The organism is Enterococcus sp. 4E1_DIV0656 (assembly GCF_002140695.1).
Lineage (GTDB): Bacteria > Bacillota > Bacilli > Lactobacillales > Enterococcaceae > Enterococcus_D > Enterococcus_D entomosocium.
Map to the genome: position 1 here is coordinate 2,657,832 of NZ_NGLF01000001.1, position 115,343 is coordinate 2,773,174.

General features: G+C 40.9%; 127 protein-coding genes, 1 tRNA gene, 1 rRNA gene, 1 riboswitch and 2 other annotated features. Of the genes, 104 read left to right on the forward strand and 25 right to left on the reverse strand.

The features are described 5' to 3' along the window. Positions 1-94, forward strand: a sequence feature (23S ribosomal RNA rRNA prediction is too short). A gap of 19 nt (positions 95-113) precedes the next feature. Further along, positions 114-376, forward strand: a sequence feature (23S ribosomal RNA rRNA prediction is too short). A 93-nt stretch (positions 377-469) separates the two neighbouring features. The 5 genes from rrf to A5882_RS12580 all read left to right on the forward strand — a co-directional run bounded on the left by rrf (position 470) and on the right by A5882_RS12580 (position 4,456). After that, positions 470-585 (forward strand): 5S ribosomal RNA (gene rrf / locus A5882_RS12560). Between the two features lie 139 nt (positions 586-724). Then, positions 725-1,639 carry a hypothetical protein gene (locus tag A5882_RS12565; protein ID WP_005236214.1) on the forward strand — a complete coding sequence of 305 codons (915 nt, stop codon included), beginning with the start codon at positions 725-727 and terminating at the stop codon, positions 1,637-1,639. After that, positions 1,608-2,663 (forward strand): hypothetical protein, encoded by a 1,056-nt coding sequence (locus tag A5882_RS12570; protein WP_176462027.1) that lies wholly within the window; start codon positions 1,608-1,610, stop codon positions 2,661-2,663. Before A5882_RS12565 ends, A5882_RS12570 begins: the two co-directional genes overlap by 32 nt. A 71-nt stretch (positions 2,664-2,734) precedes the next feature. Beyond that, positions 2,735-3,742, forward strand: coding sequence for a zinc-binding alcohol dehydrogenase family protein (locus A5882_RS12575; protein WP_086372859.1), 1,008 nt, complete (start codon positions 2,735-2,737; stop codon positions 3,740-3,742). Then, on the forward strand, positions 3,743-4,456 hold the full coding sequence (locus A5882_RS12580) for a class I SAM-dependent methyltransferase (RefSeq protein WP_086372860.1): 714 nt from the start codon (positions 3,743-3,745) through the stop codon (positions 4,454-4,456). 130 nt (positions 4,457-4,586) lie between these two features. Here the strand turns inward: A5882_RS12580 and A5882_RS12585 are convergent, their stop codons facing one another. After that, positions 4,587-5,690: an SLC13 family permease gene (locus tag A5882_RS12585; protein ID WP_061054070.1), complete on the reverse strand. Its 1,104-nt coding sequence runs from the start codon at positions 5,688-5,690 to the stop codon at positions 4,587-4,589. A 162-nt stretch (positions 5,691-5,852) separates the two neighbouring features. Between A5882_RS12585 and A5882_RS12590 the strand changes: the two genes are divergently transcribed. The 20 genes from A5882_RS12590 to dat all read left to right on the forward strand — a co-directional run bounded on the left by A5882_RS12590 (position 5,853) and on the right by dat (position 27,536). Next, on the forward strand, positions 5,853-7,322 hold the full coding sequence (locus tag A5882_RS12590; protein WP_008381983.1) for a helix-turn-helix domain-containing protein: 1,470 nt from the start codon (positions 5,853-5,855) through the stop codon (positions 7,320-7,322). Continuing rightward, positions 7,319-8,683, forward strand: a complete 1,365-nt coding sequence (locus tag A5882_RS12595; protein WP_061054071.1) for an FAD-dependent oxidoreductase — start codon at positions 7,319-7,321, stop codon at positions 8,681-8,683. The genes A5882_RS12590 and A5882_RS12595 overlap by 4 nt, the downstream gene beginning before the upstream one ends. A 635-nt stretch (positions 8,684-9,318) precedes the next feature. Continuing rightward, a complete protein-coding gene (locus A5882_RS12600) occupies positions 9,319-10,269 on the forward strand; it encodes an ABC transporter permease (protein WP_008381981.1) in 951 nt (316 codons plus the stop codon). Beyond that, a complete protein-coding gene (locus tag A5882_RS12605) occupies positions 10,266-11,210 on the forward strand; it encodes an iron chelate uptake ABC transporter family permease subunit (protein WP_061054072.1) in 945 nt (314 codons plus the stop codon). Before A5882_RS12600 ends, A5882_RS12605 begins: the two co-directional genes overlap by 4 nt. Then, entirely contained in the window at positions 11,207-11,965 is a 759-nt protein-coding gene (locus A5882_RS12610; protein ID WP_008381979.1) for an ABC transporter ATP-binding protein, read from the forward strand. The genes A5882_RS12605 and A5882_RS12610 overlap by 4 nt, the downstream gene beginning before the upstream one ends. Before the next feature lie 25 nt (positions 11,966-11,990). Continuing rightward, complete coding sequence (locus tag A5882_RS12615; protein ID WP_008381977.1) at positions 11,991-12,962, forward strand: siderophore ABC transporter substrate-binding protein; 972 nt, start codon at positions 11,991-11,993, stop codon at positions 12,960-12,962. Positions 12,963-13,147: 185 nt separating this feature from the next. Beyond that, a complete protein-coding gene (locus A5882_RS12620) occupies positions 13,148-13,480 on the forward strand; it encodes a PadR family transcriptional regulator (RefSeq protein WP_016612097.1) in 333 nt (110 codons plus the stop codon). Then, positions 13,477-14,436 carry a permease prefix domain 1-containing protein gene (locus tag A5882_RS12625; RefSeq protein ID WP_061054073.1) on the forward strand — a complete coding sequence of 320 codons (960 nt, stop codon included), beginning with the start codon at positions 13,477-13,479 and terminating at the stop codon, positions 14,434-14,436. The genes A5882_RS12620 and A5882_RS12625 overlap by 4 nt, the downstream gene beginning before the upstream one ends. Before the next feature lie 153 nt (positions 14,437-14,589). Then, entirely contained in the window at positions 14,590-14,793 is a 204-nt protein-coding gene (locus A5882_RS12630; RefSeq protein ID WP_034871989.1) for a hypothetical protein, read from the forward strand. 529 nt (positions 14,794-15,322) lie between these two features. Next, on the forward strand, positions 15,323-15,886 hold the full coding sequence (gene ahpC, locus A5882_RS12635; RefSeq protein WP_005226227.1) for an alkyl hydroperoxide reductase subunit C: 564 nt from the start codon (positions 15,323-15,325) through the stop codon (positions 15,884-15,886). 9 nt (positions 15,887-15,895) lie between these two features. Continuing rightward, entirely contained in the window at positions 15,896-17,425 is a 1,530-nt protein-coding gene (gene ahpF, locus A5882_RS12640; protein WP_061054074.1) for an alkyl hydroperoxide reductase subunit F, read from the forward strand. 359 nt (positions 17,426-17,784) lie between these two features. Next, complete coding sequence (locus A5882_RS12645) at positions 17,785-19,680, forward strand: mannonate oxidoreductase (RefSeq protein WP_086372861.1); 1,896 nt, start codon at positions 17,785-17,787, stop codon at positions 19,678-19,680. 288 nt (positions 19,681-19,968) lie between these two features. After that, positions 19,969-20,144: riboswitch (M-box (ykoK) riboswitch) on the forward strand. A 126-nt stretch (positions 20,145-20,270) separates the two neighbouring features. Continuing rightward, complete coding sequence (locus A5882_RS12650) at positions 20,271-21,425, forward strand: FtsW/RodA/SpoVE family cell cycle protein (protein ID WP_176462029.1); 1,155 nt, start codon at positions 20,271-20,273, stop codon at positions 21,423-21,425. Next, positions 21,403-22,596 (forward strand): FtsW/RodA/SpoVE family cell cycle protein, encoded by a 1,194-nt coding sequence (locus A5882_RS12655; RefSeq protein ID WP_086372863.1) that lies wholly within the window; start codon positions 21,403-21,405, stop codon positions 22,594-22,596. The genes A5882_RS12650 and A5882_RS12655 overlap by 23 nt, the downstream gene beginning before the upstream one ends. After that, positions 22,593-23,246, forward strand: a complete 654-nt coding sequence (locus tag A5882_RS12660) for a phosphatase PAP2 family protein (protein ID WP_086372864.1) — start codon at positions 22,593-22,595, stop codon at positions 23,244-23,246. The genes A5882_RS12655 and A5882_RS12660 overlap by 4 nt, the downstream gene beginning before the upstream one ends. 1 nt (position 23,247) lies before the next feature. After that, entirely contained in the window at positions 23,248-24,171 is a 924-nt protein-coding gene (locus A5882_RS12665; protein ID WP_034878590.1) for an LCP family protein, read from the forward strand. Between the two features lie 200 nt (positions 24,172-24,371). Next, entirely contained in the window at positions 24,372-24,788 is a 417-nt protein-coding gene (locus A5882_RS12670) for a GNAT family N-acetyltransferase (RefSeq protein WP_086372865.1), read from the forward strand. 73 nt (positions 24,789-24,861) lie between these two features. Next, positions 24,862-25,290 (forward strand): hypothetical protein, encoded by a 429-nt coding sequence (locus A5882_RS12675; RefSeq protein WP_008381958.1) that lies wholly within the window; start codon positions 24,862-24,864, stop codon positions 25,288-25,290. Positions 25,291-25,451: 161 nt separating this feature from the next. Further along, positions 25,452-26,552, forward strand: coding sequence for an AI-2E family transporter (locus A5882_RS12680; protein WP_086372866.1), 1,101 nt, complete (start codon positions 25,452-25,454; stop codon positions 26,550-26,552). A gap of 129 nt (positions 26,553-26,681) precedes the next feature. Then, a complete protein-coding gene (gene dat, locus A5882_RS12685) occupies positions 26,682-27,536 on the forward strand; it encodes a D-amino-acid transaminase (protein WP_005236172.1) in 855 nt (284 codons plus the stop codon). Positions 27,537-27,634: 98 nt separating this feature from the next. Here dat and A5882_RS19840 read toward each other — a convergent pair whose 3' ends face one another. Together A5882_RS19840 and A5882_RS12690 are read right to left on the reverse strand one after the other, a co-directional pair. After that, positions 27,635-27,808, reverse strand: coding sequence for a hypothetical protein (locus A5882_RS19840; RefSeq protein WP_005236169.1), 174 nt, complete (start codon positions 27,806-27,808; stop codon positions 27,635-27,637). After that, entirely contained in the window at positions 27,808-28,473 is a 666-nt protein-coding gene (locus tag A5882_RS12690; protein WP_005236167.1) for an NAD(P)H-dependent oxidoreductase, read from the reverse strand. Before A5882_RS12690 ends, A5882_RS19840 begins: the two co-directional genes overlap by 1 nt. Positions 28,474-28,637: 164 nt before the next feature. On the opposite strand from A5882_RS12690, the gene A5882_RS12695 reads away from it, so the two are divergent. From A5882_RS12695 to A5882_RS12710, 4 genes are all read left to right on the forward strand, one after another. Continuing rightward, positions 28,638-28,820 carry a hypothetical protein gene (locus tag A5882_RS12695; RefSeq protein WP_008381949.1) on the forward strand — a complete coding sequence of 61 codons (183 nt, stop codon included), beginning with the start codon at positions 28,638-28,640 and terminating at the stop codon, positions 28,818-28,820. 170 nt (positions 28,821-28,990) lie between these two features. Beyond that, positions 28,991-29,773: a MurR/RpiR family transcriptional regulator gene (locus tag A5882_RS12700; RefSeq protein ID WP_005236161.1), complete on the forward strand. Its 783-nt coding sequence runs from the start codon at positions 28,991-28,993 to the stop codon at positions 29,771-29,773. Between the two features lie 103 nt (positions 29,774-29,876). Beyond that, on the forward strand, positions 29,877-31,439 hold the full coding sequence (gene malX, locus A5882_RS12705; protein WP_008381946.1) for a maltose/glucose-specific PTS transporter subunit IIBC: 1,563 nt from the start codon (positions 29,877-29,879) through the stop codon (positions 31,437-31,439). Between the two features lie 30 nt (positions 31,440-31,469). Next, entirely contained in the window at positions 31,470-32,630 is a 1,161-nt protein-coding gene (locus A5882_RS12710; protein WP_008381945.1) for a MalY/PatB family protein, read from the forward strand. Positions 32,631-32,693: 63 nt separating this feature from the next. Here the strand turns inward: A5882_RS12710 and A5882_RS12715 are convergent, their stop codons facing one another. Continuing rightward, positions 32,694-32,864, reverse strand: a complete 171-nt coding sequence (locus A5882_RS12715; protein WP_005236154.1) for a hypothetical protein — start codon at positions 32,862-32,864, stop codon at positions 32,694-32,696. Positions 32,865-33,049: 185 nt separating this feature from the next. After that, positions 33,050-34,450 carry a C69 family dipeptidase gene (locus A5882_RS12720; RefSeq protein ID WP_005236152.1) on the reverse strand — a complete coding sequence of 467 codons (1,401 nt, stop codon included), beginning with the start codon at positions 34,448-34,450 and terminating at the stop codon, positions 33,050-33,052. Between the two features lie 165 nt (positions 34,451-34,615). On the opposite strand from A5882_RS12720, the gene A5882_RS12730 reads away from it, so the two are divergent. The 3 genes from A5882_RS12730 (at position 34,616) to A5882_RS12740 (ending at position 36,109) form a co-directional block, all read left to right on the forward strand. After that, the gene (locus tag A5882_RS12730) at positions 34,616-35,035 is read left to right on the forward strand and encodes a DUF4430 domain-containing protein (RefSeq protein ID WP_016612115.1); all 420 of its coding nucleotides are present in this window, start codon (positions 34,616-34,618) and stop codon (positions 35,033-35,035) included. Next, positions 35,019-35,564, forward strand: coding sequence for a hypothetical protein (locus tag A5882_RS12735; protein ID WP_005236149.1), 546 nt, complete (start codon positions 35,019-35,021; stop codon positions 35,562-35,564). The genes A5882_RS12730 and A5882_RS12735 overlap by 17 nt, the downstream gene beginning before the upstream one ends. A 173-nt stretch (positions 35,565-35,737) precedes the next feature. Next, positions 35,738-36,109, forward strand: a complete 372-nt coding sequence (locus A5882_RS12740; RefSeq protein ID WP_005236147.1) for a hypothetical protein — start codon at positions 35,738-35,740, stop codon at positions 36,107-36,109. 89 nt (positions 36,110-36,198) lie between these two features. Here A5882_RS12740 and A5882_RS12745 read toward each other — a convergent pair whose 3' ends face one another. Continuing rightward, positions 36,199-36,471: a hypothetical protein gene (locus A5882_RS12745; protein ID WP_005226206.1), complete on the reverse strand. Its 273-nt coding sequence runs from the start codon at positions 36,469-36,471 to the stop codon at positions 36,199-36,201. Positions 36,472-36,606: 135 nt separating this feature from the next. Here A5882_RS12745 and A5882_RS12750 point away from each other — a divergent pair, with 135 nt between their 5' ends. Together A5882_RS12750 and tnpA are read left to right on the forward strand one after the other, a co-directional pair. After that, on the forward strand, positions 36,607-36,804 hold the full coding sequence (locus A5882_RS12750) for a hypothetical protein (RefSeq protein ID WP_005236143.1): 198 nt from the start codon (positions 36,607-36,609) through the stop codon (positions 36,802-36,804). Positions 36,805-36,993: 189 nt separating this feature from the next. Next, complete coding sequence (tnpA, locus tag A5882_RS12755; RefSeq protein WP_086372867.1) at positions 36,994-37,446, forward strand: IS200/IS605 family transposase; 453 nt, start codon at positions 36,994-36,996, stop codon at positions 37,444-37,446. Between the two features lie 123 nt (positions 37,447-37,569). Here tnpA and A5882_RS12760 read toward each other — a convergent pair whose 3' ends face one another. The 3 genes from A5882_RS12760 to rsxC are packed head-to-tail and all read right to left on the reverse strand — an operon-like array spanning position 37,570 to position 40,566. Beyond that, complete coding sequence (locus A5882_RS12760) at positions 37,570-38,142, reverse strand: hypothetical protein (RefSeq protein WP_086372868.1); 573 nt, start codon at positions 38,140-38,142, stop codon at positions 37,570-37,572. A gap of 23 nt (positions 38,143-38,165) precedes the next feature. Continuing rightward, complete coding sequence (locus A5882_RS12765) at positions 38,166-39,236, reverse strand: RnfABCDGE type electron transport complex subunit D (protein WP_086372869.1); 1,071 nt, start codon at positions 39,234-39,236, stop codon at positions 38,166-38,168. After that, positions 39,229-40,566, reverse strand: a complete 1,338-nt coding sequence (gene rsxC / locus A5882_RS12770; RefSeq protein ID WP_086372870.1) for an electron transport complex subunit RsxC — start codon at positions 40,564-40,566, stop codon at positions 39,229-39,231. Before rsxC ends, A5882_RS12765 begins: the two co-directional genes overlap by 8 nt. 184 nt (positions 40,567-40,750) lie before the next feature. Here rsxC and A5882_RS12775 point away from each other — a divergent pair, with 184 nt between their 5' ends. Next, positions 40,751-42,685 (forward strand): heavy metal translocating P-type ATPase, encoded by a 1,935-nt coding sequence (locus A5882_RS12775; RefSeq protein WP_086299473.1) that lies wholly within the window; start codon positions 40,751-40,753, stop codon positions 42,683-42,685. A gap of 30 nt (positions 42,686-42,715) precedes the next feature. On the opposite strand, the gene A5882_RS12780 is transcribed toward A5882_RS12775, so the two are convergent. Both A5882_RS12780 and A5882_RS12785 read right to left on the reverse strand, forming a co-directional pair. After that, positions 42,716-43,159 (reverse strand): hypothetical protein, encoded by a 444-nt coding sequence (locus A5882_RS12780; RefSeq protein WP_008381931.1) that lies wholly within the window; start codon positions 43,157-43,159, stop codon positions 42,716-42,718. A 120-nt stretch (positions 43,160-43,279) separates the two neighbouring features. Next, positions 43,280-43,807 (reverse strand): HdeD family acid-resistance protein, encoded by a 528-nt coding sequence (locus tag A5882_RS12785; protein ID WP_008381929.1) that lies wholly within the window; start codon positions 43,805-43,807, stop codon positions 43,280-43,282. A gap of 137 nt (positions 43,808-43,944) precedes the next feature. Here A5882_RS12785 and A5882_RS12790 point away from each other — a divergent pair, with 137 nt between their 5' ends. Beyond that, on the forward strand, positions 43,945-44,439 hold the full coding sequence (locus tag A5882_RS12790; protein ID WP_086372871.1) for a hypothetical protein: 495 nt from the start codon (positions 43,945-43,947) through the stop codon (positions 44,437-44,439). A gap of 68 nt (positions 44,440-44,507) precedes the next feature. Here A5882_RS12790 and A5882_RS12795 read toward each other — a convergent pair whose 3' ends face one another. Together A5882_RS12795 and A5882_RS12800 are read right to left on the reverse strand one after the other, a co-directional pair. Beyond that, positions 44,508-45,104 carry a nitroreductase family protein gene (locus tag A5882_RS12795; RefSeq protein ID WP_034872000.1) on the reverse strand — a complete coding sequence of 199 codons (597 nt, stop codon included), beginning with the start codon at positions 45,102-45,104 and terminating at the stop codon, positions 44,508-44,510. Between the two features lie 113 nt (positions 45,105-45,217). After that, complete coding sequence (locus A5882_RS12800; RefSeq protein WP_005236125.1) at positions 45,218-46,669, reverse strand: NAD-dependent succinate-semialdehyde dehydrogenase; 1,452 nt, start codon at positions 46,667-46,669, stop codon at positions 45,218-45,220. A gap of 215 nt (positions 46,670-46,884) precedes the next feature. Between A5882_RS12800 and lepB the strand changes: the two genes are divergently transcribed. From lepB to pheT, 6 genes are all read left to right on the forward strand, one after another. Next, the gene (gene lepB, locus A5882_RS12805) at positions 46,885-47,433 is read left to right on the forward strand and encodes a signal peptidase I (RefSeq protein ID WP_005236123.1); all 549 of its coding nucleotides are present in this window, start codon (positions 46,885-46,887) and stop codon (positions 47,431-47,433) included. A gap of 124 nt (positions 47,434-47,557) precedes the next feature. Next, positions 47,558-51,175: a PD-(D/E)XK nuclease family protein gene (locus tag A5882_RS12810; RefSeq protein ID WP_086372872.1), complete on the forward strand. Its 3,618-nt coding sequence runs from the start codon at positions 47,558-47,560 to the stop codon at positions 51,173-51,175. Beyond that, positions 51,168-54,845 carry a helicase-exonuclease AddAB subunit AddA gene (gene addA / locus A5882_RS12815; protein ID WP_086372873.1) on the forward strand — a complete coding sequence of 1,226 codons (3,678 nt, stop codon included), beginning with the start codon at positions 51,168-51,170 and terminating at the stop codon, positions 54,843-54,845. Before A5882_RS12810 ends, addA begins: the two co-directional genes overlap by 8 nt. Before the next feature lie 67 nt (positions 54,846-54,912). Further along, positions 54,913-55,233, forward strand: coding sequence for a helix-turn-helix domain-containing protein (locus tag A5882_RS12820; RefSeq protein WP_005226192.1), 321 nt, complete (start codon positions 54,913-54,915; stop codon positions 55,231-55,233). Between the two features lie 357 nt (positions 55,234-55,590). Further along, entirely contained in the window at positions 55,591-56,637 is a 1,047-nt protein-coding gene (gene pheS / locus A5882_RS12825) for a phenylalanine--tRNA ligase subunit alpha (RefSeq protein WP_086372874.1), read from the forward strand. Further along, entirely contained in the window at positions 56,638-59,058 is a 2,421-nt protein-coding gene (gene pheT / locus A5882_RS12830) for a phenylalanine--tRNA ligase subunit beta (protein ID WP_086372875.1), read from the forward strand. 400 nt (positions 59,059-59,458) lie between these two features. On the opposite strand, the gene trpS is transcribed toward pheT, so the two are convergent. Continuing rightward, positions 59,459-60,466 (reverse strand): tryptophan--tRNA ligase, encoded by a 1,008-nt coding sequence (gene trpS, locus A5882_RS12835; RefSeq protein ID WP_005236112.1) that lies wholly within the window; start codon positions 60,464-60,466, stop codon positions 59,459-59,461. Between the two features lie 267 nt (positions 60,467-60,733). Here trpS and A5882_RS12840 point away from each other — a divergent pair, with 267 nt between their 5' ends. From A5882_RS12840 to cbpB, 8 genes are all read left to right on the forward strand, one after another. Further along, on the forward strand, positions 60,734-61,471 hold the full coding sequence (locus A5882_RS12840) for an amino acid ABC transporter ATP-binding protein (protein WP_008381909.1): 738 nt from the start codon (positions 60,734-60,736) through the stop codon (positions 61,469-61,471). Between the two features lie 18 nt (positions 61,472-61,489). Further along, positions 61,490-62,299, forward strand: a complete 810-nt coding sequence (locus A5882_RS12845; RefSeq protein ID WP_008381907.1) for a transporter substrate-binding domain-containing protein — start codon at positions 61,490-61,492, stop codon at positions 62,297-62,299. 11 nt (positions 62,300-62,310) lie between these two features. After that, positions 62,311-62,958, forward strand: a complete 648-nt coding sequence (locus A5882_RS12850) for an amino acid ABC transporter permease (RefSeq protein WP_005226186.1) — start codon at positions 62,311-62,313, stop codon at positions 62,956-62,958. 17 nt (positions 62,959-62,975) lie between these two features. Continuing rightward, positions 62,976-63,632 carry an amino acid ABC transporter permease gene (locus A5882_RS12855; RefSeq protein ID WP_005236107.1) on the forward strand — a complete coding sequence of 219 codons (657 nt, stop codon included), beginning with the start codon at positions 62,976-62,978 and terminating at the stop codon, positions 63,630-63,632. A 230-nt stretch (positions 63,633-63,862) separates the two neighbouring features. Further along, on the forward strand, positions 63,863-64,678 hold the full coding sequence (gene racE / locus A5882_RS12860; RefSeq protein WP_008381904.1) for a glutamate racemase: 816 nt from the start codon (positions 63,863-63,865) through the stop codon (positions 64,676-64,678). Continuing rightward, positions 64,679-66,031, forward strand: coding sequence for a ribonuclease PH (gene rph / locus A5882_RS12865; RefSeq protein WP_086372876.1), 1,353 nt, complete (start codon positions 64,679-64,681; stop codon positions 66,029-66,031). After that, positions 66,028-66,540 (forward strand): metallophosphoesterase, encoded by a 513-nt coding sequence (locus A5882_RS12870; RefSeq protein ID WP_005236103.1) that lies wholly within the window; start codon positions 66,028-66,030, stop codon positions 66,538-66,540. Before rph ends, A5882_RS12870 begins: the two co-directional genes overlap by 4 nt. Positions 66,541-66,649: 109 nt before the next feature. Continuing rightward, positions 66,650-67,153: a cyclic-di-AMP-binding protein CbpB gene (gene cbpB / locus A5882_RS12875; RefSeq protein WP_086372877.1), complete on the forward strand. Its 504-nt coding sequence runs from the start codon at positions 66,650-66,652 to the stop codon at positions 67,151-67,153. A gap of 34 nt (positions 67,154-67,187) precedes the next feature. On the opposite strand, the gene A5882_RS12880 is transcribed toward cbpB, so the two are convergent. Both A5882_RS12880 and fabI read right to left on the reverse strand, forming a co-directional pair. After that, on the reverse strand, positions 67,188-68,105 hold the full coding sequence (locus tag A5882_RS12880) for a mechanosensitive ion channel family protein (protein ID WP_005236101.1): 918 nt from the start codon (positions 68,103-68,105) through the stop codon (positions 67,188-67,190). Between the two features lie 147 nt (positions 68,106-68,252). Then, positions 68,253-69,008 carry an enoyl-ACP reductase FabI gene (fabI, locus tag A5882_RS12885; RefSeq protein WP_005236100.1) on the reverse strand — a complete coding sequence of 252 codons (756 nt, stop codon included), beginning with the start codon at positions 69,006-69,008 and terminating at the stop codon, positions 68,253-68,255. Positions 69,009-69,214: 206 nt separating this feature from the next. Here fabI and fabZ point away from each other — a divergent pair, with 206 nt between their 5' ends. Next, a complete protein-coding gene (gene fabZ / locus A5882_RS12890) occupies positions 69,215-69,655 on the forward strand; it encodes a 3-hydroxyacyl-ACP dehydratase FabZ (RefSeq protein WP_005226178.1) in 441 nt (146 codons plus the stop codon). A gap of 128 nt (positions 69,656-69,783) precedes the next feature. On the opposite strand, the gene A5882_RS12895 is transcribed toward fabZ, so the two are convergent. The 5 genes from A5882_RS12895 to A5882_RS12915 all read right to left on the reverse strand — a co-directional run bounded on the left by A5882_RS12895 (position 69,784) and on the right by A5882_RS12915 (position 73,680). Then, complete coding sequence (locus A5882_RS12895; protein ID WP_086372878.1) at positions 69,784-71,022, reverse strand: site-specific integrase; 1,239 nt, start codon at positions 71,020-71,022, stop codon at positions 69,784-69,786. 151 nt (positions 71,023-71,173) lie between these two features. Continuing rightward, on the reverse strand, positions 71,174-72,070 hold the full coding sequence (locus A5882_RS12900) for an Ltp family lipoprotein (RefSeq protein WP_086372879.1): 897 nt from the start codon (positions 72,068-72,070) through the stop codon (positions 71,174-71,176). After that, on the reverse strand, positions 72,060-72,416 hold the full coding sequence (locus tag A5882_RS12905) for a hypothetical protein (RefSeq protein ID WP_086372880.1): 357 nt from the start codon (positions 72,414-72,416) through the stop codon (positions 72,060-72,062). Before A5882_RS12905 ends, A5882_RS12900 begins: the two co-directional genes overlap by 11 nt. A gap of 139 nt (positions 72,417-72,555) precedes the next feature. Beyond that, complete coding sequence (locus A5882_RS12910) at positions 72,556-73,311, reverse strand: ImmA/IrrE family metallo-endopeptidase (protein ID WP_086372881.1); 756 nt, start codon at positions 73,309-73,311, stop codon at positions 72,556-72,558. Positions 73,312-73,323: 12 nt separating this feature from the next. Then, positions 73,324-73,680: a helix-turn-helix domain-containing protein gene (locus tag A5882_RS12915; RefSeq protein ID WP_086372882.1), complete on the reverse strand. Its 357-nt coding sequence runs from the start codon at positions 73,678-73,680 to the stop codon at positions 73,324-73,326. Between the two features lie 273 nt (positions 73,681-73,953). On the opposite strand from A5882_RS12915, the gene A5882_RS12920 reads away from it, so the two are divergent. The 20 genes from A5882_RS12920 to A5882_RS13005 all read left to right on the forward strand — a co-directional run bounded on the left by A5882_RS12920 (position 73,954) and on the right by A5882_RS13005 (position 83,232). Beyond that, positions 73,954-74,124 carry a transcriptional regulator gene (locus A5882_RS12920; protein ID WP_086372883.1) on the forward strand — a complete coding sequence of 57 codons (171 nt, stop codon included), beginning with the start codon at positions 73,954-73,956 and terminating at the stop codon, positions 74,122-74,124. 22 nt (positions 74,125-74,146) lie between these two features. Continuing rightward, positions 74,147-74,395, forward strand: a complete 249-nt coding sequence (locus tag A5882_RS12925; protein ID WP_086372884.1) for a helix-turn-helix domain-containing protein — start codon at positions 74,147-74,149, stop codon at positions 74,393-74,395. Positions 74,396-74,413: 18 nt separating this feature from the next. Next, a complete protein-coding gene (locus A5882_RS12930) occupies positions 74,414-74,608 on the forward strand; it encodes a hypothetical protein (protein ID WP_254908489.1) in 195 nt (64 codons plus the stop codon). A gap of 5 nt (positions 74,609-74,613) precedes the next feature. After that, positions 74,614-75,351, forward strand: a complete 738-nt coding sequence (locus tag A5882_RS12935; protein ID WP_086372885.1) for a BRO family protein — start codon at positions 74,614-74,616, stop codon at positions 75,349-75,351. Next, positions 75,348-75,542 (forward strand): hypothetical protein, encoded by a 195-nt coding sequence (locus A5882_RS12940; protein WP_086372886.1) that lies wholly within the window; start codon positions 75,348-75,350, stop codon positions 75,540-75,542. Before A5882_RS12935 ends, A5882_RS12940 begins: the two co-directional genes overlap by 4 nt. A gap of 2 nt (positions 75,543-75,544) precedes the next feature. Next, entirely contained in the window at positions 75,545-75,697 is a 153-nt protein-coding gene (locus A5882_RS19845; protein ID WP_164888630.1) for a hypothetical protein, read from the forward strand. A gap of 143 nt (positions 75,698-75,840) precedes the next feature. Further along, positions 75,841-76,134, forward strand: coding sequence for a 50S ribosomal protein L29 (locus A5882_RS12945; RefSeq protein WP_086372887.1), 294 nt, complete (start codon positions 75,841-75,843; stop codon positions 76,132-76,134). Positions 76,135-76,146: 12 nt separating this feature from the next. Next, positions 76,147-76,386, forward strand: a complete 240-nt coding sequence (locus A5882_RS12950; RefSeq protein WP_086372888.1) for a hypothetical protein — start codon at positions 76,147-76,149, stop codon at positions 76,384-76,386. Between the two features lie 4 nt (positions 76,387-76,390). After that, positions 76,391-77,230, forward strand: a complete 840-nt coding sequence (locus A5882_RS12955; protein ID WP_086372889.1) for an HNH endonuclease signature motif containing protein — start codon at positions 76,391-76,393, stop codon at positions 77,228-77,230. Between the two features lie 27 nt (positions 77,231-77,257). Next, entirely contained in the window at positions 77,258-77,590 is a 333-nt protein-coding gene (locus tag A5882_RS12960) for a hypothetical protein (protein WP_086372890.1), read from the forward strand. Beyond that, positions 77,587-77,775: a hypothetical protein gene (locus tag A5882_RS12965; protein ID WP_086372891.1), complete on the forward strand. Its 189-nt coding sequence runs from the start codon at positions 77,587-77,589 to the stop codon at positions 77,773-77,775. The genes A5882_RS12960 and A5882_RS12965 overlap by 4 nt, the downstream gene beginning before the upstream one ends. Further along, a complete protein-coding gene (locus A5882_RS12970; protein WP_086372892.1) occupies positions 77,772-78,461 on the forward strand; it encodes an ERF family protein in 690 nt (229 codons plus the stop codon). The genes A5882_RS12965 and A5882_RS12970 overlap by 4 nt, the downstream gene beginning before the upstream one ends. Positions 78,462-78,464: 3 nt before the next feature. Then, positions 78,465-79,379: a DUF1351 domain-containing protein gene (locus tag A5882_RS12975; protein WP_086372893.1), complete on the forward strand. Its 915-nt coding sequence runs from the start codon at positions 78,465-78,467 to the stop codon at positions 79,377-79,379. Further along, positions 79,379-80,089 (forward strand): putative HNHc nuclease, encoded by a 711-nt coding sequence (locus A5882_RS12980; RefSeq protein WP_086372894.1) that lies wholly within the window; start codon positions 79,379-79,381, stop codon positions 80,087-80,089. The genes A5882_RS12975 and A5882_RS12980 overlap by 1 nt, the downstream gene beginning before the upstream one ends. A gap of 5 nt (positions 80,090-80,094) precedes the next feature. Next, entirely contained in the window at positions 80,095-80,700 is a 606-nt protein-coding gene (locus A5882_RS12985) for a hypothetical protein (RefSeq protein WP_086372895.1), read from the forward strand. Positions 80,701-80,713: 13 nt separating this feature from the next. Continuing rightward, a complete protein-coding gene (locus A5882_RS12990) occupies positions 80,714-81,541 on the forward strand; it encodes a helix-turn-helix domain-containing protein (protein WP_086372896.1) in 828 nt (275 codons plus the stop codon). Between the two features lie 527 nt (positions 81,542-82,068). Continuing rightward, complete coding sequence (locus A5882_RS13000) at positions 82,069-82,392, forward strand: hypothetical protein (protein WP_086372898.1); 324 nt, start codon at positions 82,069-82,071, stop codon at positions 82,390-82,392. After that, complete coding sequence (locus tag A5882_RS20125) at positions 82,380-82,505, forward strand: hypothetical protein (RefSeq protein ID WP_254908490.1); 126 nt, start codon at positions 82,380-82,382, stop codon at positions 82,503-82,505. Before A5882_RS13000 ends, A5882_RS20125 begins: the two co-directional genes overlap by 13 nt. Continuing rightward, entirely contained in the window at positions 82,502-82,645 is a 144-nt protein-coding gene (locus tag A5882_RS19850) for a hypothetical protein (RefSeq protein ID WP_164888631.1), read from the forward strand. Before A5882_RS20125 ends, A5882_RS19850 begins: the two co-directional genes overlap by 4 nt. Then, positions 82,642-83,232, forward strand: a complete 591-nt coding sequence (locus A5882_RS13005; RefSeq protein ID WP_241655694.1) for a phage integrase N-terminal SAM-like domain-containing protein — start codon at positions 82,642-82,644, stop codon at positions 83,230-83,232. Before A5882_RS19850 ends, A5882_RS13005 begins: the two co-directional genes overlap by 4 nt. A gap of 14 nt (positions 83,233-83,246) precedes the next feature. Here A5882_RS13005 and A5882_RS13010 read toward each other — a convergent pair whose 3' ends face one another. From A5882_RS13010 to A5882_RS13020, 3 genes are all read right to left on the reverse strand, one after another. Beyond that, a complete protein-coding gene (locus tag A5882_RS13010) occupies positions 83,247-83,660 on the reverse strand; it encodes a GNAT family N-acetyltransferase (protein ID WP_086372899.1) in 414 nt (137 codons plus the stop codon). A 408-nt stretch (positions 83,661-84,068) separates the two neighbouring features. Continuing rightward, positions 84,069-84,377: a hypothetical protein gene (locus A5882_RS13015; RefSeq protein ID WP_086372900.1), complete on the reverse strand. Its 309-nt coding sequence runs from the start codon at positions 84,375-84,377 to the stop codon at positions 84,069-84,071. A 157-nt stretch (positions 84,378-84,534) separates the two neighbouring features. Beyond that, entirely contained in the window at positions 84,535-84,801 is a 267-nt protein-coding gene (locus A5882_RS13020) for a hypothetical protein (protein WP_086372901.1), read from the reverse strand. Positions 84,802-84,845: 44 nt separating this feature from the next. Here A5882_RS13020 and A5882_RS13025 point away from each other — a divergent pair, with 44 nt between their 5' ends. From A5882_RS13025 to A5882_RS13075, 10 genes are all read left to right on the forward strand, one after another. Then, the gene (locus A5882_RS13025; RefSeq protein WP_086372902.1) at positions 84,846-85,073 is read left to right on the forward strand and encodes a hypothetical protein; all 228 of its coding nucleotides are present in this window, start codon (positions 84,846-84,848) and stop codon (positions 85,071-85,073) included. Positions 85,074-85,702: 629 nt separating this feature from the next. Then, complete coding sequence (locus A5882_RS13035) at positions 85,703-86,119, forward strand: ArpU family phage packaging/lysis transcriptional regulator (protein ID WP_086372904.1); 417 nt, start codon at positions 85,703-85,705, stop codon at positions 86,117-86,119. Positions 86,120-86,544: 425 nt separating this feature from the next. Further along, positions 86,545-86,617, forward strand: a tRNA-Ile gene (locus tag A5882_RS13040). 988 nt (positions 86,618-87,605) lie between these two features. Further along, a complete protein-coding gene (locus tag A5882_RS13045) occupies positions 87,606-88,880 on the forward strand; it encodes a site-specific DNA-methyltransferase (protein WP_086372905.1) in 1,275 nt (424 codons plus the stop codon). 134 nt (positions 88,881-89,014) lie between these two features. Further along, entirely contained in the window at positions 89,015-89,221 is a 207-nt protein-coding gene (locus tag A5882_RS13050) for a hypothetical protein (RefSeq protein WP_086372763.1), read from the forward strand. A 52-nt stretch (positions 89,222-89,273) separates the two neighbouring features. Then, entirely contained in the window at positions 89,274-90,431 is a 1,158-nt protein-coding gene (locus A5882_RS13055; protein ID WP_086372906.1) for an AbiH family protein, read from the forward strand. A gap of 46 nt (positions 90,432-90,477) precedes the next feature. After that, positions 90,478-91,371, forward strand: a complete 894-nt coding sequence (gene terS, locus A5882_RS13060) for a phage terminase small subunit (protein ID WP_086372907.1) — start codon at positions 90,478-90,480, stop codon at positions 91,369-91,371. Beyond that, a complete protein-coding gene (locus A5882_RS13065) occupies positions 91,346-92,641 on the forward strand; it encodes a PBSX family phage terminase large subunit (RefSeq protein ID WP_086372908.1) in 1,296 nt (431 codons plus the stop codon). The genes terS and A5882_RS13065 overlap by 26 nt, the downstream gene beginning before the upstream one ends. 14 nt (positions 92,642-92,655) lie before the next feature. Further along, on the forward strand, positions 92,656-94,194 hold the full coding sequence (locus tag A5882_RS13070; protein ID WP_086372909.1) for a phage portal protein: 1,539 nt from the start codon (positions 92,656-92,658) through the stop codon (positions 94,192-94,194). A gap of 4 nt (positions 94,195-94,198) precedes the next feature. Next, a complete protein-coding gene (locus A5882_RS13075) occupies positions 94,199-95,347 on the forward strand; it encodes a phage minor capsid protein (RefSeq protein WP_086372910.1) in 1,149 nt (382 codons plus the stop codon). 34 nt (positions 95,348-95,381) lie between these two features. Here A5882_RS13075 and A5882_RS13080 read toward each other — a convergent pair whose 3' ends face one another. Further along, entirely contained in the window at positions 95,382-95,675 is a 294-nt protein-coding gene (locus A5882_RS13080) for a hypothetical protein (protein WP_086372911.1), read from the reverse strand. Between the two features lie 209 nt (positions 95,676-95,884). Here A5882_RS13080 and A5882_RS13085 point away from each other — a divergent pair, with 209 nt between their 5' ends. The 23 genes from A5882_RS13085 to A5882_RS13195 all read left to right on the forward strand — a co-directional run bounded on the left by A5882_RS13085 (position 95,885) and on the right by A5882_RS13195 (position 115,141). Further along, positions 95,885-96,463: a DUF4355 domain-containing protein gene (locus A5882_RS13085; protein WP_086372912.1), complete on the forward strand. Its 579-nt coding sequence runs from the start codon at positions 95,885-95,887 to the stop codon at positions 96,461-96,463. Between the two features lie 13 nt (positions 96,464-96,476). After that, entirely contained in the window at positions 96,477-97,361 is an 885-nt protein-coding gene (locus A5882_RS13090) for a hypothetical protein (protein ID WP_086372913.1), read from the forward strand. A gap of 80 nt (positions 97,362-97,441) precedes the next feature. After that, positions 97,442-97,546: a HeH/LEM domain-containing protein gene (locus A5882_RS13095; RefSeq protein WP_086372914.1), complete on the forward strand. Its 105-nt coding sequence runs from the start codon at positions 97,442-97,444 to the stop codon at positions 97,544-97,546. Between the two features lie 31 nt (positions 97,547-97,577). Then, a complete protein-coding gene (locus tag A5882_RS13100) occupies positions 97,578-98,030 on the forward strand; it encodes a hypothetical protein (RefSeq protein ID WP_086372915.1) in 453 nt (150 codons plus the stop codon). After that, entirely contained in the window at positions 98,027-98,362 is a 336-nt protein-coding gene (locus A5882_RS13105; protein ID WP_086372916.1) for a putative minor capsid protein, read from the forward strand. The genes A5882_RS13100 and A5882_RS13105 overlap by 4 nt, the downstream gene beginning before the upstream one ends. Beyond that, complete coding sequence (locus A5882_RS13110; protein WP_086372917.1) at positions 98,362-98,727, forward strand: minor capsid protein; 366 nt, start codon at positions 98,362-98,364, stop codon at positions 98,725-98,727. Before A5882_RS13105 ends, A5882_RS13110 begins: the two co-directional genes overlap by 1 nt. Next, on the forward strand, positions 98,727-99,122 hold the full coding sequence (locus A5882_RS13115) for a minor capsid protein (protein ID WP_086372918.1): 396 nt from the start codon (positions 98,727-98,729) through the stop codon (positions 99,120-99,122). The genes A5882_RS13110 and A5882_RS13115 overlap by 1 nt, the downstream gene beginning before the upstream one ends. 2 nt (positions 99,123-99,124) lie before the next feature. Continuing rightward, positions 99,125-99,673 carry a phage tail tube protein gene (locus A5882_RS13120; RefSeq protein ID WP_086372919.1) on the forward strand — a complete coding sequence of 183 codons (549 nt, stop codon included), beginning with the start codon at positions 99,125-99,127 and terminating at the stop codon, positions 99,671-99,673. Positions 99,674-99,729: 56 nt separating this feature from the next. Next, on the forward strand, positions 99,730-100,113 hold the full coding sequence (locus A5882_RS13125; RefSeq protein ID WP_086372920.1) for a hypothetical protein: 384 nt from the start codon (positions 99,730-99,732) through the stop codon (positions 100,111-100,113). Positions 100,114-100,117: 4 nt separating this feature from the next. Further along, positions 100,118-100,699 (forward strand): Gp15 family bacteriophage protein, encoded by a 582-nt coding sequence (locus A5882_RS13130; RefSeq protein WP_086372921.1) that lies wholly within the window; start codon positions 100,118-100,120, stop codon positions 100,697-100,699. Next, positions 100,686-105,416: a tape measure protein gene (locus A5882_RS13135; RefSeq protein ID WP_086372922.1), complete on the forward strand. Its 4,731-nt coding sequence runs from the start codon at positions 100,686-100,688 to the stop codon at positions 105,414-105,416. The genes A5882_RS13130 and A5882_RS13135 overlap by 14 nt, the downstream gene beginning before the upstream one ends. Continuing rightward, positions 105,413-106,168, forward strand: a complete 756-nt coding sequence (locus A5882_RS13140; RefSeq protein ID WP_086372923.1) for a distal tail protein Dit — start codon at positions 105,413-105,415, stop codon at positions 106,166-106,168. Before A5882_RS13135 ends, A5882_RS13140 begins: the two co-directional genes overlap by 4 nt. After that, on the forward strand, positions 106,165-109,350 hold the full coding sequence (locus tag A5882_RS13145) for a phage tail spike protein (RefSeq protein WP_254908491.1): 3,186 nt from the start codon (positions 106,165-106,167) through the stop codon (positions 109,348-109,350). The genes A5882_RS13140 and A5882_RS13145 overlap by 4 nt, the downstream gene beginning before the upstream one ends. Then, complete coding sequence (locus A5882_RS13150; protein WP_086372925.1) at positions 109,347-109,787, forward strand: DUF1617 family protein; 441 nt, start codon at positions 109,347-109,349, stop codon at positions 109,785-109,787. The genes A5882_RS13145 and A5882_RS13150 overlap by 4 nt, the downstream gene beginning before the upstream one ends. After that, positions 109,774-109,995, forward strand: a complete 222-nt coding sequence (locus A5882_RS13155) for a hypothetical protein (RefSeq protein WP_086372926.1) — start codon at positions 109,774-109,776, stop codon at positions 109,993-109,995. Before A5882_RS13150 ends, A5882_RS13155 begins: the two co-directional genes overlap by 14 nt. Positions 109,996-110,008: 13 nt before the next feature. Continuing rightward, entirely contained in the window at positions 110,009-111,706 is a 1,698-nt protein-coding gene (locus A5882_RS13160) for an immunoglobulin-like domain-containing protein (protein WP_254908492.1), read from the forward strand. A 5-nt stretch (positions 111,707-111,711) separates the two neighbouring features. Next, on the forward strand, positions 111,712-112,026 hold the full coding sequence (locus A5882_RS13165; RefSeq protein WP_254908493.1) for a hypothetical protein: 315 nt from the start codon (positions 111,712-111,714) through the stop codon (positions 112,024-112,026). Then, the gene (locus A5882_RS13170) at positions 112,019-112,150 is read left to right on the forward strand and encodes an XkdX family protein (protein WP_086372928.1); all 132 of its coding nucleotides are present in this window, start codon (positions 112,019-112,021) and stop codon (positions 112,148-112,150) included. The genes A5882_RS13165 and A5882_RS13170 overlap by 8 nt, the downstream gene beginning before the upstream one ends. A gap of 11 nt (positions 112,151-112,161) precedes the next feature. Then, positions 112,162-112,380 carry a hypothetical protein gene (locus A5882_RS13175; RefSeq protein ID WP_086372929.1) on the forward strand — a complete coding sequence of 73 codons (219 nt, stop codon included), beginning with the start codon at positions 112,162-112,164 and terminating at the stop codon, positions 112,378-112,380. 10 nt (positions 112,381-112,390) lie between these two features. Further along, a complete protein-coding gene (locus tag A5882_RS13180) occupies positions 112,391-112,711 on the forward strand; it encodes a holin (RefSeq protein ID WP_086372930.1) in 321 nt (106 codons plus the stop codon). Positions 112,712-112,764: 53 nt separating this feature from the next. Beyond that, the gene (locus A5882_RS13185; protein ID WP_086372931.1) at positions 112,765-113,028 is read left to right on the forward strand and encodes a DUF6275 family protein; all 264 of its coding nucleotides are present in this window, start codon (positions 112,765-112,767) and stop codon (positions 113,026-113,028) included. A 19-nt stretch (positions 113,029-113,047) separates the two neighbouring features. After that, a complete protein-coding gene (locus A5882_RS13190) occupies positions 113,048-114,091 on the forward strand; it encodes an N-acetylmuramoyl-L-alanine amidase (RefSeq protein ID WP_086372932.1) in 1,044 nt (347 codons plus the stop codon). A gap of 48 nt (positions 114,092-114,139) precedes the next feature. Then, a complete protein-coding gene (locus A5882_RS13195) occupies positions 114,140-115,141 on the forward strand; it encodes an N-acetylmuramoyl-L-alanine amidase (protein ID WP_086372933.1) in 1,002 nt (333 codons plus the stop codon). Positions 115,142-115,343 lie beyond the last annotated feature (202 nt).

Here is a 115,343-nt window from a genome sequence, read left to right on the forward strand (position 1 = left end):
GTCGCATCCTGGGGCTGTAGTCGGTCCCAAGGGTTGGGCTGTTCGCCCATTAAAGCGGCACGCGAGCTGGGTTCAGAACGTCGTGAGACAGTTCGGTCCCTATCCGTCGCGGGCGTTGGAAATTTGAGAGGAGCTGTCCTTAGTACGAGAGGACCGGGATGGACTTACCGCTGGTGTACCAGTTGTCTCGCCAGAGGCATCGCTGGGTAGCTATGTAGGGAAGGGATAAACGCTGAAAGCATCTAAGTGTGAAGCCCACCTCAAGATGAGATTTCCCATTTCTTTAAGAAAGTAAGATCCCTGAGAGATGATCAGGTAGATAGGTCAGAAGTGGAAGGCCAGTGATGGTTGGAGCGGACTGATACTAATCGATCGAGGACTTAACCAAAAAGAAAAAAGCACGTAAACTCGTAGCGTTTTGATTTCTTCGATCCAGTTTTGAGTGAGCAACACTTACTCAATTGAATAGTGTGGTGGCGATAGCAAGAAGGATACACCTGTAACCATGCCGAACACAGAAGTTAAGCTTCTTAGCGCCGATTGTAGTGAAGGGTTTCCCTTTGTGAGAGTAGGACGTCGCCACGCAGTCAAACACATGTCTTCATTGACATGTGTTTTTTTGTTATTACAACGATGTATCATTTTACTAAAAACAATCACTTAAAATAACTTTTTATGGAAAAAAATGATACACTAGTAGTGAAGTATTTTTAGGAGGGATCATATGACTGACGATGCCAAAAAAGAACAAAATGTTGTTCAAGATCAAGACGTTGTTTCAGTTTCAACGAATGAAGAAGTATCCTTTGGCGATATTAAACAAGTGGCCTCAAAAAATATAGGTCAGATGCTGCAAGACCTGCAAGATTTTGAAGTCGCGATAGAAAAAGAGGATATTCCTGAAATTTATCGTATATATAATGGTCGATTGCACAAACAGTTAAAAGAAACATCAAATCAAAATCATGAGATTGATGAATTGTTATCAAGGAAGTTCCACGATAACTTTACCCAAGCTTTCCCATTTATGATGCATTGTGCCAAAATATCTCCTACGGTGCATTACTATAAGTTAGGAACCTATTATCATGAGCGGCCGACGATTGGTATCGATGCGAGTATTCCCGAAATTTTTGTTATCCCTGAGATAGATGAAGAATGGGAAAAGTTCCAACGAGGCAATCGTGAGATGCTGACAGCAATCGAACAGCAGATGGACAAGCTGGAAGCCAAACGGATCACTGCGTTATCAGAAGTGAAGGAAATCCAAAATCAGATCGATAAACTTACGGAAGCCGAAAATGAATTGACGGAATCAAAGGGCTTTTTCAATCGGACAAAAATCGATGAAGAACTAGAGCGTTTGACTTCTGACCGGAAAGCTCTAGAAGCCAAACGTAGAGAATGGGAAAGATATTCAAATAATAATGAAGAGGTTTTTGCTGAAAAAGAACGCCTGCAGCAGCAATATCAAACATTGCGTTTAAAGAAAGCAATCGTTGAAAAAGAATTCCGACAAATTGATACTTTTTTTGGTTCTTTTGAAGAATTCAATACTAAATTATTGGCTTTCTTAGCTCAGTATACGGGAAAGGAGCTGATTGAAATTGACGAAAGAAACACAGAAAAATCCTCTTGAACCACAACTGATGGATCAGGAAGAGACTCTAGAAGTTCAACCAGAAGAAGTCAATGAGGTCGACGAAAATTCAGCAACCAATGCGTCTACCACAGTTGATGATCGCTCTTTAGTAGAAGACAATGTAGAGGATGATTCTTTCAAATTAGTGGAAGAGGAAGCGGAATATGAAGATGATTACTATGCTGTAAAAGCACAAGATCATCAGCGTATCGAGTCTCTTATTGAACAAGCCGAAAATGAGCTAGCTGATTTAAAATTGCGAAAATCAATCATGGAGGCGGATTTCTCCGGGTTGCTCAACCATTATCGTCATTTGATCTTAACAGAACAAGAAATCTCTGTCATTGCAAAAAAAACCTTGCTTGAGTACTATGCCTATGAATTCTTGAAACCATTAAAAGTGATTCATTTAACAGCTACCGACAATTACGATACCTGGAAGACAAAGCACTTTAATGTCCGCTTTCGTTTAACAGAAACAAAAGAACTAGAGTTTAGTTTTAAGTTAAATCCGATCAATTCAAGTTACCAATCAAACTATTTGCCGCTGTTGACAATCAATTCAAATTCCCAGTCGGTGGTGGTCAACGATGAACAGATTTTACATCTGATCAGTCAATGGCATGCCGATAATATTTTCTCAGTCAATCAACTTTCACTGTTTAATTACGATGTAAATTTGATACTGGCTCATTTAAAAGAATTGGATTTTACTGTCTCGCCAAGTTTGATCGACAATACCCAAACCTTAGCTGTCGATATGGAAACAGATTTTCCTGTTGCAGCGGAAGTCCTTGACCAAATTTTCATCATCACGATGGAGAATCAGTCGTATGATTTTATCACAGAAAACAAAGGCGAGATCCTTGTTCTGCTTGATAAAAATCAGCGTTTGACGATTCATTTGTACACAGAATCAACGTTACTCACGATTGACTCGGATCAATGGAAGCGATCTTTATTGGATTTCTTCACAAGTTATCCGTTTTTGGTTCCGCTTGTCGTTCAAGGTGAAGAATAAATGTTCTAAATTGGTTAAAAGTGCTAGAATGGTTTTTATAACTATTCAGCACTTTTTTTGGAAGGAGCAGTATGATGATAAATAAAGCACTAGGTTTTTATGAAGGACGATCTTTAGATGATCCAGAAGTATTTATTGAAAAGGAATTTCCAATACCAACTTGTCAGGCAAACGATCTATTGGTGGAAGTGCAAGCTGTTTCTGTGAATCCAATTGACACGAAACGCCGCCAAACAACCACTTTAAGTGAGAAATTCCATATCCAGGGATATGATGCAGTAGGTATAGTACATGAAATCGGCTCAGCAGTTAATGGCTTTGCCGTTGGTGATCGGGTGTTTTATGCTGGAACCACACAACGACCTGGTGCGAATCAAAGGTTTCAAGTCGTTGATTTTCGAATCGCAGCAAAGGCGCCAGCCGGCTTTTCTGACGGTGATCTTGCAGCTATGCCATTAACGAGTATTACGGCATGGGAATTGCTTTTTGAAAAATTTGGGTATGTGCCTGAAGAGAACGCGAATGAAGGATCAATTTTATTGGTCAATGCCAGCGGTGGTGTTGGCTCGATTGCGGCGCAACTAGCAAAATGGGCAGGATTGACAGTCTATGGCACTGCGAGTCCTAAGAACGATCAGTGGCTTAAAGACAATCAAGTGGATCAGGTACTGAATCACCGCTTGCCGTTAGCTGAACAAATCACTGAACCTTTTTCAGCCGTTGCACTTTTTTATGACGCATCTGCCTATTTGCCACAATTAACAAAAGCAATCTTGCCATTTGGCAAAGTCGGAATGATCGTGAATACGAAAGAAGCGCTAGATTTAAATCCATTTAAAAACCTCGGCATCGATTTTTATTGGGAGTATATGTTCACAAAAACAGATGCTCAGTTGATGATTGAAACACAAGGGGGCATTTTGCAACGGATCGCCTCGTTGCTCGCTGACAAAAAGATCCATACGACTGCGGTCCAAACGTTTGATGGAGGAATTACCATCGAGACCTTAAAGCACGCTACAAAAGCGGTTGAGCAAGGAACGAAAGGAAAGACAGTGATCACTGGAGGCGTCCGCTAAATGGAAGAAGAGGAAGCGATGCTGTTTTGGGATGAATTCGCGCAAGAATATGCGCAAATTCAAAGAGAATCCCAATTGAAAATCGCCGAAGAGGCAGCAGCTTTTTTGGTGGAGCAGAAAGTGTTTCCGATATCGACCTTCGTTGACTTTGCTGCGGGCACTGGTCGCTACATTTCAGCTTTTTATCCTTATGTAGATGAGTATTACGCAATTGATTTTTCAAAAGAAATGTTAAAAATCATCGAAGAAACGATGGAAGATCCGATGAGCAAGCTCCATCTGGTTCAGCAGAGCCAAAAAGACTTTTTATCTGCAGACCAGCACTGGCCCTGTATTTTTATGGCAATGAATCCAGCAGTCAGAGACAAAGAAACCTTGCTTCAGTTTCAAAGAAAGGCCCATCAATTAATTATTCTAAGAATGATCGCAGAAGAAGAGAACGTGTTTCAGCCTTATGAAAAAAATCATTCAGCGAAGAACGATCTGAACCTAAATACTTGTTACAAGAAGTGGTTTTCAGAAGAAGCGATCGATTGGCAGAGTCGGCAATTCGAGTATATTTTGAAGGAAGAGATCGATCAAGAATTATTTCATCTTTATTTTGAGGAGGATTATTCATTGGAACAGCGGCAAGAAATGGTTCAACATGTCTTTGGTGAGGCATTGACTGTCGAAAGCCAAACGAAAATCACCTTTGAGCTTCTCTTAGCCTAGGAGAAATAACACAATGGACATCAAAAAACGAGATTCTGACATAAGATCAAGAAACAGGACAGCAGGTAAACTTCTGTTGACTGCTGACTGGAAACATCTTATGCTGGAATCTCGTTTTAAAGAGAGTTTGCTACAATAAAAGGTAGACGATGCTGCCTAATAACAGTAAAAAAATGACATTGACGATAAAAAACAGCTTTTGAAATGTTCCCGCTTCTTTGGGTCTGGCTTGTTTCAATAATTTGTACCCAATCAAATTCGCCAAAGAAGCAATCAATGTACCCAAACCACCCACATTGACGCCCAAAAGAACGGCTTTTTCTAAATCGGTGAAAGGAGCAATCAAAATTGCTGCTGGAACGTTAGATATTCCTTGGGAGAGTAAAATACTACCTAAAAAAGCGCGATGCGTTTCTTGAAAATACGGTCGAATGAGATCGGTGACCAGAGATTGGTCTTGAATATTCCCAACGATCAAGAAGAAGCAGAGGAAGGTAAGTAGTAACCGATAATCAACTTTTGCGAATAATCGTTTGTTGCTAAACCAAACCACGGCTGCGACGACAAGCACGGCGATTGAAATAGGGAGAACACTAAAAATACCAAGAATCATAAGGACAAATAATCCTGTATTGAGCAGCGCTGGCTTTTTTTCAAAGGGTTCTTCTTGCAGGGCGATTTCCAATGGAGTCTTTGGGATGAGCTGGATCGAAACAAGGAGTAATAGCAAAGAAAGTCCCACAAAGGTGCCGGTAGTCCACATGAATTGTGGCAGCGAAATCTGATAGTAAGAAAATAAAAATAGATTTTGCGGATTTCCAAATGGAAACAGGCTACTTCCTAAATTGGCTGCCACAATCAAATAGACAGCGCCTAATAAGACACTGGTGCGCTGTTGTTCTTTCCTCGCTAAGAGTAAGTAGATGGGCAATAATGTTAAGATAGCCACGTCGTTTGTTAAAAACATCGAACTGAAGAAGCTTAGCAAGACGATTGAACGGATCAAGTCACGCAGATTGCGACTTTTTTCCACTAATTTTTGTCCAAATGCTCGTAAAAGACCAGCTTCTTCTAACCCATTGATTACTAACATCAACCCAAACAGTGATAAAATCACTTTAAAGTCAATAAATGACCAACGGAAGGTGCCGAAAAAACACGCAATGAGTGCTAGTAACAGGGAAATCGAAAATAATCGATCCGTTCGAAAAAATGCTAACATTCGTTTTCCCATAGTTCACCACCTTTCTTCTCAAGAATTTTACCATTCCCGCGCTTTAGGAACAATAAATAACGCTTTTTCTATATAACTCAAAGGCATTCAGGCAATTTTTATAGTTGACAAACGACCCATTAATTGGGAAATTAGTATGTGAAAGGTGAAGGAGGTTCAAAAATGAATGTTATGCAGCTGCTTGAAAAAAATCAGCAGGTTCATTTTCAAATTTTAGCTGTTTTTTTTCAGAACGGCTCAGAAATCTCTTACAAGAAACTTGCAAAAACATTATCCATTTCCGCACCCACTTTGCAAAAAGAACTTCAAAATCTTCATCAAAATTTAGTCGCTTTCCATGAGGATGCGGCATTGACTTATTTAGAAAATGATCAAGTACAGTTAACACTTCCGCTTGATTTCTCACTAAAAAAATTCTTTTATGCGTATCTTTCAGAAGCAATCGATTTTCAGATATTGTCGTATTTGTTTTTTCATCGAGATGAGTCAACGACGAAAATGATGTTAGAACTGATGTTGAGTGAAGCTTCATTGTTTCGTCGATTCAAAGCCATCAATCAGTTATTGAAAGAATTCGACATCCAATTAAAAAATAAAAAATTGCTTGGGGATGAAAAACAGATTCGCTTTTTCTATTATCAGTTTTTTTCACAAAGTTATCCCAATGAAGAATTGATCGCTCGCTTGAATGCACCAGCCATCAACAATTTGATTCGAGTAATCGAAAAACAGCTACAGACAACGTTTAGTCAATCCGAACGCTGGAAAGTCGGGCTGTGGTTAGGTATTATGGAAGCCCGTTTTGATTATCGTGGCTCGCAGCAGCATGAAGCATCGTATCCATTGTTGAAGTCATTGGAAAATGAAGCGATGTTCCAGCTTTTGCGGAATATATTAGGACGCTATCTCAGTCGTTTTGCCGTATCCTGGAGCGATTATGAAACGGTTTATTTCTATTTATTTTTATTAGCTGAAGGCTTGATTCGCCCTTCACTGGATGACTCCTTGCAAAAATCACTTTTCTTCCAAGAGATCGATGCGTTAAATGGGGAGCTGCTGCAGGCAATTGGTGATAGTGAGAGAAAGACTACAGAAACTTCTACGGAATTATGCGTCTTCTTGACGAGTGTGACGATCCAAGCGTTGTATATTCATGGCGGCATTATTGCCTTTGCTGAATTTCAGCCGCAAAGTGTTGCGAATGAGAGCTTGATTGAAGTGGCACAGCAAGCAATCGAACAGTTGGAGAAAAACGTAAACCAGTCCTTTTCTCTTGAGAAAAAGCAGCATTTGACCAATGAATTGCTTTTGATCCGTCAATGGATTCAAGTAAAACAGGAAAAAGCATTTACGGTCGGCATTTTGTTGACTCAATCACGATTACGCAGTGGCTTTTTGCGGCGTTTTTTGATCAAAGAATTGGCTGGCTATCCGAATATTCATTTTGAGGGGACGAAGGAGAAGGATTATGATTTATTGATCGTTGATCATTCTGAGATCTCGGAAGGCTATCGTTATAAAAAACGATTGATTTTAACAGGTGGGGCAACCCCATTTGAAGAAGAGCGGCTTCATCAAATCGTGGATGAAATACGCAATGAGAACCTTGAAAGCGAGTTGGAAAAGATATGAGAATAGTGATTATTGGAGGCTCTCATGCAGGAATTGCTGCTGCCCGTCATTTAAAAAAAGTTGACCCAAAAGTCGATGTGATAATTATTGAAAAATCAAGCGTTCTGGGTTATGTTGCTAGCAGTTTGAATTTAGTGCTGGAAGGCTACATTCAACGATTGGAAGATTCCCGAACGGCAACTGCGAGTGAGCTTCTTTCTGAAGGAATCAATGTGATGTTAAACAGTGAAGTCACAAAAATCTTTCCGCAAGAACAAACGGTTCATTTTGTCACATCAACGGAATCTTATCAGCAAGAAGACGAAGTGAGTTATGATGGCTTGATTTTGGCGATGGGATCGAGTACTTTCCGTTCGGAGTTTGCCTCAGATGTCGAAGCACATATAACGACCTACAAAACCATTGGTCAATCAAAGCAAGCGTTAGAAAAAATCGAAAGTGCGCAAACCGTGGCGATCGTTGGGGCGGGTCTGATTGGGTTTGAATTGGCGGAATCTTTAAGTGGCCAGCAAAAAGCCGTTCATTTGATTGATCGAATGGATACCCTTTTGTTCCGTTATTTTGATCAAGAAATTGCTGAAATTTTGATGGCGCGCTTTCCAGAGAACTTACAAATCTATCTTAACAGCAATGTCGCCCATACGATCAAAGACGAGAAGGGTGAATATCAGGGAATCGAGCTTTCAAACGGAACCAAGATTCGAGCTGACGTGGTCGTTTATGCCGTAAATCCGCGACCGAATGTCGCATTGGTTGAAGACTTTTTAAAACTAAATCTCGATGGCACGGTATTTACAAATGAATATTTACAAACGTCTGACCCAGCGATTTATGCAATTGGTGACCTGGTTTCGATTCCTTTCAATCATTCGGATAGCTCTTTGTATATCCCTTTAGTGACTAATGCTTATCGGACGGGGATCGTTGCTGCCACCAATTTATTGGCAAATGAACGGGGAACGACGAAAATTCCTTTTCCAAATATGCAACGGACCGTCGTTAGTAAACTGTTTGGCTATTTCGTCAGCAGTTCAGGTATTAATGAGACCGAGGCACCGTATTACGGCTTTGAAGTAGATTCAGTGACGCAGACATTTCATTCTCGGACATTTTTCGCGACAGATGAGGATTTTGAAGTAACGTTAAAACTGATTTTTGATCAGCAAACGAAAGTGATTATGGGGGGACAAATCATTACGAGTGATCGTGGAAGTTTGGAGATCATCAATACGATCTCAACCTTGATCAATAGCAAGACGACCTTGCACCAACTAGCGACAATGGATTACTTTTTCAATCCAACCATTTCTTTCCCTTTGCACTTTTTGAATCAATTAGCCCTTGATGGCTTGTTAAAGTAAAATAATAACTCTTGATAAACCTGCGATGATCGTAGGTTTATTTTTTTTAATTACAGATAATCGGGAAAGACTATCGATTACAATCAGTGACTGGTATCGCGTATTGAAAACAGGTAGGCTTTTGTCGGAGATTGAATTCAACTGGTATCATGATTTTTTGGAAGAAGAAACTCAAAACGAAAACTATAAAACTCGTTCCACGACTAAACTGTTTTTACTCACAAATTCTTATCGATAGACGAATGGTGTTTAGGTGGAGGAGACGGCGCGTCATTTGCTTTTATCTGAAAAGTTACATCACCATTGCATCAGTAAGTGCTGGCTTTACAAGGGTTTCAATAGATGAAGATAATTGCAAATCTAAGTGATCTGTTATTGAATGATCCTCATAAAATGAATATAGTATGAGCGAGCATTTTATAATTAAAGCAATAAAATAGACAATATTGAGGTAAAAATAAGTTTTCTCGCAAGGATATAAGAGAAAAACATCACATAATCCTTTTCTTTACACACTCATTTTTTCGAAATTGCGATAGGAAAGGGATTTTTTTAAAAAAATTCTTGTGATTTTAAGTGAAATACGTTACCCTATTAAAGAGAGTGAGAATCATTCTCAATAAGGAGGGCGGGGCATGTTTAAAAAAATCGGATTACTGCTGATCTTTGTTCTTCTAGTGGGTTGCTCCTTGTTGGCAGGCACCCATGAATTGTCTTTATCAGGTTTACAGCAGGGTGATCCGAATCATTGGCTTGTTTTGGTAAAAGTTAGGCTTCCACGGACGATCAGTTTGATCATTGCAGGTGGGATCATTAGTATCTGTGGAAAAATTATGCAACACATGATGCAAAATAAATTTGTGGCCTCGGAGTCGATTGGACTGACGGATAGCGCCCGTTTAGGAATTTTGCTCGTTATGCTCTTTCTACCAAATGCCTCAAATTTGATTCGCACTACAGCAGCATTTGTGTTTGCCTACGCAGGTGTGTTGTTCTTTTTATTTTTAAGCCAATTTCTACCAAAGAAAGATCCAATGATGCTGCCTTTAACAGGGGTGATGTTCGGTAATATCATCGGGGCTATCAGTAGCTTCTTAGCCTATCGCTTCCAATTGGTTCAAAACGTTTCTTCTTGGCTGCAAGGAAATTTTGCCACCATTATGGTTGGACAGTATGAACTTTTGTATTTGACGATTCCCGTTTTCGGTCTATTGTATTTCTTGGCTTATGAGATCACGATTGCCGGTTTAGGAGAAAGTGCGGCTAAGAGTCTGGGAATCAATTACTTGTTCTTGCGTTTTGCTGTATTTGCGCTGGTGGCGTTTGCTAGCAGTATCGTTTTATTGACTGTGGGGCAAATTCCTTTTTTAGGGATCGTTATCCCAAATATGATCGGCATGGTTTTTGGGGATCATTTGAAAAACAATCTGCTTTTGATCAGCTTTGCCGGAAGCGCGTTCTTGCTATTGTGTGATGTATTGGCGAGAATCGTCATCGCACCTTATGAAATGCCGGTCAGTGTTGTTGCCGGCGTACTGGGTGGCTGCTGTTTCTTGATTTTGCTTCTGGGGAGGAAATTTCGATGAAGAAAAAACTCTTTCTTTTGTTGTTTCTGATCCTTTGTGCATGTGGTGCCTATCTGACCTATAACACCTATGGAAACTGGTCATTTGCTTTTGCATTAAGGGGACGCCGAATCTTGGCTTTTGCCTTAGTTGCAATCGCCATCTCCTTTAGTACCATCACCTTACAGACACTGACAAGCAATCGCTATCTGACCCCTGGAATTTTAGGCTTGGACCAACTGTATGTTCTTGTTCAAACCCTTTGTTTCTTTTTTATCGGAGGAATTCAGATGCTGAGCCAAGAAACAGCAACGATGTTTTTGTTTTCTGTCGGCTTAACTGCCGTTCTAGGTAGCTTCTTAATTGGCTTTTTCTATCAAAAAGCAGTCGCTGGGTTGTTTTTGTTATTGATGGCAGGGATGGTCTGTGGCACGATGTTCGGTAGTCTCAGCACCTTTCTGCAAGTGTTGATGGATCCAAATGAATATGATTTACTACAAGGTCGTTTGTTTGCCAGCTTTGGCAATATCAATACCCAGCATCTATTGATTGCTGCCGCGATCATTTTGCTAGGGAGTATCTGTCTGGTTCTGCTGATTCCAGAATTGAATTTGCTCCATTTAGGAAGTGGGCAAGCCAAAAGTTTAGGTGTATCTGTTCAATGGCTTCATAAAGGTGTTTTATTTTTGATTGCTTTACTGACAGGCACCGCCACTGCTTTAGTTGGTCCAGCAGTTTTTCTAGGCTTTGTGGTGGCAACGATCACCTATCAGCTTTTCCCAACTTATCGTCACGGTTGGTTGTTTTTCGGTGGGAGTTTGATTGGTTTTCTCCTGTTGGTAGGAGGTCAATTCCTAGTGGAACAGGTCTTTCAATGGCAAACGACCATCGGCACCGTGATCCAATTATTAGGCGGTATCTTCTTTATAAGCAAATTGCTGCTGGAAAGGAAAAAAACATGATCGAAACCAAAAATGTATCCAAGAATTATGCAAAAACACAAGTTTTGACGGAATGTTCCATAGCGTTGCCGGAACAGAAAATGATTGCCTTCATCGGGCCCAATGGTGCCGGAAAAAGTACCTTGCTTTCTTTAGTCAGTCGGATGTTGGATCAACGCACCGGTGATATTTATCTGGATGGAACGGAGATTCGTCAATGGAAGTCCAAAGAGCTAGCAAAAAAAATGGCTTTTTTGCAGCAAAGCAATCGCTATGCCGTCAATCTGACTGTAAGAGAGCTGGTGGCATTTGGTCGCTATCCGTATAACCGGGGGCGACAATCGGCAGCAGATGATGGGATCATTGATGACGCTTTGTCTAAGTTATCTCTAACCGAATATAGTGATCAATCGATTCATGAACTTTCTGGTGGTCAGTTACAACGAGTTTACTTGGCGATGATTTTAGCCCAAGATACAGATTATCTACTCTTGGACGAACCGTTAAACAATTTAGATTTAAAACACGCCAACCAGCTGATGAAGCTATTGACAACCTTGGTGGAAGACTATCAGAAAACTGTTGTGATCGTTTTGCACGACATTAATTTTGCAGCACGGTATGCCGATCACATCGTCGCGATGAAAGATGGTCAGATTTTTAAAGCGGCTGACACAGAGGCAGTGATTCAAGAACAACTATTAGAATCATTGTATGAGATTCCAATCAAACTGGTACAAGTGGATGGGCGGCAATTTTGCTACACCTTCCAATAAAAAATATGTTTCAAAGGAGGAAAAAATGAAAAAAATAGCAGTAAGTTTTATGAGTATTTTCGTATTAGCGGGGTTGACCGCTTGCGGCTCGAATAATACAGGGACAACAGATTCAACGGGTACAGCTCAAACCCAAGTAGAAGAAAGTACACAAACGCCGACAGAAGTCGAGATTACGGACAGCAATGGGACTGTCACTGTTCCTTATGCGCCGGAAAAAGTTGTTGTCTTTGACAACAGTGCATTAGATACGATGGATGCACTTGGCCTTGGGGATCGAATCGTTGCTGCCGCAACCAGCAATTTGCCAGATTATTTATCAGCGTATGCGGATGTTGAATCAGCAGGGGGAATCAAAGAGCCTGATTTAGAAAAAATCAATCAACTGCAGCCAGACCTAATCATTATTTCTGGTCGACAACGTGATTTCCAAGAGGAATTGTCTGCAATCGCGCCAACCGTTTTCTTAAGCGTTGACAATAGTGATACTTGGGCATCGATCGAAGCCAACATTACGACCATTGGTCAAATTTTTGGTAAGGAAGAGGAAGCGCAAGAACAACTAGCATCGTTACAAGGTCAGATTGATACCTTGAAGGAGCAAGCGCAAAATGCTGACGAGAAAGCCTTGGTTGTTATGGTAAATGAAGGCAATCTTTCTGCTTTTGGTCCAGGTTCTCGTTACAGTATCTTGTATGACACGTTTGGTTTCCCAGCAGTAGATGAGGAATTAGAGGCGTCGACACATGGACAAAGTATTTCTTATGAGTACTTGCTTGAAAAAAATCCTGATGTCATTTTCGTGATCGATCGGACAAAAGCGATCGGTGGCAATGAAAGCGAAAGTGAATTTGTTGCAAATGAAATTGTTCAAGAAACAAATGCAGGGCAAAACGATCAAGTGATTGAATTGGATGCTGCGGTTTGGTATTTAGCTGGTTCCGGATTGGAGTCGATCCAATTGATGATGGATGATGTCAAGCCAGCCGTTGAATAAATAGGTGAAAAAAATTAAGTAATAAGGGACACGCTTATCAGTTTACTGAGAAAGCGTGTCTTTTTATTCGAACTGTTTCTAGGACCTGCGACTGATTTTTGACAAGTTATCCAGCTTTACTTTACCTGTCGTAGTAATTGATTTATAATTAGTACGACAGATGAAGTAATTTAGGAGGCGATTGCGTGATCTCGAGTGACGGAATTCGCGGCTATAACGACGCAATCATTTTATCCATTCTTTCGAAAGAAGACTCTTATGGATATGAAATATCCAAGCGTATTCGTGAAGGAACAGATGCTTTATATGTGATCAAAGAAACGACGTTGTATTCCGCTTTTACTCGGTTAGAAAAACAAGGATTGATCCGTTCGTATCCCGGAGAAGTGACACATGGCAAAAAGCGGACCTATTACCAGATAACTGCAGACGGAAAAGCAAGCCTTTCGGAGAAACTATTGGAGTGGCAGCAGACGAAGATCGTCGTTGACCAGTTCTTACAAGGAGGAGACAAATGAAAACCATTCATGACTATCTAGACAGCTTATTTTTATCAGTACCCATCACACCGGAAACGAAGAAGGCAAAAGAAGATCTTTTAGCGATTATGGAAGACCATTACTTGGAACTGATTCACCAAGGGAAAAGTGAGCATGAAGCCATCGGTGCGGTGATCAGCGAGTTTGGTTCGGTGGATGAACTGCTGCAAGAGTTAGATGTTTCAAAAGAAGAAGAGCCGATTGATGATTGGTCCGATGCCATCACAGAAGACGATGCGTTTGATTATTGGGGAACTGTGCGGCACTTTGCTTTTTCGTTGTCTTTGGGAATCGGCTTTTGTATCGCAGCTTTTGCAGCTTTGATGCTTTTTGTTAGTTTCTATGCGGAATTATTTGGTGTAATGGTGATGATCCTTTTTATCGCCATCGGGGTTGGTTTTATCATCTCTAGCAGTTTGCACTTTTCCGGTGCTCGTAAACAGTTAGATGATCGTCCGATCAAAAGGGATGCTAAACGAGAAGCCGCTCAGCAACTCGCAAATTATGAAAAAAGTTTTCGAATTGGTCTCGTTTTAGGAATTGGCGCCTGCATTTTTTCGATTGCGCCTGTACTGTTAAGCGAGCTGATTTATTACTCTGTCGAATTCGGTATTGCGCTATTTTTCTTGACGGTTGCAGTAGGTGTGTTCTTTATTATTTATGTAAGTATTATTCGGGCAGGGTTTGCGAAATTGGCTTCGGAAACGTATTTTATTCGCGACGAAGATCATCCCGGTGATCGAGCAACACGTCATAAATATGGCGAATCCGCTGGTAGAGTTACCTTTTTTCGAACAGTCTACTGGCCAGTGATTTTGGTCGTTTACATGCTTTGGTCCTTCATGTTTCATGCCTGGGCTTACTCTTGGGTCATTTTTGTTATTGGTGGTGTTTTAGAAGACTACTTTATCGGTCAGACAAAAGCCAAAAAATAAGAGACATTTCAACCGAGAGTGCTTTCTTTACTTTTAAAAAAAGGAAGACTATAATACGCCTTGTAACTGAATTAAGCAAAAAAGAACGGCGAGAAATGAGATGTTCTCATTGCTTTTTTAAAAGTTCAGAATACAAGAAAAGAGGCAATGGATATGTTAGAAATTCATTATCTGAAAAATGGCAGCAAAGAAGTAACAACAGTTGAATCCCCGGAGCGCTTTCTTGCGAGCCAATACTTGGAAGTCCCACCTTTTCAAGACCATTACCCAGTCGAAGAAGTTTTTCTAGACGGCAAGCGGATCACGTTGAGGGAGCGAACGATCGGTGGATTGTTCAACTATTTCAATACTAAATAAAAAAATTGTCTTTTTCTATGACTCACCTTACTTTGCGAGGAATCATAGGAAGAGGCAATCTTTTTTTGTTTAATTGAGAATAGGAGATGTAATTGAGAATCTAACAGGTAGGAACTTTGCTTAGAAATGATTAGTCAAACTTATTACTATACTCCATTTGCTTTCGATAAAAAATAAATATGCTCATTTCTGAGGATGATAACATTTTTTTTGACTATTTCTGAATAAACTATTGCATTTTGTAGTTAGATATACTAATAATTAATAGAGATTATTCTCAAATAATTATTCTAATTGGAGGAAATGATATGTCATTAATTGGAAAAGAGATTGGTTCATTCGAAGCGAAAGCTTACCACAATGCAATAGCTGTCTCTTATACACATCTAGATGTGTATAAGAGACAGTTTCTGAGGATGATAACATTTTTTTTGACTATTTCTGAATAAACTATTGCATTTTGTAGTTAGATATACTAATAATTAATAGAGATTATTCTCAAATAATTATTCTAATTGGAGGAAATGATATGTCATTAATTGGAAAAGAGATTGGTTCATTCGAAGCGAAAGCTTACCACAATGGAAAATTTATCGATGTTTCATCAGAAGATTTTAAAGGAAAATGGAACGTTGTTTGTTTTTATCCTGCAGATTTCTCATTTGTTTGTCCGACAGAACTTGAGGATTTGCAAGACCAATATGCATCATTAAAAGAATTAGGCGCAGAAGTTTATTCTGTATCAACTGATACCCACTACACACATAAAGCGTGGCATGACCACTCTGATGCAATCAATAAAATCGAATATATCATGATTGCTGATCCTTCTCATGTGATCTCAGAAATCTTTGATGTATTAGACGAAGCATCAGGTTTGTCTCAACGTGGTACATTTATCATCGATCCGGATGGTGTGGTACAAACGGTTGAAATCAATGCGGATGGTATCGGTCGTGATGCTAGTGGTTTGATCGATAAAATCCGTGCCGCACAATATGTCCGTACCCATCCAGGTGAAGTATGTCCTGCAAAATGGAAAGAAGGCGAAGAAACTTTAACGCCAAGCTTAGACCTTGTAGGCAAGATTTAGGAGGCTCTCATGGCATTAGATAAGGCAATCAAAGACCAACTGACGCAATATCTAGCGATGCTAGAATCAGAGGTTGTTTTTGCGGCGACTTTAGGTGAGGATGATTCTTCAACGAAAGTACGTGAATTCTTAGAAGAAATCGCAGAAATGTCGTCAAAAATCACGATTCAAGCTGTAGCAAGTGAACGGACACCAAGCTTTTCGATCAATCGTCCCGGTGAAGAAAGCGGCATCGCTTTTGCTGGTTTACCGTTAGGACATGAGTTCACTTCATTTATTTTAGCGTTGCTTCAAGTAAGCGGTCGTCCGCCGAAAATTGACGAAGCACTACAAAAGCGTATCAAAGCGATCGATAAGCCATTACATTTTGAAACCTATGTCAGTTTGACCTGCCATAACTGTCCTGATGTTGTTCAAGCGTTAAATATCATGGCAGTGCTAAATCCTTCCATCAGCCACACCATGATCGAAGGTGGGATGTTCAAAGAAGAAATTGACAAGAAAAAAATTATGGCTGTGCCAACAGTCTTTCTAGATGGGGAAGAATTTGCAAGCGGCCGTCAAACGATCGAACAATTATTGGAAAAAGCAGCTGGTCCAACGAGTAAAGATGATTTTGCTGAAAAAGAGCTTTTCGATGTTTTGGTCGTCGGTGGCGGACCTGCAGGTGGAAGTGCAGCGATTTATGCAGCGCGTAAAGGTATCAATACTGGGATGGTTGTCGAAACAATGGGTGGCCAAGTGATGGAAACCCTTGGTATCGAAAACATGATCGGTACCCCTTATACCGAAGGACCAAAATTAATGCGTCAGGTAGAAGAGCACATCAACGAATATAAAGTCGATGTCATGAAAGGGCAGCGTGCCAAGGATATTCGTCGCAATGATGTCATCGAAGTTGAATTAGAAAATGGCGCAGTATTAAAAACCAAAACGGCTATTTTAGCAACCGGTGCTCGCTGGCGCAACATCAATGTTCCGGGAGAAAAAGAATTCAAAAATAAAGGTGTTGCCTATTGTCCACATTGTGACGGCCCGTTATTTGCTGGGAAAGAGGTTGCTGTCATTGGCGGCGGAAACTCTGGGATCGAAGCAGCGATCGATTTAGCTGGCATGGCAAAACATGTCTACGTTCTTGAATTTTTACCAGAACTAAAAGCGGACCTTGTGCTACAAAACCGTTTGAACACGTTAGAAAATGTGACTGTTATTACGAATGCCGCAACGAAGGAAATTGCTGGATCCGATCATGTCGAACAATTGACCTACGTTGATCGCGAAACGAATGGCGAATTCACATTAGCTGTGGAGGGTGTCTTCATTTTGATTGGCTTAATGCCGAATACTGAATGGTTAAAAGACCGCATCGTTTTAAACGAGCGTAATGAGATCGTGGTAGACAAACATGGAGCAACCAACATTGAAGGCGTCTTTGCAGCGGGAGATTGTACCGATAGTGTATACAAACAGATCATCACTTCAATGGGTTCAGGTGCTACTGCTGCGTTAGGTGCGTTTGATTACCTGATTCGCTCGTAAGTAGGTAAGTAGCTTATTATTTGATCTAGATCAGAAACGTCTCAGGAGCTTCTAGCAGCTTCTGAGACGTTTTTTCTTTGAGGGGAAGGAGATTTGAGGGAAGTTGACAGCAGGACAGTTTCTATATTACAATGAAAAAAACTCGTTCAAAAAAGAAAGAGGTATATTAATGAGTGTCGTAGGTATCTAATCAGCTAATTAAAACAAATAAGCAAAAACAGACTGTTTATTTGTTGTGCCTGTAGATACCGATAAAAATCGTTATTGATGAATCAGGTGATGGGAGACTATCGCTTTTTTTGTACACTTTTTTGGACGGGGATGTTACCGGGATCCTCAGGCACAAGAAAGGATCACTCATGAAGATACCTCAAGCAACTGAATTTGAACAAATTAAAGAACAAGTAAGTAAAAAAATAATCAGCGATTATGGTAAAGCACGTTTTGCCAATGAAAAACCAGCAGCTACGATCCATTCCGCCCAAAAACGAGTGTCTGAGACAACTGAAGCGATGGCGCTATTAGACGCCGGACGTCAAGTCCCTTTCATGGGGCTGCAGCATGTCTTACATCATACGGAGAAGATTGAAAAAGGCTTTGTATTGGAGCCACAGGAATTGATTGAATACGGAGACTTTTTACGGTCTTTTCGAATCATCCGTCAATTGTTTGAAAAAAATCAATCAATTGCCCCAAGATTGCATCACTATGCTCAGGGGTTGGCCGACTTTTCTGAAATCGCCGAAATGATTTTCCAAAAAATTCGCAATGGTCAGGTAGATAGTAACGCCAGCCGAGAATTACGGAAAATTCGTGGCATAATTGAGAAATATGAGGCCGATTTAAAAAAAGTTTTTGCAAAGTTTTTTAAAGAAAGTCGCTATCTGCAAGAAAACCGTGTGATCAAAAAGAACGACCGTTATACGCTGCCGGTACGTGCCGAATTTCAACAGCAAATTAAAGGGACGATCATCGAACGTTCTAATAAACGCGCGACTGTTTTTATTGAACCAGAGGCAGCTGCCCGTCTGAATGATCGATTGATTTTGGCACAGGCGGAAGAAACGGCCGCCCAATACCAAGTTTTATCAGAATTGACCGGGGCAATCGCCGAACAAATGAATGCAGTATTTGCCTGTCTTGATATTTTAGTGGTACTAGATATTATTTTTGCTCGCGGAAAGTATTGTCGGGAAATCAATGGTCAACCGATAGCAATTACTGAAGAAGAAGTTTTGCTTCTTGATCAAGTCCGGCATCCTTTACTGGGCACTGATGCTGTTCCTCTATCTTTAAAACTAGGAGAAGAGAACCGATGTATGGTCATCACAGGGCCGAATGCTGGTGGTAAGACGGTTGTCTTAAAAACCGTCGGACTCGTTTGTGCGATGGCACATTACGGCTTGTTTCCAGCGCATAATGGCAACAGCAGCGTGCCGTTTTTAAAAAGTCTTTGGATGGATATCGGGGATCAGCAAAGTCTAGAAAATTCTTTAAGTACCTTTTCTGGACACATGTCGAATATTGCACAGATCATGACGAATGCCAGCCGGAACAGTATCGTTTTGTTAGATGAAATTGGCAGCGGGACTGAACCAAATGAAGGGGCAGCTTTAGCGATCGCCATTATGGAATCGATCTATCGATCGGGGGCGTTAATGATCGCCACGACTCATTATGGTGAAATCAAGCAGTTTGCTCTTGATCACCAAGATTTTGAAACAGCGGCGATGGCTTTTGATGCCAAGACCCTGACGCCGAAATACCGCTTGTTGACCAATGCGGTCGGTGAAAGTAATGCGTTTTGGATCGCCGAAAAAATGGCGATTCCTGCTGAGGTCGTGCAAACGGCAAAGGACTATTTAAAGAATAAATCTTATTCTTTTGAGAAGCAGCCTTTTGAGACGTCCAGAAAACGAACCGATCCTCAGGAAACAAAGTCTGAGCACATTTTTCAAAAGGGAGACCAGGTCTTTTCAGCAGAGCATGAAAAACGGGGAGTTTTTTATGAATACTTGGAACAGGGACAAGCGAAGATTTATATTGAGAAACAATGTTTCGTTGTTGCTGCTCGGCGATTGCAACTGCTCACCAAACGAGAAGCACTCTATCCAGCCGGCTATGATCTAGATCAATTATTTTCCGATTTTGCCCAACGTAAATTTACCCGAGATATTGAACGTGGGTCTAAAAAAGCGCAAAAGCAGTTACGAAAAGCAGCGCAAGAGCGTCAGGCCAAACGATCATTGGATTGATCGGCACAGATATATTTAGAGCGGGAGTATAAAATCAAGAAAGCAGCTCTTTTTCGAGTTTTAGAAAAAGAGCTGTCTTTTTTTGAAAATGACCGTTTTTTAATAACGTGTATGATCGAAGGGAATCCAGTGATGGTCGAATGATTTCCATTGATTTTTCTTTAAATATCGGAAATTACTCGAAATATCTAAATTCTTTAAGAAAAGTTAAAGAAAAATAAAAATAACAAAGAATGGGTTGTATCTTTATACGAGGAAGGGTACCATTCATAGTGGATTGAAAATAACATATAACCTTGTTAGGTGAGGCTCCTATACAAACATAAGCTATTGCGCAGAAACGTCGAAAGACGCCAATGTGTAAAACAGGAATTGTCGGATTAAGGCTTTTCATAAAATAGCTAAGAAAGGGAACAACTTTCTTTACGTTGTATAGTGCTAAAACTCGGACGATGAGATTGCTAGCAAAGTCTGACGTCCTAAGAGAAGTGAGACTTTTTTGCTTTTCTCTTTGATGGATGACTAAGCTCAAAGGGCATAATAACTGGTACCGTCTGAACACCTACTCCAAGGCAAGAGGAGTGGAAGCAATGATAGAAAAAAAGAAGATCGATTGGCTGCTGATCATAGCTTATTTGCTATTGAGCCTTATCGGTCTTTTAATGATTTATAGTGCAAGTTCTTATCGTTTATTAACGAGAGATCAGCCGCCAGCAAGCTTATTTATGCGTCAGCTTGTCTTTCTGTTACTCAGCTGGGTGCTCTTTTTCATTATTCAGCGAACACGGCGTGAGATTCTGCTCAGTAAATATTTAGCGATCGGTCTGTTGGCATTTGGCGTCTTTACTTTACTATTGGCACGTTTGCCGTTTTTCGGTGTTTCTGTCAATGGAGCGCAACGATGGGTCTCGATTGTAGGGATACAATTTCAGCCCTCAGAGATCGTGAATGTGGGCATGGTCTTATACCTTGCTCATTACTTTCAATCAGCAAAAACTACCTTGCAGGAAATGAAACGTCCGCTTTTCGTTTTATTTTTGTGCTGTGTGTTGATCCTCATTCAACCAAAAGTAGCCGGCGTGATGATTTTACTTTTCTTGGCTTTTATCATGATTACCACGGTTCAGGTACCCGTTAAACTCACGGCTCTTTTGTTTGGCGGGTTATTAATCAGTCTGTTCTTGGTTGCTATGTTGATCCTCTTTTTAGGAAACAATGATTTATTGCCCCACATGTTTATGCATGTGTATAACCGAATTCGATTAGTGGGAGATCCATTTTCCGACCCATATAATCAAGGATTCCAAATGATCCATTCCTACTATGCTTTGTTCAATGGTGGTCTTACGGGCCTTGGTTTAGGAAATAGCATCACCAAGAAAGGCTTTTTACCAGTAGCAGAGACTGATTTTATTTTCTCCGTTTTAGTAGAGGAATTAGGGTTGATTTTCGGCATTTTTGTCATCGCTTTATTATTCGTAATCATTTTACGTCTGTTTATACGATCAGCGGCAATCGCAAATCCTCAGATTGGCTTAATATTATTGGGAACCAGCACGTTGCTGTTATTACAAACAAGTATCAATATTGCCAGTATTTTAGGGTTGATGCCGATGACGGGGGTACCTTTGCCATTCATTAGTTATGGTGGCTCCAGTTACTTTATTCTTTCATTTGCCTTCAGTTTATGCCTGAAACTAGAACGAGAGGAGGGTATACTTAATGAAGTTCCTCAAACGACATGAAGCAAACTATGCTTTATTGCTGCCGATTTTCCTGCTGTTTTTGTTAAGTATCTGGGTACAACATCAGGCTTCTGTGATGGATGGCAATGATCCTTCAGGGATTGTTTTTCGGCAGATCCTCTTTTGTATCCTTTCGGCGATTGCTCTTTTTGTAACGAGTTTGATTCCTACGAATTTACTCCTCCGCTTTTCTGGTCTTTTGTACTTACTATCACTTGGTTTGATGGCCTCTCTTCATTGGTTTTACGATCAAACGATGTTTGAACAAACGCACACCAAACGGTGGATCAGATTTGGTGCGTTTACGATTCAGCCTTCTGAGTTTATGAAAGTGGCCTTTATGCTCTTTATGGTCTATCTCACTCTAGTCTATGAGAAACGTAAAGCAGAACGAACAATCAAATCCGATTTGATCTATGTTACTAAGATCCTGCTATACAGCTTACCCACATTTTTATTGATGTTTATGCAGCGGGACTTTGGAACGAGTTTGGTGTTTATCGTGATGTTAGGTGCCTTATTCATCATTTCCGGTGTTCATTGGAAAATACTGACCGTCGTGATCGGTTTGATTGCCGCTCTTGGTGCTATTTTGTTGCTACTCGTATTCACGGAATGGGGCAATCGTGTGTTGTTTCGCCTTCACTTTTCACAATATCAATTGGATCGGGTGAGAGCCTGGGCAGATCCACTCGCGTACCAAGATTCCATCGCTTTCCAACAAGTCCGCAGTATGTGGGCGATTGGTTCTGGCGGCTTATTGGGGGCACCTGATACCCATACAACGGTGTATGTGCCGGTTCGGGAGTCAGATATGATCTTTACAGTCATTGGAGAAACGTATGGCTTTTTAGGAAGTACTTTAGTCATCTTCCTTTATTTCTATCTGATCTATCAAATCATTTTTGCTGCTTTAAAAACAAATAACAAAGCATCGGTCTATATTGCGATTACCTATGTGTTTGGTTTGGTTTTTCAAATTTTTGAAAACATCGGAGCGGCGATCGGTTTGCTGCCTTTAACCGGCATTCCCTTACCATTCTTAAGTCAAGGAGGAACCTCTCTGATTGCGATCAGCATTGCTATGGGAATTATCTTTGGGTTAGACAAATTTCCGATAAAAGCCAAAAATAGGTCGTATACATTAAAAGAAAGTAGGAGCTTAACATGAGTAAAACAGCAAAAAAAGGAGTGATAGGCGGAATACTCTGCAGCTGTTTTGCATGGCTGTTTTTCCTCGTTGCATTAGAACCGCGCTGGTTCCAAAGCATCGACAACCTTTTTTCCCAGTTGCCTCAATGGCGGACACCTGCTGTGGAATCGCTTTTTCTCCCACTTGCCAGTACGGCTACGATCATTCCCATAGCTGTCGTTCATTTCCTGTTAGCAAGTATTTTATTTATGCGCAAGCAGCGGTTAGAAAGTCTTTGGTTGATGGGGAATATGATTGTGATCAGTGGTGTTGGTCAAGTGATCAAGAAAGTAGTTGATCGACCGAGACCGGATTTTGCTGACAGTATGGAACGGGCATCAGCAAGTTTTCCGAGTGGACATACATTATTAGCGACCACGTTGATTATTTCTCTCCTCTTTTTCTTGGGGCAAACAGTTCCTGCCAAAAGAGACAAGCGTCACTTTATCCAAAACATGGCCCTATTTCTAGGATTGATCTATTTGTTGCTGATTATGATGAGTCGGTTGCTATTTGGGGTTCACTATCCCAGCGACTTGCTAGCAAGTATTTTATTGGCAAGTGGGATCAGTTATATCACCTATGCTTTCGTCTTTTCAATCAAAAAATATGTACTTAGGGGGAGATAAATTGAGTACAGCAAAAAAACTAATAATCATTTTCCTGGTATTGCTGACCGGAATTATCTCAGCAGGAACTGTCTATGCTGTTAGGGTGTATTTTCAAGTAGAGGATGTTGCCCACTCGATCCATCGTCCAATCGAAGGACGAGAAGAGGCGGAAGTCATCGAAAATGCCGAGCCTCTAAGCCTTCTTTTGTTAGGGATCGCCAATGACTCTCGTCGCAAAACCGATTTTCGCGCCAACACCATCATGGTAGCAACGTTGAACCCTGCCACAAGAAAAACCACCCTCACGAGTATTCCTAGAGATGCTTATGTGGAAATCGTGGGACAAGGGTACCATGATAAAATCAATCATGCCCATTCTTTTGGTGGGGCAAAGATGATGATTGAAACCGTCGAACAATATCTTGATATACCGATCCATCATTATTTCTCCTTAAACATGGATGGGATGGCAGATCTTGTTGATGCAATTGGTGGCATCACGGTTGAAAATGAATTTGCTTTTACTGCTGAGAAAATCGATTACCCAGAGGGGATCCTCGATTTAGATGGCTGGGAGGCGCTTCAGTATACTCGTATGCGAAAGGATGATCCAGAAGGTGACTATGGCCGTCAGCGCCGTCAGAGAGAAGTGACTGAGATTCTGGCAAAAGAGTTAGTTTCACTTTCCAGCGTGATGCGGATTCAGGATCTGCTAACGATCATTGGAGAAAATGGCGAAACCGATCTAACTTTTTCGCAAATGAGTCAATTATTTATCCAATATCAATCAGCATTAGGGACTGTCGAGTCTTACCAAATGGCTGGCAGTGGGTTCACCGGCGATGGCTTCAGAGGAGAATATGGAATTTCCTATCAAGAAGTAACGCCTGAAGAGCAACAGACGACGAGCCAACGTTTAAAAAATGAGTTGTTGATTGATTAACGTCCTGGCTTAGAAACAGAACCAGTTCAATTTTGTTCTTCAAGTATTTCGTAATTAGAGTTGACAGCCGCTTTTCCTCAGGATACTCTTTAGTCAAGCAATGCATTACGGCTTAATAACAAGAGTTTGTTTGGAAAAGAGCTGTCAACTCTATTTCTATTGTTCCACCCTGTCGCTAAGTTATTACAAGGAGGAAAAGTATGAAGATCGTCTTTAAAGACCAATTACCATCTGATTCAAATCAAGTACTCGCTTTGTATGAGGGAGTTGGCTGGAGCGCCTATACTAAAGATCCCGAGCGTCTTTTAAAAGCGTTAGCCCACTCAGAGGTGATCACGGCCTATGTTGAAGAGCAGCTAGTGGGGCTTATCCGTTGCATAACCGATGGACAAACCATTCTTTATATTCAAGATCTATTAGTAGCATCCGAGTTCCAAGGTCAAAAAATTGGTCAGCGATTACTCAAAAAAATGCTGGCGAATCATCCATCAATACTGCAAAAGGTTTTGATTACGGACAACACAGAAAAAACGCGTCATTTTTATGAGGCGTGTGGCTTTTCCTCTGTGGAAGAGCAGCAAATTGCCGCATTTATCTATTCAGCAAAAAGCGAATAAGGAATAAGAAAATCGATGTGTCACTGAGAATATTTTTTTAGTTGCGTTGGGTTTTAAGAAGGAGTGGAGAAAAATGAAGATGCGCTTTGCGTTACTTTTTTTGTGTCTCTTTATTGGTGTTGGCGCTTGTGGAGGAAGTCTATTGGCGTTTAAAAGCATTGAGCCGTTAAGCAAAGGGGAGACATTTGCTGGTTTGGAAGCGGCCATGCTGCAAGGAACACCCTTCACGACCTTCTTAATTCCCGGCTTGTTTTTGTTCGCTATCTTAGGTTTGGGTAATCTGATTGTTGTTTTCCTCTTGCGGCTTAACAAAGGGTACCACGGGGTAATGCTTTTAGGCATGAGTTTAGTTGTCTGGATCATCGTGCAGGTCATCTTATTACAAGAATGGAATGTCTTGCATGTGATTTTCTTTTTGCTAGGGTTGCTCCAGTTTGCTTCAGCAGTCTACTTTGTCAGACGGTTGCATATTCCGTTGCCGTTTTCAGCTCATCAAAATTGATTAGATTCGAGATGTAGAGATGAAAAAAATTAAATTAATTGAAAGTTTGCTATGAAAAACATGGATTTTTGAAAAATTCTTCTTGAAATCATCCTTCGTTTTTAAAATTATGCTAAACTGAAAGAAGTTGAATTACTTTCTAGAATCAGGAGGATTTATTATTGGAGTTTCTTAAAAAATCAAAAATTTTTGCAGGTCTAGTGATCGTCTGTCTCTTAGGGATCGCGGTCTGGATCTATTCAAATATACTGTTTGTCTTTCGACCACTGGAAGCCATCTTTTCTAGTGTCTTTTTACCAGTATTGATTTCAATTTTTATTTTTTACATCTTTTTACCTTTCTTTAATTGGGTAAAAAAAAGAACGAAAAAGAAAAGCATTGCGCTATATTCGACATTGCTGCTGATCGTTTTTGCAGCGTATTTGATCGTTCAGGTGATTGGACCAGCATTAGCCTATGAGATGGGGCGTTTTATCAATCAAATTCCCATCATCATCAATTTGGTGATCGATACTATTGATCATTCTTATTTAGAAGAATTATTTGGTCCTTTTATTGATTCGATTGATATTTCCCAAGCTAGCAACTTTGCCTTACAGTTTATTACCGGGGCAACCAATAGTCTGACGAGTTTGATCTCCATCGTTTCTCATTCAGCGATCGTCTTGTTTACGATCCCACTGTTATTAGTGTATATGTTTAAAGACGGTGAGAAAGTTCCTGATTTTTTGGCAAGTAAGACACCGAAAAACTATCAAGGCTTAATGCGACAACTTTGTAGTGATTTTCATCAAGCAGCGTCAGCGTACATCGGTGGGAAATTGCTGGTTTGTTCTTATGTTGCGGTTTCAAGCTATTTCATTTTTTCTTTGCTAGGCTTACAAAATGCCTTACTATTAGGATTAATTTGCGGCGTTCTGGACATTATTCCTTATTTCGGCCCCTTTATCGGAGCAACACCAGCCTTTTTATTTGCGTTAAGTCAAGACATTCGAACAGCTATTTTTCTGATTGTCGGAATCACGATCATTCAGTTAGGTGAATCGTATCTTGTTTCACCATTAGTGATGAAAAAAGTTTTGCATATCCATCCAATCATTGCGGTTTTCTTATTATTGATTGCCGGCAACTTGCTTGGATTTGTAGGCATGATCGTGGCACTGCCAGTGTATTCGATCGTGATGGCAATGTCTGGTACATTGTTGCGTTTTTTTCAAGAACGAAAATTAGAACGATCTGTAATTGATAAAGATTCATTATAACGAAAATGTTCTACCTTGCTGTTGGAGCGGTCTCCATCAGCAGGTTTTTTTGTTTTTAAGCACTACGTAGCAAGGCCTAAAGACAAATGCTATACTTATTGAAACGAGAAGGACGATAGGAGTGAGGAAATGAAGGTTTTATGGAACGATCAAATCGTTGATCGAGAAGCGGTGAAAATTGACATTGAAGATCGCGGTTATCAGTATGGTGACGGAATCTATGAAGTGATTCGAATCTATAATGGTCGCTGCTTTATGTTAGGGGAGCATATGACTCGCTTAGAAAGTAGTGCGCAAAAAATTAAACTGACGTTGCCTTATACAATTCCCCAATTAACTGAAAACCTTAAGTTACTGGTTAAAACCGAAGGAATCACAGAAGGAGAGATCTATCTTCAAATCACCAGAGGAATCGCCTCTCCCCGCAATCACGAGTTTCCGTCTGCTGGAGCAGTCAAAGGAGTCGTGACCGCAAATGTGATCCCCTTTGAACGACCTCTGGAAATGCAGCATGCAGGGCTATCTGCAACCGTTCTTCCAGATGAGCGTTGGTTGCATTGTGATATCAAATCATTGAGCTTGTTAGGAAATCTGTTAGCGCTAGATCAAGCGATCGAAGCGGGGTTCGATGATGCACTCCTGCAACGAGATGGATGTTTCACGGAAGCTTCGGCATCAAATCTCTGGTTTGTCATTGATGGTATCGTCTACACACATCCGGATGGACGCTTGGTATTACCAGGTATCACGAAAATGAAGGTGCTACAGTTGTGTCAGCAATTAGAAATTCCTTATCGAGAAGAACCTGTCCCTGTTGAGGTACTAAACAACGCGCAAGAATGTTTTTTGACCAATTCTGTCTGGGAAATTGTGCCTATCGTCAAAGTAGATGGGAAATCAGTTGGCGATGGTACATTGGGTTCGATCACGAAACGTTTGCAAGCAGCCTATATCGCTGCTACAAAGAGTATGTGCGAATCCTAGTTAACAAGCAAAAGAAACGATTCAAAAAAACTTTGGCCCACCCAGCATGTTTTATAGCTAGGTGGACCAAAGTTTTTTCTTGGATACAAGTGCAGATTTTACCATTCACTAGGATTCCACAATTTTCCGTCAAGTTCTCCTTGTTTCAATTCGATTCGAATTTCTTGCTGATGAAGCAACTTCTCTAGTTCTTGCAAAAATGCTTTTTCGTGATAGTCAGCTGTTTCTTTTATTGACTGCTCTATCAGTGGCTTCAGCCATTCGTGATCCATCACAGCACCTCCAATTCAGTTAAAGCGTCTTCTAATTCGGTCAATGTTTCATGGTTTTCCTGCAACAGGGATAGCAAAGGAGCAAGCTGCGGTTTTTCAGAAAACAAACGCGCCAGCTTTTCGCTAAACCATTGTTGCTTTTGATCAAATGTAAAGGGAGCCGGCATTGATAACAGTTGCTGATAGGCAATGACAAAGGCTCGTTTCTCTTGTTCTGATTTATACATCAGTTGATCGAGGACAACGATGGGGAGTACCGTCATTTGGTGTTTTTTTGCCATGAGTACCAGTGGGTGCAAAATTTCATTGAAGGTCGTATTTTCTCGGCCGCCTAGCTGAAATTCTTTGGCGGCAACGCCGGTAGAAACGGCGAAACTAATTTCCTTGCCCACCAATGCAGGGGCACATTTTTCCCAAACCGTATCGATCCAAGCTTTCATTTTTGCTGGAACGCTGTACCAATATAGGGGGAATTGTAGAATCAAACGATCGCATGTTTGCAACAGCATCCGTTCATTGGCGAGAGAAAAATCAGAAAGATCATCAAGGAAATGCATGGTGACGTTAGGAAGCTTGGCACTTTCACTAAAGAATCGTTGGGAAAGCGAATTGTGGAAATCCGGATGGCTGGCTACCACTAAAGTTTTTATCATGAGACTGATCATCCTTTCCTATTACATTTACCATATTTTACCAAAAAGAGAAACTAGTCTGCTTTTCTTTTTGTCGAAGTTCTTCTCTTTTAGTTTCGTTTAAGGTACTTCTTTTATACTTGTTATAAGAAAAAGCCAGTAGCGGCTTAAGCGTGATAGAAATGGGGGAATAGAGGATGGAATCAAATGATCCCTTGATGAAAGGTCTAGCAACTATAATAAGGATCGTTGCAAATACAGTGAACTATGTCGAAAATGGACTTGCCAGTTGCAAACAACGAATTGATGGAAAGCGTCAAACGAAAGAAAATGATTACGGCAACGGGCAAGAGTTTACTGAAGTGACTGTCTACAGATGACCGATGCAAAGAAAATAACAAAGATGGCTCACTCCTCAAAGGGTGAGTCCTTTTTTTTATTTCAAGCCATTCATCATCAGTTTGTACTTTTGTTGAGGGAAGGTATAATGAGTAAATGAAGCATAGTGGAGACGGAAGAATGAAGCAATAGTAGGGAGGAGAAGCAGGTGATGAATCATTTATATAAACGAATCCAATACAAAATTCCAGAGCTGAACCGAGTAGAAAGAACGGTCCTTAACTATTGTTTAAGGGCGCCCGAGAAAGTTTCAGAAATGACGGCCGATGAGTTAGCTTCCCAAACGTACACCAGTCAAGCGACGATCAGCAGAATGGCAAAAAAGCTTGGCTTTACCGGTTTTCAAGAATTCAAATTTTCACTGAAGAATTATCAAACTCTTGAAAGAAAATCATCTACTCAAGCTTCTCTTGGCTTATCCCCACTGATCAAGCAAATGATTGACCAGCTGACGACATCCTTATCAATGATTGAAGAGGCTGACTTTCAGCGTGCTGTGGAAATGTTGCAGCAAGCACAACGAATCGAATTTTTTGCTTTAGGGCAAAGTGCGCCGGTTGCATTATCTGCGAGTCGAAAGTTGCGGTTCTTAGGAAAAACGGTTGGCGCTTCAACGGATTGGGATGAATTGACAACCATCGCTAATCAACTATCAAAAAAAGATATGGCTATTTTTATTAGTCATAGTGGGGAAACAATCGGGATGCTAAATTATGCTAACCGGTTGAAACAAAGAGGTGTGCCGATTTTAGCCTGTATTGGTCAATCAACAAGCACGTTGGAAAAGCTTGCCACCTTCTCTTTTTCTGTTGAAATGACAACGATTTATCATCATGAAGTCGATTTGAGCCCACGGATCTCTTTAGCAGCGTTACTGGATATTTTAATTATTCAATACGCCAATCAAATCGAACCAGGACTTGATCCTGAATGACCATTCCATTTTGTGAATGGTCATTCTTGTTTTGGTAACTGTATTGTAAGCCTTCTTGATATCGTTTACATTTTAAGAGATAAAAGTGTTAGGAGGAAATGATATGCAAAAAGGAAAGAAAGCAAGCTGGATGGAAATTTTTCAAGGACTTGGGAAAACATTTATGTTGCCAGTCGCTTTACTCGCATTCATGGGTTTATTTTTAGGGATTGGTAGTTCATTTTCATCTTCTTCAACGATCGACGTTTTCCCATTTTTAGGTGCCTCTTGGCTTCAAGTGGTTTTTCGTTTCATGTCAACGATCGGTGGGTTTGCCTTTAGTTACTTACCCGTCATGTTTGCGATGGCGATTCCTTTAGGTCTAGCACGAAAAGAGAAGGGAGTTGCGGCATTTTCAGGCTTTGTGGGCTATGTCGTGATGCATTTATCCATCAATTTTTATTTACAAGAAACGAATCAATTAGCTACTGCAGATCAACTTCGAGAAGCAGGACAAGAGATCGTTTTTGGCATTCAAACATTATCAATGGGTGTTCTAGGTGGTATTATCGCAGGATTGATCGTTTATAAATTGCATACGCGCTTCTACCATTTTCAATTGCCAGATAGTTTTGCCTTCTTTTCAGGAGCCCGGTTTGTTCCAATCATCACCTCGCTTACTTTAGCTGTGGTCGGGGTGATCATTCCGATGATTTGGCCATTGTTTGCTATGATCATCACAGGAATCGGACATTTGATCCAACAAGCTGGTCCTTTCGGTCCGTTCTTATTTGGTTCAGGTGAGCGCTTATTACTGCCATTTGGGTTACACCATATTTTGGTTTCCATGATTCGCTTTACCGAAGCAGGGGGAAGTCAGCTGATCGATGGTCAGCAAGTCTTTGGGGCGTTAAATATTTTTTATGCGGAATTACAAAACGGTTTAAGCATCTCACCAAGTGCAACGGCGTTCTTGTCTCAAGGGAAAATGCCAACCTTTATGTTTGGCTTACCGGCAGCAGCATTAGCTATGTACCAGACAGCAAAACCTGAGAATCGTTCAAAGATAAAAGGCTTGTTGATTTCAGGCGTCATTGCAACTTTTGTGACAGGAATTACTGAACCAATCGAATTTTTATTCTTATTCATCAGCCCTTTATTATGGATTTTTCATGTCATCATGACAGGTGCTGGATTTATGGTAATGAGTCTATTGGGTGTCACGATTGGAAATACCGATGGGGGCGTGCTTGATTTTCTTATCTTTGGCGTGATGCAAGGCGCATATACAAAATGGTGGCTCGTTCTGATCGTAGGAGCTTGCTGGTTTGCCCTGTATTACTTTGTTTTTAAAACAGTGATCCTTCGCAAGAACTTGAAGACACCTGGTAGAGAAGAGAACAATGATCAAACGAATGAGTTGGAAGAGGAAATGACCTATTCTGGAAAGAGTGGCTACGATGCCCATGGTATTTTGGCAGCTTTAGGGGGAGCAAGCAATATTGATTCTTTAGACAATTGCATTACACGGCTACGCCTCGTTCTAAACGATGGTACATTGGTTGATGATGAACGGCTAAAAAAACTAGGTGCGCTTGGGGTCGTTCACTTAGATGATACGAACGTTCAAGTAATCATTGGAACGAAAGTAACAACAGTCAGAAATCAACTTGATGCGATTCTTTAGCAAAATTGTCAAGTAGTAGGAGTGAAGAAAATGTTTTTTGATGAGCCAATCAATCGTAAAGGAACCCATTGTACCCAGTGGGATTATGTGGAAGACCGTTTTGGTGAAAAAAACTTGTTGCCATTTACGATTTCCGATACGGATTTCAAGGTGCCAGCTGCAGTTGAAGCGGCACTTATCAAGCGGATGCAGCACCCGGTATTTGGGTATACACGTTGGAATCATAATGAATTCAAGCAAGCGGTCTGCAAATGGTATTCTGAACGCTTTAAAAGTAGGATCGACAGCGATTGGCTGGTCTACAGTCCTTCCGTCATGTATAGCATCAAACTACTCGTCACCTTACTCAGCAATCCAGGAGATGGGATCATTATTCAGACGCCAGCGTATGATGCGTTTTATAAAATGATCAAAGAGAACAAAAGAAAAATCGTACCTAATGCACTCATCTATGATGCCAACTCGTATCGCATTGATTTTGAAGAGCTAACAAGATTGATGGCACAGCCTGAAAACAAAGTTCTTCTCTTATGTAGTCCTCATAACCCAACTGGGAGAGTCTGGCAAAAAGATGAGTTGCAACGAATGATCGAATTGGCGAAAACCCATGATGTATTTATCATCTCTGATGAGATTCATATGGATATTGTAAGAAAAGGACAAAGGCATCAACCAATCATTGATTTGTTGCAAAAAAAAGTAGCCCTTGTTACTTCGGGTAGCAAAACGTTTAATTTCCCAGGGTTGATTTATTCTTATGGAATCATTCCTGATTCCAAGTTGCGTGATCGCTTCTTAACTCAGTTAAAAGAAGCCGATGGGTTGAGCTCCACCAGTATTTTTGGCATGACCGCAACGATTGCTGCCTACGATAATGAAAGTAAGTGGGTGGATCAGCTCAATGACTATCTGGATGATAACATTGCTTATGTGATTGCTTATTTACAGGAATATCATCCAGAACTCGTGGTCACGAAAAGCGAAGCCACGTATCTTATGTGGATTGATTGTACAGCACTGGATTTAACGATGGTGGAATTGCAGCAACGAATGATTCGTAAGGGAAAAGTCGCGATTATGTCAGGGGAAATCTATGGGAATGAAGGGAGAAATTTTTTACGCCTAAACGTTGGCTGTTCGCGAGAAAAACTCATTGATGGATTGAACCGATTCACATTGAGTTTGACATAACAAAAAAGAACCCACTGAGCAATCAGAAAGATCCTGTATTCTTTCTGATCGCCAGTGGATTTTTTAGTCTTTCGTCCTGTGGGGAGTTGATGTAGTAGTAGCGGGGATTGGTTCAACGACATGGAAATAGCCTTTTTTGTCTTGAATGATCAGCATATCTTGCTGACTCTGGCTTTTGATGATTTCACCTTTAACAATTTCGTTGGTGACAGTCCGATAAATACTTGCAGTCATGCTCATTCCTCCCAACGTTTTTTCCCAACTGGTCTTCAATAGGGGGACCAGTACAAATCAATTGCTTGATTTGTACCAGCAAGGAAAAAGAAAACGAATTGGTATCTTTAGTATAGGAGAGCAATGTTTAGATTGCTGCAATTCCATGTAAAGTTTTTGTTAATCCTTTTATTTTCAACGATTGACTAATCGGCTAAAGAAAAACGCAAGGCCATTTTATTACTGCCAGACTCCACCATTTTTCCTAGTAACGTTGTTGCATTTTTTAAATACAGTTCGGCCATCTCAGCGTTGGCTTCTTCAAGCAGACGAGTAGGCTCCTTTTCAGCGGAAGCTTTACGATCAGTTTCTTGTTGGATGCGGCGACAAGCCGCCATCGTTTCCATTTCAAAACGGTTGGCAAGATCACTATAGCGATCGTAGTCGCTGTCCCCAATCAACGCCAAGGTGCGTCCTAACCAATAGCTATTTGTTGGATCGTAGGTCTTTGTCGTATCACAATAGCCAAGTGGGGTCTTAGTGATAGCTGCATAAAAGGGCACAACGCCGTTGAAGGTATTGGGGCCAAAGGCGAGCCAATGAATGCCAGCGATTGCTGCAGGCACGTGGTTGCGGATCTGCAAAATATGGACTTGCTGGTTGCGATTAAGAGCAATCGATCGAAATTGTGTTTTTTGTGTCTCGGTCCCTGTACCGTAAGGGTCAAAAGGCGTATTTTGGAAGTGGGAGCTCAATGCCCATTTTACATCTTCCACGGATAGCTTTTGTTTTGGGTAGCATACAAACGGGAGCTCTTGATCGATCGGTTCAGCAACTGTTCCGCTAAAGTGTTTTTGAATGTACCATGCCCGCGGGTTGTTGTAACGGGTATCTTTTTCTGAGGAGCTGCCAAAAATATGGCGTAGATTAATGCCTTCAAAATCAGGATTTAATTGATAGTCTTCAATCAACTGTTCGAGATCCTGCGAACACAACGTCATTTCTGAGGCGAAATCGAAGTGATCAATGTTTAAGCGATTGGGTGCCACGACATAGGCATCATCTGGTATGCGAACAGCTGCCCAGTGATGTCCACCGATGGTTTCCATATACCAAATTTCCTCGGCATCAGAAAACGCGATCCCGTTGGCTTCGTAGGTCCCATAGGTTTCTAAGAGTTCCCCTAGGCGAAGAACACCTTCTTTAGCGGAATGAATGTAAGGCAGTACAATGCTGACGAAATCAGCTTCCCCGATACCATCTTCCACATATGGATCAATGGCCAAAACGCGTGAATTGGTCGTAATCGTTTCTGTCGCAGTCATGGCGATATTTACTTCATTGATTCCTGAAGCTGCCCAGACTCCTTGGGATTCATCTGCTTCAGGTGTCGAAGTATAACGTAAGGGATCCTTAGGTAAACGGATTCGACAGCCGCTTAAAACGGCGTAAAATTCATTTCCTTGCTGTTCTGGAGTGATGACGACGAATTTTTGCGGTTCCGAACCGCTCCCTGAATCTTCATTACGGGCAATCATGGTCGAGCCGTCAATCGATGCTTTTTTTCCTACTAGTAAAGTGGTACAGGACGCTTTTTTTCTATCCATCTTTCCAACACTCCTTCATTTCTTCTTACGAATGATTGAAGCTAGTATACCCATAGTCACATGGATTTACAATGCTTTCTATAGAGGGGAACAAAAAAATTTCGCCTTTTTTATTTATTTTTAGTACAATAAGGTGTTGTAAAAAAAATCAAAGGAGCCATTATTATGAAGAAAACAGTAATTTTTAGTTATATTTTTTTACTAAGTCTGGTTTTTGCCGGATGTGCCAAACCATCGATGGATGCGGGTAACTCCTCTAGTGACTCTTCGTCAGTCCAACAAAATGCCGAAGAGCGCACTGCCCAAATCAGCTTCAATAATAAAAGTGAAGAGCAAGACCAGGAGATCGAAACCAAAACGGTCACTTTTAAAGAAGGGGTTTCTTTGATGACTATCATGAAAGAGAACTTTGACTTGGAAGAAAATCAAGGGATGATCACCAGTATCGACGGTTTAGCCCAAGATGAAAAAGCTGGCTATTATTGGACATATACGATCAATGATGAAATGATTACGACTGGGGCAGATGATACCTTTTTAGGAAACAACGATAAAGTGGTTTTCACCTATGAAAAATTCGAATAAACCACTTGTATTTGCTGGAAAAGAAATTGCTTATTTAGGGTTGCTTGTAGCAGCAGCCGTCGTCGGCAGGACACTTTTTCAACCTTTACCCAATGTTCAACCAATGACGGTGATCTTTTTATTAGTAACCATCCATTTAGGTCTTAGTCGTGGATTGATCGTTTGTCTGCTCTCGATGCTGATTACCAATTTTTACATGGGAATGGGGGTATGGACGATTGCCCAATTGATTAGCTATGCCGTCGTAATTTTTGGAATGTATCTATTATCAAAAAGCAAACTGTTTATGAAAAAGTTGTATTTACAAGTCATTTATAGTGTATTTGCAGGTTTTGCGTATGGCTTTGTGATATCTTGGATCAGTGTCAAGCTTTATGGGTTTCCTAGCTTTGGGGCTTACTATTTTCAAGGAGTGAGCTTTGATGCGTTGCATGCAGCGGGGAATGGCATCTTTTATTTGATGCTGGCACCGATTTTTCTGCGACTTTTCCAACACTACTATCCAAATAAAGACAGCGAAGGGCACTAAGCGCCTCGCTGTCTTTTTGCTTGACTCAGCAGTCGTGGTGACAAAAACGTCTATGTCTAGAGGAAAAGTCTTTGATGATCAAACGTGTTGAATGGGGCTATGTGAGGAAACAAGCAGGCATATTGTTGTGCAAAAGCGTTTTCTGCAGGTATCCTTAAGGTAGCTAAGGAAGGATGTGGCTTTTGATGAAATGGATCGTGAAAAAAGATGATTTAGAAAGCTACCGTGCGAAGTTCCATGGAAAACTGGCTGGTTATGCCGAGGAAGCCAAAATGATTGCCCTGCCAACACCAAAGTATTTTATCGTGGTGGTTGACGAAGAAAAAATCCACTTGATTCAGTTAGATCTGCAATTTCATGAAAAAGGGATGCAGACAATTATGATCCATGAGATCACAAAATTACAACTAGGCGGTGTGGTAAATAAAAAAGTTCAGATTCAGACACCTTCGTCCACTGTCAAATTAATGATCAAACCGTTGGCGATCGGTATCAAAGAGGAGCAAAAAGCCTTGATCGATCGGTTTACCAGAATGTCGCGATAAACATCGGAGGAACACGCGGGAAAAATCAGCTGGATTTTTTCAGAAAAAAAGCAAGGGCAGTTGTCTGCACTTGCTTTTCGTGAGTCCTGTTATTCTGGCGTACCGACGATTTTAATAAATTCATCGATATTCTTGATCTTCATATGTTTGATCACTAACTGTTCCCGCTTGTTCCATTTTCCTTCAACTTCTAATTGGTATTTATTTAATGGAAGGCGTAAGACATAGCTGGCTAAGTAGCGATCCTTAATAATGCAATTTACGATTTTGTGGTCTTCTAAAAGTTGGATACCTGTCAGCATCATTGGCGTTTCTTGAAAAACGCGGCTATTGACTAACAATCCAGTGTGGGTTTCGTTCATGGGATCTTCCTTTCTGATAAACCTGGGATAAATCATCTTTCTGTCTGTTATGTTACCTGATTTGCATCAGAAAGGCAATTCCTATAATAAATCCTCGTTATTATAGGTCAAGCACAAAGAAAGGAGGGAAACGACATGGTTGGGTATAATCGTTTCTCAAATGAGTTTCAAAAGGCTTCGAAAGAACTCCGTGAAGGGAAGAAGTCCAAAAATGCCAATAAGGGGCTGCGAACCCGACAAAAAATCGCTGCTGAAAAAGAGCAAAAAGCACAAAATGCTTTTTCGACTGGTTTTTTGATCGGTTCCTTCAGAGAGTTATTCCGCAAAAAATAAGCAAGTTCCGCTGCCAAAGCGGGACTTGCTTTTTGTTAATGACTTTAGTCAGTTTCGTTCGCGTAGTGTACGAAACAAAAAAAACCGCGCATTTCTACGCGTGGACGAAATAGCTTTAGCGATAAAAAACTCCTTTCGATATACTAATAGTGGCTACCAACCGCATATCAGATCGAAAGGAGTTTTTTTATGTCTAACGACGATAAAAGTTTAGCACATACCAGATGGAATTGTAAGTATCACATAGTCTTCACCCCGAAGTATCGACGAAAAGTGATTTATGGAAAGTTAAGAGTAAGTATTGGTCAGATATTAAGAAAATTGTGTGAGATGAAGGATGTTGAAATCATTGAAGCTCATGCCATGCCTGACCATATTCATATGTTAGTAAGAATACCACCAAAGATTAGTATTTCTAGTTTTATGGGCTACTTAAAAGGACGAAGTGCAACCTTAATCCATGAAAAACATGCGAATTTGAAATATAAGTATGGGAATAACAGCTTTTGGTCCAAAGGATACTACGTGAGTACGGTTGGGTTAAATCAAAAAACAATCGAAAAATATATTCGAGAACAAGAAGCAGATGATCGAATAAGAGATAGTATAAGTAAACAAGAGTATGTAGATCCATTTAAATAGTTAAAGAGAGATAGGGCTGTGAGCGGTTGGTGGTCATTTAAAAAGCCCCTTTTAAGGGGCTAGCGAGTGGTGAGCCCTTCTAGGGCTTTTAAAAAGCCACCCGTTTCACGGGTGGATATTTACTTAGAATAAATAATTGAAGAAGACACCATTGAGAAAGGAAAAGCTTAGATAGAATAGAAAAAGTGTTACGATATCCAGCGGTAAACCTTTTAGAATTGGCGGAATCGTGGCAATTTGATTCCGTGTATGAACCCCTGACAAAGCACAAGAAAAGAGGAAATACATGCCTACAGCAACAAATAAATTGGTTAAATAATCGGTATAGGGAAATTGGGTCACGGTGGCGATCGTCAGCAAGAGAACATTGACTAGGAGCGTTTTTTTTAGATCAGTCGTCAAGAAACGGTTTTTTGCAGGAACGATCAGTAAACACAAGCCCCCCGCAATCAAGGCGATGATGGCAGCACTTACCAAGTTGGTGACCACTTGATTGCCATAGACGAAACGATTTTGAAGTAAAAGATAAAAGCTTAACCCACTGAACAAGTAAGAGACCGCAATGATCCCTGAGAGGAAAACCACCCGTGTCGTCACGTTCGGTTTTTTCTCTTTGACGGTCGGTGCCAAATTTTGACAGGCGTAATTTGTGAGTAGAATGACTAGAAAGACCACTAGCCGATTGGCGATCATCATAAGGAACCCTCCTTTTTTACGATTTAGCTCATGATTTTAAGGTTGAACGGGGTCTTTTTTCCTTCCCCTAATATGCGAAGGCGTAAGAAGCGATCAATAAGTGGGGTGAAACAATTCATGATCAAGATGGCATAGCTCATGCCTTCATTTGTAAAACCAAAGAAACGGAAGAGCACAACGAGGAGGCCAACGCCTAAGGCAAAAAGATTTTCTCCTGCTTTTGTTCCTGGTGTCGAAGAATAATCAGTCGCCATATAAATCGCACCCAACATGGCACCACCACTGATGATATGACCGATGACCGTTTGCCAACTGCCAGTAAAAAGTCCTTCTGGACCAAGGATAAAAGCAAAGAGCCCGATCGTCGCAAAGATAATCAGTGGGATACGAGGGGAGATGATTTTCTTGTAAACGAGAAAAATCCCACCCAACAGTAAAAGTAAGGCACTGGTTTCACCGATTCGTCCTCCGGTAAATCCTAAAAAGGCATCCACTAGTTCAGAGCCACTCAACGTTTCTCCTGCTTTCATGACAGCTAATGGTGTGGCACCAGAAACAACATCGTTCGCTGTAGCCTGCGAAACGACATCAGGTGCGATGCTGCCAAAAGGTGGATCAGGCCAACTGATTAGAAACATTTGGTTATAAAACAAGCCAATCAACAGGGCTCGACCGCCGAGGGCTGGATTTAGAAAATTATAACCAATACCGCCAAAAAATTCTTTGACGATGATTACGGCAAACGCCACCCCAATCACGGGAAAATACCAAGGTGCGGTTGGTGGGAGGTTCATCGTTAAAAGCAAGGCCGTCACGACGATGCTTAAATCTAAGCGAAACGGCCGTTTGACAAGATAGGACCAAAGTCCGTCGGCAGCAAACGCCGTGGCTAGTGCAATGAAAAACAAGCCATAAACTTTCAATCCAAAAAGGTAGCCAGAGAATAAAACTGCTGGCAGCAAGGCTAATACCACACACCCCATGATTTTAATGGTCTCGTCATTGCTGCGAATATGGGGGCTTGGGGGTGTTTCTTGATTTTTCCTTTGCTGAAAGAGACGTTCGCTATCGGAATCCTTGTAATAATCAGGCACTTTCCTTCGCCTCCTTTTGCAACTGGGCAACTTTGCCTTTTGCGGCAGTGATATTGGCAGCTAAGGAACGTTTAGCTGGGCAGACGAAGGTACAGGCACCACAATTGATACATGCTTCTGCCAATAATTCTTCACACTTTTGATAATCCCCCGCTCGATAAAACTGATCGATCTCCATTGGCATGAGGCGCATTGGACAAGCTTCGACACATTTGTTGCAGCGAATACAGGGATTTTCGGCATAGAGCCAATCGGTTTCTTCATTAAAAACAACGATGCCGTTGCTGCCTTTGGTGACCGGAACTTTCAAGGTTTTGACGGATTTTCCCATCATTGGTCCACCAAGAATCAATTTGCTGGGGGCTCCTTGAAAGCCGCCGGCAAAGTCGATCAATTCTCCTGCGAGTGTTCCTAACGGATTTTTGACGATGCAGGGATTTTGAACATCGCCGGTAACGGTTGTATAGCGTTCAATCAACGGTTTGTCATAACAGACCGCTTCGGCGATGGCAAAGCTGGTGGCAACATTGATCAAGACGATACCGATATCGGCAGTCAAACCACCTAACGGCACCTCTTGATCGGTCAATAACTCTACTAACTGCTTTTCACCACCGGTTGGATAAACAGTTGGGACAGTAACGACTTCTATCGTGTCATCCTCTGCACTTGCGGCTTGCATGGCTGAAATGGCTCTTGGTTTGTCATCTTCGATGCCTATTATGATTTTTGGACCATCCAGTAACTTTTGGGCGATCTTTGCACCGTGAATGATTTTCTGGGCTTCTTTTTGCATTAAGAAAGCATCACTGCGTAAGAACGGCTCACATTCAGAACCATTTAAGATCAAAGTATGGATTTTTTTGGTTTCATCAATACTGAATTTGACATGGGTGGGAAACGTTGCACCGCCTTTGCCGGCGACGCCGCCTTGACGGATTTTGTTGAGGATGGTTTCGTTAGCAGCAGATTGCCAGTCGAAGGGGGCTGACAAAAAATCATTTTGATAAGCATAATCATTTTCAATGATGATGTTTTTTCCTTCTTCATTGTTTTGATTCGGCCAATCGACCATGTCGACGATTTTACCCGAAACAGATGCATGAATTTTGGCAGATACAAACGCATCTGACTCAGCGATCACTTGCCCTTGCTTGACGTAATCACCAACGGAAACAATCGGTTCCACCGGAGCACCAATATGTTGTGCTAAAGGGATAAAGACCATCGTGGGTGAAAAGGTAAGAATTTCATCTTGTTCGATCATTAATTTTTCTTTTAACATTTTTAATGGGGGACTTAGTGAAATACCGCCAGTAAATGTTCTCATAACCAACACTCCTTTCTCTCCTAAGTTTATTCTAGCATGCCATAAGGAATCACAAAACCCAAAACGCTTACATTTCACAAGAAAAACTTCTTTCGGTTGACATATGATTGTTTATTCATATATAATAAGTCTATAAATATGATTGATCGTTCATATGATAGATGGACTAGAGGAGGTTTTACTGATGGCTGAACATACTTGTCAACATGATCACACAAAAACGGAGGGGCATTCTCATACTCACGATCATGGGACTCTCCCACGTAACATTTATTTTGTAGGCTTACTGCTCTTTATACTGGCACTTTTTGTTCCGAACCAATGGGTGAAAGATGGGTTTTATTTTGCTGCGGTTTTATTAGCAGGTTATCACATTTCGTGGGAAGGAATCGAGGATACCATAAAGAGTACCAGAGCCAATCGGCGATTCACACCGAATGTACATCTTTTGATGTTGTTGGCAGCGATTGGTTCCATGGTCATAGGAAATTTTAATGAAGCAGCTTTGTTGATTTTGATTTTTGCAGGCGCTCACTTCTTAGAAGAATACGCCGAGGGACAAAGTCGAAGAGAAATCACCAATCTTCTCAAATTGAATCCCACGGAAGCCCGTTTGATGGGTCCGGATGGGAAAACCAAAAAAATTGCCGCTTCTGAGATAAAAAAAGGAGATATTTTGCAAGTGCTACCTGGTGATCAGTTAGCAACAGATGGCGTAATCCTTTCTGGAACGAGTGCCATCAATGAAGCTTCGATCAATGGGGAAAGTATTCCTCGAGAAAAGACTACAGGAGACGAAGTCTATGGGAGTACGATTAATGGAAACGGCACATTTTTGATGGAAGTCACGAAAGACAGCTCTGAAACAGTCTTCGCAAAAATTCTTTCAGTGGTGGAAGCGGCGCAATCAAATCAATCACCGACCGAAACACGAATCAAAAAAATCGAACCAATCTATGTAACAGTTGTTTTCATTGCAGTTCCTTTGTTCATTTTGACTGCACCGTTTCTCTTTGGTTGGGATTGGTATACAAGTTTTTATCGTGGGATCGTAATGATGATTGCGGCTTCTCCTTGTGCTTTAGCGGCAAGCGCCGTCCCTGCTAGTTTATCGGCGATCTCGAATCTAGCGAAAAAAGGGATTCTTTTTAAAGGGAGCAATTACTTGACCAATTTCGCTCAGATCAAAGCGGTGGCTTTTGACAAAACGGGAACTTTGACCGTCGGAAAACCTACAGTCACGGAAGCCGTTTTCGCTGATACGATCGATCGAGCAGAGGCAGCAGCGGTCATCGTTTCGATGGAAAAGCAAGCCAACCACCCATTAGCAGATGCGATCGTTACTTATTTCGAGAAGACAGAGAAAATACGAGAAATCGAACAGTTGACTGTCACAAACGAGATTGGTTCCGGTTTAGGTGCCGTCGCAGGAACAAAAACCTATCGATTAGGAAAAAGAACCGAAAACACCCAGTTAACAGGTTTGATGGAGCAACAGTACCGTCAATTGGAAGCGCAAGGAAAAACAATGGTCGTGTTTTCCATCAACGAAGAGGTTACGGCGATCATCGCATTGATGGATGAGCCGAACGAACAGGCAGCTTCTGTGATTCATTATTTGAAAAATGAAGGTATCCATACTGTTATGATCACCGGAGACAGTGCTTCTGCTGGTGAAGCAATCGGTCAGCGCTTAAAGGTTGACCAAGTGGCTGCCAATGTTTTGCCTGAGAACAAAGCGGAAGCGGTACGAGCACTCCAAGAAGCATACGGACAAACCGCCATGGTGGGTGATGGTATCAATGATGCCCCTGCACTTGTTCAAGCAGACATCGGCTTTGCGATGGGGGAAGGGTCAGATGTTGCGATTGAAGTAGGAGACGCAGTGATCATGAAGAATGATCTTTCGCGTTTTGCATATGCCTATCGCTTAGCGAAGAAGATGGATCGGATCATTTGGCAAAATATTTTTTTCTCCATGTTTATCGTCGCGTTATTAGTCGGCTTGAATCTATTCGGCATGATGAACATTGGGTTGGGGGTATTTGCCCATGAAGGCAGTACATTGATCGTATTGTTTAACGGATTACGTCTTTTGCGTAAACTACCAGAAGCATAAAAAAAGCGGCTATCGAAAGATAGCTGCTTTTTAATGACTGAATTGTGTCGAAGTTGGAAAATCAAAGGCATCGATTTTTTGTAATCGATTTTCGATCCTTCTTAGAATTCCTTCAGAGGATTCTAACGGTTTGATTGCATGATAAGCAGTCAGCAATAGGACTTTTTCTTTAGCAGGACGATTTTCGATGCGATAGATATTGGCTAATCGTTCAACATATTCGTAATGACTATAGTCCGTTTTATTGATCAAGAAGTGCAAGAGATCTTTTGCTTTCGCATAGTCTTCTTGAAGATAGAAACTGATCGCTTCACGATACAATTTGATATCGAGTTCTTCGATTTGTTCTGGATTCGCTTTTAACGCACGCCACTCATTGATCGAGATTTTTCGTACGACTTTGCCAGTTGCATCGGTCAAAAAAATTACCGGCACATCATTTGGATGTTTTGCTTCTTGCTTAATTTTCTTCATGTCGCACCTCCCGCCTCTCAATGGACTGACTGTTTGATATCTCCTATTTTAAAAGGAATAGCGGGAAAAGTCTACATGTAGATGTTAGATTCGTAGAAAATTTTAAAACATTCTCATTTATTAGGCTCTTTTTCGTTGAAAATGATTAATAGCGTCGGATGCCCCCATGAAAATCAAGATACCGCCAAAAATTTGGAAGAACAGTAGCCAAGTGGCGAATGGATTCAATACGAGAACGAGTCCAGCAGCAATAATCAAAAGACTGATGATTAAGCTCGTGATGTAAGGTAAACCAATGCGTTTTTGGTTAAAGCTTGCCATTAAGCGGGTGCATCCGCTGATGGTGATCATAATCCCTAAGAAAAATGGCACGATGGCAAGTAATCCTTTAGCAAAAACTAAAATCGCAGCTGCAGCAATCAACAGTAAGATACCAGAGACCGACTGCACATTGCGATAGCCCTTTTGTTTTTCTTTGTAGCTCGTATACAAGCTGATGATTCCTAGACATGCGATGTATCCGGCAACGAGATAAACGATCGTGTTGAAAACAGATCGTGGTGCAATCAAGATAATGAAGCCGAAGACGATATATACGACGGCACGAAGCAAGTCATAGCGTTGTAATTTATCAAAAAATGCATTCATGATAATTCCTCCTTTTTTTCTTATTGTACCGAATTCTGGTGAAAATAGATATCAAAAAACCTAGGAAATAGGCTAAGCCTTTTGTAACAGATCATTTTTTGGTAAAATAGGGAAAAGAAAACAGAACGGAGAGTTTTATGAGTGGGTTAACGCTATTGATGTGTGCCTTTACGATCGTTTTGTACCTCTATTTATTGCTGGTACGCAAAGAGATTCACTTTATTGCTGTTGAGCGCAAACTAAGCAAAATCGCTATTACGATCTTTTCAGTAATGATTATCCTATCCATGTTGATGATGGATGACCAATTGGATAATCAGGTGCGAGGAATCGTTTCAGGTTTTGTCTTTTTAAGCTTTGTGCTAGACAGCCGCGGGTTAGCCCTAGATCGAATTATTGTCCATCCAATGAGTATTAAAGGGGTACTGTACCAAGACATTGATCGGGTCGTATTATTTCAAGAAAAGGAAGGGCAGCCCATCAAGATGAACTATTTTCGAAAAGGGATGCGGGGACCATTAATGAAATTCAAACAACCGTTAGCTGAATTGGTGGTATTTTTGTCGGAGCACTTGAATGAAGGAACACCGATCGATATTCTGGTCGATCATGATCAAGGAAAAAATGACTAAAAGACCCTTGATTGCTGCCGTATGTGGCCGTAATCAAGGGTCTTTTGTTTAAAAATCGGGAATCGTTTTTAATGGAAAACGCGGAAACGTTCGTCATCATTTAAAAATTCTTTTTCATTTGGTTCGCTTTGTTTTGAACCAAAAACTAATTGGGCCCGCAGCTGCCAATTTTCAGGAATTGACCATTCAGCTACAACAGCATCATCAATTACTGGATTATAATGTTGTAAGTTGGCGCCTAATCCGGCTTCTTCTAAAGCTACCCAAACATTCGCTTGGGCAATCCCATTCGATTGTTCTGCCCAGACCGGGAAGTTATCTGCATAAAGGGCAAATTGGTCTTGCAAGTTCTTAACGGTATCTGTGTGAATAAAGAATAGAACGGTTCCATAACCTGCTTTAAAGCCAGCAAGTTTTTGTTTCGTTGCTTCAAACGCCTCCGGTGGTGTCAATGGTTCTAAAGCAGCCTCCGTTAACGTCCATAATTTTTCGTGGGCATCGCCAAATAAAATCACGGCACGTGGCGATTGTGCGTTAAAAGCAGTTGGGCTGTTTTTTACTGCTTCTTTCACGATGGCTTCGATTTCTGTATCTGAGAGTGAAACATCTTTGCCTAATCCATAGATTGAACGGCGCTGTTTGATCGTATCAAGAAATTTTGTCATAGTATTCCCACCTTTTCTATTGTCATAGAATGAAGTATACATTCTTACTTAATGTTAGTAAAACAAAATGCTTTGTAAGAAAAAAATCAGGCAAACGCGCCTGACTTTTTTTCTTACTGGGCATCAATGGCGATAAATTTGACAGTCACGTATTCTTCAGGACCATATTTGCCGTTTTCACGACCAAAACCGGAATGTTTGACGCCGCCGAAGGGAGCCGCTGGGTTTGAGATCGCAATGTCATTGACCCCAACCATCCCATATTGGAGGTTTTGGGCTACATCCGAGATTGTTTGCAGATTCGTTGAAAAGAAGTAAGAGGCTAATCCAAATTCCGTATCATTTGCCGCGGCGATGACTGCTTGTCGATCCGTAAATGAGATCAATGGAATCACGGGTCCAAAGGTTTCTTCATAGTAAATAGTCATGTCAGGAGTGATGCCGTCGATGACCGTTGGTGCAAAGAAGTTGCCTTTTTCGTATTCACCTTCAGTAAGCTTCTTCCCACCGAATAAGACTTTAGCCCCTTTATTTACCGCATCTTCCAGCTGGTCGATGATTTTTTTAACGCCTGCTTGATTGATCAAAGGACCAACGGTGGGGTTCTCTAAACCATTACCAACAGTTACGGCTTCCATTTGCCCTAATAGCTTTTTAGTAAAGGCTTCTTTGATGGATTCTTCGACAAAAATTCGATTGGGGGATGTACAGACCTGACCGTTGTTGCGGAATTTTGCTGCAATTAATTTTTCAGCAGCTAAATCTAAATCAGCATCAGCAAAAACAAGAAACGGGGCATGGCCGCCTAACTCCAATGAAACTTTTTTCAGAGTTGGTGCAGCTTGTTCGTATAATTTCATCCCAACTTTCGTGGAGCCGGTAAAGGTGATTTTTTTGACTTGTTTGTTCTCAGTCAATTCTTTCCCGATTTCAGAAGAATCCCCTAAGACGATATTGACGACTCCGTCAGGAAGGCCCGCTTGTTGAAAAAGTTCACCTAAAGCCAATGCTGATAGGGGTGTTTCTTTAGATGGTTTCATAACAAGGGTACAGCCAACTGCCATGGCAGGAGCGATTTTTCGAGCAATCATATTGGAAGGAAAGTTCCAAGGCGTGATCGCACCAACAACACCGATGGCTTCTTTTCGCACCAGCCAATGATTGTGTGCAGGAGCTGGAATCACTTCGCCGTAGACCCGTTGTGCTTCGGCGGCATTCCAACGGAAATTGTCTACGTTGGATTGGATTTCTGCCTCTGCCTCCTTTAATGGTTTTCCTTGTTCCATGCTCATAATTTTTGCCAAACGGTCGCTTTCTTGTTCCATTAAATCAGCAATCTTGTTCATCAAATCGGCTCGTTCTCGAGGCGAACGTTTTGACCAATCTGTGAAGGCTTTCGCGGCGGCATCGATCGCTTGCTTTGTTTCATCGATGCCTCCTTGGCTGACTTTTACCAGTTCTTCATTAGTGGCAGGATTGGTAACCGAAACCGACTCTTTTGTTCCTTCAAGCCATTTTCCGTCAATCAATAACTTCGTGGGCACTTGTGGTAACTGTTGGTTCATTTTGGCACTTCCTTTCAATAATGGGTTCTATTTCAACCGTAGCACGGATTAGATAAGATGACAATTCATACGCAAGTCCAATGATTCCCCAAATTTTCATAAAGAACCAGAGAGGAGATGTCCTGCTCCTTTCATTTTATGGTAGAATAGAAAAATAAGAATGTTTGTTCGATTCTTGGAAAATATAGTTAAAACATTCAAGGAGTGAGGGACGCGTGCAACAAGTAAAAGAGCTTTTAAAAACAGTAGGATTTGTCGTGATCTTTACTTTATTCCTCTTGTTATTAAGACAGTATGTCTTTACCCCTGTGATCGTAAAAGGAGATTCGATGGACCCCACATTACATGATGGTGAGCGGGTGATTGCTTTGAAAAATACCGAGATCGAACGTTTCGATATCATAACGTTTGAAGCACCGGATGAAGCAGGCAAAAACTATATCAAACGCGTAATCGGATTACCTGGCGACCAGGTTTCCTATCAAAACGATACCCTTTATATCAATGGACAAGCATATGATGAACCCTACTTGGATGAATTCAAAGCAGCTGTCGCAGATGGCTTTCCGTTGACTAGTGATTTTGATATGGGGTTATTTGGTGTTGAAGTCATTCCTGAAGGTCAAATTTTAGTGTTAGGGGATAACCGTCGAATTTCCAAAGATAGTCGTCAATTAGGTCTGATCGATGAATCAACAATTTTGGGGGATGTAAAATTTGTTTTCTGGCCAATTGCCGATTTTGGTATGGTAGGCAAAGAATGAAATTCTGCGATTGTTATTTTGTTTTTAAGGAGAGTCTCTTAAAAATAAAGACGCATTCGAAAAAGCGTGTCGCTGATTTTTTAGTGGATTTTTTTAAAAGACGATGGAGAGAAGGAGTCCTTTCATGAGTTTACGATTTATTCTTGGCGATGGCCGTTGTCGTCATGATCAAGCAGTGATAGAAAATGCAAAAAGCTGGTTAGAAAAAGACCATCAAGAAGTATTTTTCCTGGTACCTAACTACAACAAATTTGAACGAGAGCGCGAGATCCTTCAATTACTGAAAGAGGATCGCGTAGAAGATTTTGCTTCTATTCGCGCGCAAGTGTATAGTTTTCACCGTTTGGCTTGGTTTTATCTGCAGCAAACCGGCTTGCTTTCTCAAAATGCCATCACTGAAAATGGTGCCTCCATGATCATGCGTAAGCTGCTTTTGGAACTAGAAGAAGAACTCGTCTTATACCGTGGTGAGATCAACAAAGCGGGTTTTATCCAACAATTGTTGGCTTTCTATCAAGAAATGCATACAAGTCGATTGGGGATCGAAGATTTATTAGCAGGTGGTGCTGCACCAAGCGCAACCCAAGACGAAGAAAAAAAATACAGTGAATTAGCGATAATTTTTCAACGATTTGAACAAGAACTTCTAGAGCGTGCCTTGCAAGTCGAACAACCGATCACCTTACTGACACGCTTTCTGGAAGGTTCCTTGCTGGGCGATTCCTCGGTGGATCATGCAATGCCAACCACTGTTTCTTTGAACAAAGCGCCAGATCTTTCCCACGCCTTATTTATTATCAGCGGTTTCTCCGCTTTTTCAACACAAGAGCAACAGTTGATTCAAGTACTGATGAAGAGAAGTCATGTAGTGATTGATCTTATTTTGGATCGCGGGTACCCACAAGAGATGCCCACGCCATTGAATTTATTTTACGAAGCAGGACGGACCTATTATCAGTTGATCAGTTCTGCTCGTGACAATCAAGTGAACATTTATTTAGATCAGAAACTTTCCGTCAACCAAGAAGTGGACAAAGAAGACGAGGGATCGATCCCGCAGGCATACAAGGAAGTAGAAACTTTTTGGCGGCAGACCCAATCACAAGCCAATTATCATCAGCAGACGTCCGTCAAAGACTTCTTGGCTGTCTGGAAAGTTGGGAATCCCGAAGAAGAGATTCGTCAAATCGCAGCGTCGATCCGCGGGATGATGAGTGATAAGAAACGGTACCCAACATTACGGTATCGTGATATCCAATTACTGATCGCCGAACCAGAAGTCTATCATCAGTATATTCCTAAAATTTTTACTGAGTTTGAGATTCCTTTTTATATCGATGAAGAGCAGATGATGGCGCAACATCCATTGGTTGAGTTTTTGAATGCTTTTTTTGCTTGCCAATCCTATGGCTTTCGCTTAAATGATATTTTACGGTTGCTTAGAACGGAACTTTACTTACCGGCAGCCTATCGCTCCGAAGCAGATTGGCTTGTTGGGCGTGACCAGTTTCGTAAGTTGGTGGATATTACCGAGAACAAAGCGCTGGCTCATGATTTCCAAGGAGCGAGTTGGACGAGAAACGAAGATTGGGAACTGATCGAGTATTTACAATCGGAAGAAGAAGCAGTGGACAAAGTGGATTTGACGGCGTACACCAATCAGCTTCGCAGGGCTTTCAAGCAAGATGTCGTGGATACACTCGATTGGCTGACAGCAGCTAGAACAAATCGAGATGCCGTAGAACTGCTGTATCGCTTTTTACTGAATGCGGGTGTCGAGCAACAGCTGAGGCATTGGCGAGACCAGGCAATCCAACAAGGAAAATTAGATCAAGCCCGCAATCATGAACAAGCATGGCAAGCTTTAATGGATCTGCTGGATGAGTATGCCACGATCTATGGAGATGAGCCCTTTGATTTTGCGCTCTTTGAAGATGTCTTATTGACTGGCTTAGAAAATGTCACATTCGGAAAGATCCCAACAGCGATCGACCAAGTCAACATCAACCGCCTTGATTTGGCGCGTCCGAAACAAGCGAAGATCACATTTGCACCGGGATTGAATGAAACGGCTTTGCCAAGAAAAATGGAAAATAAAACATTGTTGACGAATGAAGAACGTCAGCATTTCAATCAGTTATTCAATGGTGAGAAATACCTTAGAGACACAGTGGTGGAAGGCAGTGTCAAAGAACCATTTGCCTTTTATTCTGTCTTGCTTTCAGCGACAGAGCACTTATCACTGTCCTATGCCGTTAATTTTGATACACAGCAAAACATCAAGATGTCGCCTTATTTAGACCGCGTGGTCAAGCATTTGGATGTACCACTGCAAGAGCGGGGGATCTTGACGCTAGTCAGTGACCCGAGAGACTATGTTGGCAGTTATCGTGGCCTGATCTACCAAATCAATAATCTCAGTCAGCAAGCGCAAAAAAACAAAGAGAATTTGCCTCGAGTGTGGGAGCAACTGAAACAAGCGCTGTTACGTTCGGAATGGACAGATTTAGCTGCCCAAGTATTTGAAAGCCAAACCCATCAAAATATTCCGATTCCTTTGTCTCAAGCACAAGCTGCGGCGCTATATGGCCCGTCGATCTACAGCTCCATTTCTCAGATGGAGACGTTCTATCAGTGTGAATACAAGTATTTCGTCAGCTACGGATTACGGTTAAAAGAACGGGAAGTTTATGGCTTAAATCCAGCAATGACCGGTGAGTTTTTCCATGATGCGTTGGACCGCTTTGTCAAAGTCCTAATTGCTGAAAATATTTCCTTGACCCAGTTAACTGCTGACCAACGCGTGCAATTTGTGGAAGTCGTTTTGCAGGAAATTTTTGGCGAAAGCCGTTATCGCTTACTGACGAGTTCTGCTCGGATGAATTTTATTCGGTATCAATTAGGCAAGACGATTCAGCGAGTAGCGTGGGCATTAGCGAAACAAGGACAAAAAATGCATTTTAGTCCTGAAAAGACGGAGGTGCTGTTCGGCCAGATCGCTGGCTCAAATGGGATTAACGGGATCGAATTACCATTAAGTTCTGGCGGGAAACTACATGTGCGGGGGAAGATTGATCGTGTCGATACGGCGAAAACGGAAGAAGAACAATGGCTTTCCGTTGTTGACTATAAATCTAGCAGCCGAGATTTTGACCTTTCTGAAGCCTACTACGGACTTGCGATGCAGTTGATCACGTATCTCGACGTCGCATTGACGGATGCTGTCCAACTGGTTGGTTCGCCAAAGGTTCGACCAGCGGGGGCATATTATCTGCATGTGCATAATCCGCTTTTGGACGGACAAGAAGCCAGTGAAGAAGAACGTTTAAAACGTTTCAAGTATGACGGGTTGTTTATTGACGAACCGGCTGTTTTCCCGTTACTCGATGAGGAAGTTGAAGCCAGCAAAAATTCGCCGGTATTTCCTGTTCGGAAAGACAAAAACGGCAATTATCAAAAAACAACACAGGCGAAAAACAAGTTTTATACAGAAGAAGAGCTTGAACTATTAAGAAAAAACAATCGGAAAAATATGCAACAAAGTGGTGAGAAGCTGTTGAGCGGTGAAATCGCCTTAAACCCGTCTTATAAATTAAAAGACAAAAAAAGGGCGTGTGAGTTTTGTCCGTTTCGCAGCATCTGTGACTTTGATGTATTGTTGAAAGAAAATGAGTACCACCGTTTAGAAAACTTATCTAAAGATGAGATTATCCATCGCTTAAGGGAGGAAGAAGATGAGTAAGATCCCTTTAAAACCGCAAAATGAAACCTTTACGGATACCCAATGGCAAGCCATTTTTGATAAAGGGGATAATATCCTCGTTTCCGCTTCAGCGGGTTCAGGCAAAACCACCGTTTTGGTTCGGCGAGTGATTGAAAAGCTAAAAGCAGGAACGACGATCGATTCTTTACTGATCGTGACCTTTACCGAAGCAGCTGCTCGAGAAATGAAAGAACGGATTCAAGCGGCATTGCAGCAGTCCATCAATCAAGAAAGTGACGAGCAAAAGCGCCAGCACTTCGTCCGTCAGCTGCAGCTATTGCCGACAGCTAACATTTCTACCTTGCATGCGTTTTGTTTAACTGTGATTCGGCGTTTTTATTATTTGATCGATTTAGATCCAAATTTCCGCATGATGACTGATGAAACCGAAATTTTATTGATGAAAGAAGAAATCTGGACACAGCTGAGAGATCAACAATATGAAGCCAATGATGAAGCGTTCTTTCGTTTGACGGAAAATTTTTCTAGTGATCGTTCCGATGAAGGCGTCGGGGATCTGATCCTGTCTCTTTATGACTTTGCCCGAGCAAATCCGGATCCAGTAAACTGGTTAGCTCATCTAAGTGATCACTATATCGGCAAAGAAACCTTTGCTGAAAATACCCTGTACCAATCGCAAATCAAGCCGACTTTGCAAGAAAACTTGAAGACAGCGGCGCATTTGCTGCAGGCGGCGCAAGACTATGCCCGTTCTGATGAAGCGATGGAAAAAGCGGCACTATTGATCGATACCGAATTAGGAATGGTGGAAACTTTAAAGGCTCTGCTTGATTCAGACGATGTTGATGGCTTCTATGAGCAAATCCAAGTGTTGCGTTTTGCTCGCTACCCAGCTTTTCGCAAACCAGAACAAAAGGAACTCTCTCAAGAAATTAAACCTTTGCGAGATGATGCGAAAAAATTGGTTGAGCAATTGAAAGCGGCCTTTCCATACCCACCGGCTGAAATGATGGAGCTGCTTCATCGGTCCGCACCTGTCGTTGAAAAAATGGCAGCTATGACCGAAGCGTTTATGAAAGCATTCCAAGAAAGGAAACTTTCAAAAGGCCGTTTAGACTTTAATGATTTGGAACATTTCACCTTGCAGATTTTACAAGGAGACGGTAGTGGAAGTGAAGCGTCGACCTATTATCGTGATCGCTTTGAAGAAGTTTTAGTCGATGAATATCAAGACGTCAATCGGCTGCAAGAGGCAATTTTATATTGGGTGAGACAAGTCGATCATAACCCCGGCAACATGTTTATGGTGGGGGATGTAAAGCAGTCGATCTATTCGTTTCGACTAGCAGATCCGACGCTTTTTATCGAAAAATACTTGGCATTTGAAACGGAGAATGGTGGGCGGAGAATCGTCTTAGCAGAAAATTTCCGTTCTCGCTCCGACGTATTGGATTTTACGAATCTAGTTTTTCAACAGCTGATGGATGAACGGGTTGGACAAATCCCTTATGATGAGGCGGCAGCCTTGATTACCGGTTTTCCTCATTTTCCAGAAAGCGACGCCTTTGCCACAGAGCTCTTGTTATATGAAAAAGAGCATGAATCCGAAGAACAATTGATCGATGACAAAACAGAGGGTGAAATGCAGATTACTGCATTGAAGATTCGAGAGTTGATTGAATCAAAATTCATGATCTATGACAAAAAAGCCAAAGCAAATCGACCAATCACTTACAACGATATCGTCTTATTGACCCCTACACGTAAAAACAATCTTGTCATTTTGGATGTCTTTAAGCAGTTTGGGATTCCGATGGCGGTGAATGATGCTCAAAACTATTTTCAGGCAACGGAAATCCAAACCGTCGTTTCTTTGCTGCAAATCATTGACAATCCGTACCAAGATATCCCCCTTGTGGCGGTCTTGCGTTCGCCAATCGTCGGCCTAACAGAAGATCAATTGGCTGAGATCCGTTTAGCAAATCGTTCCAGCGACTACTATGATGCAGTATTGGATTATCATGTTCAACAAGAAGAGTCACCCTTGTGGCAAACGGTGGATGGGTTTTTAGCCAAACTAAATCAATGGCGCGAAGAAGCACGCAGATTACCGATCCCGACCTTATTATGGCAAATCTATGAAGATACTGCTTACTTGGATTATGTTGTGGGACTTCCTGCAGGACAGCAGCGTTATGCAAATTTAGTGGCATTGATCCACAGAGCCGAAAAATACGAAAAGAGCAGTTTCCGTGGTTTGTACCAATTCATTCGCTTCATCGAAAAAATGCAAGAAAAAAACAAAGATTTGGCGGAGCCTGTGGCTACTCCTGTAGAAGATGCCGTTCGAGTGATGACCGTCCATGCAAGTAAAGGCTTGGAATTCCCTGTTGTGTTCTTACTGGATACAACAAAATTCTTTAACTACCAAGATTTTCAAAAACGCTATATCTTTGAAGAACAGCTGGGGGCTGGGATCCAATATGTGAATCCAGCAGAAAACCTTAAATTTGAGACACTGCCGTTTCAAGCCATCAAGCAAGTTCGTTTGAAAAAAGCCTTGTCAGAAGAAATGCGAAAATTATACGTAGCATTGACACGAGCAGAGCAGAAGATTTTCTTAGTGGGCTCCTATAAAAATCAAGCGGATGCCTTTAAGACTTGGCAATCTGGCCTGACACAAGCCGAGATGGTTCTTGATCCTGCATTACGGCTTGTTGCCCGGGGGAGCTTGATGGATTGGGTCGGACGGACCCTGATGCGCCATCCAGATATGGAAGCAGTATTCTCTGAAGCGTCAGAGCGCAAGCGGACGATCGATCATCCTGCTCATTTTCGTCTGTCATGGTGGAATCAAGAAACGATCACGCAACAAGTCCAAGAGACCCTTGCGCCAGTCGAGGAGCCTAAACGATTGCTTGCGCCAGATAGCAATATCGATGATCTTTTGAAACGCCTAGCATATCGCTATCCTTATCAAAAAGCGACCCAAACGACTAGTTATCAATCTGTATCAGAATTGAAAAGACTCTATAACGATCCCGATGATCAACAGACCACTTTGTTGGAATGGCGGTCGGTTTCCGAGAAGACGAATCCTCAGCAATATCGCTACGTACAGGATGAATTGGCGAAACCAAAATTTCTGCAAGAAACGAAGCCTCTCGCCAGCAGTATCGGGACAGCAACACATACGGTTTTGCAAATGATTCCATTAGGAATGACGCCAACACAAGATACTTTGGCGCTCCTGATTGCTGAACTCGTGAAAAAGCAATTTTTTTCTGAAGAAATCGCCAAAAAAATTGACCGATCGAGCATTTTGTGGTTTTATCAAACTGAACTAGGTAAACTGCTGAACCGATTCTCTGATGTGGTGAAGCGGGAGCAGCCGTTTTCGATGCTAAAAGAGGCTGATACGATCTTTGAAGGGTTTGACGAACCAGATGCGTCGCTTTTGATCCATGGTATTATCGACGGCTATATTGAATTGGCGGATGAAATCATTTTATATGACTTTAAAACAGATGATGTTTTCGGCAGTCAGGCTCAGATTGAAAAGAAAATGCGCGAACGATATTATGGTCAATTGAAACTCTATTGCCAAGCATTGGAGAAAGCATTGAGCAAACCAGTGAAACAGACCTATTTAGTGCTGTTAAAACCTAAAATGATCGTGGCATTCTAGCTGATCGATCCTAGTTTCTTACAATTCGTAAGTCATATGCTATAATAGGTAAAAGAGGTGATGGAGAATGATAAAAGTAGAATCGGATTATGCCCTTTGTCCTAAATTTGAAAAAGCTTTTTCTATTTTAGGCAAAAAGTGGAACGGCTTGATCATTGATGTCCTTCTTGAAGACGGCAAACAAAGATTTGTTGAGTTAGCAAACAAGATTCCTCAAGTGAGTGATCGGGTGTTAGTCGAACGCTTGAAAGAATTAGAGCGGGAAGAAATTGTCTGCAAAGAAAACAATCTTTACTGCTTGACGCCAAGAGGTATTGCTCTTGAAAAGAGTATGATGAGTGTGAAGCGTTGGGCAGAAACCTGGGTGCGTGAGGAAGAATGCAGTTGATTTCTCACCGGAAATTAGGTAAACTAAGCTTAAATGAATAGATAAAAAGCGTTGATAGAAACTAGTAATTTGGCTGAATCAGAAAAAGGGAGACTTGTCACAGACTGAAAGCAAGTCCTGTATTCGAAAAATGAATTTCACTTCTGGAGCTTGCTGATTACAGTCAGTCGGCAGTTTTGCTGTCGTTAGCCGAAGTGAGTGCGCGGTTTTTTTCGCGAATGAGGATGGTAACACGAGACGTCGTTCCTTTTTAAGGGATGATGTCTTTTTTTGTCTTTATACGAATGATACTCACTTTATTCAGTCAATCCAGTCTTTTTATTCTTGCACTATTCACAGCATAGAAGGAGGAAACACATGTCTTTACAAGAGAAATTAGAAGCATTGAAGGAAACGACATTGCTTAAAATCAAAGAAAGTCCAACCATGAATGACTTGAATCAAATTCGAGTGGAAGTGCTTGGGAAAAAAGGCCCTATCACAGAAGTTCTACGGGGGATGAAAGATCTTTCTGCGGAAGAACGGCCGAAGGTGGGGAGCTATGCCAACGAGATTCGTGATATCTTGACAGAAGCGATCGAAGAAGCCAAGACGTCTATCGAAGCAGCAAACTTGGAAAAAGCTCTTGCTGAAGAATCCATCGACGTGACGTTGCCTGGTAAAAAGATGGACCGAGGAACACGCCATGTGTTAACGAAAATCATGGAAGAAATCGAAGATATCTTTGTTGGTATGGGCTACCAAGTAGTCGAAGGTTACGAAGTGGAAAAAGATCATTACAACTTCGAACGGATGAATCTGCCAAAAGATCATCCAGCCAGAGACATGCAAGATACTTTTTATATTTCAGAGGAAGTGCTGATTCGAACCCATACGTCACCAGTGCAAGCGAGAACAATGGAGACTCATGATTTTTCTAAAGGGCCGCTGCGGATGATCTCACCCGGGAAAGTTTTCCGTCGTGACACAGATGATGCGACCCATAGCCACCAATTCCATCAAATTGAAGGATTGGTAATCGATATGAATATTACGATGGGTGACTTAAAAGGAACCTTAGAAGTCATGATGCAAAAAATGTTTGGGGAAGATCGCCAAATTCGCTTGCGACCAAGCTATTTCCCTTTCACAGAACCATCGGTCGAAGTCGATGTCAGCTGCTTCAAGTGCGGTGGTGCCGGTTGTAATGTTTGTAAACAAACTGGCTGGATCGAGATCCTCGGTGCTGGAATGGTGCATCCTAACGTCTTAGAAATGTCAGGGATCGATCCAACCCAATATTCAGGATTTGCTTTTGGTTTAGGTCCTGATCGAGTGGCAATGCTGCGCTACGGCGTGAACGACATTCGCCAATTCTATCAAAATGATGTGCGTTTCATTCGCCAGTTCAAGGGGGAACAATAAATGTTAGTATCATACAAATGGTTAAATGAATACCTTGATCTGTCTGAGATCACACCCAAAGAGCTGGCGGATAAAATGTCAGTGACGGGGATCGAAGTCGAAGGTATTGACGTGCCTGAAGAGGGTTTAAAAAAAATCGTTGTCGGAGAAGTGACCGACTGCCGACCACATCCAGATTCTGATCATCTATCAATTTGCCAAGTAAATATTGGCGAGGATGAAGACTCACAGATCGTTTGTGGTGCGCCGAATGTCAAAAGCGGCATCAAAGTCATCGTGGCATTACCAGGCTCTCGAATCGCGGGCAACGTAAAAATCAAAAAGGGCAAGATGCGGGGAGAAGTTTCCAACGGCATGATTTGTTCGTTGCAAGAGTTGGGATATGCCGATAGCGTGATTCCCAAAGAATACGCAGAAGGAATTTATTATTTACCAGCAGAAGCAGAACCAGGATCATCGGTTTTTCCTTATCTTGATATGGATGATCACATTATCGAATTATCGATCACTCCGAATCGTGCGGATGCGTTGAGCATGCGGGGGGTTGCTTATGAAGTCGGTGCAATCTATCGGCAAACACCGAAGTTTCCTGAAATTGCGCTTACCGAAAGTGAAGTAGCTGCTGCCGATAAAATTCAGGTGAAGGTCACTGAAGTAACGGATGCACCCGCCTACCAAATTCGAATCATTGATGGCGTAACGATCGCCCCAAGTCCACAATGGCTGCAAAATCGCTTGATGAATGAAGGCATTCGTCCAATCAATAATGTCGTGGACGTGACGAATTATATCTTACTGTTATTTGGTCAACCATTGCATGCTTTTGATTATCAAAAGCTAGACAGCAAGGAAATACTGGTACGTCGCGGCAAAGAAAATGAAAGCCTGGTTACCTTAGATGGAGAAACTCGTCAGCTTTCCCCAGAAGACATCGTTATCACCAACGGAACGACACCAGTTGCGCTCGCAGGCGTCATGGGAGGTCTTGATTCTGAAATCACGGAAACGACGACCACAGTCGCTTTAGAAGCGGCCTTGTTCGATCCATTAGCGATTCGTTTGACTTCGAAAAAATTCAATTTAAGAAGCGAATCATCCGCTCGTTTTGAAAAAGGGATCAACCAAGCAACGGTTGCAAAAGCTTGTGATGCAGCAGCAGCACTGATTGCGGAACTTGCTGGCGGAACGGTCTTAAAAGAGGCAGTAATAGGTTCCCAAGTAGCAGTAGAACCTGTGGAGGTTGCGATTACTTTAGCACGGATCAATAGCTATTTAGGCACAGAAATCACTGATGAAGAAGTGCAAGAAATCTTTGATGCATTAGGCTTTGGTCATCGTCAAGAAGCAGACAGCTATATTGTTTCAGTCCCACCTCGTCGTTGGGATATTACGATCGAAGCAGATATCATTGAAGAAGTGGCGCGTATTTACGGTTATGATCGTTTGCCATCGACTTTACCGCAAGGAGAAACGGTTGCCGGTCATTTAACCAAAGCGCAACGTCTGACTAGAGAAGTTCGGACTCTTTTGGAAGGCAACGGGGTCAGTGAAGCCATCAGCTATGCTTTGACAACGGAAGAGAAGGCACAACAATTTACGGATAAATCGAGCCAAGTGACTCGATTGGATTGGCCAATGACCGAAGAGCGTGCCGTCTTGCGCTTGAATCTTATTTCAGGTTTGTTAGACGACGTTGCGTACAATTTGGCACGTAAAAACAATCGTGTTGCTTTATATGAAATTGGTCGCGTCTTCTATCAAACGGGCGACAGTAAACACGAACTGCCAACAGAAGTCAATCACTTAGGGCTAGCATTGACAGGAAATATCCATGAGAAAGACTGGCAAACCCAAGCTCAAAAAGTTGATTTCTTCCATTTGAAAGGCATTTTAGAAAATCTTTTTGATTCGTTGGCATTAACCGACCGTATTCGTTATCAAAAAACGGCAGATATCAAAGAGATGCATCCTGGGCGTACGGCAATGATCTTGCTAGATGACCTAGAAATCGGCTTCTTGGGACAAGTCCACCCATCGATCGCCAAAGCCTACGAAGTGAGTGAAACCTATGTTGCTGAATTGAACTTAGATCAGTTATTAGCAGCTAAAACAGAACAATTGGTCTATCAACCAGTTTCTAAGTTCCCATCAGTGACCCGAGATATGGCACTCTTGCTCGATGAAACGATCGATAACCAATCCGTGATGGAAATCATTCGTGAAAGTGCAGGTCGCTTCTTAAGTGATATTCGTTTATTCGATGTTTATCAAGGGAAAAACATTGAAGCAGGTAAAAAATCTCTAGGGTACAGTCTGACCTTTAGCAATCCGGAAGCTACCCTGACGGATGAAGAGATCAATCAAGCAATAGCGAAAATTACTCGTAACTTAGAAGAAAACGTTCAAGCAGAAATCCGCTAATCAAATAAGTAGAAAAACGTTCTCCACCATACAAAGAAGTTGGGTGGGGAACGTTTTCTACTATTATAATAGATGCTCAGATGACACAAAAATGTTAGGAGTTGAGTGAAAGCCTTAAAAGATTTCTCTATAGAAGGCATTCCAGCTTTTTTGGTACAACCTTTTTTAAACACTGGCTAGGCTGAAAAAATGCATTTTCTAATCAGCGTTTTATGAAGTTATTTTTTAGGATAGCTCCTCGATTTTTGCGCAAGAAACAGCATCAAATCAAAATACACAAAGTGTCAGTCTGGGGAGGAAGTGTTCTCGTGAAATCTAACACAGAGTTTGTACATAGGTTTTGCATGAAAGAATTCATTCCGATTTGTAAACAAAAAAACAAGCCGTAAAGGCTTGTTTTTTAAGCAAAGTAATTGATGCCCATTGCATTTTTGACTTCAGCTAACGTCTGAGCGGCAACTTGTTCAGCTTTTTCACTACCAAGTTTTAGTAAGTTCATCACTTCACCGGGATCTTTGGCAAAAGCTTCACGGCGTTCACGAATCGGTGCAAATTCGGCTTCTAGAACATCGATCAAATAGCGTTTGATTTTGACATCGCCTAATCCACCACGGGTGTAATGTTCTTTTAATTCAGCAATTTTTTCTTTTTCGGTACCAAATACATCAAGATAAGTGAAGACCATATTGCCTTCAACTTGTCCGGGGTCGTTGACATGAATGTGATTTGGGTCCGTGTACATGCTCATCACTTTCTTTTGTAATACATCGGCTGGATCAGCTAAGTAAATGCCGTTGTTCAATGATTTGCTCATTTTCCCGTTCCCATCGATCCCCGCTAAACGTCCCATGCCTTTTGGCGGTAAAACCGCTTTTGGTTCGACTAATACTTCACTATACGTAGAATTAAAACTATGCACGATTTCTTGCGTTTGTTCCAGCATTGGTTTTTGATCTTCGCCGACTGGGACTAAATTTGCTTTAAAAGCGGTGATATCCGCTGCTTGAGAGACAGGATAGATGAAGAAACCAGAAGGAACGCCTTCACCAAATTTTTTTTGTTCAATTTCGGCTTTAACGGTTGGATTGCGTCGTACTCGAGCAACACTGACTAGATTGAGATAATACATCGTCAATTCAGAGAGCTGAGGGATTTGCGATTGAATAAACATCGTTGTTTTTGCTGGATCCAATCCAACGGCTAAATAATCCAAAGCAACTTCTAAAATATTCGCTGAGACCTTCTCAGGTGTTTTCGCATTATCTGTTAGTGCCTGCATGTCAGCGACCATGATATAAAGCTGATTTTCAGGGTCAGCTTGCATTTCGACCCGTTTTTTTAAAGACCCCACATAATGGCCAAGATGCAATTTGCCAGTTGGGCGGTCGCCAGTTAAAATCGTATTCACTTTTTTTCCACCTTTTCCTTTGTTATATGGTTTATCTTACCTTTTTTTAGCAAAAGAAACAACCGGTTCTCCTTGTGATCTGATGGGGTGAGAAAAATTTTCATGGACAAAAACCTCACATCAAAGTAAAATAGCACTTGTCTTTTCAGAAATAAGGGGGAAACATTGGAAAAGAACCTTTACAAATGAAAAAAGATTGAGCTATAATATGAATCAAATCTTTCCAATTACTCATTTAATTTTAAAAAAAGCTAGGAGTGTGAATCAATGGCAATGATCGAATTTAAGAACGTAGAGAAATATTACGGAAAGTTCCATGCATTAAAAAACATCAACCTTGAATTTGAAAAAGGTGAGGTCGTTGTTGTTATCGGGCCTTCAGGATCTGGTAAAAGTACAATGCTCCGTACGATTAATGGTCTAGAAACCATTTCAGGTGGTCAATTATTGGTCAATGGTAAGAACTTGTTTGACAAAGATGTCAAAATGACAGAAATTAGAAAAAACATCGGCATGGTGTTTCAACATTTCAACTTGTATCCAAATAAAACCGTGTTAGAAAATATTACGTTGGCACCGATTAAAGTATTAAAACAAAATGAGCAAGAAGCCATCAATTTGGCGGAAAAACTTCTTGATCGGGTAGGGATGTTAGATAAAAAAGATTCCTATCCTTCCATGTTATCCGGCGGACAACAGCAGCGGGTCGCAATTGCCAGAGGGCTTGCGATGAAACCAGAGATGCTGCTTTTTGATGAGCCAACGTCAGCATTGGATCCAGAAATGATTGGTGATGTATTGGATGTCATGAAAAAAATTGCCAGTGAAGGTATGTCCATGATCGTTGTTACCCATGAAATGAGCTTTGCCCGTGAAGTAGCAGATCGAATCGTCTTTATGGCGGAAGGACAAGTCTTAGAAGACCGGCGCGATGTCGATGGATTCTTTGATGCACCAAGAGACGAACGTGCAAAACAATTCTTGAGTAAAGTCACAAATCATTAAGCAATAGGAGGAACCCTTATGAGAAAGAAAATATTTTCCTTTCTAGTCTTAGCCTTTGCCCTTGTGACTTTCTCAGGTTGTAAAGGACAAAGTGCCGCAGATATCGATATTTTAGAAAACAGCAAAGAGACGAATCAGATCGTTTGGGGCGTAAAAAACGATACCCGTCTTTTTGGATTGATGGATATCGCGACTAGAGAAGTACGGGGATTCGATATTGATATCGCTCGTGCAATCACTGAGAAAATTTTAGGTCGTGATGGCAATGCCATCTTTGTTGAAGTTACCTCAAAAACCCGGATTCCTCTTTTGAAAAACGGCAACATCGATGCAATCATCGCCACGATGACTATCACAGAAGAACGTAAAAAACAGGTCGATTTTTCCGATGTCTACTTTGATGCAGGTCAATCGTTATTAGTTGCCAAAGACAGTCCTATTCAAGGGATCGAAGATTTGACCGCAGACACCACTGTATTGGTCGTTAAAGGCTCTACCTCAGCTGTGAACATCCGTGAAGCAGCACCAGAAGCGCAAATTTTAGAACTTGAGAATTATGCGGAAGCCTTTACTGCTTTACAATCTGGTCAAGGGGATGCTATGACCACGGATAATGCGATCTTATTAGGGATGGCGAGTGAAAATCCCAATTACCATTTAGTTGGCGAAACTTTTACAGAAGAACCTTATGGGATTGCCATCAATAAAGGACAAAAGCCGTTTCTTGATGCAGTGAATCAAGCCTTGCGGGAAATGCGTGAAGATGGAACCTATGATGAGATATACAACAAGTGGTTCCCTGAAGACGAATCAGGAAAAGTAGAGTAGGAGGAAACTGAATGGTTGAATTATTTCAAACGTATACCGGTCAGTTTATTGAAGGCTTTAAATACACAGTCATGGCGAGTTTGATCGCACTGTTTTTTAGTCTTTTGATCGGAACCTTAATGGCAATTTTTCAGTTGTCAGACAATCGCCTCATCAAAGGGATTGCCAAAGCGTATGTTGAGTTTTTTAGAAATATTCCCTTATTGATCATCGTGATGTTCTTTTATGTCGTTGTGCCAATGTATTGGGTTTCTTTTGACGGTTTTCAAGCGGGAACGATTGGCTTAACGATCTATACATCGGCATTTATCGCTGAGACGATCCGGTCAGGGATTCAAACGGTTCCTAAAGGCCAGATGGAAGCTTCCTTGTCTTCTGGTTTTACGTACAGCCAAGCGATGCGTTACATTATTTTGCCTCAGGCTTTTAAGATCGTCGTACCGCCGTTAGGCAATCAATTTATCAATCTTGTTAAAAACTCATCAATTTTGGCGATGGTCGCAGGATTAGATATTATGTATCAAGGGGATTTGATCGCAAGTGAGACCTTCAATACATTCGATACGTATATCATTGTTGGTCTTTTCTATTTGATCATTACCCTACCATTGTCTTATTTGATGGTTTACTTGGAACGGCGTTGGGCTGTCCGCTCATAGAAAGGAGCTAACGAACTATGGATTTTTTTGAAGCTTTTTCAGCGATTAACATTCGCTTCTTGATCGATGGCTTGCGGGTAACAGTTGAAGTGTCGATCCTATCGATTTTATTTAGCTTTATTATCGGAGGGATCGCCGGCATTTTGCGCTTCAGCTCGATCCCGGTCTTTTCTAAAGTATTAGGTGTCGTGATCGATGTTATTCGTAACTTGCCTTTGCTCTTGATCATCTTTTTCACTTACTTTGCATTGCCGCAGATCGGTATCCGCTTTAATATTTTTTGGTCAGCGGTTGTGGCGTTGACGATTTTTGAATCAGCGATGCTCTCTGAAATCTTTCGTGCTGGTTTGAATGCTGTGCCAAAAGGGCAGATGGAAGCTGGTTTGTCAACAGGGCTAAGCTATGTCGAAGTATTGCGGAGTATCGTCGTGCCACAGGCATTTAAAGCGATGTTGCCAGCGATCGTCAGTCAGTTGATCTCTTTGATCAAAGATACGTCATTAGCCGTGATTATTTCTTTACCAGAGCTGACTCATCATGCTCGAATCATTTATGGTCAAAATACAAACTATGTTTTGCCTATGTTTTTGGCAATGACTGTTTTATACTTTTTGGTTTGTTATGCATTGTCATTGCTTTCTGGCTTTTTGGAAAAACGTCAGTACGATTACTAAAAAGAATAATCGACAAAAACATCCCCACGATCGGTCTTTTACCCATGCAAGTGCAACTTGTGGGTTGTGAGCCAATCGTTGGGGCTTTTTTCTTTTTGACCGTTTCGTATTTTTTGGGAAAGCTTTTTTAGCAAACGAAAGGAATACTTGAAAAATAGACAAAAAAAGTCCAAAATGAATAAGAGAGAAAAACGCACCAAACTCTTTTTTTCATGTAAAGGATGGAAACTATGACAAACAACAGACCAATTGGTTTTATCGATTCTGGTGTTGGTGGGTTGACGGTCGTCAAAGAAGCAATCAAGCAATTACCCAACGAATCGATTCTTTATCTGGGAGATACAGCCAGATGCCCGTATGGTCCGAGACCTGCTGAGCAAGTTATCGCGTATACGTGGCAGATGACCCGTTTTTTATTAGAAAAAAACATTAAAATGTTGGTGATCGCTTGTAATACAGCGACAGCGGTCGCCCTTGAAGAAATCAAAGAAAAACTAGCGATCCCGGTGATTGGCGTGATCCTGCCCGGTAGTCGAGCAGCAGTCAAAGCAAGCAAAAACCAGCGAATCGGTGTCATCGGAACAAATGGAACGATCAAAAGCGACTCTTACAAGCGCGCTCTTCATGGCAAAGCGCCCCATGCGTCAGTCGTCAGTTTGGCTTGCCCAAAGTTTGTGCCGATCGTAGAAAGCAAACAATACCATAGCTCGGTCGCCAAGAAAATCGTGGCAGAAACGTTGCGTCCATTGAAAAACAAGCGGTTAGATACAGTGATTCTGGGCTGTACTCATTATCCTTTATTGCGCCCTTTGATCCAAAATGAATTAGGCGCCCATATCCAGCTGATTGATTCAGGGGCAGAAACGGTGGGGGAAGTCAGTACCTTGTTGGACTATTTTTCCATTGCAGCAACGAGTCAGGACGATCCGCATCCGCAACATGCATTTTTTACTACTGGTTCACCGAAAATATTTGATGAGATTGCCAATGATTGGCTTGATTTAGACACGATCTCATCGATTCACACTGATTTAGGAGGCTTTTAAATGCGACATGATGGCAGAAAAGAAACAATGTTAAGACCAGTCAACATTCAAACCAACGTCTACAAACACCCCGAAGGATCGGTTGTGATCTCTTTTGGTGACACAACCGTGATTTGTTCGGCAACGATTGAAGATCGAGTCCCTCCGTTTTTACGAGATACGGGAAAAGGCTGGGTCACAGCCGAATACAGTATGCTCCCACGAGCGACCAACACTCGTAATCGTCGAGAAAGTGCCAAAGGCAAGCTTTCTGGTCGTACGATGGAGATCCAACGGCTGATCGCTCGTTCCTTACGAGCCGTAGTCGATTTAGAAAAATTAGGGGAACGTAGTATCGTCGTCGATTGTGATGTCGTCCAAGCGGATGGCGGAACCAGAACAGCCAGTATTACCGGCGCTTTTGTCGCGTTGCGTTTAGCTATCGATACCTTGTTGCGTGACAAAGCATTGACGGAAGATCCAATCAAGGAGCATTTGGCAGCAATTAGTGTCGGGATCTTACCAGATGGTACCTGTGTGACTGATCTCGATTATCAAGAAGATTCTTCAGCTGCTGTTGACATGAATTTGGTGATGACGGAATCTGGTCGATTTGTCGAATTGCAAGGAACTGGGGAAGAAGCAACCTTTGATGGCCAGCAGTTGAATGAGATGCTGATCTACGGAAAAACAGCTATAGAAGAATTGATTGCCTATCAAAAAGAGGCACTGTTTTTACCAGATGAACCCCCTTATGAGATTCCCGAAAAAACGATTGTCATTGCTACAGGCAATCTAGGAAAAGCCAAGGAGTTTAAAGCCGTATTTGGCGCAGCAGGTTACGATGTCCGCACCTTAAAAGACTATCCTTCCTTGCCAGATGTTGAAGAAACCGGCACCACCTTTGAAGAAAATGCCCGCCTTAAAGCGGAAACCATCGCCAGAATTTTGGGAAGACCGGTGTTAGCTGATGACTCAGGACTGAAAGTCGATGCATTAGGGGGTCGACCAGGGGTGTACTCTGCTCGATTTGCTGGTGAGCAAAAAAGTGACGCTGCCAATAATGCAAAATTACTTTATGAATTGACGGATGTCGAAGATGACAAGCGCAGTGCTCAATTTCACTGTACGTTAGTTTTCGCAGCGCCAGGAAAAGAGAGTTTGGTGGTTGAAGCTCAATGGCCGGGAAGAATCGGCCGTATCCCCCGTGGAGAAAATGGGTTCGGTTACGATCCATTGTTTATTCCTGATGGTTCAGAGCAAAGCGCAGCCCAAATGAGACAAGAAGAAAAGAACCGAGTCAGCCACCGTGGTCTAGCAATCAAAAAGCTGCAGGAACAGTGGCAGGAGTGGTTAGAAGGAGAAAATGTATGAAATATTTAGTTGTCAGTGACAATCATTCAGATCGTGAGATTCTTGTTGATCTTAAAAATGAATTCGAAAATCAAGTCGATTTATTCCTGCACTGTGGGGACTCCGAACTACCTGACACAGACCCTTTGTGGGATACTTTTCAAGTCGTTTGCGGCAATTGCGATTATGGCGGTGGTTTTCCCAATGAGCGTATCATCAAAACGCCGCTGGACACCATCTATATGACTCATGGCCATTTGGCAGATGTCCGTTTTGGTGTAACGAAATTAGGGCTACAAGCGCAACAAGCCGATGCCTCGATCGCACTGTTTGGTCACACGCATCAAATTGCTTGTGAGAAAGTTGGGAATCGGCTTTTCTTGAATCCCGGCAGTATTTCCCAACCGAGAGGGCAAATTCAAATCAAAAGCTTTGCGATTATCGAAAGTACGCCAGAACAATGGGCAATCCAATACTATGATCGTTCCTTTCATAAAGTCCCTGAGCTAGCTTTTGTTTTCACACGCTAAGTAAGCGGAATCAAAAAGTAAAAATTTCATTATAATTTTGCAGGTTTCTACTTTCTATTCTCATTTTCAAGTAAAATAGAAGAGTAGCTGTGAAATGGAGGCAATTAGATTGATAGGACAGACCGTAGAAAAAATATTACTCGAGAACCAAGAAAATTTCTTGGTGCCAGCAGAAAATGTGGCATCGGTATTTTATAACCACCCTTTGAGTCACGCATTGCTTGTTTTATCAAAAGTGGGCTATTCAAAGATCCCTGTACTAGATAGTGAGGACCATTTAGTCGGCTTAATCAGCCTCTCAAACATCGTAGAACGCATGATGGATCTCACTGGCTTCAGTATGGAAAATATTGAAGGGCTGACTGTGGCAGATGTCATGGAAGTCAATGTGAATTGCATCAAAGAAAACGATGAGTTGGAAAATATGCTGCATTTGTTAGTAGATCAAGCATTCTTGCCGATCGTTGATGATGACAATGTCTTTGTTGGGATTATCACCCGCAAAGAGATTTTAAAATCCGTCAATCATTTGGCGCACGAAATTGAAAGACGCTATTTGCTGATTTCTAAAGAAGATGCCCCAAAGATGACAGATGAACTGCATGTGGTATAGAAAAAAGGTTATCCCAGTTTCGGGATAACCTTTTTTAAATACCGACGATCGGCGCATTGGGGATCGTATAGCCTTTGGCAGTTAAAGCATCGATCGATGCGGCCAAAAATTCCTCTTTGATTTTCCATTGCGTACCGTTGGTCACATACATGGTCGTACGAATTGCAAAGTTGTTGTTCCCTAAATCCACTAAACCGAAGACCGTAGGGGCCGTTTGAATCTCTTCTTCATGCTGCTGAGCAATCTGTTCATTGACTTCTTCAATGATGGCACGTATTTCATCTAAGCCTTCAGATGGTAAGATACGTACGTCTACCACGACTTGCATATTGGCTCTTGATGTATTACTGATGGTCGTGATGTTACGATTTGGGATATAATGAACGGTTCCATCAACGGATTTTAATTGAACAGTCCGAATACCGACTGCCGTCACCGTACCTTCAAGCGTCAGATTGGTCAAGCGGACGTAATCACCAACATTGATTTGTTGCTCGGTAATAATAAAGAAGCCAGTAATCAAGTCGTTCATAAAACCTTGGGCGCCTAAACCAAGTGCGACACCGACGACTCCGGCACCTGCTAATAGAGAGCCTACAGGAACGCCGATGGTTGAAAGGAGTGCATAGACAAAAAAGAAGCCTAATGTGTAATGAACCGTATTGCGGATCAAGGTATGGATCGTGTTGATTCGACTCACATTGAAACTGGCTTTTTTTTCATAGGAACGATAGATCCGATCGATGATCATATTGCTTATTTTCAATAAAATACCGAATAGGATACATAAAAAAAGCAACATCAATGCTTTTTGAATCAGTAGGCCAATGATCGATTCCCAGTCGATGGACGCCCACCATTTTTGCAATGCATTGAGCTGAGCAGCTGCTGGTTCGGTAATGCTGGAACCACTTGAATCGGTCGTGCTAGCTGCGAGTAGCAGTTGTTTCATAAAATCCCTCCAAGTCTTACTGCATCTATTTTAACGAAGATAAAATAGAAATGCAAAGGAGGTTTTCTGAAATACCTGTTTTTTTCAGAAAAAGCCTGCTCAGCCAACGGGTAGGCAAATAGCAGACTTTTCTATGACAATTATTGATTAAGATAAATGAACGCCTTTATCAACAAAAATCACTTCGCCGATAATCCCGCTTGATAAAGGACTGATCAAGAAGGCACAAGCATTGCCGACTTCTTCGATCGTTACACCAATATGATCTGGTGTTCGATCCTCTGACAATTGGATCAGTTTTTGATAGTCTTTTACACCAGTTACTGCCAGCGTCTTGATGGCGCCAGCTGAAATCGCATTGACACGGATCTTTTGCGGTGAAAGTTCGGCAGCTAAATAGCGAACACTTGATTCCAAAGCAGCTTTCGCAATACCCATCATGTTGTAGTTTGGTACTGCCCGTTCGGCACCTAAGTAGGAAAGGGTAACGATTCCAGCATTTTCAGCTAAGATTGGTTTGGCATATTTAGTGACGGCAATCAATGAATAACTGCTGATGTCTTGCGCCAAAGCATAACCGTCACGAGAAATATTCAAAATGTCGCCAGAAAGATCTTCTTTATTAGCATAAGCGACGGCATGGACGACACCATGGATCTCTCCAGCATATTCTTTGATTGTATCAAAGGCGGCAGCAATGCTTTCGTCATTAGCGACGTCACACTCCACTACAAATTCATCAGATTCCAATAAGCGCTCTAAAGGCTTCTTCATGCGGTCGTTTTGATACGTGTAGATCACTTCGGCTCCTTGTGCTTTTAATGCTTGTGCACAGCCCCAAGCGATACTGCGTTTGTTGGCAACGCCCATGACGACAACTTTTTTACCGGTTAAAAAACTCATAATTCCACTCCTTAATAAATTCAACAATAATAAAATACGTATAATGACAAATAGTAAATCAAACTATCTTGATTTCTAATTATTAAGCATAATTGTTTGATTGTCAAACTATTTTTTTCTTAATAAATATTTAGTTGCGAATTCCGCTGAACTATGATACTTTGATAATCAAACTATAATAAATTCTTAAGCAAGGAAGGGAAACCATGAAAAAACTATTGACTGAAACAGAAGTCATGGATTTGATTCCAAATCGCTACCCAATTATATATATTGATTATGTCGATGAAATCGAGTCTGGCAAAAAGATTATCGCAACGAAAAATGTTACTATCAACGAAGACTTTTTCCAAGGTCATTTTCCGGGAAATCCAGTAATGCCGGGTGCCTTGATTTTAGAAACATTGGCACAAGCAGGATCGATCCTGATCTTGAAATCCGAGGAATTCCAAGGTAGAACGGCGTATATCGGCGGCATCAACAAAGCCAAATTCCGTCAAAAAGTTGTTCCGGGAGATACTATGAAACTTGTTTTTGAGATCACCAAAATCAAAGGCTCCGTTGGAACTGCTGATGCGGTAGCGACAGTGGATGGCAAAAAAGCTGCTGAGTGCGAATTTACCTTTATCGTAGGCGACCAAAAGTAAAAAGGGGTTTAATTTATCTGTTTATCGAAAGCCAAGAATACTTATAAAATAGTATTCTTGGCTATTTGGTGATTGTAACAACGATAAATGTTACAGAAAACGGTGATTGTTTTGGTGATTGGTAGGAGTTAGTGAACTGAAGCGTTTTGTTTAGATATTAGATATGTTTCAAGCTTATCTACAGCCCGTTCTTTTATTTCTGGGGTTATATGAGCGTATATGCGGGTAGTTTTGGCGTCTGTGTGTCCTAGAAGCTCACCGATATCATCAAGGCTAACACCAGCTTCTCTGAGCCTCACAGCATAGGTATGTCGACCGTCGTGTACTTTAATTTTAGGTAGATCTTGCGATTCAATTATTCGGTTCATTGCTGGATTGATCGCTTGCCCACGAAATGGGGTACCAATTTCATTGTTATACGCGGTCTTGATAAATATGAACTGGTTTTCACCGGTATAAGGCAAGTGACCAAAGATTCCTATTACATAGTTTCGATAGGAGAGGAGAGCTTGCTTCATTCTATTAGTCATAGGAAGATCACGTATGCTAGAAATTGTTTTGGGATCATCCACGACGTAGGTCCATTTCTTTTTGTTTTCGGCTGCAAAAACTCGAGTACGTCGTATATGCATAATGTTTTTGTTAAAATCGATATCTTTCCATTCCAAGCCTAACGTTTCGCCTTTTCTTAAACCTTGATCGAATATAGTTAGAAAAATGGGATACCAAGCAGGATCTTTCTGATTCCGTGCTTCTTCCAAAAATATTTCTGTTTCCTGGTAGGTGAAATAATGCAGGGTGTCATCTTGTTTCTTTTTTGGGAACGAAACGCCTTTTGCTGGATTATTTTTCAAAATACCCAACGCTACAGCCTGGTTAAAAGCACTAGAAATTAAGTCATGTACTTTTTTGACTGAACCTAATGATAAGCCATTATTGTCTTTCCCTATATTCTTATCGCACATTAGCGAATTTATATACTTTTGATGGGTGCGGGTATTGTATTCGCTCAAAACATAATTTCCTATATAAGGTATTACATAAAAGTCGATAGTTTGCCGATAATTGATTTTAGCACCTAATTTCAAGTTAGGTTTATAGACATTTAACCATTCATTTAGGTAATCTTTGATTTTTAATCTGCTCAGGTTGTGATGAATGTATTCCTCATCCGCAAATTCACCTTCAGTAACTTTTTTCCATTTTTTGGCATCTGCATAAGTGTGGAATCCTTTTTTGTGCTTTTTTGATTGTTTTCCTGTGCCGTTATCAACGCCATTAAAAGCATATGCTTCGTATCTTAATTTTCCATTTTTTAAGTAATAAGGGTAAATCCCATCACCAGATGTAGTTTTATTTTTGACCATGAGAAATCAAATCCTTTCGTACAAGGTTTTTTATTAAGATAGGCCAATCTTTTGCGATTTTTTAAAAGTACTAAACCGTTATTTTTTCTAATAGTGATTAAATATTATTCGAATGTATGTTCTTCCAGAGTTAAGAAGAAGAGCCCTAAGGCTAATCTTTCATATTATCTATACCATGTTGAGCTTGTTCAGGGGAAAATCCTTCAAATATTAATTGATCATAAATCCCTTGATTAGACATATCCATTAAACGAGCATAATCTTCAGCCTTTTTCACAGCTTGCTCATTCCAATCAACATCAATGTTGTCCACTGCCCATTGTGCAACAGAATCATTGAATCCTTCAAACACCAATTGATCCTTTAATCCCGACTTAGAAAAAGACATCGTTCTAAGGTATCTTTGAGCCATTGATTGTGCACGAGATTGTTCTGAGGAAATTGATTCAGTTTCTTGTTCCTCTTTTGCTTTAGCTTTTTCTGCTTCTTCAGCTCTTTTCTTTTCTTCTTCCTCGGCTTTCTTCTTTTCTTCAGCCTCTCGTTCTTCACGTTCTCGCATTTCTTCTACTTCAGCAATTAATGAAGTTATCGAGTCGGGCATGTAGCCATCAAAGTAATTCGTAGAGAGGGTATTGATAATTCGACTTATTTGATTGATCAATTCCGCTTGTTTTTCTGAATCTCCAGCCAAAACGGCATTTCCATAATCAGTGTTCCTATTAGCGTACATAAGCAAATATTCAGCTGTATCATTATTTTCTTCAGCTAACTTATTTTCTACAGTTCTACTCACTAAAAAAACAATTTCTGCATACTGGGTGATAACATCATTTGTTTGATTCGAAAGTGCTGATTTTCCTAATTCCGTATATGCCTCAGATAATGAGTCAAACATTTCCTTCAATTCATCATCAGAAAGCTCTTCTCTTGAACTTTCCGTGGTAGGGACTGATTGAGAAACGCTATCAGATTCTACCTCTTGAGGTGAAGAGCAGCCAGTGAGTATTGTGGCAGCAATTGTTAGTATAATAAATGATTTAATCTTCATTAGAGCCTCCAATATTCTTTATTTTGTCTTTCGTATTACCGTTATAAATTTTAATCACATTGAAAAAAGCGATGATACCTAAATAGCAAAAATATAGAGTTATTGCTAGACCTAGCGCTTTTGCGAATTGTCCGAATCCAGCATAGATAGTGTCTAAATTTTGATAATATGCTTCTTCCAATGTAGCTCCACCTTTTGACTCTATTTGAGCGATACGATACCCTCCGTTAGTTAGCCAAATAGTTGCCTGATTGAAAGCCTGGTAAACCTGATAAGCTGCTACGAATAAAAAAATTCCCTTCAATGACTCAAAACCTAATTCAATCTTTTTTATAAAACCCTCCATTAAAATTTTTAAACGCTTAAATTTTTCTTATTTCTGTAATTATGTTACATAATATCTTCCTTTCTGATAAAATAATATTTGTAAGGTTAAAAAAATTTCCTCCTAGAAGTGTGCAGCTTCTGTGGGGGGATTTTTACGTTTATCGATAGCTGTTTTTACTCATAGCCATTAGTGACTGCAAGTGAGTTATGCCGTCATTACCATATACTTCATCTTTATACGGCATTAAATAGTTGAAGAATGCTACTTTTGGATTTAAACCAACGTCATATATTAGGTAATTATTTATCCTGTTATGCAGAGCTTTACGACTAATACAGTGTTTAACTAATATTCGATCAAATGATAACCCTTCATCTAGATACTCAATCAATTTTTCATTGTTTAGATAAAGAATCGATGCAATTACGTTTGCTTCATCTTCAAAGGGGAGTATTTCATCTGGATAAAATCCGTCTACATCCACAGAGGCAAAGATCTGCATATAATCTCTATCTGAGCAATGAAAGTATATATGAACTAGTTCATGTAAAAGAGTAAAAATCATACGTTGTTTGCTATTATACTTGCGAAGAAATAATTTAAATCGTGATCCCGAAGCGCTAGCGACAGTAAAGCCTGATACTTTCTTACTAAAGGCATTGGAGACTTTAATTACTTCAGGGTGGACGAAATTGTGTTTTGGATTGATGGAACAGGGTTTATTATCAAAATAGACAATTTCTATATCAAATATTTCACTAAAATAATCAATGATTGTCAGATAAGTAATTTCAGAAAGGGGCATCTGTGCCCAATCTGAAATACTATTGAGTAAATCATACGCCTTTTGAGAATATAACTGGTAATCTGGTTGGTCAATTTCTCTATATTCGTAAGTTTCCTGATTGTACATAGGCAGCAGTCCTTACTTCTTTTTTTTATCTCGTTCAAATAGATCTCTTGCGACGGACATAAGCTTATCTAATGATTCATTGAACTCCTTTTTTTCTTCTGAATCCATGTCCGCAGTATTTTTTCGAAACATCACAATAAGTTCATCCTCTTCAGGCTCTAATTCCACTTTTTTTGAATCATTTTCTCCTAATAAGTAGTCAGTTGATACACCAAAATATTTTGCAACCTTTTGCAATTTATCAGCAGTCGGGACAGTTTTTTTCCACTGGTAAAACAAGTTTTCGCTAAATCCAATTTCTAGAGCAACTTCTTTTAAACTCTTATCTCTTTTTTTCGCCAACTCTTTTATTCGGTCAAAAAGCGTCATATTTACTAACACCTCGGTTATTGCCTTGAGATAGTATAACTTTTTATATTTAAGTGTTGACAAAAGTATAATATGTAGTTATAGTTATCTCGTAAGCAAGAATATTTACAAAATAAATTATCAAATAAGACCCATTGAAAACCGCTCCCAAGCAAGAATCAATGTGTATTATTGGTTTACTTTGTATGTTTATATAGTACTACTTGTTATACTTTTTTGCAATAAAATTTGTAAATATTCTTGCGAACAATAAAAATCGGAGAGGGTGAGGATATGACCTTAAAGAAGGAAGTAGATGTATTTCTAGCATTGAAAAGCAAGCCACGATCGTGGTTAGCAAATAAGCTAGAAATTAACGAAGGGTATCTTTCTCGTATCTTAAACGGTCGAGACGAGCCAAAACATCAAATTGAAAGAATCAAAGAATTCATCGAAAAAAATTGAAAGTTTGAGAGGAGGATATTGAATGGGAGTGCAGATTTCCAAAGCAAAGCCTATTCAAATTATTAAAACTCAAGCGGAACCTAAAAGGAAGCAAAACAAAGGTGATTGGAAAAAAGCTAAATTCGTAGCTAGCTATCTTGGTGTGAGTTTAGCTACTGTTTCAAGGTGGACCAATCAAAAAGATGATCCACTACCTAGTAGAAGGCTCCGTGGTGTTTTGCAATATGATTTTGAAGAAGTTAAGGAGTGGGAAACTAGGAATTCTAATTGATTGAATTGGGAGGGTATGATGTCCTACACACCAAAACAAGAAATATTAATTCGTGAATTGGCCACAGAAAAAATTCAAGATCTTCAACATCTGCTCCATGATAAAAGGGGATCTTTAAGCGATCGACAACGTGAAACTAGTAACCGAGATTTGAAGGATTATCAAGAGTTGCTCTATCAAAATCGACTTAATCTCTACACGGAAAAGAGGTGAACCATTTGAAAACTCAACAAGTCTTCAATTTTGAAAACAATAGTATTCGGACGATTTTAGTTAACGATGAACTGTATTTTGTTGGAAAAGATGTTGCTGAAATTTTAGGCTATAAAAATGTTAGTAGAGACATTAATCGTCACGTTGACGAGGAAGATCGCCAAAACTACCAAAACGGTACCTTTGAATCTCCAAGAGGACTGACGATTATCAATGAATCAGGATTGTACTCCCTTATTTTAGGAAGTAAGTTACCAAAAGCTAAAAAGTTTAAACGTTGGGTCACAAGTGAAGTGCTTCCGTCTATCAGAAAAACTGGAGGCTACACAAACGTTCCTCGGACGTTTTCTGAGGCACTGAGACTGGCAGCAGATACAGAAGAAGAGCGCGCACGGATGGAGCAACAAATAAAACTAGATGCACCATACACTATGTTTGGAAAAACAGTTTCGAATTCCGATGGAGCCATATCAATTGGTGAATTTTGCAAAATTGTTTACCAGAAGCACGGAATTAGTATTGGAAGAAACAAAATGTTCTCTTGGCTCCGAAAAAAAGGATATTTGATCTCATATGGTCGAGAGAAAAATAATCCGAAACAAAAATACATCGAACAAGGTTTATTTGTTAGTAATCCAGTAATTGTCGCAAGAACACAAGGGAACATACAGGAAGCGACAACATTAATCACGGGAAAGGGCCAGGTATATTTTTTAGAAAAATTACAGGAGGATTCAAAATGAGAAAATCAACGAAAGACACAATAGGAGTATGGCTGTTATTACTAATTGTTGTCACTGTCAGCGCTATCCACGCAGCTCTTGGAGTTGCATTGATCACGGCTTGGGCTACTATCGATCTTGCTTGGTATGCAGGAATTGCTGAAGGGAAAAAGCGCTCTGCGAGTGTAATTAAATTCAAGGAGGGTGAATAAAGGTGTCGGAGACAGAAGTGCGTAATTTCGATTGGATTGGCGCAAATAAGTGGTGGCAAGAAAACAAACCGTTGATCCGCTCGCGTCAACATATTGAACGGATGAAAGAATCAATGGTAATGAATCAGAAGGAGGAACAAGTACGTGCGATTTGATGAAAAACTTTACACTTACTCCTGCAAACCTTGTAGCAGAACGGTGCGTCTGAATGCAACTGAGCTAGAAAGATGCAAGCCTTGGAAGGGACCATATTGCTCGAAATGTGGCCAAAAACTGAAACAAACGAAGGGAGATAGCCATGGCGACAACTAGAAAAAGATTAACAGAATTTGGTTTTGAGGAAGTCAAAAAGACACAAAACTATCGACTTTTGCAACTTGTTATCAGCGAAACTGGCGATCGTTTCCGGACAGTGCTTCATTGGTATTCCGATACACCAAAAAAGGTGTACATCAATATGTACAAAACATCAGGTACGATAACTATTACTGAGGATGACGTGCTGGTAAATCACAATAAACTGTACAGTGGTGTTTTGAAAAACTGGAACAGATTTAAAGAAATATTTCCAGAAATCAAAAGTGCAATTTAAGGAGGAGATAATATGCCGAACAATACGCTAAACGATTTGAACAATTTTCTTTTTGGTCAACTGGAAAGATTGGATAACCCAGAAATGACACAAGAAGAATTAGAAGCAGAAATCAAGCGATCAGAGGCTATGACAGACATTGCTGAACAAGTGATCAAAAATGCCAATACGGTTCTTGCAGCAGAAAAAATGTACTCAGGAAAAGACGGTTGGGTCGATCCAAAACGAAGACCAAAAATGATTGAAGGATGATTTTATGCCTAAAAAAATATACACCAAAGAAATGATCGATTATCTAAAAGAAATCACGCCGGGCCGATTCACTGAGGAAGTCACTGAGATGTTCAATCAAAAATTTAATATGCAACTGACTGAAAATAAAATAAAGAGCCTTCGAAGTAATTATAAGATCCGAAGTGGGATTCCCGCATCACTTAGAGGTGTGAAGGCGAATCAAGGGAAAAGGATTTTTTCTGATGAGCAAGAGCGATTTATCAGAAAAAATGTACAAGGAAAAAGCAATAAAGATCTAGCCGAGTTAATCAATCATACGTTTGGGCTCCAAATAACGATTGCCCAAATCAAAGGATGGAAGGCAAATCATAAGTTAAGTAGTGGATTAACAGGCTATTTTGAAAGAGGACATGTGCCTATAAATAAGGGAACCAAAGGAATGTTCAATGTTGGAGGTAATAAGACATCATTCAAGAAAGGGCAGCCTGCCCGAAATCATAAGCCAGTAGGCACCGAACGTATCGATCGTGATGGCTATGTGATAGTAAAAGTGCAAGACGATGGCCCATGGCATAAACGCTGGCGCCCCAAACATAAATTGGAATGGGAAAAAGTGCATGGGAAAATCCCTCCGGGCTTTGTACTGATTTTTCTTGATGGCAACAAGCAAAACATTACCATGGAGAATTTGAAGTTAGTCACACAAGCTCAAAACTTACAGTTGAACCGAAAACAGTGGCGCTCTGAAATTTCAGAAGCGACGTTGGCAGGTGTAAATCTAACACAGATCCAAGCCAAAGTAACAAAACACAAAAAAGGGCCTACACCAGTTCCCGCTAGTGTAAGCCAAAACAAAAAATAAAGAATTACTCAAGGAGATTATAGCATTATGAATGAAAAAATGAAAGATTTAGCGAGACAGCTACAAGATGAATGTCGTAAGGAAGGGGTGTCCTTACTTTGCACGATGCAAAAAAAAGGAAAAGCTAACGTCATTGCTCTTGGAAATATTATGGACATAGGATTGTGTTTAGCGATGGAAGATCGGAATCTGGACAAACAACTCCCAGTTCCTGCAGCACTTTTACGGAAAACCGCATTAGAAGCTTTGAAAAGTACAGCGGTTCAACAAGATGAGGTCAACGGTCATACCTTTGTACTAAATGATCTGGCGGATCTTCCGGATGTTTTGAACCGGATTATGCGAGGTGAATTTGAATGAGCGCCTTCGATTCTTTAGGAGCAAGACAGTTTCCGAAAGATGAACCGACACCAATTGCATTCGATTGGAAAGGTGATCCTCTTTTCGCAGGGGAAATGGTTTACTCGATTGATGATCAATTTGTTCATGAAGACGATTTATTGCGCTATACCCAAGAAAAATTAGGAAAGCCGGTGCCATTATGACCACAGAAGAATTAACAATTCAACAGAAATTGATCCATATCCAATCAGAGTTAAAAGTGCCAAAGAATAACTTTAGTGAATATGGCGGATATAACTTCCGCAATGCAGAGGATATTTTGAAAGCTGTCAAAAAGCATAATTTAGAACATGGACTTTTATTGACCTTAACAGACGTTCCTCTATTCATCGAAGGTCGTTTTTATATCCGTGCTACCGCAACGCTCACTGATGGGGAAGAATCCATCAGTATTGATGCATACGCACGAGAAGCAGAATCGAAATCCAAAATGGACGACAGTCAACTTACCGGCTCTGCTTCTTCCTATGCACGTAAATACGCCTTGCAAGGTCTTTACCTAGTGGATGATGGTATTGATCCAGATTCTATGAACCAGGACGAGGAAGAGCCTGAGAAGACCGAACAGGAAGTGTTCTTTGAGTATTTCAAGCACTATGCTAATGGCGTTGCGGAATTGACGAATAAGCCGTATGAGGAAATTGAGGCAAATGTCTTGGGCGTTAATACTTTCGCACGTATAGAGGATGTGACACCGGACATGTATGCACAGGTGATTGGAACCGTCAAGGCGATGGGCAAGAGAGCTGAATTACAGCTAAAAGAGAGAGTGGCAGAGGAAACGAAGGCATCTAAGCCAGAAACAAAGAAATTTACCTGGGGGAAATAGCAGATGAATGAATTAATTAAACCTGACACGATAATTCATATCGATTACACACCGAGCACCATTTCAATCCAAAACGAAGCAGAACTAGCAAAACTAGTCGAAAATACGGTGAAGCATTATAAGAGCTTGACGTTTACTGAAGGAGATATTCAGGGGGCAAAAGATGCTCGAACTTCTCTCAACAACATCATCAAGCTTTTAGATGCAAAGCGTAAAGAAGTGAAAAAAGGCTACTCTGAACCTCTCGACGCTTTTGAAGACAAAATTAAAGAGTTTGTTAGTCAGATCGATCAAGCCAAAGAAGGAATCGCTCAAAGCCTTGAAAAATTTGAAACGCAGGAGCGAGAAGGTCGACAGGAGAAAGTACAGGCAAAAGTCAATGAATTATGCAGTGTCGTGGGAGTCGATCCTGAACAAATCGAAATTCTTGATCAGTGGACGAACAAAGGTGCTTTCACTTTGGCCAAAGGTGAATTGAAAGCAGCAATCGTTAAAGAAATCACTGAGAAGATCAACGAGATTGTTTCTGAGAAGCAGACGTTGGCTGCGAATAAACAAGTAATCGAAAATTACGCGGAAGCAATGGGATTGGATCCTGTTTCTTGGGTACGATGGATCGACCAAGGACATGAATTGCAGGAAGTGATTGATCAAATAAAGCAAGTAGTAGCAGAAAAACAACGACGCCTCGCGGCGGCCGCAAAGGTTATTCAGGAAGTGGAACAAAATGAGCCTGTTCGCTCAATGAGACACGATGAAGAAACTGGTGAGATTCTTGAGAATTCAGTTAAAAAAAATGAAATAGTTAAAGATGGAAAAACTGTGACATTAAAACTTAGAGGAACCGATGATCAATTCTTTTTGTTAAATAAAAGCATTGTTGAGTTTGGGATTGAAGTCGTTAAAGTGAGTGAATAATGCTTGGAAAGGTTGTTTATCACGAAAATAAGCGCTTAATGCTTGAGTTTGAAGAAGAAATCAATCCGGAATTTTTGAAATTACTTGCTCGAGAAAAAGAGAACTTAGTGGAAGTCAAATTGATCGATAATGAGCCGAAGTCTGCCAAGCAGAATGCTTTGGCTCATGCGTTGATCAAGGATATTGCAAAGCATCAGGAATTGCCATTGCACAAGGCGAAGCAGATGATGAAAGATTTGTACAAAGAAGGGCATAAGATCGAATTTAGCCACGCTGAAGCGTCAATGACTGAAATGAACCGATGGATCGAATTCTTGATTGAACACGTACTAAGCGAAGGGATTCCGCTTCCCAAACGTTATGACTATCTGCTCGAGTACGAAAAATTCTTTTACTTTTGCTGCAAGTACCGCAGGTGTTGTGTATGTGGGAAGCCACATGCTCAAATTCATCATGTAAAAGCGGTAGGGAAGAGAAAACGAAACAAGGTCGATCATCGGCTATTTCCTTTTGCAAGTCTATGTTGGGTACACCACAACATTGCTCACGCAATCGGAGAGCTACAACTGTTAAATGATTTCTTGGTTACACCAGTATTTCTAGATAAAGAAGCATTGATCAAAATCGGCATAATGTCTAATGCACAGATACTTAGATTTGATCAAGAATATCACGATGAAGAATTATTCCAAAAAGCGATTGGAGGATAAAAATCATGCAAGATAATAAATTACATCAACATTTGAAAAAAATCGTTTGCCAGCATGCATCACGACCAGCATTGCAGTGTGTTCAGTATCATGAAGATGGGAGCCTAAGAGCAACAGACGGACATGTTATGCTACGAATCAACAATTTTCATGACATCAATCAAACGCTTATTCAAAATGTACGAACATTGGAGTTTAAAGACCTAAAATACCCAGATACAGACAACAATTTCGTTAAAGATAACAAACAAAATAAACTGAAAATAAGCTTGAGTGTCTTTAAACGAGTCCTTCTTGCTCTGAAAGAAGGCAGTTTTTCAAATATTGTCACCTTACACTTGGATTCTGAGAAAGTAGAGATCACGAGTAATCATAGCAACTCAGAAGTGCCAATCTCGATCACTGTTGGCTGCAAGTATGAGGGAGAATCAATGGAAATCAGCTTTTCTGCTGAAAACCTGTTGAAGATGGTCAACTTTATGCTCGATGCCAAACAGCGATACGCAGTGGATGATGTTGAACTTTTCATTGGATCACCAATCAGACCCGTAATTGCGGAACTTGAAGAAGGCAAGTATCAATTTATAGTAACACCTGTAAGAACACGATAAGGGGGCGAATGTCTTGACTGGACACAGAAGTTACTTTGCCATCATACCTGCAAATGTTCGATACGATAAAAAACTGACTGCCAATGCAAAGCTGCTTTATGGCGAGATAACAGCTTTAGCAAATGAAAAAGGATATTGTTGGGCGGGCGACCGATACTTTGCGGAATTATACGGTGTCAGCAAGACAACTATCCAAAGTTGGATTAAAGCATTGACTGATAATGGCTACATTACAAAAGAGTTGATTTACCGAGAGGGTACTAAAGAAATCTTGAATAGGTATATAAGAATAGTTGCATACCCTACCCAAGAAAATTTAGGTACCCCTACCCAAGAAAACTTAAGAGATAATAATACATCTTTTAATAATACATTTAATAAGACAAATAAAGAAGAAGTTGAAACTTCTTCCAGAAAGTATTCTGACGAACACTTTCGTCTCGCTTCTAAGTTACAAAATAATTTGATGGATGATTTTCCAAAAGAAATGAAAAAAGCGGATCTTGACAAGTGGGCAGATGTTATTCGACTCATGGAAGAAAAGGATCAACACACGATTGAACAAATTGATTATGTATTGAGTTGGCTACCGTCAAACAGCTTTTGGTTTGGTAATATTCGGAGTGCGAAAAAACTCCGAGATAAGTTTGAAACGCTGAAATTTGAAATCAAAACAGAAAAGTCTAAGAAACAGGGAAATAAGAATTTTGTTCGAGAAGAAAAACTGCCTGATAGATTTGTAAATCCTGAAACAGAGCCGACGTTGGATCCAAAGCGTCAAGCAGAGATCGAAGCAAAGCTTAAGGCATACCAGGATCAAAAGAAAGGAGCTGCTACCTGAACAAAGAGCAACGCAGAAAAAGAATGATTGAGCGAAAAAGACTAGTGTATCTAGCAGAGCATCCGGATTTTGATACCAACTCAGAAATTCGAGCCGCATGGGAGTATTTTAAGGATGAAACAACTTCCCCTTACACCAGAATCAATGGACTGATCGAGGTGGTCCATGAAGGCGAAGTCATCTTCACCGGAAACAGAGCTGAGGTGCGTACCAAGTTCGCAATCAGTCACTCTAACCTAAGTAGAAAATTGCGGGAGAATCGACCTGACCGAAAAAAGCGGTATTACCGGATAAAGGATTAATTCAAAAGGTGTCCCACCCTAACATAGGAGGTGTCCCACCTAGTGCCTACAAAGAAAAAACGCCCTAGATATGCACTGGATGATGACACAATAGAGAAGCTTGAGTGGTTATGCAAGCAGCATCAGAAGCGGACGGGAAAAAAGAAAGTGTATCCAAAGGATACGTTGACGGAACTCATAAACAACGATTTTCAGATCAGAAAACGGTTTGGATAGGAGGAGCGTATGTTAAACAAACAGCAAAAATCATTTTATCGACGTAGAATGATTTTTATCATCGGGGATCGATCTGTTGAGGATATCCCCAAAAACGAATTGCAACAAGTCCAACGGATCGGCAAATTAATAGGGTCGCCGATCATGGATCACTCAAGGCCACTAGAGCCAATCGATTTTTACACATTCACCTACGAAGATTATATGAATTTGATTGATGCGGGCTATAGTGTGAAAGCAATTGTCAATGCCTTAGGTATCAGTAAATACCGCTGGATGAACTGGCGATTAGAGAATACACCTGCAGAGGAGGAAGCAGAATGTCTCAAGTAGCGGACGATATGTTTGATGGATTTATTTGTCAAAGGTGCGGTAGTTTCGTCGATGGAGAAGCACCGGGATATCCAAGAGACTGCGAGGACTGTGAAAGCGAGGCAGATGAATGACTCTATTTTTATTCTTCTTAGGAATCATAGTACTGGCAAGCATCAATAATCTTGCGAAGGAAAGAGAACATCGAGATAAAGCAGTTCACGCCATCGTGGTTCTGGTCACGTTAGTGATCATGTGGAGTTTAATTCGATGAGTACCAAAGAATCACTAATTAAATGGGTCGTAGCAGATATGGAAAAAGACATTGACGGTGAGAAGCTAAGAAAGCTACAAATCATCCTTACGATGCGATTGGAGCATTTTGAACTAACTAAGCCATCAAGAGAACTCGTTTTGTATGACGAGACCTCGGACGTTGCCGCATATCGTCAATTTGTGGTCTCAAAGAAGATTCAGGGGATTTCTGACGGAACTTTGAATCTTTACATGCAAACAATCAATCTCTTCATGAGGACGCTAAGAAAGCCGTTTAAGGATATCGCTACAAATGACATCAGATTATTTATTGCCAATCGAGAAATTAAGGATAAAGTGTCCAAAGGAACATTGGCCAGAGAGCGTGGATGCATCGTTCGATTTTTCCGATGGTTGTATGTTGAAGAATACATCCCTCGTGATCCAGGAATACGAGTTGAGAAGATAAAATTGCCGAAACGGCGCAAGCAAGAATTCAGCGAACTTGAAGTTGAAAAGCTGAGAAGTGCTGCGTCCAATACAAAAGAGACAGAAACTATAAACCTGCACGTATTCAAAAAAGATCAACGAAATGTTGATCTTTAGATGTACTCGTAAGTTTAAATATATTTTTTATAGAAAAATCTAGTTTGAGTTTCTAAAGGAGAATTATCAATATGGCCGACTAATTCATAACCATTTTTTTCGTAAAATTTAGGTGCATTAAAGCTCATTGTCTCTAAGAAAATATAGGATATCCCCTGTTGTTTGGCAATGGACTCTACATGATTTAACAATTTGGTTCCAATTCCTTTTCCTTGTGTATTATCAGAAACATAGAAAAGTTCAATTTGCAGATAATCCCAATGAATAAAACCAACGATTCTCCCTAAAACAACACCTTCTGATTCGTATACAAAGCTAAGATGTTGATAATTTTGTTCTAATTCAGGAATGATTTTCTTTGTATATGATTCTAATTCGGATAATGTTACTTCTTTGTTTTCTGCATATTGCATTTGTTTAATTGACATAAATACACTTCCTTTTCAATTTAATGCCCGAGAAGTACTAATTATAGCGCCTAAATATAAATTGTCAATTTTCAAAAGAAAAAAATGAAGGTATTCGGAAATTTGAGTAATTCCACTATTCACCAAAATTGTGGAAATAAAAAAAACTACCCTAAAAGAGTAGCAACAGAATCATAAATTATTTTTTTTGGAATCGAAAATTCCGTGCTTAACTGCTAACCTGATGATTCCATAAAGCATAAATCCTATAAAAATATACCAAATAAAAGCTAAAAAAGTTCCCAAAACAATACCTCCTTTTAGGTATTGTAACATATTTATATTTTACCAAGTCAGTTATCCGACGAAATAAAAAACTGATTGATAATGATATCAACCAGTAAGGGCTATAAACGATCGAGGATAGCGTTACTTATCATCGTTTTCTTTAAAGTAGTCATCAATGTACTCTTTAATTTTTTCAAAATCTTTAGTCAGAAAGAATTTAGAAGGAACTTTTATGATAGGAAGGTTGTTTTCATTATCAAAAGGAACGAATGGCTCAGGAAGGACCAAGTAGTCAACATTATCTTTGTCCCTAAGATAATTTACTGAAACATCGTAAAACTGAGAGAAATAATCTTTAAGGCTTGTATCTTTTTTAAAAAGAAGTCCCGGAGATAATGGCGTATACGTCATTACATTATTGAGCACTAAGACAAAACAAATTTTTTTCATAGATAAACCACCTTTCAGTTAGATTATATACTAATTAATAGAATTAATGTAAATGAATTGAAAATGTCGGTATTTGATTTTTTGATAATAAAAAATCTTTAGATCGAAAAAAAACAAATAAGTCAGCTATCGTCAGCGATAACGGAAAAAAGACCCGCTAGGAGTCTTTTTCTGGAATAATCTCAAGTCCATGTTCAGCAAGGCGCTCATGCGAGTCCATGGCCATTCTCATAAGAAAATCAATTTCAAGACAGCGGATAAATTCATCTTTGTACTCACGAATGATCTTTGATAGGGTGTTCACGTAATCATTTGGATCGTCAGTCAGTTCAATTTCGGTTGGCGGGAAGTCATACTTCAAATCATCAAAAATATAGTCGGTAGTATTTTTCATAACAGCACGTGCATCAACAGTAATTTTCATACGATCGCCTCCTATGGCGATTATATCATGGACGGAGGGATATAATGACCAGAAAAATTAAGATCGAAATAATTAAGGACGTCTATTGGGAAGATTGGGGAACCATGCGAAAAGTTTTTAAAAAAGGTTGGATTGGTTGGGTTAATGGCTATTACGAAAATGGAAAATTGGTGAGCGTATCTGGCGAAAGTCCAATTTACGTCGGCTTATCAGATGAAATTTGGGACGATTGCTATAAAGTTTTGGAAAAGGAGCAAGCCAATGAAAACTAGCCAAGGAATCATCATAGTGCTGCTGACAATCGCAGGCTTGAGTTGGCTATCCTATACAATAATCAACTAGATCGAAATATTTGATTTATATTAATAGGTTGGTTAGTAAATGCATTGCAAAAAAACTCAACAAATCCACATTCTCTACAAATTGCCATATCAAGAACTATAGGTTTCCCTTGCTCAAAATGATGAAAACTTTCATCGGCGAGGATACACAAAAATTTTACTTTCTTTGGTGGATTTACAAAAGCTATTTTGAAACTATTACAATTTAAACATTGCATTTCAATAACCTCAATATTTATTTTATGTACGATCCTAGCGAGGTGTGATAGAAGTAGCAACGCCTAAGTGGGGTTTGTTTGCCTCGCTAGGAGAAGGCTAGTAATTACCGAATAAATGTTATCGTCTAAATACCCATGTCTTTGAAAGGAGATTCGATACTAGCCTTCAAAAACAGGCTACTATATTTAAATAACAAATTTCAAACAGATTAAGAAAGCTTAATCTATAACGGATGATTTCTTAAGAAATCTGGGGAATAAAAAGTCGGATTCCTCCGACTTCTCCTTGAACCTATTGATACATGACTTAAATGAATTATAACAAATCGGGGGATACGCGTTATGACCTTAGTTCCAGAAATCAATAAGAAAGAGACGAAGAAGAATGCACGAGCTGTCTTATCTCAATACCGACGATTAAACCGAATTTCAGAACGTGCGCCCATCGATCTGAAATCACCAATTATTACTGATATGCCCAGAAGCGGGGCGCAAAATGGATCACAAGATGCTTTTCTGGAGTGGATAGACGCTGAAATTGAAAGAGACGCAATTGTCGCTGCACTGGCCAAGCTTGGATTAGTTAGCAGGCAAATACTTTACTATTCATTTTGCGATCTCGAGAAGCGGTCAAATTACGAAATCGGCAGGCTAATTGGCGGGTATAGCGACAAGAATGTTGAAAAGCTAAAAGCAATCGCTCTGGTCGAGTTTGCGGATGCTTACAAAAAAGGAAAATTATTAACTCTGAAAAAATAGGGTTTTTGTAGGGAAAGTGTAGGGTTTTTTGACAAAAATCCATGATAATATGGTAATGTCGAAAGATTAAGAGATGTGGTTGATGGGCTACTCACAAACTAACTCATAAACCGAAAGGGGGCTAATCCCCTTGTCGCTTTATTCTTCTTTGACAGAAAGACGGTAAAACTAAAACGAATGGAGTTGAGAACGCTCCTTATCTTCATTCGCCGTCTTTTTTATGTCACTGTGGCGGAAGTAGGAGACGCAACGGTCAATGGTGAATAACCTCGTGAGAACCTAATCAGTTCTTGTGTGTGGTGCAATCCCACTCCAGTGACATAACGCATTAGAAACAATAGGTTGATTCCGCATACTAGTTAAGTCGGACGTAATATGATCGGACTGATAATCCGTCCCACCCTAATTGTATTCTTTATAAGTCGTGACGGGTAGCTCAGTGGCTAGAGCGTTTGGTGGATAGCCAAGAGGTCGCCGGTTCGAGTCCGGTCTCGTCAATTAATTAGCCGATTAGCGGAAACTAATCCGGCAAGCGACCTAGCATCGTGTAAATACAACAATCATTGCTAGGGATGGTTGTAATACATAATGAAGTCACTCAGTCGAGTGGCTTTTTATTTTAAAGGACAAAAAAGCTACCGGTGTCAGATCCGGCAGCTTCAGGCAGATAACGACTTTATTAGATAGTTAGCTGTTATGTTTTGGATAAAGTGGATCTGCCTATTTAAATAATAACATCTAATTATAAAATATACAAAAAATGCCACCATGCTTGGAGGGATGGTGGCATTATGTAAATATCAAATAAATGAAATTTACATATATATAATATATCATAATGACGAAAAAACGCCACTGAGTTGTTGATACTCAGTGGCGGAACAGGGTTGAAGTCTTATAGATACATATTAAAGGAGTCCCTGTTACAGCATATTATAACAAAGGAAAAATTAAATTTCCACTGGAATTCAAATAACTAGTGGGTAGGTAACCAGTTTTATGTTTTCACATTCGTAATAAAAGACTCTTCTGCTTAAGGTAGCATAATAGACAAGAAATATATTTCCTCTCATTAGGAACGTACTTTACAACAAATCTTGCATAAGAAAAACTTGGCAGAGGGCCTTTTTAAACTAATATAGAGAAGCGCTGCATTTTGTTCCGTATGAAAACCAATGTCAGTAACTTTATCATTTTTTTTGATACGTGGGCAATCTCTATCGTGAATTACGAATCGATTATTCGAGACCTTTAATTTTTTCTTTTTTATTACATAATATGGCATGCCAGTTCACCTCTCTTTTTATTTCCTATTATACAGTAAATAAGATGTAATTTTTAATAAAATAAGAAGATTTTAAGTTTGATAGGAATTAGAAAAATACCATCTAATGAAATCCAAATTATGCTAACGGAAATCGCTTAGGTAGATTGTCTCATCAATAGTTTGAAGACATTTGAAGACAACTATGGATAGGAGGAAACTATGAAAATTACTAAAATGAAGTTAGATGAATTAAAAAATGCAGACTACAACCCTCGTATAGCTCTCGAGCCAGGAATGGAAGAGTATGAGAAATTGAAGCAATCCATCTTAGAATTTGGATTTGTGGATCCTCCAATCTTTAATGTACAAACAGGGAATCTCGTAGGAGGGCATCAGCGTGTTGCTGTGGCTCGAGATTTGGACCTGTTTGAGGAGATAGAGGTTTCCGTTGTAGATTTACATCTCGAGAAGGAAAAAGCTCTCAATTTGGCTCTCAATAAGATTTCTGGTAAATGGGATGAAGAGAAGTTAGCTTTTCTCTTAAAAGAACTCGGAGAAGAAGATATCTCTTTAAGTGGTTTTGATCTTGAAGAAGTCGAAGATTTAATTACTGATTTTGACTATCAAGAAGACATTGATAAACCAATTGTTGAAGATGATTTTGACGTGAACCAATACATTGAAAATCATCCAGAACCTAAAACTAAACGTGGCCAACTTTGGCAACTAGGCAAGCATTTCTTGCTTTGCGGTGATTCGACTAATCAAACTGATGTTGATCGCCTATTGCAAGGGAATAAAGCAGACTTAGTTGTAACGGATCCGCCATACAACGTTGCTGTGAAGTCTAGCAACGAAGAACTGACGAATTCCGGTCGAGGTGAAATTCTCAATGATGATATGGATCATGATGACTTCGTTGGATTTTTAGAGCAAATTTTTCTGAACTATTCGCAACTCATGCATGATCAAGCGGCAATTTATGTTTTTCATGGCTCATCGTATCAACGGGAGTTCGAAAATGCAATGAACGCTGCAGAAATTGACGTTAGAGCTCAGTGTATCTGGGTTAAGAACAACGCTACCTTTGGCTGGAGTCAGTATCGTTGGCAGCATGAACCAGTGTTTTATGCATACAAGCGGAAACAGGCGCCTGAATGGTATGGAGATAGAAAACAAACCACTGTCTGGAAAGATGACTTGATTCAAGATATTCCGGACATAACCGTTTGGCAAATTGCTAAAGATGATGCAATGAAATACTATCATCCAACACAGAAGCCATTGTCTCTTATTGCAATTCCGCTGAGAAATAGCTCAAAACGTGGCGACATTGTGGTCGATCTTTTCGGCGGATCCGGCAGCACGTTAATGACCTGCGAGCAATTGCAACGAGCCTGTTACACGATGGAACTTGATCCAATCTTTTGTGATGTGATCATTGAGAGATGGGAAAACGCTACTGGTAAAACTGCAGTGCTTTTAGAAGAATAAAAAAAGAGGCCGGTGCGCTAACACCGACCCTTTCAACGAGGGTTAGACCCCCGAAGACACAGAAACCACACGCGCGTGCTTTTACCTCAGTTCTGTGTCTTTTAGCATTATAATCTAATGCGGGGTGTCGAACAATGGGAACAGAAGATTTTGATTTTGAATATGAATTAAAAAAGGCAGAAGAGAGAGCTGAAACAGTCGATGAGTATAAAAGAATTATTAGAGTTGCACTCGGGAAATGGCTGTCGAACCTGCAGTCTGGTGAGATAAAGCTCAACTCTGTTAGTGATTTGAAAGTTTTGATTGAAGCTGATTTAATGTTAAAAGATATTGAGAGCTAACCACAATTATCAAACTATCTAGTATAATAGAACTAGATATGGAGGGTAAACTATGAGTTCAAATTTGATAGTATTAGGAAATGGTTTTGACTTGAAATGTGGGGTTAGATCTACTTTTAAAGATTTCTTTGATAATAGAATTTCTAAAAATGTGGAATCTCAATTAGACTCATTTTATAAAAGTATTGATCTAAGGAATAGTTATGTATCACTTTCTTTTAATGAAGGGGATGAATATAATGGAATGATTTTTCCCGATACAAGATATAACTTGATAAAAGATGCTAATCTTACCTTCTGGGATTTACTGTTCGTAGCGAATAAAAATCTAAAACAAATGAGATATTGGCACAATGTAGAACAAAATATGTTAGAAATTTTAAGAGAAATTGATCTGACTAAAAATTATTCAAATATAGGTCATCATATGATCAATGGAATTCCCGGTCTCAGAAGTGAGTTAAAAAGTAGCATACAAAAATCGTTAATTAAATGTAGCATATTAGCTTATTATGTGATTTCCAAAGAACGTTACAGGAGTAAAAAAAATTTTGATGATTTTTTATTAAGTGAATTAATTGAATTTGAATCTGCATTCTCTGAGTTCTTAGGAGAAAAAATTCACGAAACCTACGAATATTCTTATATATCAGAACTTTTAATACGCAAAATAATCGGCGAGGATAATTCAATTGATGATATTGAAGCTTTATCATTCAATTACACTGAGCCAAGTTGTTTAAGAAATAAGATTACTAATGTTCACGGTAAACTAAGAAATAATAACATTATCTTTGGAATTGACCAAGATGACATTAGTACTAGCTCTTTAATATATAAGTATACGAAAACCTTTAGAAAAATGGTGCAAATAAATAAAAATAACGGAGACTCTGTATATATTAAAAACAAAAATGAATTGAAAAATATTTTCTTTTATGGACATTCACTGAGTGCCTTAGATTACTCATATTTTCAATCTATTTTTGACTATTACAATTTATATGACAGTAATGTTTCGTTGACATTTTGCTGCTCTCCATATGGTGAAAAGACTTCTCAAGATATCTTAACTGAGCATGCAGGACTTGTTGCAAATTTACTGGAGAAATATGGGGCAACAATGAATAATGAGAACCATGGTAGGAATTTAATGCATAAATTGATGCTTGAAGGTAGATTAACAATAAAAGAAATAAACAATTTATAAAAACAAAACTTAACTGACTTAATGATCGTGAGGTGGTGCATATTGAATGGCTCGGCAACGAGATCCAAGAAGAGATGAAGCAAGAGAAATATGGCTAAAATCCGATGGCAAAAAGCTTTTGAAAGATATTGCTGAAGAACTGGGCGTTTCTGATTCGCAAATCCGAAAGTGGAAATCAATAGATAAATGGACCGAAGAATTGAAAGGTAATGTTACCAATGGCAAAAGTAACGTTACCAATCGAGGCGGTGCGCCACCGGGAAATAAAAATGCAGAAGGTAACAGGGGGAATAGTCGAGCAGCAGCACCTGTAGGAAACAAAAATGCGCTAAAAACAGGCGAGTATGAAACGATCTTTGCTGAATATCTAACTGAAGAAGAAAAGGATCTTTATTCAAATTTGGATGATGATCCTTTTTTTATTATGTCGGATGAAATTCGTCTTTTAAAAATTCGGCAACGTCGCATGATGAAAAGAATAGCCGATGCAGAAGCTGGCTTGACTGAGAAAGAGACAGAACAGCTCTTTGAGTTGCGAGGGCGCAAAACCTTGGTTGAATCCAAAAAATCGGGACAAAAAATACAAGTTGAGGTGCCTGATTTAGTATTGACCGAGATGAAAGAACATTCTTTTCGTAAGATAGATGATTTACTCTCCATTGAGGAAGCTTTGACACGAGTTAGCGCTCAATTGACAAAAGCAATTAAACAGCTTAATGAATTATCCTTATCTGGTAGGAAAGTTACTCTGATGGAAGAACAAAAACGGAAGATGACTTTCGAAGCTGATATCCTTGAAAACAAAGCTGCTAAACTTGTGATTAAACAAGGTGAACAGAGTAAAGTACAAGGCCTTATTGATATTGGCCAGGCGCTTATTGGTCCAATAGAAGAAGATGAGGAGAGTGGACGAGATGAGTCAGTTGAAGTTATCGACTAAGCAACAAGAAAATATTTTTCAACCACTCAAAGGGATTCGGATGGAATTGAACGAGGGAACGATTCGTTCAGGCAAGACGATGTCAGATGTGCAGAAGATGGCGTTAATCTACGCAGGACATCCAGATACGAATCATCTTGTACTCGCCTATAACCAAGAACAAGCCTACAGAATGTTTATGGATTGCGAAGGGTTTGGACTTGAACATATCTTTGCAAGCTGTGCAGAGATTCGACACGATGAGCATGGCGACCACTTATGGATCAATCTTCCCACAGGGGAAAAGCGAATCTACTACAAAGGTGGCGGGAAAGTCAATGCTGTGGGTGCCATCACTGGGATGTCATTTGGGACTGTCACATTCTTAGAGTTTAATCTTCTAAACAAGGCGGTTATCGAAGAAGCTTTTCGTCGGACCAAAGCTTCTAGCTTTCGTTACCATCTTGCAGAACAAAACCCACCGGCTCCAAATCATCCAAATCTTGAAACGCTAAAGCCGTTCATTGAAACGGGTTCTTACAAGTTTCGGCATTGGCGACCACAAGATAATCCTATTTTAACGAAACGATCATTAAAAGAATGGGAAGCAGAGTGTAAAGTCTCTGACTATCTCTACAAACGAGATTGGCTAGGCGATCGCGTGATGCCTGAAGGCGTGATCTATTCAATGTTTAACGAAGATGCTCATATGACAAATGAAATCATAGGCAAGCCTGTAGAAGTGTTCTTCAGTGCCGATGGTGGTCAAAGCGATGCGACAACTTGTTCGTTAAACCTCGTTACATGGAAAGATGGAAAGTATTATCTCTATCGAATGGCCAACTTTTATCATAGTGGAGCCGATACTGGTGTCACAAAAGCGATGAGCGAGTATGCCAAAGAGATAAAGTTGTTTAAAGAGTGGTGTTATCAAGAATGGTCATGGCTGCCAAAGCACTCGAAATTTTTTGTCGATCCAGCCTGTAAGTCATTGAGTGAGGAATTACGTGTCTTGGGTATTGTTACAACAAAAGCAGACAACAACTCAAAAGACAAAGTAACCAGCAATGGAACCAAAATTGAAATAGGTATCGAACGTATGCAAAGCGCCTTATCAAAAGGACGCTTTTTTCTTTACGATCATGAAGGTAAATATGGGCATTATTATTTTATTAAGGAGTTAGGGATGTATGTTCGTAATGATAATGGCTACCCGGTTGATAAAAACAACCATGCTCTGGATGAATGTCGGTACGCAATTAATTACTTTACGAAACGCTATGTTCTCTAATAGGAGGTGGTCCAGTGTCATTTTGGCAAACAATAAAAAGAGTCTTTGGAAAGGGGGCGGTTGCGATAGGGGCGAAAAAAGAGCTACAAAGTATTTTGGATCATCCAAAGATTCAAATGAGTCATGAAGAGTATGATCGTATTCAAAGCAGCTTACTTTATTACCAAGGGTACACCCATTGTGATTCTGGTCAACGAAAGAAAGCGAATATTAATATGGCCCGCAAAGTTGCTTCTGAGTACGCGAAAGTGATGTTCAATGAACAGGCAGAAATCACGATCGGAAAAGAGGATAAATCGAAAAAATATGATGAAGCCAGTGCTTGGATCGAATCTGTGTTTCAACATAATGACTTCAAGCGTAATCTCAGTAAGTATCTTGAACCAGCAATGGCGCTAGGAGGCTTAGTTGTGCGACCTTATTTCAATGATCAATCGGGAAAAGTGGAATTTTCATGGGCGCTCCCGGATGCCTTCTTTCCATTGGAAAGCAGTACAAATAAGATCAGTCAGTGTGCAATGGCATTTAAAACGATCAAAACCCAAGGGAACAAAACGTTCTATTATACCTTGTTAGAATTCCATGAGTGGATCGATGGCGAGTATTGGGTCTCTATGGAACTATACGAAAGTGAAAAATCTAATGTGTTGGGGATTCAAGTATCTTTAAATACATTAAAGCAGTATGAAGAATTTGAGGCGGCTGTTCATGGTGAAGAAATTGAACGTCCAATCTTCTCTTATTTTAAGACAGCAGGTTTTAACAATATCAACCCATATTCTCCGCTTAGTGTGGGTGTTTACGACAACTGTAAGCGAACGCTGGATCGACTAAACAAAGCGTTGGATGCGTTTGATCATGAAATTGACGTGGGCAAGAGAAGAGCGGCCTTTCCTGAATCTATGCTAAGTGGAATTCCTGACAAGGGAACAGGCGAAACGAAATTAACATTTGATAAAGATGATGACTTCTATGTCATTGTCCCTGGTACGAACCCTGATGAATTTAAAATTACTGATTTAACACATGATATTCGAACAGAACAGTACATCGGGGCGATCAATCACCGATTGCGACTTCTAGAAATGGAAGTTGGGCTTTCGACGGGTACGTTCGTTTTCGATGGTGCTGGTGTACGTACTACGAATAAGACTGCAACCGAGGTAATCAGTGAGAACTCGCAGACGTACCAATCTAGAAACCAACAAACCACCGAATTGGAGGAATTCATTCGGGATGTTGTGCTGGCGTTGTGTGAGCTTGGCCGGGCCACAGAAGTTGATGGGAAACCATTGTTTAGTGGAGAATCTCCAAATCGTGAGGACATTGGCGTTAACTTTGATGATGGCATCTTCTTAGATAAAAAGTCAGAATCTGATTATTATCGTGAATTGAAAAATGATGGGCTGATTCCCGGATGGTTAACTTTAGCTAAAATAATGAAGTTGCCTGAAAGTAAGGCAAAAGATCTTTATCGACAAGCACAATTGGATGTGGTCGATGAAATTACTGGGAAAATACGGGATTCTGGATACGAAGACTTTGAGGAGTGATTGAATGACAATTACATCAAAGCAGTTGGAAATCGAAGCTTCATACGTCCAAGATGCTTATATGGCGATGGAAGATGAAATCATGAAGATGCTTGTCCGTCAGTTGAACAAGCCAACTAGAACACCGCTCACAGAAGATAACGCATTCCGGTGGAAGATTGAAAAGATGCAGCAATTAAATTTGTTGAGTCAGCAATCGCTGCAGCAGCTGGTAAACGAAACAAATCAGTATTCTTATGATCAACTACGTAAGATCGTCGTGGACATGGGTTTTGAAGTCGTTTCTGATTTGGACAAGAATTTGTCTAAGCAAACAGGAAAAGAACCGCCTCCAAGGACTGAAATCGATAATGTGATGGAGTCATATTTCAACCAACAGTGGCGTGATCTCGACAACCATGTCAATCAAACGCTGATTGACACCAATTATCCTAACAATCCGCTGGCTAAGATGTATCAGCAAGTTCTCAATGATACAGTAGCCAAAATCATCGGTGGTGCTAAAACGCCACAGCAGGCGCTTAGAGAATCGATCTATGCGATGGTGGAAAAAGGTGTGATGACAACCTTTGTTGACAAGGCAGGGCGTGAATGGAGCCTTGAGCGCTATGTTCGGATGGTTTTAAAAGCAACCACTCACCGTGTCTATCAGGATCTGCGAATTAAGCGAGGCTTAGAGCATGGCATTGTTACTGCGCTAATGAGTAGCCATATGGCTGCACGACCACACTGTGCGCATATCCAAGGGGGATGGGTGCTAATTATTCGTACAGAAGATGCACCGGAAGAATTACGACACATTCCATCCATCTATGATCATGGATACGGTGAGCCTGATGGCACACAAGGGATAAACTGTAGACATCGATTGTATATCCAAATCTATGATCCGAATATTGACGTCCATATGAAACAATATGAACCCAAACAAGCGATTGAAAATGCCGACTTGGTTGCCAAACAGCGACGCATGGAAGTCGCTATTCGTCGTGCGAAAAGGCAAATGAATGCAGCGGTCTCACTTGATGAAAAAGAAGATATTCAGCACTTCAAGCAGTTGATTAGAAAACGTCAAGGTGCATTGAGAGTACTAATCGACGAGCATAATCAATTGTTGCGTCGAGATTATTCAAGAGAACAAGTCTATACGTAAACTCCCACAACTGAAAAGTGGTTGTGGGAGTTTATCATTTATATGTATTTTTGGAAAGTATTAATTGTATTGCTTCTTCCGAATCATCTAATCCATGCCAAGTTACAAAACCTTTTGACAAAGTAAAAATGTATATTTTATCAGTCTTAGTTGTCTTGCTTACAAGCTGACTTTTTAGATCATTTACTCTAAGGGATGTAGCAATGATGAAGCTAGTTTTTGTTATGGCGAAATAATCGTCTCCGAAAGAATCTAAATAATTATATAGACTCTCATAATTATGTTTATCGTCCAATACTAAAGAAATTTTATAGACATAAGTAACCATAAACTCACCGTCCTTTTTTTACTATACCTAATGATATACGAAAATAAATAAAAATTAAATGAAAAATATAACATGTATTAAATTAATCATAGCAATGATTATTTATTTTGCCTTCTTACTGCTTACAGGCGTTAAAGAGAAAGCTGTCTCGGGTGATGGACGTAACCATCAAATTTATCGGGTTGTGGCGTAACCACTAGGAGGTCACTATGAAAGAATTTTTTAAGCCAATGGAGATGAACTTGCAGTTTTTTGCTGATCCAGAGTCTGATTCTGCTCGTGATGAGCAAGATCAATCTGTTGAAGATCAAACTCAAACTGAGGAAGAAGCAGAAACTAAGGAAAAAGAAACGTCTCCTAAGAAGTATTCTCGTGATGATGTTGGCAAAATGGTTGCTGCAGAAACCAAGAAAGCCGTTGAGAAAGCAAAACAAGAATGGGAGAAAAGTATTCCTAAGTATGCTGAAGAAAAAGAATCTTTAGATCATGATCAGAGTGAAAAGTCAGCCCAAGAAAAACTTGCTCAAAAAGAGGCAGAGCTAGCTCAAAAAGAAATTCGTCTAGAATATCGGGAGAAAGCGCAAGAAGAGGGACTGCCGTTGAAGATCATTGATTTGATTGACTGCAGCGATGCTGAAAAAGCAGAGACATCATTTAAATTGGCAAAAGAAATTTTGGGAGAAACAACCTCAAAGAAAAAGAAAAAGCAGTTTGTCAGTGGTGGGAATCCCCAATCGGGAAACCTGGATCAGCTAGACCCGTTTTTAGCGGGATTAAAAGGAAAATAGGAGGAATTTTTAAATGACAGTTACAGTTGAGAATTATGCAGAGAAGTGGCAACGGGAGCTTGACCAAACATTGCAACAAGAATCGTTAACAGCGGAGTTAGAAACACCTGAGGTGAATTGGTTAGATGCAAAGACATTCCGTGTCCCTCATATCAAGACATCAGGATATCAAAACCATAATCGTGAGAAAAAAGGGTTTAACTCTGGAAAAATCACCGTTGAGGATGTCCCTTATACGTTAGATTTTGACCGAGATATTGAATTCTACGTGGATAAAGCGGATGTTGATGAGACAAATCAGGCTGCTTCAGCTGGAAATATCACTCGTGAATTCTCCAAGGAGAACGCAACTCCTGAGATGGATGCTTACCGCTTCTCTAAATTGGCAGCCTATGCAGAAAAAGAGGGACTTTCGAAAGATGAAGTGATCACAGAAGACAATGTGGTCAAAATTTTAAAAGCTGCTATTCTAAAAACGCGCCGTTATGGCACTCAGAACTTGATTCTTTATGTGTCTTCTCAGGTGATGGATTGCTTAGAACAATCACCTAACTTTACTCGTACTATTAATGTTGATTCTAACGGCATGAAGATTGAGACACGTGTGACAAGTTTAGACGGTGTCCGCATTAAAGAAGTTTGGGCAGAAGAACGTTTCTATGATTCTTTTGACTTTACAGAAGGATTTGTTCCAAAAGATGACTCTAAACAATTGAATTATTTGTTGGTAGCAAAACCTGCAGTTATTGCAAAAGCGAAATTCGCAAGCGTTTATTTGTTCGCACCAGGTCAAGTGGGACAAGGAGATGGATATTTGTACCAAAACCGTATTTACCATGACCTATTCAAGATGAAACATCAGAACAATGCAGTAATTGCTTCTACCTTGGTAAAGTAGATTCCCCGGAGGAACCGGGGGAGCCTGATGGTAGCGAAGATGGCAGTGAGATAGAAGGCCAGGCATCAGCAGTTGATGATATGAAAGTTGATGAGCTGAAAGCTGAGTTAGATCGCTTAGGCATCGAGTATTCCTCTACTGCCAAGAAACCAGAACTAATTGAGCTGTTAAAAGAGAGTGAGTAACCACTCTCTTTTTTAATGGAGGTGAAAAACCATGGAACGACTACGTCGTAAGCCGTTGAACGAAATCTTTGATGATAACGTTGAGTCTTGTGGCTACCTATCTCTTAAGGAGTACAAGCGACTCGTGGATCGTGACACAGAACTGATCGAAAAGGAGTACAAGAAGCTGCTTAGAAAAGCCAGTGCATTATTGGATATCCAAACTAGACGGTTTTATCAGCGTAATGATCTTGAATCAGATATTCCATTGCGTCGCAACGCATTCAAATTGGCTGTTGCTTATCAAATTGAGTACATGCATGAAGCAGAGGCCACTACAACGTTTGGGATGCAGGAGCCGGACAGTTGGTCTATTGGCCGCATGAGCGTTTCTAAAAGTAAGGGTGGTTCATCCTCAACGACGAACGAAGCACCGCTGCTATCAGGGGACGCTATGCTGCAGTTGTCAGGAACCGGTCTACTATATCGTGGGGTGAGTCGATGAGAATGCCACCTAAACGATTTTTCCCTCATACAATGATCTATCGAAGGAAAATCGGAATGTCACCTCTGGGTGAAGCGATTTTGGAGGATGATGTAGTGATCGATCATGTCCGATTTGACGATACAGTCAAATTCGAACCAAGGGATGTGAATGGTGCTGTACAAATTCCTAATGCCTTGATTTCGATGATTAAAAAACATTCTGGACCTTTACCATCATTTGCAGTTGCGGACCAGATTGAAATGTTTGATAAGAAGTACACCATTGCAAAGGTCATCCCATTAAGCGCAGATTCGCCTGAACCATTTGGTTATGAAATTGAGGTGGTCTAATGGCTGGGATTAAGATTGACATCGATCTTTCTGGCGTCCGGTCTAAATTAAGCGAAGACAATTTAGGGCGTGGACAATTGAATATGGCTAATCGAATGCTTCAAACAATCAACGAAACAGTCGTCCCTTGGGACACAGAGCATTTACGAGACAGCGGTCATGTGTCAGGGATGGGAAGTCAGTTGGTTTGGGATGTACCCTATGCAGGGCCTCAATACTATGGTGGACGAAAACATCCGACTACAGGTGTTTGGATTTCGTTTGTTAACAAGCAACCGGGTACCGGTCCATTTTGGGATGAAGCAGCAAAACCATTATTCATCAGTGATTGGTTACAGGCATTTAAGATTGGAGCGAAACTATAATGGATTTTATTCATCGGCTACAAGAAGTAGCCAGTAAAGCTGACGTGCCGGTAATCATTCATGCGATAGATCAAGAGGAATCGATCCGGTTATCGTCTCAAGCCGGGGGCCGGACAGAAAAAACGTATATGAGTGGCAACAAAATTAAAGATCTACCGTTTGAATTTGTGTACAAAACAAAAAGCGCTCGCGCTGATCAAGTGATGGCACAGTTAGCTGAAATCATCGAAGATACACAAGATATTCCTTCAGAAGATGGGTCCTATCAATTTATGGGACTGACAATTGCCAATGAACCATTCTTTATCGGACGAGACAACCAACAGTTCCTTTATTATCGCTTGGTAATTCAAGCGAAGCTATACATTATAAAACGAAAACAGGAGAGTGAATAAATATGTTCCCACAAAAAAACGTCAAACGTAAACACTATATTGCACCATATGTTGATGGTGGAGCAACGCCTGCTGAATCTGCATGGCTGCCATTAGGAGATGGGATCACGGATATTTCCGATAGTACCGACGAACAAACCGATGATAAGGCGTACTACAGCGGAGATGGTACCGTAACGACACGAATTACAGGGATTGCAGGTTCCTATGATTTTTCTGGAGATTACTTAGCCGAGGATCCAGCGCAGGCTTTGATCGAAGATATGAAATACAAACTTGGCGCAGGACGAAAAGTTTGGCACCGAGTAATCCGATCGGATGGCAAAAAGCAATGGGTTGGTCACGCAACGGTTTCAGGTATTGTTGCAGGATCTGGTGCTGCTGAAACGGATGAAGAGTTTGCATGTAGCATTAAGTTTGACCAGATTCCAATTGAAAGTGCGCCTGGGGGGGCTTCTGCTCAGTCAGCGGCATTGAATTCAGCCATTGTGGATGAAACGCCACCAAATAGTTCAGCGGGCAAAAACAGCAAGAAAGAAGACACTAAGTAAGAGAGGCGTTTATCGCTTCTCTTTTTTACATAAAAATGGAATTGGAGGAATTAGTCATGATCAAAATTAACGTAGAATCAACACAAATCCCTATTGAAATCGGTGAATTAAAAGTAACAATTGATGCCACGGCAGAGTGGGAAGCCAAGTATAAGAAATTAAAAGAAGACTTCGATAAAAAGACAGCAGCTATTTCTAAAAAAACTGAAGATGGATCCCTTAAGACAGAAACTGCTGATAAGCAATATTATGACCTTGCAGGAAAGAGTATCGATGCCATATTAGGCGCGGGAACAGCCGAGCATTTATTATCAATCAGTCCGAATCCTCGAATTCTTTCAGGATGCTATTTTTCAATTAAAAACGCACTAGATGCCGAACTTGATTTGATGCTTGTCGGTGTCCACAAAGAGAAAATCAACCGTTACCTGAAGGGGTAATCAAATGAAACTACAGTATCGATTAGATGAAACGGTTGAAATCCAAGGCGTAACTCATCGAATCAATCTTTCTTTTGATACGGTACTACGCCTTTTTGATTTATTAAGGGATCCTGATCTTCCGGAAGTAGAAAAAATCTCTTTAGGTTTGCAACTATTACTAGGGGTTTCGTTTCTATACGACATTGAAACGCAAAACGAGATTTTTTTAGCCGTTTTAGAAGAGTTTGATATCTGGAAAAGACCAGAACCTCGTTATGACGTGAATGGCAATCTTCTCAAGCCAAAAGTAAAAGATGTGGCAGGACAACATTTTTCGTTTAACTACGATGCAGATAATATCTATGCTGCTTTCTATCAAGCTTATGGCATTGATCTTTTTGAGCAACAAGGCAAAATGCGTTGGGAAAAGTTCATTGCTTTGTTTGGTGGTCTTCCAGATGAGACGAGATTTAGACAGATTGTATCCATTCGAACTAGAAAACCACCTAAAGGAAAAGGTTCTAAAGAAGCCAAGGACGAACTAAAGAAATTGAAAGAACTCTACGCACTACCGAAAGAAGGTGAAGAAGATGAGCAGAAGTGATGGCAAGGTAACGATCGACATAATCGTCAATGGGAAACAGGTCACCAAAGAAATCGACATGGTCGAACAAGGCTTTAGCCGATTGGGTAAAAATGCCGATGATGTCATGAAAAAAGTCGGATCTGACATGGGTGCTAATACCGAATCAGGTGCCAAGTCTGCCAATAAAGCTGTGGATTCTGTGGAAAAGACTGTTTCAGATTTAGGCAAGACGACTGAATCATCCACTGCAAAAGCAGGAAAGTCGATCGGTGATAACTTTGATTCTGGGTCTAAGGGAGCGAACCAAGCAACTGATAGCGTGGCGAAGACTGTCGCAGATCTGGTATCATCTGTCGAATCTTCTGCACCACTTATGGGGCGTAGCATTAGTGAAACCTTCTTAAGTGCTGCGAAAGATTCTGAAGCGTCAACGTACAAGATCTCAAACGCAACAGGAGAGATGAGTGGCGCTGTTGAAGCCCATGCGACACGAGCGTCCAATTCAATAGCCAAAGGGTTTGAATCAGGTGCCAAAGATGCAAGTAATTCCACAGATGGGATCACTAAGTCTGTATCGAATATGGTCGGCTCAGTAGAAATAGCCATGCCAGGTCTCGGTGGGGCTATCAGCGAGCCTTTTATTATCGGTTCGAAACATGCCACCGCGTCGATGGATGCGATCAAACAATCCTCTGCTAAAATGGTGCCCGAAGTAAATTTGGCGGCAACAGCAGCTGGAAATAGCTTGTCTCGACACTTAGAGGCTGCAGGAAAAGATGGCGCACGATCGATTGCAGATGCAGTTGCTATCATGAAAAAGGATCTTGGGGATCTCGGAGATCGTGCGGAACAAGTAGGAAATCAAACGGGCAATGCCTTTCATATTCCTGAGCCAAAAGCACAAAAACTGACCGGAACGATTGGGCAGTTAAGTGCAGCGATGCTAATCACCAAAGGTGCCACAACTGCCTTATCCATGGCCAAAGGTTCATTGGACAGTGCATTTGGTCGTATCGATACACTAAACAACTTTGAAAACACCATGACCCGATTGACTGGCAGCTCAGAAGAAGCGGCTGAGGGCATGGAAGGTGTGCGAGATGCGGTAGTAGGAACGAACTACATGCTGGATAGCGCTGCTCAAACGGTCCAACGATTGGTTATGCAAAATAAAGACCTTGAGAAGTCTACGGAAAGCTACAAGGTATGGGGTGATGCGGTCGCCTTTTATGGTGATGGATCTGCTGATGCGATGGATAACGTAATGGATGCGATGATCCAAATGCGCGCGACAGGTACAGTCAACATGGCACAAATGGACCGCATGGTGCGTCGTGGCGTTGATCCGTGGGAAATCTATGCCGATGCCACAGGTCGTAGTGTCGGGGATGTACGTGATGCCATGCGCGATGGCGAGATGGGTGCCAATGAATTCTTTGATGCAGTGGAGCATGCGATGCGTGAAGGTGGCAACGAACTAGCTTCTGTTACCGGGATGGCTCAACAAGCGGGGGATACGTGGAAAGGCTCATTTGCGAACATGGCCACCGCCACTGCACGTGGAACCGCAAGCATTATCGAATCCATGGATGATGCATTTTCAGAGACACGCTTTGGATCCATGAAAGAAAATGTCCAAGGGTTTGGGAAAACCTTTGAAGGTGTGTTAAATGGTGTAGCTGGCGTGATTCCACCAGTTGTTTCAGCAATTGATACGATGGTTGGTGGGATTATTGACCTCAAAGAATCATCGGTTATCTTGGCACCAGCGATTATTGGGGTAACCACAGCAATCGCTGGTTACATGGTCATCAAGAAAGCAGAATTGTACACTCGTGGTTTTATTGCGTCAATCAAAACCTTAACAGGTGCTAAGACAGCTGCAGCAGCAGTCACAAAGGCAATGACCGTAGCTGAAAAATCTCATCTTAGCGCTGCAGCTCAATCTAAGGCAATGAACGCAGGATCAGCAGCAGCAACTAATTTGCACACTGTAGCTATCAAAGCGAAAACAATTGCGACGGCAGCGTTGAAGATGGCCACAAGTGGTGTCGGACTTGCTATGGGAGTGGCAGCTGTAGTGGGGGCTGTTTTATTTAAGCGGTGGAATGATAATCGAAAAGCAGCAAAAGAGTTGGCAAGTGAAATTGATGGTTTAGGTGATGAGTTTGATGGCCTTAATGATGCAACGGAATCGAATGCAAAAGCATTTGAAACACAAGGGAAAGTCATTGATTCCAATGCCGAACGTAACAAAGATCTAGCTGCAGAGTTAGAACGATTGACCGCGATAGAAGGAAAGTCAGCGGCTGAAAAGCAATTGATGGCTGACACTGTTGAAGAGTTAAATAGTTCAGTTACTGGGTTGAATCTTGCCTATGATGAAGAATCAGGTTTGTTAAATGCCACAACCGAAGAAATTCAAAAACGAATTGAAGCTTCTAAAGGTATGGAAGAAGTCAATAGCTTGGTGGAACGTCAAAATCAACTGACACAAGAAGCCGCTGATTATGAGACGACCCTTAAGGAAGTTGCGAAAGAACGAGCGATGCTTGAATATGAGGCTTCTGTTTCTGGTGTCGATGGCAAAAAGGCGGTTCAGGAATCCCTGGAAGAGTTAGACGCCAAGGAAGCCGAGGCTATGGGGAATCTTGAAGGTATTTATGCCGAGAAAGATCGACTTTCGGATGAAGAACAAGCAAAAAGGCAAGAAACATCCGAGGCGACCGCTGCAGCAAACGAAATGATGATCGTCTCTTATGGGAGTTTAAACGATTTTCAAAAAGGCGTTGTCGACGAGTTAAACAGCCAACTAGATAGCTTCCAGAAGAAAAATGAAGATGTATTCAAGGACGTACCTGAAAAAGTAGAATACGGTATGGGGCAAGCTCGGCAGCACCTGCAAGATCACCTCACGTATCAAGCCGAACACGCTGACAACATGGAAACGTTGTGGGCACGCGCTGGGGATGGAATGGATACAGGGTTACTCGAGAAGATGGCAGAAGGCACGCCTGAGATGCGCGCTTTGGCTGCAGACCTAGTCAATGCATCAGCTGAAGAATTGGAGAAATTATCTGGAGAATACGCAAAAGTAGGTGAAAATGCACCGAAACAGTTCGCCCAAACCCATGGTCTCGGTGAAGAAGAGGTGCGACTTGCATCAAGAGAGCTAGCCAATGTTTCTGTGGGTACTCTTCGGGAAGAATTGGACAAAGCAGATTTAACCTCTGTTGGTAAAAAGCTTCCTGAAGAAACCGCAGAAGGAATGGCTGAGGGTGAAGAACAAGTTGCAGAAGCGGCTGAGAGTATCGCACAAGTTCCGGGACAAGTGATCGAAGAAACGATTGCTAATACCAATTACGCAGAAATTACAGATCCACTTGCCAAGGGGACATCAGACGGCATTTTGGCAGGGATCCAACCTGTAGGAGATGCATCGAAAGAACTAGCCGAAACACCAGAGAAATTATTTGGTGAAGTGATTGATCAAGATGTTTTTGTCGCTCACGGTGAAACGCCGGGGAAAGGATATGCCGAAGGAATAGATCGTAGTAAAGAAGCTGTTCAGGCAAGTACCGCCGAATTGTCTGGTGTGCCACGAGAAGTCTTTGAAAAAGAAATGGATCCCGATCGGTTCGAGCCGTTTGGTGAAAACTTAGGTCAAGGATTGGGAATCGGCATTGATAAATCGGCATCAGGTGTCGAAAATGCCACAAGGAACCTTGCTGAACAAGCAAATAAGGAATTCCGGAAAGCGAATGATATTAACTCGCCATCTGGTGTTTACCGAGAATATGGTGGAAATATTACGACCGGTCTTGCCCAAGGGATCGAACAAAATGGCAGCGCACCTGAACGAGCGATCGTACAGCTGGCCAAGAAGCTGATGTCCTTATTAGATAAGGAATTAAATGCCAATCAGATGGGCAAACAAATCGGCAAGCCGATGGTGGAAGGAATCGCTCAGGGGATTGATCAGAATTCTTCCAAAGTGTTGAGTTCAATTGCCAAAATGACAGACGAGATGGTCAAGAAGTCTAAGAAGGCTGCCGAAGATGTCGTCAAGGAATTTGAGAAAATGGATCGTGATGTTGATCGAATCTTGCAAAACATGCCAAGAATTGCGATTGCGGCTATGCGTGAATCCAATCAGGCTTATCGTGAGGGGATGCGAGACGCGAACGACACAATCCGTGATGGTGCGCAGCGTATGCCTGACCAGATGAGCCATTTACCTGATCAGTTTTACCGTATTGGTCAAAATTCTATGATCGGATTAAACAATGGATTGGTGGCTGGTCAAGCACAGGTGTTGAATACTGCCGCAACGATCGCCAATCAGGTAGCCCAAACGATGCAGAGAGCCTTGGATATCAACTCACCTTCAAAAGTGATGATGATGGATGTGGGACGTTGGATCCCTGCAGGAATTGGTGAAGGGATTGAGCGATTCAAGCATTTTGCGTTAGATGCCATTGAGGATTTGGGCGCGCAACTTGTTCTGCCGAATATCCAAGCTGAGTCGGTGGCCATTGCTGGTAATGCAGGCTTTGGCTTATCATTGCCAATGGCTAAGAGTGAATCGAGAACCACCAACCAAACGATCCATAATACACCGCATATCGATATTCATTTTGATGAAATTACCATCAATGACAATCGTGATATTGCTGAATTATCGGAACTGCTCGCAGAACACACGGCAGATGAAATGAGGAGGTCATTAGAATGACAAATGAACCGTATTTTGAATTTAATGGCCATAAGTCGATTGACAAGAACCTCTATCTCCTAAATGAGATGGAGTTGACGATTCCTGAATCAGATCTTCGATTTGACGAGGTAGATGGCCGACAAGGCGCAATCATTTATGACAATGAGCGAGAAAAAGATATTATCAAGACATTTCCCATGGAACTTAGAAAAGAAGCAGACAAGTCGCTTTTCCAGCAAGTCAGAGAAATTACTCACTGGCTGAAGGAACCCAAGCGATACAGTCGGCTTCTTTTTTCTGAGGATCCGGACTATTTCTATGAAGGCATCTTTCATTCACAAGTTCGAATTCTCGATCGCTGGCGTGATCATTTTGACGTGGCGTTGCCGTTTCGGTGTAAGCCAGTGATATATCGACTAGATGGCCAAACTGTAACTGCTCACATATCTGGGCGCACATTGGAGAACCCGGAACCAATCAATTCGTTGCCATTGATCCAATTTAGATATAGCGGTACAGCAGATGCGACCCTGACCATTAATGGTCGGCAGTTTCGAATCCTGAGAGCGGCCGGTGCTGGCATGATTACGATCGACAGCGAGCTAGGAACGGCTTATCGGGATGGAATAGCGAATATATCCAATGCAATCCTAATGCAATCTGATGGATATCATGTGCCGCAGTTGCAATCAGGCAATAATACTATTTCATTTACTACACAAATCACACAAATGATGATTACACCAAGATGGAGGTCGATGGCGATATGAGTGTGCCAATTCTTTACAATGAATCGAATAACGATTACAGCACGCTCGGTCTAGGTTTATTGAACGAAGCAAGCAGCGTGTTGGCTGTAAGGCATAGAAATCAATTTCCATATCTTACCTTAAACTATCCGATCAATGGCCAGCTATTTTCTCAGTTGAAAGAAGGGAAGAAAGTAGTTGTTGATGTTGGTCCGGGTACTCGATCGAAGCGGCAGAGATTTGAAATCACTAAGATTACTAAACCTCAACACGGCATTATTTCTATTAAATGTGATCATATTTCACTTTTAACTGAAAAAACAGCGCTAAATAAAGGACAGAAGCACACCGCGATTTCAGCCCAAGAGGCATTGAATCAGTGGCGTGCTCTTTTAGTTCCTCAGCGTGATTTTACCGTGTTTACGGATCTGACAACGGTCACAGCAATGGACTTTTCCGAAGTTGGTCACTTTGAAAGTGCAGCTGAAGCTTTGGGCGGAAAAGAAGGTTCAATACTTCAAAAGTACAATGGTGAATATATCTTTGATAACAACGAAATTCGTTTGATGCGAGAAGGTGGCAAGGAGACCGGTGTTGTTATTGCTTATGGCAAGAATTTAGTGGATCTCGTTCAAGAAGAAACGATCGAGAGCACTTATACATCGATTCGGCCATATGCTCGGGCGAATGAAGAGGGGGCAAGTGAGTTAATTCTTCCAGAAGTCATTTTAGATAGTTCCCATGTCGACAAGTTTCCGGAACGTCGGGTGCAGACGGTGGATCTAAGCAGTCGAAACCCTCAAACAGTCGCAGAACTTCGTCAGTTTGGTCAGTATTACATTTCAAGCAATCAGGTCGGGTTGCCTCGTGTGAATCTAAAAGTAAAGTTTGCGGATCTATACAGCGCAACTGGTGAAGAACAACATCGGCTGCTCGAGCAGTTAGAACTCTACGACACCGTCACCGTGGCTTTTAACAAGCTAGGTGTCAACGTCAATGCAAAGATCAATCAGACGGTTTGGAATGTCTTGTTAGACAAATACGAATCCATTGAGATTGGCGATTCAAGAGCCACGCTAGGATCCAATCAAAAAGAACAGGATCGCGATCGAGAGGAACAGATCAATCGACCGCCAATTATTGGACCCGAAAACATAGCAAACGTTCGACCTGGCACGATTACAAATTTAGCTGCTTATGGTGGTTTTAGTCAGATGTTCTTATTTTGGGATATGCAAGGGCTAACGGTCAGAGAATATGAAATCTATGCCTCTCAAGAAAAAGGGTTTGTTCCGGGACCGAGTAACTTGCTTGGTACGACAAACGTCAATGCCTATACCCATGGAACAGAAACCAAATTGCAATGGTATTACCGTGTTCGAGCAGTTAACCATCATGATGTTGCTGGTCCATTCTCAGATGAGGTATATGGTCAAACAGCCAATACAAAAGAACTGGATGAGCTAGAAGGAATCTTGGATGATTTGAATGATCGGATTCTTCCAGAACTAGATGAGCGGTTAACTGAGAATGATCAGATCCTTTATGAGTTAAAGGAGAACATTTTGCCGGATCTTGAGGGACGATTGAAAGATCTTGAAGTCGAAATGGATATACTCACCACTGTAAAGTTACCGGGACTTGAGCAGAAATTGATCGATAACGAGCTTGCGTTGAATGAATTGAATAATGTCTCGCTACCACTATTGGATGAGCGCTTGAAGTCAGCCGAACAAAATTTCCTCGATGCACAAAAACGAATCGATGATGCAATGGCGGATATTCGAGAGGTTGAGGATCTGCTTTCTGATTGGCAGTGGCAAGACACGGTTGAAATTGACGGCGGGAAAATTCGAGCCAATACGATCCAAGCGTTGTCTATCATGGCAGGAAGCATTACAACAACCCAGATTCAAGCAGGAAGTATTGTTGGGAATGATTTGGCCATCAATACGATTACCGCAAGAGAAATCAATGCCCAAACGATAACAGCTAACGAGCTTGCAACCAATGCAATTATCACAAGGCACATATCAACCAATGCGGTAACCGCGAATGAGATAGCCGCCAATACTATAGCTGCAGATAATATTTCCACTAATGCAATTATCGCTCGACATATTTCAACTAGCGCAATCACGGCAGAAAAGATCAATACGAACGCAGTAACGGCCATAAAAATTAACGCAGGTGCTGTCACTGCTGAGAAAATTGCGACGAGTGCTGTGACTACAGTCAAGTTGAACGCCGAGGCTGTAACGGCAGCAAAAATAGCTGCCAATACAATCACAGCAGCGCAGATTGCTACGAACACGATCACGGCGAATCAGATTGCGACAGAAACGATCACAGCGAATCGAATTGCAACAAACGGTATCATTGCGCGCAATATTACGGCAGGATCGGTCGTCGCAGACAAATTGGCAACTGGATCAGTGACAGCAGTCAAAATAGCTGCTGGAGCCGTCACCGCTGATAAGATCGTCGCGCGAGCTGTGACTGCGGATAAATTAGCGACAAATGCAATTCAAGTTGGCTTTAACAACATGGGGAATAGCTTAAGGTTGACGCCTACGACGTTGGCATTTTGGCAAAGCACCTCCGTGCGGTTTATGGAAATGACTGGTCTTCGTCTTGAATTTTTCACTGGTCAAAGCACACGTATTGGTGGTTTTGAGCGAAGCAGTATGAGTGGGCGAACTTGCGTCGCGTACTTTGCAAGAAACTCTTATAGCTTAGTGTTGGGACGAATAGTCAACTCCGCAGGAACAAGTGAACAAAGAATACCTGTGATGGAAATTCAAGGAAATAACGCTGCAATCCAGATGCACGCCAACATCAACATGAATAGATGGAGCATTACCAATCAATCCGATATCCGCTTGAAAGAAAATATCCAAGAAACTTCTGTTTCAGGCATAAAAGAAACAAAGCGAATTCGCATGGTTGATTTTGATTGGAAACAAGACTATCGTCCAATTGACAAAGACACTCCGCCACCAACTACTCGTCAGTTTGGAATGATTGCCCAAGAGGTACCTTTCTTACAAGCAAACATTGATGAGGATAATCATTATTTGTCGATTGATATGAATAAACAAGTCAATCTTAATACGAAAACCAATCAAGAGTTGATCGCGATCGTTGAAAGCCAAGAACAGCGTATTCAAAAATTAGAACGAGAAATGGAGAAAATCGCATGAAGATTACCCTAAAGAATTATGAACTAAGTGCTGCTCTTTTATTTATTCAAGAAATGGCGTTGAAAGCTGCAGATAGCCGCCATCGGTCTAAGTTTAAAAGTTCATTGATTGAGGCAGTCAAGGGGCTACAGGAATCAGAATTAGAATTATATGAGTTGTATGGGGAAAAAGACTCTGAAGGTCAATTGATCATAAATGAAGAAAAAACTGGCTATGAAATTAAAGCGGAAAATCGCCATCAATTCTATCAAGAAATGAATGTTCTATTAGATGAAGAGGTCGTGATCAAGAGTGGGTTATACGCCAAAAATTTCGAGAAGTTTGGACAAGTACTTGCCAACTATGACGGTGTCATCTCAGGTAAGGAAGCCGATATTTACGACCGCCTAATGGACGAATTTGAGAAACAGGAGGAAAAACAAGATGTTAAAGACTAACAAAAGCACTAGTGTCAATGGACAGGTCATGATTGACAAAACGATGGTTGTTTATCTATCGGCTTCTATCGATGAAGATAAAGGGGTGTCAACGTCACCATCAATCAGTATCCAAGAGCCCGATTTATACCAAAAAAACAAAAAGACTTGCCGTGAAGGAATTCAAGAATTTTTGAAAGAACTGTGGGCGTTAGAAGATAAAGCTTGAAGGAGGACGTACGATGGAAAATCTCTACGTAACCAGTGAGATCACGTTAAACAAAACGGCGGAAAAACGATCTTCTCCTATACCTACCAATACAGAGTTTTTCAGTTATGACCAACGCGTCGCAAAAAAGACGATCAACTTTCAGTTTAAAGGGGAGCCGTTGGACCTGTCGGAAGCCAATGTCATTTTGGGCTTTGATTTCGTGACAGCAGGTCAGTCAGTCATTTTTGAAAGTGATGATGGCTCAATCAAAATTGAGGATCCCACAGCCGGAAAAGTAAATGTGATGTTGCCAAATGATATCTATGCGTATTCTGGTTCAGTGATCATTTATATCTTTGTCGAATTTTCCAATGGTCAATCGTTAGACTATCCGGCATTTAGTACGGAATTCCAAGAATCTTGGCTTGATCAAGATCTTGAAGAAATGGCGCAGTTTTATGTGAAGCGTTTCGAGGATTTGCGAAACTTGGTTTTGGAACACGCCTCCGGCATTGATCAAGATTTGACCGAATTCGAAGAACGAATCGATCAAATTGAATCGGACCTTGCGGCCTTTGACATCGATGCTCTAGCGAAGGAAATTGAAGAAGAGATTCGCGCAACGGTAGAAGGAAGGCTTAGTGACATCGAGCAACGTCTTAAAGATGCGGATTTTGTCACAGAAGAAAGTGTTGATCAAACACTAGAGAAGTTTATGTTTGGTGAACCGCTAGTTCGAGAACCATTGCTTGATTTCACTGGAAAAATTCGTGGAAGCTTTGTCGAGAATCTTCATAGAGCAGGTGGCGTCCTCTCAACATCTTTGCCAAGCAACGCTGCTGCAGGGACAGAGATTACACAAGCGCAATACAATCGAATAGCCATGAATGATGAGTTTGGAACTAGTATTAGTGCAACGAGTTCAAATGGACGAATGCATGTTACTTTTACGTGGGACATTTTAGGTGATTTGAAACGACGGTTTCCTGAACTATTCACACTCTTTTCTCCTAAAACAATTTCAGAGGAACTACAAATTGTCCAATATTTCGTGAAAGATATTCAATTTACTGCCTATGCGCATATCAATTCCACCACCTCATATCCGATCATTGGTTATCGGAGAATGCCTGAAAACACCGGGTTCGGTTGGCAAGAAATGGCAAGTCACGAGAGCACTTTCAATGATAAACTCACTTTTCCACTTGAATTGATTACAAACACCGCAATACCAGCACAAGTGGGTAAGGCTGCGTGCTTGTTGCGAGGTCCTGAACGGCAATCCACAGGACAAAATGCTATACAAATAAAATATGCTCAAGTTGAATATACGGTTAAATTCAGTATGTTAGATTTCTATCGGCCTAATGCAATTGGAGAATGGGGTGTGATTTTTCCTAACGCTTATCGGATTGGAGATACGGTGATAACAGGAACCTATGACAGAAATGTACGCTCTGCCAGACTCGTAGTGAACGGCAGGGTGGCAGTTGGTGCTGGAGGAGACTTTCGAGATGATCGCACATTTGAGTATTGGGTACGTGATGTTGGTCTTAAGTCTTCAGATAGTGCCTTTTTGATTGCATACGATCGTCATCCAGATGAGAATGGCGCCATACGTCTGGATCATAAACGAGTGCCCATCTTAACTACCATGCAATCCCCTTTTGATCAACAAGCATTTAATGACTTGGCTCGAAGAGTTCAAGACTTGGAAAAGAGAGGATGAAAAAAATGGAAAGACACAAAGCAATTTTTGACACAAGGGATTTACAAGATCTGAGGCCTTTATATACACCGGAGGATCGCCCTGTATTCCATCCCTATACGGAAGTAGAGCCACCGACTGATCCGCACGTGGCGGTTATTGGCTTTGATTTTAATCGGCAGCGTTGGAATGTGGTGAGTGCTGCAACACCAGAAGAAGTCGAGGAGTTACAAGAAACCACGGATTCCTTGGGGCGATCGGTGGTACAACTGACATTACAAAATCTTCAACAGGCACAGCAATTAAGAGAATTGACTCAAGGAGGGCAAAAAGATGCTTAATTTTGAGACGATTCAAGATTGGTACAACCGTGGCTGGATGACAGAAAGTGACGTCAATCAGTTTTTGTCACTTGGTGCAATCACAGAGGAACAGGCAAATACAATTTTAGGAATTGACGGATAGGTAGGTGACTTATGGATGTATTGATCAAAAGCATTGCAGAGCATCCAGAACAAACGATCATGGGACTGCTTTTTTCTGGTTTGCTTGTTTGGGTGATGTATCAAAATAATTCACGTGAGAAACGGTACCAAGATGCCATCACGGAATTAACAAAAGCGTTAGGCGATATGAAACAAATTCGTCGGGTTGTGGATAAAATCAACGATAAAATTAGCGATAAATTGAAGTAGGAGGAAGATTATGAAAGCTATATTAATTGCAGCATCAGTCATTGCACCGCTTGTAGTCGGTGTAACTGGTCTGATTAAAACTCAAGTGAAGAACTATGACATTTTGCCAGTGATCAATGTGATTGCTGGTATTTTACTTGGTGTACTATTTGCTTTGTCATTTGTTCAGGAAGATCTCGTTTTATATGCTTGGGCAGGGGCTGTGGCAGGCCTAGCAGCAAGCGGTCTTTTTGATTTAGGATCTAGCGTGATCAATCATGATGAGCATCCGCCAGACTATGGTGATGGCCAAAGCGAAACAGAAAAAACAATCTATCAGCACAAAGATTAGGATCAGTCGAAGGGCTGATCTTTTTCTATACCAAAATTTTAGGAGGAATTATCTTGGACGAGAAGAAATTTAGTGACAAATGTCGAGAACTAGTAGCCAGTTATACCAATGATCATTTGGATAAGAGTGATCAAGAAGAAATTACATCGGATGATGTGTTTATTGTTTGGCAAGTTAAGGTACTGCAGAACAACAAGGCGCTGTTAAGTACAAAGCTATTTGATGGGATGTACTACGAGATCACCTACAACGGTGATAAAGACGAGTACTACTTTGATGCATATAAAAAGTGGGAAAACAAAGCTTTTAAAGCTTAAAAATTAGGAGGAAAACACTATGACAAAAATCGTAGACCTACGAGGCGATTCAAGAATCATGGGACCAACAAACCCAAATCGATCAGTAGCAGGTATCACAAAAATTGCTCGTCACCACTCAGCAACTGCATCAGGAAATGTTTGGGCATTCCAAAATCACTGGCGAGGGACACTCGGTTGGGGGACTGGTGGTTACCACGAAATTATCTTGCGTGATGGATCAGTCCAATTGATCTATCGAGATAATGTCACAACGAACGGCGTGGGGAATCACAACAGCAAGACTTACCACATTTGTGTGGTTGGTAACGGCTCATTTACCTCAGAACAAGAAAAATCCTTTGACGAGCGTGCACGAGCAGCCATGCAGCGATTCAATCTGAAACCAGCTGATGTATTAGGGCATAATGAATTTTCAGGGCACGAAACAAATAGTTGTCCCGGAACCAATATGGCGGCGGTTCGCAGTCGATTAGGGCCATCTGGTGGATCTATCCCGACACCAAGCCCTGTTCCTAAACCTACCTACAATGTGGAGCCTTGGAACAAGCGCCAAACAGTGGGCACCGACGTGCTAAATGTACGTGCTGCTCAAAATACGAACTCTGCTATCATTAAAACGCTGAAACGTGGACAAACGTTCAACGCTACTCGTATCACTCGGAACGGTGAAAGCGTCAATGGGTTCACTACCTGGTTTGAAGTTGATGGAGCTGGTTGGGTATCTGGTGCTTTAGTTACTGAGGTTTCAAGTAATAATACAGCTGCCGCAGCGCCACCTGCTACCGTTTGGCATAGTCGTTCAGGAACCGTCACAGTAACTGCAGCAGCTGGTATCAACTTGCGGGGTACTTCTAGCGGAGATACCATTACACCGACTAATCTAGGTATTCTTACTTTGTTGGCACGTGGTCAGCAAGTCAAATACGATCGTGTGTTAGTCCAACGTAACGGTCATGCATTTGTGCGTCAGCCGCGAGCAGGTGGTTACGGTTGGCTAGCTATTGGACCAACAAAAAATGGTAGAGTAACTTCGTATTGGGTAAACGGAATCACACTTTAAACTATAAAAACGCATGTAATAAAAATCATATTAGAGAGGAAGATTATTATGACAACAACAATTCAAGATTTACGAGGAGATGCAAGAATTTTAGGACCGTCAAATGCGAAACGTGATGTTTCAGTGGTGACAAATATTGCTCGCCACCACTCTGCAACGGACACTGGCGATGTATTTGTATTTCAAGAGTATTGGAACGGAACATTAGGTTGGGGAACGGGTGGTTATCATGAAATCATTCTCCGTGATGGCACGGTTCAATGGTGTTACTTCGATGACGATGTAACCAATGGCGTAGGTGGACACAATACACCGACCTATCATATTTGTTTAGTAGGAAACAGCTCATTTACTGAAGCACAAGAAAAAGCATATAATGAACGAGCGAAAGCAGCAATGGAACGATTTGGTTTAGGTGTTGAAAATGTCTTGGGCCATAACGAATTTAGTGGTCATGCTTCAAACATTTGCCCGGGCATCAACATGGATGTCGTAAGGGATATTCTTAACGGTGGTGATGGTAATATTCCAGAGCCAGACTATATTATGCAAGATTGGAACAAAGAGATGGTTGTTGCAGCTGATATTTTGAATGTACGTCAAGAGCCAAATACACAATCAGCAATTTTGCGACAATTAACGAGAAGTCAAGTCTTCCAATCCGCACGTGTCACGATCAATGGTGAATTAGTAAATGGAATCAGACATTGGTATGAAGTTGATGGGAATGGATGGGTTTCAGGATCCTTAGTTGCGGAATCCTCTGTTGACAATGAATGGATCGAACAAAGTGGTGAAGTGACAGTTGCTATTTCTGGAGGCATTAATCTCCGAGGTCCTTCTGCAGGAGATGTAACAAACCCTACGAGTTTACCAATCATACGCCGAGTAGATTTAGATGAAGCATTTGCTTATAATAGAATACTGGTTCAGAAAAATGGTCATGCGTTTGCACGTCAATCGCTAAATGAGGGGTATGCTTGGCTAGCAATCGGTTCAACTGTAAATGGCATAGTCACATCTTATTGGGTTAGTGGTATTGAAATCTAAATAAAAATCCCGTCCTACATAGTAGGGCGGGGATACATAATTTACTGCCTAATTATTTTTGCTCACTTTTTTGATTAAAGTAAAATATCTTTCACACTAAAAGAAATTCTCATTTTGATATGAACATATTAGTTTCTATACTTTAAATATCTAAATATCAATGAGGTGCTCATACTTTTTTAGCATGTCATAAATTAGTTGT

Bases quoted from the DNA above. Each gene is read 5' to 3' on its own strand.
- A5882_RS12565 (WP_005236214.1), top strand. From the start codon at position 725: ATGACTGACGATGCCAAAAAAGAACAAAATGTTGTTCAAGATCAAGAC.
- A5882_RS12575 (WP_086372859.1), top strand. From the start codon at position 2,735: ATGATGATAAATAAAGCACTAGGTTTTTATGAAGGACGATCTTTAGAT.
- A5882_RS12580 (WP_086372860.1), top strand. From the start codon at position 3,743: ATGGAAGAAGAGGAAGCGATGCTGTTTTGGGATGAATTCGCGCAAGAA.
- A5882_RS12585 (WP_061054070.1), bottom strand. From the start codon at position 5,690: ATGGGAAAACGAATGTTAGCATTTTTTCGAACGGATCGATTATTTTCG.
- A5882_RS12590 (WP_008381983.1), top strand. From the start codon at position 5,853: ATGAATGTTATGCAGCTGCTTGAAAAAAATCAGCAGGTTCATTTTCAA.
- A5882_RS12595 (WP_061054071.1), top strand. From the start codon at position 7,319: ATGAGAATAGTGATTATTGGAGGCTCTCATGCAGGAATTGCTGCTGCC.
- A5882_RS12600 (WP_008381981.1), top strand. From the start codon at position 9,319: ATGTTTAAAAAAATCGGATTACTGCTGATCTTTGTTCTTCTAGTGGGT.
- A5882_RS12605 (WP_061054072.1), top strand. From the start codon at position 10,266: ATGAAGAAAAAACTCTTTCTTTTGTTGTTTCTGATCCTTTGTGCATGT.
- A5882_RS12610 (WP_008381979.1), top strand. From the start codon at position 11,207: ATGATCGAAACCAAAAATGTATCCAAGAATTATGCAAAAACACAAGTT.
- A5882_RS12615 (WP_008381977.1), top strand. From the start codon at position 11,991: ATGAAAAAAATAGCAGTAAGTTTTATGAGTATTTTCGTATTAGCGGGG.
- A5882_RS12625 (WP_061054073.1), top strand. From the start codon at position 13,477: ATGAAAACCATTCATGACTATCTAGACAGCTTATTTTTATCAGTACCC.
- A5882_RS12630 (WP_034871989.1), top strand. From the start codon at position 14,590: ATGTTAGAAATTCATTATCTGAAAAATGGCAGCAAAGAAGTAACAACA.
- ahpC (WP_005226227.1), top strand. From the start codon at position 15,323: ATGTCATTAATTGGAAAAGAGATTGGTTCATTCGAAGCGAAAGCTTAC.
- ahpF (WP_061054074.1), top strand. From the start codon at position 15,896: ATGGCATTAGATAAGGCAATCAAAGACCAACTGACGCAATATCTAGCG.
- A5882_RS12645 (WP_086372861.1), top strand. From the start codon at position 17,785: ATGAAGATACCTCAAGCAACTGAATTTGAACAAATTAAAGAACAAGTA.
- A5882_RS12650 (WP_176462029.1), top strand. From the start codon at position 20,271: ATGATAGAAAAAAAGAAGATCGATTGGCTGCTGATCATAGCTTATTTG.
- A5882_RS12655 (WP_086372863.1), top strand. From the start codon at position 21,403: ATGAAGTTCCTCAAACGACATGAAGCAAACTATGCTTTATTGCTGCCG.
- A5882_RS12660 (WP_086372864.1), top strand. From the start codon at position 22,593: ATGAGTAAAACAGCAAAAAAAGGAGTGATAGGCGGAATACTCTGCAGC.
- A5882_RS12670 (WP_086372865.1), top strand. From the start codon at position 24,372: ATGAAGATCGTCTTTAAAGACCAATTACCATCTGATTCAAATCAAGTA.
- A5882_RS12675 (WP_008381958.1), top strand. From the start codon at position 24,862: ATGAAGATGCGCTTTGCGTTACTTTTTTTGTGTCTCTTTATTGGTGTT.
- dat (WP_005236172.1), top strand. From the start codon at position 26,682: ATGAAGGTTTTATGGAACGATCAAATCGTTGATCGAGAAGCGGTGAAA.
- A5882_RS19840 (WP_005236169.1), bottom strand. From the start codon at position 27,808: ATGGATCACGAATGGCTGAAGCCACTGATAGAGCAGTCAATAAAAGAA.
- A5882_RS12690 (WP_005236167.1), bottom strand. From the start codon at position 28,473: ATGATCAGTCTCATGATAAAAACTTTAGTGGTAGCCAGCCATCCGGAT.
- A5882_RS12695 (WP_008381949.1), top strand. From the start codon at position 28,638: ATGGAATCAAATGATCCCTTGATGAAAGGTCTAGCAACTATAATAAGG.
- A5882_RS12700 (WP_005236161.1), top strand. From the start codon at position 28,991: ATGAATCATTTATATAAACGAATCCAATACAAAATTCCAGAGCTGAAC.
- malX (WP_008381946.1), top strand. From the start codon at position 29,877: ATGCAAAAAGGAAAGAAAGCAAGCTGGATGGAAATTTTTCAAGGACTT.
- A5882_RS12710 (WP_008381945.1), top strand. From the start codon at position 31,470: ATGTTTTTTGATGAGCCAATCAATCGTAAAGGAACCCATTGTACCCAG.
- A5882_RS12715 (WP_005236154.1), bottom strand. From the start codon at position 32,864: ATGACTGCAAGTATTTATCGGACTGTCACCAACGAAATTGTTAAAGGT.
- A5882_RS12720 (WP_005236152.1), bottom strand. From the start codon at position 34,450: ATGGATAGAAAAAAAGCGTCCTGTACCACTTTACTAGTAGGAAAAAAA.
- A5882_RS12730 (WP_016612115.1), top strand. From the start codon at position 34,616: ATGAAGAAAACAGTAATTTTTAGTTATATTTTTTTACTAAGTCTGGTT.
- A5882_RS12735 (WP_005236149.1), top strand. From the start codon at position 35,019: ATGAAAAATTCGAATAAACCACTTGTATTTGCTGGAAAAGAAATTGCT.
- A5882_RS12740 (WP_005236147.1), top strand. From the start codon at position 35,738: ATGTGGCTTTTGATGAAATGGATCGTGAAAAAAGATGATTTAGAAAGC.
- A5882_RS12745 (WP_005226206.1), bottom strand. From the start codon at position 36,471: ATGAACGAAACCCACACTGGATTGTTAGTCAATAGCCGCGTTTTTCAA.
- A5882_RS12750 (WP_005236143.1), top strand. From the start codon at position 36,607: ATGGTTGGGTATAATCGTTTCTCAAATGAGTTTCAAAAGGCTTCGAAA.
- tnpA (WP_086372867.1), top strand. From the start codon at position 36,994: ATGTCTAACGACGATAAAAGTTTAGCACATACCAGATGGAATTGTAAG.
- A5882_RS12760 (WP_086372868.1), bottom strand. From the start codon at position 38,142: ATGATGATCGCCAATCGGCTAGTGGTCTTTCTAGTCATTCTACTCACA.
- rsxC (WP_086372870.1), bottom strand. From the start codon at position 40,566: ATGAGAACATTTACTGGCGGTATTTCACTAAGTCCCCCATTAAAAATG.
- A5882_RS12775 (WP_086299473.1), top strand. From the start codon at position 40,751: ATGGCTGAACATACTTGTCAACATGATCACACAAAAACGGAGGGGCAT.
- A5882_RS12780 (WP_008381931.1), bottom strand. From the start codon at position 43,159: ATGAAGAAAATTAAGCAAGAAGCAAAACATCCAAATGATGTGCCGGTA.
- A5882_RS12785 (WP_008381929.1), bottom strand. From the start codon at position 43,807: ATGAATGCATTTTTTGATAAATTACAACGCTATGACTTGCTTCGTGCC.
- A5882_RS12790 (WP_086372871.1), top strand. From the start codon at position 43,945: ATGAGTGGGTTAACGCTATTGATGTGTGCCTTTACGATCGTTTTGTAC.
- A5882_RS12795 (WP_034872000.1), bottom strand. From the start codon at position 45,104: ATGACAAAATTTCTTGATACGATCAAACAGCGCCGTTCAATCTATGGA.
- A5882_RS12800 (WP_005236125.1), bottom strand. From the start codon at position 46,669: ATGAACCAACAGTTACCACAAGTGCCCACGAAGTTATTGATTGACGGA.
- A5882_RS12810 (WP_086372872.1), top strand. From the start codon at position 47,558: ATGAGTTTACGATTTATTCTTGGCGATGGCCGTTGTCGTCATGATCAA.
- addA (WP_086372873.1), top strand. From the start codon at position 51,168: ATGAGTAAGATCCCTTTAAAACCGCAAAATGAAACCTTTACGGATACC.
- A5882_RS12820 (WP_005226192.1), top strand. From the start codon at position 54,913: ATGATAAAAGTAGAATCGGATTATGCCCTTTGTCCTAAATTTGAAAAA.
- pheS (WP_086372874.1), top strand. From the start codon at position 55,591: ATGTCTTTACAAGAGAAATTAGAAGCATTGAAGGAAACGACATTGCTT.
- pheT (WP_086372875.1), top strand. From the start codon at position 56,638: ATGTTAGTATCATACAAATGGTTAAATGAATACCTTGATCTGTCTGAG.
- A5882_RS12840 (WP_008381909.1), top strand. From the start codon at position 60,734: ATGGCAATGATCGAATTTAAGAACGTAGAGAAATATTACGGAAAGTTC.
- A5882_RS12845 (WP_008381907.1), top strand. From the start codon at position 61,490: ATGAGAAAGAAAATATTTTCCTTTCTAGTCTTAGCCTTTGCCCTTGTG.
- A5882_RS12850 (WP_005226186.1), top strand. From the start codon at position 62,311: ATGGTTGAATTATTTCAAACGTATACCGGTCAGTTTATTGAAGGCTTT.
- A5882_RS12855 (WP_005236107.1), top strand. From the start codon at position 62,976: ATGGATTTTTTTGAAGCTTTTTCAGCGATTAACATTCGCTTCTTGATC.
- racE (WP_008381904.1), top strand. From the start codon at position 63,863: ATGACAAACAACAGACCAATTGGTTTTATCGATTCTGGTGTTGGTGGG.
- rph (WP_086372876.1), top strand. From the start codon at position 64,679: ATGCGACATGATGGCAGAAAAGAAACAATGTTAAGACCAGTCAACATT.
- A5882_RS12870 (WP_005236103.1), top strand. From the start codon at position 66,028: ATGAAATATTTAGTTGTCAGTGACAATCATTCAGATCGTGAGATTCTT.
- A5882_RS12880 (WP_005236101.1), bottom strand. From the start codon at position 68,105: ATGAAACAACTGCTACTCGCAGCTAGCACGACCGATTCAAGTGGTTCC.
- fabI (WP_005236100.1), bottom strand. From the start codon at position 69,008: ATGAGTTTTTTAACCGGTAAAAAAGTTGTCGTCATGGGCGTTGCCAAC.
- fabZ (WP_005226178.1), top strand. From the start codon at position 69,215: ATGAAAAAACTATTGACTGAAACAGAAGTCATGGATTTGATTCCAAAT.
- A5882_RS12895 (WP_086372878.1), bottom strand. From the start codon at position 71,022: ATGGTCAAAAATAAAACTACATCTGGTGATGGGATTTACCCTTATTAC.
- A5882_RS12900 (WP_086372879.1), bottom strand. From the start codon at position 72,070: ATGAAGATTAAATCATTTATTATACTAACAATTGCTGCCACAATACTC.
- A5882_RS12905 (WP_086372880.1), bottom strand. From the start codon at position 72,416: ATGGAGGGTTTTATAAAAAAGATTGAATTAGGTTTTGAGTCATTGAAG.
- A5882_RS12910 (WP_086372881.1), bottom strand. From the start codon at position 73,311: ATGTACAATCAGGAAACTTACGAATATAGAGAAATTGACCAACCAGAT.
- A5882_RS12915 (WP_086372882.1), bottom strand. From the start codon at position 73,680: ATGACGCTTTTTGACCGAATAAAAGAGTTGGCGAAAAAAAGAGATAAG.
- A5882_RS12920 (WP_086372883.1), top strand. From the start codon at position 73,954: ATGACCTTAAAGAAGGAAGTAGATGTATTTCTAGCATTGAAAAGCAAG.
- A5882_RS12925 (WP_086372884.1), top strand. From the start codon at position 74,147: ATGGGAGTGCAGATTTCCAAAGCAAAGCCTATTCAAATTATTAAAACT.
- A5882_RS12930 (WP_254908489.1), top strand. From the start codon at position 74,414: ATGTCCTACACACCAAAACAAGAAATATTAATTCGTGAATTGGCCACA.
- A5882_RS12940 (WP_086372886.1), top strand. From the start codon at position 75,348: ATGAGAAAATCAACGAAAGACACAATAGGAGTATGGCTGTTATTACTA.
- A5882_RS12945 (WP_086372887.1), top strand. From the start codon at position 75,841: ATGGCGACAACTAGAAAAAGATTAACAGAATTTGGTTTTGAGGAAGTC.
- A5882_RS12950 (WP_086372888.1), top strand. From the start codon at position 76,147: ATGCCGAACAATACGCTAAACGATTTGAACAATTTTCTTTTTGGTCAA.
- A5882_RS12955 (WP_086372889.1), top strand. From the start codon at position 76,391: ATGCCTAAAAAAATATACACCAAAGAAATGATCGATTATCTAAAAGAA.
- A5882_RS12960 (WP_086372890.1), top strand. From the start codon at position 77,258: ATGAATGAAAAAATGAAAGATTTAGCGAGACAGCTACAAGATGAATGT.
- A5882_RS12965 (WP_086372891.1), top strand. From the start codon at position 77,587: ATGAGCGCCTTCGATTCTTTAGGAGCAAGACAGTTTCCGAAAGATGAA.
- A5882_RS12970 (WP_086372892.1), top strand. From the start codon at position 77,772: ATGACCACAGAAGAATTAACAATTCAACAGAAATTGATCCATATCCAA.
- A5882_RS12975 (WP_086372893.1), top strand. From the start codon at position 78,465: ATGAATGAATTAATTAAACCTGACACGATAATTCATATCGATTACACA.
- A5882_RS12980 (WP_086372894.1), top strand. From the start codon at position 79,379: ATGCTTGGAAAGGTTGTTTATCACGAAAATAAGCGCTTAATGCTTGAG.
- A5882_RS12985 (WP_086372895.1), top strand. From the start codon at position 80,095: ATGCAAGATAATAAATTACATCAACATTTGAAAAAAATCGTTTGCCAG.
- A5882_RS13000 (WP_086372898.1), top strand. From the start codon at position 82,069: ATGTTAAACAAACAGCAAAAATCATTTTATCGACGTAGAATGATTTTT.
- A5882_RS20125 (WP_254908490.1), top strand. From the start codon at position 82,380: ATGTCTCAAGTAGCGGACGATATGTTTGATGGATTTATTTGTCAAAGG.
- A5882_RS19850 (WP_164888631.1), top strand. From the start codon at position 82,502: ATGACTCTATTTTTATTCTTCTTAGGAATCATAGTACTGGCAAGCATC.
- A5882_RS13005 (WP_241655694.1), top strand. From the start codon at position 82,642: ATGAGTACCAAAGAATCACTAATTAAATGGGTCGTAGCAGATATGGAA.
- A5882_RS13010 (WP_086372899.1), bottom strand. From the start codon at position 83,660: ATGTCAATTAAACAAATGCAATATGCAGAAAACAAAGAAGTAACATTA.
- A5882_RS13015 (WP_086372900.1), bottom strand. From the start codon at position 84,377: ATGAAAAAAATTTGTTTTGTCTTAGTGCTCAATAATGTAATGACGTAT.
- A5882_RS13020 (WP_086372901.1), bottom strand. From the start codon at position 84,801: ATGAAAATTACTGTTGATGCACGTGCTGTTATGAAAAATACTACCGAC.
- A5882_RS13025 (WP_086372902.1), top strand. From the start codon at position 84,846: ATGACCAGAAAAATTAAGATCGAAATAATTAAGGACGTCTATTGGGAA.
- A5882_RS13035 (WP_086372904.1), top strand. From the start codon at position 85,703: ATGACCTTAGTTCCAGAAATCAATAAGAAAGAGACGAAGAAGAATGCA.
- A5882_RS13045 (WP_086372905.1), top strand. From the start codon at position 87,606: ATGAAAATTACTAAAATGAAGTTAGATGAATTAAAAAATGCAGACTAC.
- A5882_RS13050 (WP_086372763.1), top strand. From the start codon at position 89,015: ATGGGAACAGAAGATTTTGATTTTGAATATGAATTAAAAAAGGCAGAA.
- A5882_RS13055 (WP_086372906.1), top strand. From the start codon at position 89,274: ATGAGTTCAAATTTGATAGTATTAGGAAATGGTTTTGACTTGAAATGT.
- terS (WP_086372907.1), top strand. From the start codon at position 90,478: ATGGCTCGGCAACGAGATCCAAGAAGAGATGAAGCAAGAGAAATATGG.
- A5882_RS13065 (WP_086372908.1), top strand. From the start codon at position 91,346: ATGAGTCAGTTGAAGTTATCGACTAAGCAACAAGAAAATATTTTTCAA.
- A5882_RS13075 (WP_086372910.1), top strand. From the start codon at position 94,199: ATGACAATTACATCAAAGCAGTTGGAAATCGAAGCTTCATACGTCCAA.
- A5882_RS13080 (WP_086372911.1), bottom strand. From the start codon at position 95,675: ATGGTTACTTATGTCTATAAAATTTCTTTAGTATTGGACGATAAACAT.
- A5882_RS13085 (WP_086372912.1), top strand. From the start codon at position 95,885: ATGAAAGAATTTTTTAAGCCAATGGAGATGAACTTGCAGTTTTTTGCT.
- A5882_RS13090 (WP_086372913.1), top strand. From the start codon at position 96,477: ATGACAGTTACAGTTGAGAATTATGCAGAGAAGTGGCAACGGGAGCTT.
- A5882_RS13095 (WP_086372914.1), top strand. From the start codon at position 97,442: ATGAAAGTTGATGAGCTGAAAGCTGAGTTAGATCGCTTAGGCATCGAG.
- A5882_RS13100 (WP_086372915.1), top strand. From the start codon at position 97,578: ATGGAACGACTACGTCGTAAGCCGTTGAACGAAATCTTTGATGATAAC.
- A5882_RS13105 (WP_086372916.1), top strand. From the start codon at position 98,027: ATGAGAATGCCACCTAAACGATTTTTCCCTCATACAATGATCTATCGA.
- A5882_RS13110 (WP_086372917.1), top strand. From the start codon at position 98,362: ATGGCTGGGATTAAGATTGACATCGATCTTTCTGGCGTCCGGTCTAAA.
- A5882_RS13115 (WP_086372918.1), top strand. From the start codon at position 98,727: ATGGATTTTATTCATCGGCTACAAGAAGTAGCCAGTAAAGCTGACGTG.
- A5882_RS13120 (WP_086372919.1), top strand. From the start codon at position 99,125: ATGTTCCCACAAAAAAACGTCAAACGTAAACACTATATTGCACCATAT.
- A5882_RS13125 (WP_086372920.1), top strand. From the start codon at position 99,730: ATGATCAAAATTAACGTAGAATCAACACAAATCCCTATTGAAATCGGT.
- A5882_RS13130 (WP_086372921.1), top strand. From the start codon at position 100,118: ATGAAACTACAGTATCGATTAGATGAAACGGTTGAAATCCAAGGCGTA.
- A5882_RS13135 (WP_086372922.1), top strand. From the start codon at position 100,686: ATGAGCAGAAGTGATGGCAAGGTAACGATCGACATAATCGTCAATGGG.
- A5882_RS13140 (WP_086372923.1), top strand. From the start codon at position 105,413: ATGACAAATGAACCGTATTTTGAATTTAATGGCCATAAGTCGATTGAC.
- A5882_RS13145 (WP_254908491.1), top strand. From the start codon at position 106,165: ATGAGTGTGCCAATTCTTTACAATGAATCGAATAACGATTACAGCACG.
- A5882_RS13150 (WP_086372925.1), top strand. From the start codon at position 109,347: ATGAAGATTACCCTAAAGAATTATGAACTAAGTGCTGCTCTTTTATTT.
- A5882_RS13155 (WP_086372926.1), top strand. From the start codon at position 109,774: ATGTTAAAGACTAACAAAAGCACTAGTGTCAATGGACAGGTCATGATT.
- A5882_RS13160 (WP_254908492.1), top strand. From the start codon at position 110,009: ATGGAAAATCTCTACGTAACCAGTGAGATCACGTTAAACAAAACGGCG.
- A5882_RS13165 (WP_254908493.1), top strand. From the start codon at position 111,712: ATGGAAAGACACAAAGCAATTTTTGACACAAGGGATTTACAAGATCTG.
- A5882_RS13170 (WP_086372928.1), top strand. From the start codon at position 112,019: ATGCTTAATTTTGAGACGATTCAAGATTGGTACAACCGTGGCTGGATG.
- A5882_RS13175 (WP_086372929.1), top strand. From the start codon at position 112,162: ATGGATGTATTGATCAAAAGCATTGCAGAGCATCCAGAACAAACGATC.
- A5882_RS13180 (WP_086372930.1), top strand. From the start codon at position 112,391: ATGAAAGCTATATTAATTGCAGCATCAGTCATTGCACCGCTTGTAGTC.
- A5882_RS13190 (WP_086372932.1), top strand. From the start codon at position 113,048: ATGACAAAAATCGTAGACCTACGAGGCGATTCAAGAATCATGGGACCA.
- A5882_RS13195 (WP_086372933.1), top strand. From the start codon at position 114,140: ATGACAACAACAATTCAAGATTTACGAGGAGATGCAAGAATTTTAGGA.